The sequence below is a fragment of the Paraburkholderia largidicola genome (genome assembly GCF_013426895.1).
GTDB classification, from domain to species: Bacteria; Pseudomonadota; Gammaproteobacteria; order Burkholderiales; family Burkholderiaceae; genus Paraburkholderia; species Paraburkholderia largidicola.
In genome coordinates this window covers 1,994,039-2,109,381 of sequence record NZ_AP023175.1, presented here as the reverse complement: position 1 = coordinate 2,109,381, position 115,343 = coordinate 1,994,039, and the positions used below count along the sequence as shown (strand labels likewise).

Annotated in this window: 93 protein-coding genes and 1 pseudogene (1 of these 94 cut by a window edge); 40 read left to right on the top strand and 54 right to left on the bottom strand. The window is 63.7% G+C overall.

The features are described 5' to 3' along the window. Nucleotides 1–694: 694 nt before the first annotated feature. Nucleotides 695–2,221, bottom strand: coding sequence for an AMP nucleosidase (locus PPGU16_RS26075; protein ID WP_180723276.1), 1,527 nt, complete (start codon nt 2,219–2,221; stop codon nt 695–697). A 219-nt stretch (nt 2,222–2,440) separates the two neighbouring features. Between PPGU16_RS26075 and PPGU16_RS26070 the strand changes: the two genes are divergently transcribed. The 6 genes from PPGU16_RS26070 to PPGU16_RS26045 all read left to right on the top strand — a co-directional run bounded on the left by PPGU16_RS26070 (nt 2,441) and on the right by PPGU16_RS26045 (nt 7,695). Next, a complete protein-coding gene (locus PPGU16_RS26070; protein ID WP_180723275.1) occupies nt 2,441–2,848 on the top strand; it encodes a hypothetical protein in 408 nt (135 codons plus the stop codon). A 165-nt stretch (nt 2,849–3,013) separates the two neighbouring features. Continuing rightward, nucleotides 3,014–3,985 carry a homoserine kinase gene (locus PPGU16_RS26065; RefSeq protein WP_180723274.1) on the top strand — a complete coding sequence of 324 codons (972 nt, stop codon included), beginning with the start codon at nt 3,014–3,016 and terminating at the stop codon, nt 3,983–3,985. 20 nt (nt 3,986–4,005) lie between these two features. Beyond that, nucleotides 4,006–4,818, top strand: a complete 813-nt coding sequence (locus PPGU16_RS26060) for a BPSS1780 family membrane protein (RefSeq protein WP_180723273.1) — start codon at nt 4,006–4,008, stop codon at nt 4,816–4,818. Between the two features lie 147 nt (nt 4,819–4,965). Further along, nucleotides 4,966–5,421, top strand: coding sequence for a MarR family winged helix-turn-helix transcriptional regulator (locus PPGU16_RS26055; RefSeq protein WP_180723272.1), 456 nt, complete (start codon nt 4,966–4,968; stop codon nt 5,419–5,421). Nucleotides 5,422–5,577: 156 nt separating this feature from the next. After that, nucleotides 5,578–5,997: an organic hydroperoxide resistance protein gene (locus tag PPGU16_RS26050; RefSeq protein ID WP_091786203.1), complete on the top strand. Its 420-nt coding sequence runs from the start codon at nt 5,578–5,580 to the stop codon at nt 5,995–5,997. Between the two features lie 183 nt (nt 5,998–6,180). Then, entirely contained in the window at nt 6,181–7,695 is a 1,515-nt protein-coding gene (locus PPGU16_RS26045; protein WP_180723271.1) for a cryptochrome/photolyase family protein, read from the top strand. Between the two features lie 46 nt (nt 7,696–7,741). Here the strand turns inward: PPGU16_RS26045 and PPGU16_RS26040 are convergent, their stop codons facing one another. Continuing rightward, nucleotides 7,742–7,918 (bottom strand): DUF3563 family protein, encoded by a 177-nt coding sequence (locus PPGU16_RS26040; protein ID WP_180723270.1) that lies wholly within the window; start codon nt 7,916–7,918, stop codon nt 7,742–7,744. A 106-nt stretch (nt 7,919–8,024) separates the two neighbouring features. Continuing rightward, on the bottom strand, nt 8,025–9,218 hold the full coding sequence (locus PPGU16_RS26035) for an extracellular catalytic domain type 1 short-chain-length polyhydroxyalkanoate depolymerase (protein ID WP_180723269.1): 1,194 nt from the start codon (nt 9,216–9,218) through the stop codon (nt 8,025–8,027). 337 nt (nt 9,219–9,555) lie between these two features. On the opposite strand from PPGU16_RS26035, the gene PPGU16_RS26030 reads away from it, so the two are divergent. The 4 genes from PPGU16_RS26030 (at nt 9,556) to PPGU16_RS26015 (ending at nt 12,589) form a co-directional block, all read left to right on the top strand. Continuing rightward, a complete protein-coding gene (locus tag PPGU16_RS26030; RefSeq protein ID WP_180723268.1) occupies nt 9,556–10,278 on the top strand; it encodes a phosphatase PAP2 family protein in 723 nt (240 codons plus the stop codon). Between the two features lie 117 nt (nt 10,279–10,395). Continuing rightward, entirely contained in the window at nt 10,396–11,175 is a 780-nt protein-coding gene (gene modA, locus PPGU16_RS26025; protein ID WP_180723267.1) for a molybdate ABC transporter substrate-binding protein, read from the top strand. Nucleotides 11,176–11,211: 36 nt separating this feature from the next. After that, on the top strand, nt 11,212–11,886 hold the full coding sequence (gene modB, locus PPGU16_RS26020; protein ID WP_180723266.1) for a molybdate ABC transporter permease subunit: 675 nt from the start codon (nt 11,212–11,214) through the stop codon (nt 11,884–11,886). A gap of 1 nt (nt 11,887) precedes the next feature. After that, a complete protein-coding gene (locus PPGU16_RS26015; RefSeq protein WP_180723265.1) occupies nt 11,888–12,589 on the top strand; it encodes an ATP-binding cassette domain-containing protein in 702 nt (233 codons plus the stop codon). Nucleotides 12,590–12,599: 10 nt separating this feature from the next. Here PPGU16_RS26015 and PPGU16_RS26010 read toward each other — a convergent pair whose 3' ends face one another. Beyond that, nucleotides 12,600–13,430, bottom strand: coding sequence for a TOBE domain-containing protein (locus tag PPGU16_RS26010; protein ID WP_180723264.1), 831 nt, complete (start codon nt 13,428–13,430; stop codon nt 12,600–12,602). A gap of 95 nt (nt 13,431–13,525) precedes the next feature. After that, nucleotides 13,526–13,909: a tautomerase family protein gene (locus PPGU16_RS26005; RefSeq protein ID WP_180723263.1), complete on the bottom strand. Its 384-nt coding sequence runs from the start codon at nt 13,907–13,909 to the stop codon at nt 13,526–13,528. 98 nt (nt 13,910–14,007) lie between these two features. On the opposite strand from PPGU16_RS26005, the gene PPGU16_RS26000 reads away from it, so the two are divergent. Then, nucleotides 14,008–14,859, top strand: a complete 852-nt coding sequence (locus tag PPGU16_RS26000) for a LysR family transcriptional regulator (RefSeq protein ID WP_180723262.1) — start codon at nt 14,008–14,010, stop codon at nt 14,857–14,859. A gap of 13 nt (nt 14,860–14,872) precedes the next feature. Here the strand turns inward: PPGU16_RS26000 and PPGU16_RS25995 are convergent, their stop codons facing one another. Continuing rightward, on the bottom strand, nt 14,873–15,277 hold the full coding sequence (locus PPGU16_RS25995) for a hypothetical protein (protein WP_180723261.1): 405 nt from the start codon (nt 15,275–15,277) through the stop codon (nt 14,873–14,875). A gap of 104 nt (nt 15,278–15,381) precedes the next feature. Between PPGU16_RS25995 and PPGU16_RS25990 the strand changes: the two genes are divergently transcribed. Together PPGU16_RS25990 and PPGU16_RS25985 are read left to right on the top strand one after the other, a co-directional pair. Continuing rightward, on the top strand, nt 15,382–15,819 hold the full coding sequence (locus PPGU16_RS25990) for an MbcA/ParS/Xre antitoxin family protein (RefSeq protein WP_180723260.1): 438 nt from the start codon (nt 15,382–15,384) through the stop codon (nt 15,817–15,819). Then, nucleotides 15,816–16,517: an RES family NAD+ phosphorylase gene (locus PPGU16_RS25985; protein ID WP_180723259.1), complete on the top strand. Its 702-nt coding sequence runs from the start codon at nt 15,816–15,818 to the stop codon at nt 16,515–16,517. The genes PPGU16_RS25990 and PPGU16_RS25985 overlap by 4 nt, the downstream gene beginning before the upstream one ends. 31 nt (nt 16,518–16,548) lie before the next feature. Here PPGU16_RS25985 and PPGU16_RS25980 read toward each other — a convergent pair whose 3' ends face one another. The 4 genes from PPGU16_RS25980 to PPGU16_RS25965 form a co-directional block, all read right to left on the bottom strand. Continuing rightward, nucleotides 16,549–17,286: a metallophosphoesterase gene (locus tag PPGU16_RS25980; RefSeq protein ID WP_180723258.1), complete on the bottom strand. Its 738-nt coding sequence runs from the start codon at nt 17,284–17,286 to the stop codon at nt 16,549–16,551. A 161-nt stretch (nt 17,287–17,447) separates the two neighbouring features. Then, nucleotides 17,448–18,884 carry a cytochrome c gene (locus PPGU16_RS25975; RefSeq protein ID WP_180723257.1) on the bottom strand — a complete coding sequence of 479 codons (1,437 nt, stop codon included), beginning with the start codon at nt 18,882–18,884 and terminating at the stop codon, nt 17,448–17,450. 14 nt (nt 18,885–18,898) lie between these two features. Then, complete coding sequence (locus PPGU16_RS25970) at nt 18,899–20,500, bottom strand: GMC family oxidoreductase (RefSeq protein WP_180723256.1); 1,602 nt, start codon at nt 20,498–20,500, stop codon at nt 18,899–18,901. A gap of 105 nt (nt 20,501–20,605) precedes the next feature. Then, nucleotides 20,606–21,178 (bottom strand): sugar dehydrogenase complex small subunit, encoded by a 573-nt coding sequence (locus tag PPGU16_RS25965; protein WP_180723255.1) that lies wholly within the window; start codon nt 21,176–21,178, stop codon nt 20,606–20,608. A gap of 374 nt (nt 21,179–21,552) precedes the next feature. Between PPGU16_RS25965 and PPGU16_RS25960 the strand changes: the two genes are divergently transcribed. From PPGU16_RS25960 to treY, 8 genes are all read left to right on the top strand, one after another. After that, nucleotides 21,553–22,203, top strand: a complete 651-nt coding sequence (locus PPGU16_RS25960; protein ID WP_180723254.1) for a DUF1345 domain-containing protein — start codon at nt 21,553–21,555, stop codon at nt 22,201–22,203. Nucleotides 22,204–22,685: 482 nt separating this feature from the next. Next, nucleotides 22,686–26,126, top strand: coding sequence for a maltotransferase domain-containing protein (locus PPGU16_RS25955; protein ID WP_180723253.1), 3,441 nt, complete (start codon nt 22,686–22,688; stop codon nt 26,124–26,126). After that, nucleotides 26,123–29,581 carry a maltose alpha-D-glucosyltransferase gene (gene treS / locus PPGU16_RS25950; RefSeq protein ID WP_180723252.1) on the top strand — a complete coding sequence of 1,153 codons (3,459 nt, stop codon included), beginning with the start codon at nt 26,123–26,125 and terminating at the stop codon, nt 29,579–29,581. Before PPGU16_RS25955 ends, treS begins: the two co-directional genes overlap by 4 nt. Then, nucleotides 29,574–31,799 (top strand): 1,4-alpha-glucan branching protein GlgB, encoded by a 2,226-nt coding sequence (glgB, locus tag PPGU16_RS25945; RefSeq protein ID WP_180723251.1) that lies wholly within the window; start codon nt 29,574–29,576, stop codon nt 31,797–31,799. The genes treS and glgB overlap by 8 nt, the downstream gene beginning before the upstream one ends. A gap of 807 nt (nt 31,800–32,606) precedes the next feature. Then, complete coding sequence (gene glgX / locus PPGU16_RS25940) at nt 32,607–34,820, top strand: glycogen debranching protein GlgX (RefSeq protein ID WP_180723250.1); 2,214 nt, start codon at nt 32,607–32,609, stop codon at nt 34,818–34,820. Between the two features lie 90 nt (nt 34,821–34,910). Further along, the gene (treZ, locus tag PPGU16_RS25935; protein ID WP_180723249.1) at nt 34,911–36,812 is read left to right on the top strand and encodes a malto-oligosyltrehalose trehalohydrolase; all 1,902 of its coding nucleotides are present in this window, start codon (nt 34,911–34,913) and stop codon (nt 36,810–36,812) included. Between the two features lie 12 nt (nt 36,813–36,824). Next, on the top strand, nt 36,825–39,005 hold the full coding sequence (gene malQ / locus PPGU16_RS25930) for a 4-alpha-glucanotransferase (protein WP_180723248.1): 2,181 nt from the start codon (nt 36,825–36,827) through the stop codon (nt 39,003–39,005). Beyond that, on the top strand, nt 39,002–41,839 hold the full coding sequence (gene treY, locus PPGU16_RS25925; protein WP_180723247.1) for a malto-oligosyltrehalose synthase: 2,838 nt from the start codon (nt 39,002–39,004) through the stop codon (nt 41,837–41,839). Before malQ ends, treY begins: the two co-directional genes overlap by 4 nt. 15 nt (nt 41,840–41,854) lie before the next feature. On the opposite strand, the gene PPGU16_RS25920 is transcribed toward treY, so the two are convergent. Both PPGU16_RS25920 and PPGU16_RS25915 read right to left on the bottom strand, forming a co-directional pair. Beyond that, entirely contained in the window at nt 41,855–43,198 is a 1,344-nt protein-coding gene (locus PPGU16_RS25920) for a hemolysin family protein (protein ID WP_180723246.1), read from the bottom strand. Nucleotides 43,199–43,322: 124 nt separating this feature from the next. Continuing rightward, nucleotides 43,323–44,123, bottom strand: coding sequence for a sensor histidine kinase (locus tag PPGU16_RS25915; RefSeq protein ID WP_180723245.1), 801 nt, complete (start codon nt 44,121–44,123; stop codon nt 43,323–43,325). A 124-nt stretch (nt 44,124–44,247) separates the two neighbouring features. Between PPGU16_RS25915 and PPGU16_RS25910 the strand changes: the two genes are divergently transcribed. Together PPGU16_RS25910 and PPGU16_RS25905 are read left to right on the top strand one after the other, a co-directional pair. Next, complete coding sequence (locus tag PPGU16_RS25910) at nt 44,248–44,589, top strand: FKBP-type peptidyl-prolyl cis-trans isomerase (RefSeq protein WP_042315449.1); 342 nt, start codon at nt 44,248–44,250, stop codon at nt 44,587–44,589. A 31-nt stretch (nt 44,590–44,620) separates the two neighbouring features. Further along, nucleotides 44,621–45,391, top strand: coding sequence for an AraC family transcriptional regulator (locus tag PPGU16_RS25905; RefSeq protein WP_180723244.1), 771 nt, complete (start codon nt 44,621–44,623; stop codon nt 45,389–45,391). Nucleotides 45,392–45,465: 74 nt separating this feature from the next. On the opposite strand, the gene PPGU16_RS25900 is transcribed toward PPGU16_RS25905, so the two are convergent. The 17 genes from PPGU16_RS25900 to leuC all read right to left on the bottom strand — a co-directional run bounded on the left by PPGU16_RS25900 (nt 45,466) and on the right by leuC (nt 64,322). Further along, nucleotides 45,466–46,656, bottom strand: coding sequence for an O-succinylhomoserine sulfhydrylase (locus PPGU16_RS25900; RefSeq protein WP_180723243.1), 1,191 nt, complete (start codon nt 46,654–46,656; stop codon nt 45,466–45,468). Between the two features lie 305 nt (nt 46,657–46,961). Continuing rightward, nucleotides 46,962–48,512 carry an amidophosphoribosyltransferase gene (gene purF / locus PPGU16_RS25895; RefSeq protein ID WP_180723242.1) on the bottom strand — a complete coding sequence of 517 codons (1,551 nt, stop codon included), beginning with the start codon at nt 48,510–48,512 and terminating at the stop codon, nt 46,962–46,964. Between the two features lie 135 nt (nt 48,513–48,647). After that, complete coding sequence (locus tag PPGU16_RS25890; RefSeq protein WP_180723241.1) at nt 48,648–49,142, bottom strand: CvpA family protein; 495 nt, start codon at nt 49,140–49,142, stop codon at nt 48,648–48,650. A 7-nt stretch (nt 49,143–49,149) separates the two neighbouring features. Continuing rightward, a complete protein-coding gene (locus PPGU16_RS25885; RefSeq protein WP_180723240.1) occupies nt 49,150–50,070 on the bottom strand; it encodes an SPOR domain-containing protein in 921 nt (306 codons plus the stop codon). A 27-nt stretch (nt 50,071–50,097) separates the two neighbouring features. After that, entirely contained in the window at nt 50,098–51,408 is a 1,311-nt protein-coding gene (gene folC / locus PPGU16_RS25880) for a bifunctional tetrahydrofolate synthase/dihydrofolate synthase (RefSeq protein ID WP_180723239.1), read from the bottom strand. Between the two features lie 121 nt (nt 51,409–51,529). After that, nucleotides 51,530–52,402, bottom strand: a complete 873-nt coding sequence (gene accD / locus PPGU16_RS25875; RefSeq protein WP_035999347.1) for an acetyl-CoA carboxylase, carboxyltransferase subunit beta — start codon at nt 52,400–52,402, stop codon at nt 51,530–51,532. Between the two features lie 82 nt (nt 52,403–52,484). Further along, nucleotides 52,485–53,300, bottom strand: coding sequence for a tryptophan synthase subunit alpha (gene trpA, locus PPGU16_RS25870; protein ID WP_042315438.1), 816 nt, complete (start codon nt 53,298–53,300; stop codon nt 52,485–52,487). Nucleotides 53,301–53,336: 36 nt separating this feature from the next. Next, nucleotides 53,337–54,251: a DNA-methyltransferase gene (locus PPGU16_RS25865; protein ID WP_180723238.1), complete on the bottom strand. Its 915-nt coding sequence runs from the start codon at nt 54,249–54,251 to the stop codon at nt 53,337–53,339. An 11-nt stretch (nt 54,252–54,262) separates the two neighbouring features. Further along, the gene (gene trpB, locus PPGU16_RS25860) at nt 54,263–55,456 is read right to left on the bottom strand and encodes a tryptophan synthase subunit beta (protein ID WP_035999339.1); all 1,194 of its coding nucleotides are present in this window, start codon (nt 55,454–55,456) and stop codon (nt 54,263–54,265) included. Between the two features lie 60 nt (nt 55,457–55,516). Then, entirely contained in the window at nt 55,517–56,224 is a 708-nt protein-coding gene (locus tag PPGU16_RS25855) for a phosphoribosylanthranilate isomerase (protein ID WP_180723237.1), read from the bottom strand. Then, nucleotides 56,221–57,024, bottom strand: coding sequence for a tRNA pseudouridine(38-40) synthase TruA (truA, locus tag PPGU16_RS25850; protein WP_180725211.1), 804 nt, complete (start codon nt 57,022–57,024; stop codon nt 56,221–56,223). Before truA ends, PPGU16_RS25855 begins: the two co-directional genes overlap by 4 nt. After that, nucleotides 57,024–59,342, bottom strand: coding sequence for a FimV/HubP family polar landmark protein (locus PPGU16_RS25845; RefSeq protein ID WP_180723236.1), 2,319 nt, complete (start codon nt 59,340–59,342; stop codon nt 57,024–57,026). The genes truA and PPGU16_RS25845 overlap by 1 nt, the downstream gene beginning before the upstream one ends. A gap of 144 nt (nt 59,343–59,486) precedes the next feature. Continuing rightward, nucleotides 59,487–60,608, bottom strand: coding sequence for an aspartate-semialdehyde dehydrogenase (asd, locus tag PPGU16_RS25840; protein WP_091786131.1), 1,122 nt, complete (start codon nt 60,606–60,608; stop codon nt 59,487–59,489). Between the two features lie 300 nt (nt 60,609–60,908). Continuing rightward, complete coding sequence (leuB, locus tag PPGU16_RS25835) at nt 60,909–61,976, bottom strand: 3-isopropylmalate dehydrogenase (protein WP_180723235.1); 1,068 nt, start codon at nt 61,974–61,976, stop codon at nt 60,909–60,911. Between the two features lie 46 nt (nt 61,977–62,022). Then, the gene (leuD, locus tag PPGU16_RS25830) at nt 62,023–62,676 is read right to left on the bottom strand and encodes a 3-isopropylmalate dehydratase small subunit (protein WP_180723234.1); all 654 of its coding nucleotides are present in this window, start codon (nt 62,674–62,676) and stop codon (nt 62,023–62,025) included. A 76-nt stretch (nt 62,677–62,752) separates the two neighbouring features. Then, nucleotides 62,753–62,905 carry an entericidin A/B family lipoprotein gene (locus PPGU16_RS25825; protein ID WP_007579623.1) on the bottom strand — a complete coding sequence of 51 codons (153 nt, stop codon included), beginning with the start codon at nt 62,903–62,905 and terminating at the stop codon, nt 62,753–62,755. A gap of 7 nt (nt 62,906–62,912) precedes the next feature. Then, the gene (gene leuC, locus PPGU16_RS25820; protein WP_180723233.1) at nt 62,913–64,322 is read right to left on the bottom strand and encodes a 3-isopropylmalate dehydratase large subunit; all 1,410 of its coding nucleotides are present in this window, start codon (nt 64,320–64,322) and stop codon (nt 62,913–62,915) included. A 367-nt stretch (nt 64,323–64,689) separates the two neighbouring features. On the opposite strand from leuC, the gene PPGU16_RS25815 reads away from it, so the two are divergent. After that, nucleotides 64,690–65,277: a YjaZ family protein gene (locus tag PPGU16_RS25815; RefSeq protein WP_180723232.1), complete on the top strand. Its 588-nt coding sequence runs from the start codon at nt 64,690–64,692 to the stop codon at nt 65,275–65,277. A gap of 294 nt (nt 65,278–65,571) precedes the next feature. On the opposite strand, the gene gltA is transcribed toward PPGU16_RS25815, so the two are convergent. From gltA to PPGU16_RS25780, 7 genes are all read right to left on the bottom strand, one after another. After that, the gene (gene gltA, locus PPGU16_RS25810; protein ID WP_180723231.1) at nt 65,572–66,873 is read right to left on the bottom strand and encodes a citrate synthase; all 1,302 of its coding nucleotides are present in this window, start codon (nt 66,871–66,873) and stop codon (nt 65,572–65,574) included. Between the two features lie 92 nt (nt 66,874–66,965). Continuing rightward, entirely contained in the window at nt 66,966–67,238 is a 273-nt protein-coding gene (locus PPGU16_RS25805) for an FAD assembly factor SdhE (protein ID WP_180723230.1), read from the bottom strand. Between the two features lies 1 nt (nt 67,239). Next, nucleotides 67,240–67,944: a succinate dehydrogenase iron-sulfur subunit gene (locus tag PPGU16_RS25800; protein WP_180723229.1), complete on the bottom strand. Its 705-nt coding sequence runs from the start codon at nt 67,942–67,944 to the stop codon at nt 67,240–67,242. Between the two features lie 35 nt (nt 67,945–67,979). Beyond that, a complete protein-coding gene (gene sdhA / locus PPGU16_RS25795; protein WP_180723228.1) occupies nt 67,980–69,755 on the bottom strand; it encodes a succinate dehydrogenase flavoprotein subunit in 1,776 nt (591 codons plus the stop codon). A gap of 3 nt (nt 69,756–69,758) precedes the next feature. Then, the gene (sdhD, locus tag PPGU16_RS25790; protein ID WP_180723227.1) at nt 69,759–70,127 is read right to left on the bottom strand and encodes a succinate dehydrogenase, hydrophobic membrane anchor protein; all 369 of its coding nucleotides are present in this window, start codon (nt 70,125–70,127) and stop codon (nt 69,759–69,761) included. Between the two features lie 4 nt (nt 70,128–70,131). Beyond that, a complete protein-coding gene (gene sdhC, locus PPGU16_RS25785) occupies nt 70,132–70,548 on the bottom strand; it encodes a succinate dehydrogenase, cytochrome b556 subunit (protein WP_180723226.1) in 417 nt (138 codons plus the stop codon). 151 nt (nt 70,549–70,699) lie between these two features. Further along, nucleotides 70,700–71,500 carry a GntR family transcriptional regulator gene (locus PPGU16_RS25780; protein WP_180723225.1) on the bottom strand — a complete coding sequence of 267 codons (801 nt, stop codon included), beginning with the start codon at nt 71,498–71,500 and terminating at the stop codon, nt 70,700–70,702. Nucleotides 71,501–72,048: 548 nt separating this feature from the next. On the opposite strand from PPGU16_RS25780, the gene PPGU16_RS25775 reads away from it, so the two are divergent. The 8 genes from PPGU16_RS25775 to PPGU16_RS25740 all read left to right on the top strand — a co-directional run bounded on the left by PPGU16_RS25775 (nt 72,049) and on the right by PPGU16_RS25740 (nt 82,521). Next, nucleotides 72,049–73,032, top strand: coding sequence for a malate dehydrogenase (locus PPGU16_RS25775; protein ID WP_180723224.1), 984 nt, complete (start codon nt 72,049–72,051; stop codon nt 73,030–73,032). Nucleotides 73,033–73,240: 208 nt separating this feature from the next. Next, complete coding sequence (locus tag PPGU16_RS25770) at nt 73,241–74,248, top strand: HpcH/HpaI aldolase/citrate lyase family protein (RefSeq protein WP_180723223.1); 1,008 nt, start codon at nt 73,241–73,243, stop codon at nt 74,246–74,248. Continuing rightward, a complete protein-coding gene (gene prpB / locus PPGU16_RS25765; protein ID WP_180723222.1) occupies nt 74,245–75,156 on the top strand; it encodes a methylisocitrate lyase in 912 nt (303 codons plus the stop codon). Before PPGU16_RS25770 ends, prpB begins: the two co-directional genes overlap by 4 nt. Before the next feature lie 25 nt (nt 75,157–75,181). Continuing rightward, nucleotides 75,182–76,357 (top strand): bifunctional 2-methylcitrate synthase/citrate synthase, encoded by a 1,176-nt coding sequence (gene prpC / locus PPGU16_RS25760; RefSeq protein ID WP_180723221.1) that lies wholly within the window; start codon nt 75,182–75,184, stop codon nt 76,355–76,357. Nucleotides 76,358–76,459: 102 nt separating this feature from the next. Continuing rightward, a complete protein-coding gene (locus tag PPGU16_RS25755; protein ID WP_180723220.1) occupies nt 76,460–76,945 on the top strand; it encodes a hypothetical protein in 486 nt (161 codons plus the stop codon). Nucleotides 76,946–76,970: 25 nt separating this feature from the next. After that, nucleotides 76,971–78,422: a bifunctional 2-methylcitrate dehydratase/aconitate hydratase gene (locus PPGU16_RS25750; protein ID WP_180723219.1), complete on the top strand. Its 1,452-nt coding sequence runs from the start codon at nt 76,971–76,973 to the stop codon at nt 78,420–78,422. A 50-nt stretch (nt 78,423–78,472) separates the two neighbouring features. Continuing rightward, nucleotides 78,473–81,190 (top strand): aconitate hydratase AcnA, encoded by a 2,718-nt coding sequence (acnA, locus tag PPGU16_RS25745; RefSeq protein WP_180723218.1) that lies wholly within the window; start codon nt 78,473–78,475, stop codon nt 81,188–81,190. A gap of 527 nt (nt 81,191–81,717) precedes the next feature. Further along, on the top strand, nt 81,718–82,521 hold the full coding sequence (locus PPGU16_RS25740; protein WP_180723217.1) for a DUF3313 domain-containing protein: 804 nt from the start codon (nt 81,718–81,720) through the stop codon (nt 82,519–82,521). Nucleotides 82,522–82,883: 362 nt separating this feature from the next. Here the strand turns inward: PPGU16_RS25740 and PPGU16_RS25735 are convergent, their stop codons facing one another. The 8 genes and pseudogenes from PPGU16_RS25735 to PPGU16_RS25700 all read right to left on the bottom strand — a co-directional run. After that, a complete protein-coding gene (locus PPGU16_RS25735; protein WP_180723216.1) occupies nt 82,884–83,870 on the bottom strand; it encodes an ABC transporter permease in 987 nt (328 codons plus the stop codon). Then, nucleotides 83,867–84,847: an ABC transporter permease gene (locus tag PPGU16_RS25730; protein WP_180723215.1), complete on the bottom strand. Its 981-nt coding sequence runs from the start codon at nt 84,845–84,847 to the stop codon at nt 83,867–83,869. Before PPGU16_RS25730 ends, PPGU16_RS25735 begins: the two co-directional genes overlap by 4 nt. Beyond that, nucleotides 84,844–86,418 (bottom strand): sugar ABC transporter ATP-binding protein, encoded by a 1,575-nt coding sequence (locus PPGU16_RS25725; RefSeq protein WP_180723214.1) that lies wholly within the window; start codon nt 86,416–86,418, stop codon nt 84,844–84,846. Before PPGU16_RS25725 ends, PPGU16_RS25730 begins: the two co-directional genes overlap by 4 nt. Before the next feature lie 36 nt (nt 86,419–86,454). Beyond that, entirely contained in the window at nt 86,455–87,582 is a 1,128-nt protein-coding gene (locus tag PPGU16_RS25720) for a sugar ABC transporter substrate-binding protein (RefSeq protein WP_180723213.1), read from the bottom strand. Between the two features lie 507 nt (nt 87,583–88,089). Continuing rightward, nucleotides 88,090–88,614, bottom strand: a complete 525-nt coding sequence (locus PPGU16_RS25715; protein ID WP_243460613.1) for a lytic transglycosylase domain-containing protein — start codon at nt 88,612–88,614, stop codon at nt 88,090–88,092. A gap of 38 nt (nt 88,615–88,652) precedes the next feature. Next, on the bottom strand, nt 88,653–89,450 hold the full coding sequence (locus PPGU16_RS25710; protein ID WP_180723211.1) for a TadE/TadG family type IV pilus assembly protein: 798 nt from the start codon (nt 89,448–89,450) through the stop codon (nt 88,653–88,655). After that, nucleotides 89,432–89,782 (bottom strand): DUF192 domain-containing protein, encoded by a 351-nt coding sequence (locus tag PPGU16_RS25705; protein WP_180723210.1) that lies wholly within the window; start codon nt 89,780–89,782, stop codon nt 89,432–89,434. Before PPGU16_RS25705 ends, PPGU16_RS25710 begins: the two co-directional genes overlap by 19 nt. A 26-nt stretch (nt 89,783–89,808) precedes the next feature. Then, a pseudogene (locus PPGU16_RS25700) lies at nt 89,809–90,192 on the bottom strand (response regulator); the annotation flags it as partial. A 372-nt stretch (nt 90,193–90,564) separates the two neighbouring features. Between PPGU16_RS25700 and PPGU16_RS25695 the strand changes: the two are divergent. From PPGU16_RS25695 to PPGU16_RS25675, 5 genes are read left to right on the top strand one after another with little or no spacing between them, the layout of a single operon-like run. Continuing rightward, nucleotides 90,565–91,296 (top strand): TetR/AcrR family transcriptional regulator, encoded by a 732-nt coding sequence (locus PPGU16_RS25695; RefSeq protein WP_180723209.1) that lies wholly within the window; start codon nt 90,565–90,567, stop codon nt 91,294–91,296. Further along, nucleotides 91,293–92,267, top strand: a complete 975-nt coding sequence (locus tag PPGU16_RS25690; RefSeq protein WP_180723208.1) for an HlyD family secretion protein — start codon at nt 91,293–91,295, stop codon at nt 92,265–92,267. The genes PPGU16_RS25695 and PPGU16_RS25690 overlap by 4 nt, the downstream gene beginning before the upstream one ends. After that, complete coding sequence (locus tag PPGU16_RS25685) at nt 92,264–93,220, top strand: ABC transporter ATP-binding protein (protein ID WP_180723207.1); 957 nt, start codon at nt 92,264–92,266, stop codon at nt 93,218–93,220. The genes PPGU16_RS25690 and PPGU16_RS25685 overlap by 4 nt, the downstream gene beginning before the upstream one ends. Next, nucleotides 93,217–94,353, top strand: a complete 1,137-nt coding sequence (locus tag PPGU16_RS25680; RefSeq protein ID WP_180723206.1) for an ABC transporter permease — start codon at nt 93,217–93,219, stop codon at nt 94,351–94,353. The genes PPGU16_RS25685 and PPGU16_RS25680 overlap by 4 nt, the downstream gene beginning before the upstream one ends. A 10-nt stretch (nt 94,354–94,363) precedes the next feature. Next, nucleotides 94,364–95,818 carry an efflux transporter outer membrane subunit gene (locus PPGU16_RS25675; protein WP_180723205.1) on the top strand — a complete coding sequence of 485 codons (1,455 nt, stop codon included), beginning with the start codon at nt 94,364–94,366 and terminating at the stop codon, nt 95,816–95,818. Nucleotides 95,819–95,888: 70 nt separating this feature from the next. On the opposite strand, the gene PPGU16_RS25670 is transcribed toward PPGU16_RS25675, so the two are convergent. The 6 genes from PPGU16_RS25670 to PPGU16_RS25645 all read right to left on the bottom strand — a co-directional run bounded on the left by PPGU16_RS25670 (nt 95,889) and on the right by PPGU16_RS25645 (nt 101,211). Then, nucleotides 95,889–96,140, bottom strand: a complete 252-nt coding sequence (locus tag PPGU16_RS25670) for a GlsB/YeaQ/YmgE family stress response membrane protein (protein WP_180723204.1) — start codon at nt 96,138–96,140, stop codon at nt 95,889–95,891. Nucleotides 96,141–96,217: 77 nt separating this feature from the next. Next, entirely contained in the window at nt 96,218–96,517 is a 300-nt protein-coding gene (locus PPGU16_RS25665; RefSeq protein WP_243460612.1) for a GNAT family N-acetyltransferase, read from the bottom strand. Nucleotides 96,518–96,796: 279 nt separating this feature from the next. Then, the gene (locus PPGU16_RS25660) at nt 96,797–97,636 is read right to left on the bottom strand and encodes an ABC transporter permease (RefSeq protein ID WP_180723203.1); all 840 of its coding nucleotides are present in this window, start codon (nt 97,634–97,636) and stop codon (nt 96,797–96,799) included. Nucleotides 97,637–97,647: 11 nt separating this feature from the next. Beyond that, complete coding sequence (locus PPGU16_RS25655) at nt 97,648–98,919, bottom strand: ABC transporter permease (RefSeq protein WP_180723202.1); 1,272 nt, start codon at nt 98,917–98,919, stop codon at nt 97,648–97,650. A gap of 80 nt (nt 98,920–98,999) precedes the next feature. Continuing rightward, complete coding sequence (locus tag PPGU16_RS25650; protein WP_180723201.1) at nt 99,000–100,052, bottom strand: ABC transporter substrate-binding protein; 1,053 nt, start codon at nt 100,050–100,052, stop codon at nt 99,000–99,002. 58 nt (nt 100,053–100,110) lie between these two features. Then, entirely contained in the window at nt 100,111–101,211 is a 1,101-nt protein-coding gene (locus PPGU16_RS25645) for an ABC transporter ATP-binding protein (protein ID WP_180723200.1), read from the bottom strand. A 164-nt stretch (nt 101,212–101,375) separates the two neighbouring features. On the opposite strand from PPGU16_RS25645, the gene pdxR reads away from it, so the two are divergent. Further along, on the top strand, nt 101,376–102,944 hold the full coding sequence (gene pdxR, locus PPGU16_RS25640; protein WP_180723199.1) for a MocR-like pyridoxine biosynthesis transcription factor PdxR: 1,569 nt from the start codon (nt 101,376–101,378) through the stop codon (nt 102,942–102,944). Between the two features lie 34 nt (nt 102,945–102,978). On the opposite strand, the gene PPGU16_RS25635 is transcribed toward pdxR, so the two are convergent. The 4 genes from PPGU16_RS25635 to PPGU16_RS25620 all read right to left on the bottom strand — a co-directional run bounded on the left by PPGU16_RS25635 (nt 102,979) and on the right by PPGU16_RS25620 (nt 110,015). Then, nucleotides 102,979–103,602, bottom strand: coding sequence for a septal ring lytic transglycosylase RlpA family protein (locus tag PPGU16_RS25635; RefSeq protein WP_180723198.1), 624 nt, complete (start codon nt 103,600–103,602; stop codon nt 102,979–102,981). A gap of 54 nt (nt 103,603–103,656) precedes the next feature. Then, nucleotides 103,657–104,424 carry a peptidoglycan DD-metalloendopeptidase family protein gene (locus PPGU16_RS25630; RefSeq protein ID WP_180723197.1) on the bottom strand — a complete coding sequence of 256 codons (768 nt, stop codon included), beginning with the start codon at nt 104,422–104,424 and terminating at the stop codon, nt 103,657–103,659. Between the two features lie 193 nt (nt 104,425–104,617). Further along, complete coding sequence (locus PPGU16_RS25625; RefSeq protein ID WP_180723196.1) at nt 104,618–108,394, bottom strand: DUF748 domain-containing protein; 3,777 nt, start codon at nt 108,392–108,394, stop codon at nt 104,618–104,620. Nucleotides 108,395–108,599: 205 nt separating this feature from the next. After that, nucleotides 108,600–110,015, bottom strand: coding sequence for a DUF1254 domain-containing protein (locus tag PPGU16_RS25620; protein WP_180723195.1), 1,416 nt, complete (start codon nt 110,013–110,015; stop codon nt 108,600–108,602). Between the two features lie 1,407 nt (nt 110,016–111,422). Between PPGU16_RS25620 and PPGU16_RS25615 the strand changes: the two genes are divergently transcribed. Continuing rightward, a complete protein-coding gene (locus PPGU16_RS25615; protein WP_180723194.1) occupies nt 111,423–113,939 on the top strand; it encodes a heavy metal translocating P-type ATPase in 2,517 nt (838 codons plus the stop codon). A 141-nt stretch (nt 113,940–114,080) separates the two neighbouring features. Next, nucleotides 114,081–115,343, top strand: partial view of a methyl-accepting chemotaxis protein gene (locus tag PPGU16_RS25610; RefSeq protein ID WP_180723193.1) — the 5' portion only. 705 nt of this gene lie beyond the right edge of the window; 1,263 of the gene's 1,968 nt are visible here — the first part of the coding sequence; the start codon lies at nt 114,081–114,083; the stop codon falls past the right edge of the window.

Here is a 115,343-nt window from a genome sequence, read left to right as displayed (position 1 = left end):
TTTTGCTATCGTGCTTCAGGCGTCGCCCCTGTGCGGGGCGGCACCTACTTTTCTTTGCCGCCGCAAAGAAAAGTAGGCAAAAGAAAGCGGCTCACACCGCCAGCACGTATTCTTATCCACGGGCCCCCAACGTCCCCAGACTTCACACCGCAGCAATCCTGTTCATGTGCGTTGCCAACGCTCTCTCTTTGCGCCTCACCCGCTTCGAATACCCGTGCAAAGGCCAGCGGCAGCGAATGATATGCGCCGCCCAGGTGGCAAACTGTGTGCAGGTTGTCGCGTCGTTTAGCCTGGGGCTCTTACAGCGTGGAACGCGTGCGCTATCGGTTCGGAGTGAGGCGTGTGTGGCTCTACGGCCGACACACAGTTTGCCACCTGGGCGGCCGTGGACTGTCTGGCGCGGCGTGCTGTACTGCGGGTGCGTGAAGCGGGTGAGGCGCACTGCAAGAGCGCTGGCAACGAGCGTCGGTCACGTGGTTGCCGTGTGAAGCATAAGAACCTTTGGGGGCCCTCAGGCGAATACTAGAACTGGCGGTGTGAGCCGCTTTCTTTTGCCTACTTTTCTTTGCGGCGGCAAAGAAAAGTAGGTGCCGCCCCGCACAGGGGCAACGCATCCACACCAAAGACATAACGCGGATGCCAGCGCAAAGCACAAGCAAGCAAACCACCCCGCATGCGCCGCAAAGAAAAAAAACTACTGAAACGCGACTTCCGCAAAACTCCGCAATTTCCGGCTATGCAACTTATGCAAGCCATTGGTGCGCAAAATCTCCATCGCCTTCACCCCAATCTGCAAATGCTGATCAACCTGCGCGCGATAAAACTGGTCAGCCATACCCGGCAACTTCAGCTCGCCGTGCAACGGCTTATCCGACACGCACAGCAATGTTCCGTAAGGCACCCGAAACCGGAACCCATTCGCAGCGATAGTCGCGCTCTCCATATCGAGCGCGATCGCGCGGCTTTGCGACAGCCTCAACACCGGCTCGCGATGATCACGCAATTCCCAGTTCCGGTTATCGACACTCGCGACCGTACCCGTGCGCATCACGCGCTTGAGCTCCGCGCCGTCGAGTTGCGTGACCTGCGCCACCGCTCGTTCGAGCGCGACCTGCACTTCAGCCAACGCCGGAATCGGCACCCACAACGGCAGATCGTCGTCGAGCACATGATCTTCACGCACATAGCCGTGCGCGAGTACGTAGTCGCCAAGACGCTGTGTATTACGTAACCCCGCGCAGTGCCCCAGCATGATCCACGCGTGTGGACGCAGCACCGCAATGTGATCGGTGATCGTCTTTGCATTCGACGGGCCGACACCGATATTGATCATCGTGATCCCGCTGCCGTCCGCGCGCTTCAGGTGATACGCGGGCATCTGCGGCAGCCGCGGCGGCGCGTTGCCCTCGTCGTCCTGCTCGCCGAGATTCGCGTTGTACGTGATCACGTCGCCCGGTTCGACGAACGACGTGTACTCGCTGCGGTACGCGCGCAGATCGGCGTCGTCGGTCTTCGCCATCATCGTGCGGCCGAGCTTCACGAACTCGTCGATATAGAACTGATAGTTCGTGTACAGCACGTAGTTCTGGCAATGCGTCGGCGAAGTTGCCGTGTAGTGCTTGAGCCGGTGCAGCGAAAAGTCGACCCGCGCCGCCGTGAAGAGCGCGAGCGGATGCGGTTCGCCCGGCAGCGGCTCGTACGTGCCGTTGACGATGCGGTCGTCGAGCAGCGCGAGATCGGGCGAATCGAACACGTCGCGCATCGCGAGCAGGCGTTCGCGGTCCAGATCGCCTTCGAGGTGGATGCCTTCCGCGAACGCAAAGTGGATGGGAATCGGCTGGTCGGACACACCGACTTCGACCGACACGTGATGGTTCTTCACCAGCAGGCGCAATTGCTCGCGATAGTAATTGCCGAACAGATCGGGACGCGTCACCGTAGTTTCGAACACGCCTGGACCCGCGACGAAGCCGTACGAACGGCGCGAGTCGACATGCGTGTTGGTCTCCGTGCGCACGCGCACGAACGGATAGCAGGCGCGCACGCGTCGGTCGAACGGCTCGTTGCGACGATAGCGCGCGAACGCATCGCGCAGGAACGAGGTGTTCGCTTCATAGATGGCCGAGAGGCGCGTGACGGCGTCGGCTGCATCGCCGAAGGCCTCGGTCGGGTACGCGTTTGCGGGCGTATGCACCGCGCGTTGATTGGTCTCGTAGTTCATCTTCGTTCGCCTCGATTGATGAGATGACATTACCACGGAACCCGTTCTTTTCGATGTGCCCATGCCCGCGCGCCGCGGGTTTGCGTGTCGTCGCGCACGCAGGGTTGCCCTTTCTGCAGGCCGCGCGGGAAGCGCGCAAAATAAGGCTATCGCCCGTTGTTCATGCCCGTGAGCAGCAGTGGATTTGCTAGAATTGGGCCACCTAATCGGAGAAACACCATGAAGCCGCTCTTCCCCGTCGCTGTTGCGCTGATGCTTGCCGTCAGCGGCGTCGCGATGGCTGCCCAGCCTGCCCCGTCCGCGCAAGAGGCGCAGGCAGCCGCAGACGCCCAAGCCGCCGCCAACGAACGGGCCGGCCTGCCGGATCTGAGAGCGATCAACCGCCCCGCGGCCGAAGTCAGCTCGAAAGTCGAGATCAACCAGCCGCGCACGCCGAGCTTCTACGAACGCAGCGGTAACGGCACCGAAATCACCGAGTACCGCGACAAGGGCAAGCCCGTCGAAATCGACGTGCGCTCGAATTTCGGCACGCGCTACCAGATGAGCGCACCGACCGATACGTCGCCGCGCGTGTACGAATCCGGCAAGCCGCCCGCGCGCCTGCCGTCCGTGAACCTGCATTACTGATCGCCCCGAGCCGGCGCGCGTCCCCGACACGCGCCGGTTTTGCGTCAATACGGTCCGCCGCCCCCGTTGCCCGGCGACACCCGCAACGACGCTTTCAGCCCGCTGTCCCCGACCTCGCACTGGCGTCATGCCAGCCGACCAACCTGATTCGACGCCCCACCACGCATGGCCGTATTCACCGCTGTCACCGAAGCCCAACTCGCAGATTGGATGCGCCACTACGATCTCGGCGAAGTCGTCGAATTTCGCGGCATTACATCCGGTATCGAGAACAGCAATTTCTTTCTGACGACCACGCGCGGCGAGTACGTCCTCACGATCTTCGAAAAGCTTACGGCGCAGCAACTGCCGTTCTATCTCGATCTGATGCGCCATCTGGCGTCGCACCGCGTGCCCGTGCCGGACCCGATGCCGCGCGACGACGGCGCGCTGTTCGGCATGCTCAACGGCAAGCCCGCGACCATCGTCACGAAGCTCGACGGCGCGCCCGAACTCGCGCCCGGCGTCGCGCACTGCGTCGAAGTGGGGCAGATGCTGGCGCGCCTGCATCTGGCGGGCCGCGACTTCGGGCATCATCAGCCGAATCTGCGCAGCCTGCCGTGGTGGCAGGAAACCGTGCCGGGCGTCGTGCCGTTTTTGACGGACGCGCAGCGCACGCTGATCACGGAAGAACTCGCGCATCAACAGGCGTTCTTCGCGTCGGCGGACTATGCATCGCTGCCCGAAGGCCCGTGCCATTGCGATCTGTTCCGCGACAACGTCCTGTTCGCTCATGCGGCGCCCGGCACGCATCATGAAGTGGAACTCGGCGGTTTCTTCGACTTTTATTTCGCAGGCTGCGACAAGTGGCTCTTCGACGTTGCCGTGACCGTCAACGACTGGTGCGTCGACCTCGCCACGGGCAAGCTCGACGACGCGCGCGTCGACGCGCTGCTGCGCTCGTATCAGACCGTACGCCCGTTCACTCCCGCCGAAAACCGGCACTGGGGCGACATGTTGCGCGCGGGCGCATACCGTTTCTGGGTCTCGCGCCTGTATGATTTCCATATGCCGCGCGCCGCCGAACTGCTCAAGCCGCACGATCCGGGTCATTTCGAGCGCATCCTGCGCGAGCGCCTTGCGGGCGCCGCACTCTAGACCCTAGGCATCCATACCTCATGCAACTGATCGAAGTTCCGGCGAAAACCGGCTATGTGTGGTTCCGGCAAGGCATCTGGCTGTTTCGCAGGAACCCGCTCGCATTTCTGACGCTGTTCTTCGCATACCTGCTCGCGATGACGGCAATCTCGCTGATTCCCATCATCGGCGGCGTGCTGCCGCTGATGCTGATTCCCGGCGTCGCCGTCGGCTTCATGGCGGCGTGCCGCGACACGATCGCGGGCAAGCCGGTGTTGCCCACCATTCTTGTCGATGGGTTCCGCTCTTACGGCGGCCAGGTGTCGAAGCGCCTGCTGCTGCTCGGCGTGCTGTACATCATCGCGATGGCGGTCGTGCTAATGGGTTCGGCGCTCGCGGACGGTGGCATGCTGCTGCATCTGATGATCAGCGGCGAATCGATGCAGCCGGAAGCCGTCGCCAACAGCGATATCCCGCTCGCCGTGCTGACAGCGCTCGCGTTCTACGTGCCCGTTGCAATGCTGTTCTGGTTCGCGCCCGTGCTCGCCGCGTGGCATGACGTGCCGACCATCAAGGCGATGTTCTTCAGCATTGTCAGTTGCTGGCGCAATCGCGGCGCGTTCATCGTGTACGGCGCGCTGTGGTTCGCCGTCGCGACGACCGTGTCGTTCGGGCTGTCCGCGCTGCTGCAGGCGCTTGGTGCGGGCGATCTCGCGCTGGTGATCCTGATGCCCGCATCGATCATCGTCACGACGATGCTCTACTGCTCGTTTTACGCCACGTATCGCGGCTGCTTCGGCGTGCAAGCGCCCGGCCAGCCATTGCCGCCCGCCCCCTCTTCGCCCTCTCCCTGAAGGGCGACGTCTCTGCCAGGATTCGCGCTGCGCATGCGGCGCGGATAATCCGCGCTCGCATGTGATGTATCGATGCATCGCGCCGCCTTTTTGCGGCACAATAGTTTGCACGCAATCCATTCGCACGCTTCGCTTCAGGGGACGTCCATGACCCAGCGCACCGCCTTTCCCGTTACGCTCGACGAGCAACTCTGCTTCGCGCTCTATTCGACGTCCCTCGCGATGACCAAGGCCTACAAGCCGATTCTCGACCGGCTTGGCCTCACGTATCCGCAGTATCTGACGATGCTCATCCTCTGGGAAAGCGACGACGTCACCGTCAAGGACATCGCCGCGCGCCTGAACCTCGATTCGGCAACGGTCACGCCGCTGCTCAAGCGGCTCGAATCGCAAGGCTATGTCGAGCGCGTGCGCGGCACGGAAGATGAACGGCTCGTCTTTATCCGGCTGACGAAATCGGGCGTCGCGCTCAAGCGCACCGCGCGCGACGTGCCGGAAGAAATCTTTTGCGCAACCCAGCAGACGCCCGAATTCCTGATGCGGCTGCGCAGCGATCTGCAGCAGTTGCGCGGCACCCTGAACGACTACCTCGAACGCTACTGACGGCGCGTGTATGCACACCTATCGCATCGATAGGCAATTTAGTTTGCACACTAATAATTTGTACGATACATTTCTGTCCATGCCAGTTCGATAGCGATGATGCAAAGCACTGGCAAGCACTGACCCAATCACTGGAACCGATCAAGGAGCGTCAAGATGAACGTACTGTACAAGGCAACGGCAACGAGCAATGGCGGTCGCGATGGTCGCGCAGTTTCGTCGGACAACGCGCTCGACGTGAAGCTGGCGGCGCCGCGCGAACTCGGCGGCAACGGCGCGCAAGGCACGAACCCGGAACAACTGTTCGCGGCCGGCTACTCGGCGTGTTTCCTGAGCGCGATGAAGTTCGTCGCCGGACAGCGCAAGCAGGCCGTGCCCGCTGAAACCACCGTCACAGCCGATGTCGGCGTCGGTCCGAACGACAAGGGCGGCTTCGCGCTCGATATCGAACTGCGCGTCTCGCTGCCGGGCCTCGACGCAGCGGCAGCGCAAGATCTGGTGAACGCCGCCCATCAGGTTTGCCCGTACTCGAACGCGACGCGCGGCAATGTCGATGTGCGCGTGAACGTGGTCTGAGTCGGTCTGAACTGATCGTCCCTTCGAGAGCAGCGCCCGCCTTTCTTGCGAGGTGCGCTGCTTCATTTTTGCGTCGATTCCCGAGGCCGCGGGCATTGGGTTTGCGACTGGCGGACACTATCATCGCTGTGGCTTTTTCGGCCCGACGTCCGCATCCGCCGACGCGCAACCACTCAATCGACCATGACCCGCGCCTACCAACTCGACGCACACTTTCAGAACGGACTCGTATGGTTTCGCCGCGATTTGCGCACGGGCGACAACGCAGCGCTGTATTACGCCCTCAAGCATTGCGAACGTGTCTGGTGCGTGTTCGTGTTCGATACGACCATTCTTCAGCCGTTGATCGATTGGGCGCATGAGCGCGATGGGCATAAGGGCAAGGTGCAGGATCGGCGGGTCGAATTCATTCTGGCTTCGCTGGAAGAACTCGACCGATCGCTGAAAGAAGGCGGCGGCGGGTTGATCGTCCTGCATGGCGATCCGCATGAAGCGATTCCCAGGCTTGCCGCGCAACTCGAAGCCGAAGCCGTTTTCACCAATCGCGACTACGAGCCCGTTGCAATCGAGCGCGATGAGGCAGTCGCCGAACGGCTAAACGATGAAGGACGTCAGTTGCTGACGTTCAAGGACCAGGTGATTTTCGAGCGCGACGAACTACTCAACGGACAAGGCAAGCCCTTCGCCGTGTTCACGCCTTACAAGAACGCGTGGCTGAAGAAACTGACGCCGTTCGACCTGAAGCCGTATCCCGTCGAACGGTACGCAAAGAGTCTCGCGCGGCCGCCGCGCAAGCTCGATCACGCATGGCCGACGCTCGGCCAAATGGGCTTCGCGCCCGGGAAACTGGCGGAAACAGAACTGCCGACAGGCATGAGCGGCGCACAAACACTGCTCGAAGATTTTCGGGCCCGCATCGACAGCTACGCCGACCGGCGCGACTTTCCCGCCGCACGCGGGACGAGCCATCTGTCGGTGCATTTGCGCTTCGGCACGGTGTCGATCCGCACGCTTGCGCGGCTCGCGCACGAGATGTCGCTGCAACCGGACGGCCAGGGCGCCGCCACGTGGCTATCGGAACTGGTCTGGCGGGACTTCTATTTCATGATCCTCGCGCATCATCCGCAGATCGCGAAGCACGCGTCTTTCAAGCCGGAGTTCGACACACTGCGCTGGGAAACGGGCAAACGCGCCGACACGCTATTCGCCGCCTGGTGCGAAGGACGCACCGGCTATCCGCTCGTCGACGCCGCGATGCTTCAACTGAACCAGACTGGCTTCATGCACAACCGTCTGCGGATGGTGACAGCGAGTTTTCTGGCGAAGGATCTGGGTATCGACTGGCGGCGCGGCGAGCGCTACTTCGAGGAAAAGCTCAACGACTTCGACTTCTCCGCAAATAACGGCGGCTGGCAATGGGCGGCGTCGACGGGATGCGACGCGCAGCCGTGGTTCCGGATTTTCAACCCGGTGACGCAGTCGGAGAAGTTCGATCCGCAAGGGCTTTTTATCAAGCGCTTCTTGCCGGAACTCGAGAAGGTGCCCGCGAAGTGGGTTCACGCGCCGTGGCAGGCGAATCCCGACGATCTGAAGGATTGGGGCGTGGTGCTGGGGAAAGACTATCCGCAGCCTGTCGTCGATCATGCAAAAGCGCGCCAGGAAACACTGGCGCGCTATGGCGTGCTGCGCTCGCGTTGAGCGCGTTTCATGGCCGGCTCGCGCGCCGGACCGTACTTGCTGCAGCTTAGTGCTGGCTCATCCACGACGGCTGACGCAGTCGCGCTTCGCGGTCGATCTTGCGCATGCGGAACTCGAGGTCGTACAGATCCGTGGCTTCGGCCAGGTACGCGTCGTTTTGCTCTTTGACACGCAGGTCGTAGGACTTCGTCAGAAACAGGAAAAGGCGGCTGATCAGATACATGGTGGACCTCGAATTTGGCGTTAGGCGGCTGACACCTAGGGATAACCCCTATTATAGGGAAAACCCTAGGACAGCGCCAGCACCAAATTCAAAGTGTGGCAATTTGTCAACTCGCGCGCTGCCGCGCGCCGTCAGCGGTACCTCTGGCGGCCCGTGCCGACTCGGTGCGACGTTGATGCCGAAAAAAGTCCCACAACAGACTGGACGCATCCGGACCCTTCGACGAGTGAAACGGCACCGCATCGTCGCCGCCGCTCCACGCGTGGCCGAGGCCCTGCACGCGGCAGAGGCGCACGACGCGCCGCCCGCCGCGCGTGTAATCGCGTGTCGTGACGGTCGCCTTGCGGTCTTCCTTGACGTCGCCGACCTTGCGCACGCCTCGTGCATCGACGATGCCGTTCAGCCGCAGAAACTGCTCCGTTAGTTGCTCGGCGTTGACAGGCGCGACGACGCGGTCGGCTTCGCCCTGCAGGATGATCGCGGGCATGCCCGGGTAAGTCGTCACATCAGCGACGGCATCGACCAGCGCAACGGGGTCCTGCCGCGTGCCACGCCGCATCACGTCCATCGCGGCGATGCCGGAATGTGCATCGCCGAACGCGGGTCCGGAATGCAGCGCGACGGCAGCGAAATGCTCGGGAAAATGCAGCGCCAGCAGCGACGTCAACCCGGCGCCCGCCGATATCCCGGCGACATACACCCGCTCGCGGTCGAGCCCATGCGCTTCCACTAGCGCCTCGACGAGCGACACGACGGCGCGCGCTTCAGCGCGGCCCGCACGGTCGGTATCGTCATACCAATGCCAGCAGCGGTGCGCATGCGCATGCTTCGACTGCTCCGGGTACACGACGGCAAAGCCGTAGCGGTCGGCGAGCAGGTTCATGCGCGTGCCTTCGGCAAATTCGTCGATGGACTGCGTGCAGCCGTGCAGCATCACGACGAGCGGCGCGTGCTTGACCGTTTTGCCGGCGGGCAGATACAGCCCGTACTGCAAATGATTCACGAGGCTACCGGGGGCGGCGGGCGCGGAGTGGAACGATCGCGTCCACGAACCGCTCGCCCAGGCGGCGGCACGCGGCCGCACACGGGATTCACGCGCGCCGCGCTGCGGCGCATCGCGCGTCGTGGTCTGGCGGACTTTCGATGATGGTTTGGGCACCGTGGCGGCAGCAGGCCGGGTGACGGCCCGGGTCGACGACCGCTTTGGCTTGCGCTTCGTCGTCGCGCGGGCGTGTTCCGTCTGGATCGCAAACAGGCGTTTCAGGCCGCCTAGCCAGATTTTCGTCAAGCTTTTTGGCATAGGATTTTCTCGCTAATAGGGACTCATGCATTCTGCCTTCCGGCAAACTTGTGCAATGCACAATAACATCAATCTCCATGCGATGCTGACACCTACCGAGGCCGTTTTCGGAAAAAGCCCGTCGCACCGGGCTTCGGTTAAGTCCATTTCCGAATTGTCCTAACATCTGGCAGTTTTCGCGCTTTTCCTTCCATCTTCCGCATAACGGCTGCCTCTATACTTATAGAATACGCGCGGGCGGGGAACGTCCTTCCCGATCCGGCACCGTCGCCGGCTGTCCTGGAAACCTCTGGCCGTAGGCAAATTCGCGCCCCGTACCTGTCGTTAAGGATTGCCCATGCTTCACCTTTCTCAACAATTCTGGCTTCTTGTTACAAATTTCGGCGGCGCCGGACTGACGTTGCCGCTCGCTTTCGCCATCGCGCTGTGGCTCGCCGTCGGCTATTCATGGCGGCTCGCCGCCGTCTGGCTGGCTCTGCTCGGTGTCGCCATTGGTCTGGTCACGGCGACGAAGATCGCGTTTCTCGGCTGGGGGGTCGGCGTGCGCGTGTGGGACTTCACCGGCCTGAGCGGACACGCCATGTTCGCCACAGCCGTGTTCCCCGTTGCCGCCTTGCTCGTTCTGCTGCCGGCGCCGCCCGCCGTGCGTGTCGTAGGCGTGGCGCTCGCGCTGTTCGGGGGTGCGCTCGTCGGCTTTTCGCGCGTCGTCATCGAGGCGCATTCGCCGTCGGAAGCGATAACAGGCTGCATCGTCGGCGGGCTGACGGCGCTCGTGTTCGTGCGGATTGCGTGGAATGCGACGCCGCCTGGACGCCTGCCCGTCGCGCCCGTGGTGTTGAGTCTGACGATCATCACGCTGGGTCTGCACGCGGTGCATCTGCCGACCCAGCGCTGGGTCACGCATATCGCGCTGAAAATTTCCGGCCACGACCGGCCGTTCGTCCGCGCCCGCTGGAAGGCGCTGCGCGACACCTACACGCCCGGTTCGCCGGCCGCGCCCCTCGCGCCGTTGCAAAAAACACGCAACGTCGCTGTGCCCTTGCCCGATTCCGACGCATAAATCACACAAAACCGGCTAGCTTGCGCGCCACATGTTCAATATGCCGACCGCTGTAACCCTACATATATTACGATGGCGTTTTCAACCTGCTTCCGGTCGACCCGGCGCCACCTTCCCATGTCCCTCCCGTCGATGATCCGCTTCCTGAAACCTGCCCTGCTCGTCGCGAGCGCGTTTTCGTTTGCCTTCGCCGCGCAGGCCCGCGCCGACGAACTCGTCGTGTCGGCGGCCGCGAGCCTGACCAACGCGTTCAAGGCTGTCGGCGACGCGTACGAGAAGGAGCATCCCGGCACCAAGCTGCTGTTCAACTTCGGCGCGTCCGACGTGCTGATGCAGCAGATCGTGAAGGGCGCGCCCGCCGACGTGTTCGCGTCCGCCGACCAGAAAGCGATGGACAAGGCCGCCGAGCAAAAAGTGATCGTCCCGTCGACGCGCAAGGACTTCGCTGCTAACTCGCTCGTGCTGATCGTGCCGACGGACAGCAAGCTCGCGCCGTCGAACCTGAACGAACTGACGTCGGCGAGTGTGAAGCGCATTTCGTACGGCGATCCGGCCTCCGTGCCTGTCGGCCGCTACACGGAAGGCGCGCTGAAGGCGGCGGGCGTATGGGACGCGGTCAGCGCGAAGGGCGTGCTGGCGTCGAACGTGCGGCAGAGCCTCGATTACGTGTCGCGCGGCGAAGTCGACGCCGGTTTCGTGTTCGGCACGGATGCCGCCGTGATGCCCGACAAGGTCAAGGTCGCGCTGACCGTGCCGACCACCACACCGATCAGCTATCCGATCGCGCAGGTCGAAGGCAGCAAGCACGCCGCCGACGCGCAGTCGTTCATCACCTTCGTGCTGTCGCCGGCGGGTCAGGCCGTGCTCGCGAAGTACGGCTTCAAGCCGGCGCACTAAGCTGCGCCACCACAGACGAAGCTCGAAGCCTAAATCATGGAACAGGCCTGGATTCCGCTGATGCTGTCGCTGAAGGTCGCGGGCTGGGCGACGGCGCTGAACATCGTGTTCGGCGTCGCGGCCGGCTTCGGCCTGGCGCGCTGGCACTCCGGCGCGCGTGACCTGATCGACTCGCTGCTGACGCTGCCGCTCGTCATGCCGCCGACGGTGCTCGGCTATTACCTGCTGGTGCTGCTCGGCCGGCGCGGCGTGTTCGGCGCATGGCTCGACCGCTTCGACATCCAGCTGGTGTTCACGTGGCAAGGCGCGGTGATCGCGTCGATGGTGGTCGCGTTTCCGCTCGTGCTGAAGTCGGCGCGTGCTGCGTTCGAATCCGTCGATCCACAACTGGAGCGCGCCGCGCGCACGCTCGGCATCAGCGAAACGGCGATTTTCTTTCGGGTGACGCTGCCGCTCGCATCGCGCGGCATTCTCGCGGGCGCCCTGCTCGCGTTCGCACGCGCGCTCGGCGAGTTCGGCGCCACGCTGATGATCGCGGGCAATCTGCCGGGCCGCACGCAGACGCTGTCGGTTGCCGTCTACGCCGCCGTGCAGGCGGGCGACGACAGCACGGCCAACTTCCTCGTGCTCGTGACCTCGGTCACCTGCGTCGTGATTCTCGTGCTCGCGGGCCGGCTCGTGCCGCAACACTCGCTGATGACGTCCCGCTGACATGCCGCTCACCGTCGATATCCGCAAAACGCTGCGCACCGCCGAACGCCAGTTCACGCTCGACGTGTCGTTCACCGCGAGCGCGCAGCGCATGGTGCTGTTCGGGCCGTCGGGCGCGGGCAAGAGCCTGACCTTGCAGGCAATCGCCGGCTTGCTGCGTCCCGACGAAGGCCAGATCGTGCTGCACGGCGACCCGCTCTTCGACAGTACACGAGGCATCGACCAGAAGCCGCAGGCGCGGCGTCTCGCGTATCTCTTTCAGGATTACGCGCTATTCCCGCATCTGAACGTGCGGCAGAACATCGGTTTCGGGATGCACACAGGCTGGCTGAATCCGGGACGGCGTTTTTCGCATCCGCAGATCGACTACTGGCTCGACGCGCTGGATCTGAAAACGGTGGCCGGTCATCATCCGGCGCAGCTTTCGGGCGGGCAAAAGCAGCGCGTGGCGCTGGCGCGCGCGCTCGTCGCGCAGCCGCGCCTGCTGTTGCTCGACGAGCCGTTTTCCGCGCTCGATCACGCATTGCGCGCGCGCATGCGGCGCGAACTGTCCGATCTGCAGACGCGGCTCGACATCCCCATGCTGTTGATCACGCACGATCCCGACGATGTCGCCGCATTCGGCGATCAGGTCGTGCAGGTGTACGACGGCAGCGTGCGCGAAAACGCGCCGTTCGCTGGCTATCCCCGCACTGTGTCCTAGAAGACGGCACCTACGCCGTTACGCCCAGAATCACGCTCGACGCCTTGAACGCGGCCACGAGCGCCTGCCCTTCGGCGATTCCCACTTCTGCGACGCTCTCGTTGGTGACGACGGCCGTGACGACCGCGCCGCCTTCCAGCGTCAGCGACACCTCGGCGTTCACGGCGCCGCGCTGCACCGCCGACACCGTGCCGCGCAGGCGGTTCCGGGTCGACAGACGCTCCGCCATGCCGTCGTCGGCAACCAGCAGCACCGACGACGCCTTGACGAGCGCCACCGCCTCGCCGCCGACGGCCAGCCCCAGCGTCTCCGTGCTTTCGTGCGTGACGACGGCGACCACCGAGTGCCCGCCCGGCAACGCCAGCGAGACCTCGTCATTGACCGTGCCGCGCTGGATCGCGCTGACCTTGCCGTACCACTGGTTGCGCGCGCTCGTCTTCATGCCGATGCGGCCGATCAGTTGCCAGTCGTCGGAGAAGCCGGCGATCGCCGCGCCCGCGCGTTCGAGAAACAGCCGGTGCTCGCGTTCGACGGCGCGAAACGTGTCGATCAGCGTCAGCGCACGCGGCGTGAGCGTCGTGCCGCCGCCGCCCTTGCCGCCCGTCGAGCGGATCACGAGCGTTTCGCCCGCGAGGTTGTTCATCGCGTCGACGGCATCCCACGCGGCCTTGTAGCTCATGCCGATGGCTTTGGCCGCGCCCGTGATCGAGCCGGTTTCGCCGATCGCCGCCAGCAGCGCAATGCGCTGCGTGCCGCCGAGCGCCTGCTCGCCGGAGCGGAACCAGACGGAACCGCCAAATTGCAAATCGTCGTGGGAAGCGTCGTTGTTATCGGATGTCATGGCTCGCGTGCGCGTCGGCTGAAGAACGGGTGAAGGTGCAAACCATTATAGCGACGCACCTTCCGCCGACCGCACGCGAGCCGGGACGCGAACGCTCAGAGCGCGTACTGCGCGATCCCGTTGCCGAACGACCAGTTCTCCTTCAGCACTTCGACGAGATTGATGAATACGTCCTCGCGCCGCACGCCCGGATGCTCGGCGAGGTTGTCGACGATGCGCTTGTAGAGCGCCTTTTTCTGCTCCTGCGTCCGGCTGTTGGTCACGGTGAGCTGGATCAGCACGAAATCGTCGCTGCGCGCGATGCCGAGATAGTTGCGGTCATAGACGAAGTTGCTCTCGTCGTGCTCGGTGATGACCATGAAGATGTCGTCCTCGGGTACGTTGAACCCGGCGACCAACGCGCGCTGGATACTTTGCGTGAGCGCCTGGCGGTAGGCAGCGGGCTTGCCGGCGCGAACTGCGATGCGGGTGAGAGGCATGTCGAACTCCAATGAATGAACAGGAAGTGCATTCAGATTAGTTCCGGCCTACCATGATGAACAGATATGGCTGGATATTTCATCTATTTCCATTTGAAATGAAAGTACTCGATCTCGATGCTGTGCGCGCCTTCGTGCTGGTCGCGGATTTGCGCAGCTTCACCCGCGCCGCCGATGCCCTCGACACCACGCAATCCGCCGTCAGCCTCAAGCTGAAGCGGCTGGAAGCGCATCTGGGCAAGCCTTTGCTGGAGCGCACGCCGCGCGTGGTGCGGCTGTCGGAGCATGGTCAGACGTTTCTCGACGGCGCGCGCGATCTGCTGAGCGCGCATGACCGCGCGCTCGGCGCGTTATCCGCCGACAGACGGCGGCTCGTGCTGGGCTTGAGCGAGCATGTGGCAGGCACCGACCTCGCGGCACTGCTCGCGCGTGTCAACGCGCATGATCCGGGGCTGGTGCTGGAACTGCACATGGGGTTGTCGGCGACGCTGTTGCAGCAGTTCGACGAGCGGCGGCTCGATGCCGTGGTGGTGCGCTCCGAACCCGACGACGCGCCGCGCGAAGACGGCCAGTTGCTTTTCACCGAGCCGCTGTCGTGGCTCGCGACGCCCGAATGGCAGGCGCGCGCGGGCGAGCCGCTGCCGCTGGCGCTGCTCGCCGCGCCTTGCAACGTGCGCTCGGTTGCGCTGCGCACGCTGGACAGCATGGGTATCGCATGGCGCGAAGCGTTTGTCGGTGGCGGCGTGCAGGCCGTCGGCGCAGCGGCGGCGGCTGGGCTTGCCGTGTCGCCGCTGGCGAGGCGGGTCGCACCGCGCGGACTGGTCGATTCAGGCACGCGGCTCGGATTGCCGGCTTTGCCGGAATCGCGCGTGACCTTGCATTCGCGTGTGCGCGACGCGCGTTCAGTCGAGTCGTTGCGGCTCGTGGCGAACGGGTTGATCGCGCAGTGAGGCGCTGCGCAAGTTAGTGGAGGATCGGCGGAAGTTCGCGCGGGGGCTGGGCGCTGGTTTGCGGCGCGCTGTTCTGCGCGACCTGGTGAGGCTTGGCCGCTGCGACGACCGGTTTTGCCGCCGCAGGCTTTTGCGACGAAACGCGCGGCGCAGGTGCGTGGACCGTTTTCACGGCGACTCCCGTTGCCTTTTTCATTTTTCCAGACGGGACGGCAGCCTTTGCAACCACCTTCCCGTGCGGCGCGGACTTGCCCTGATGCACGGCCTTCGCTGCACCCGCACCAGCGGCAACGCGCTTCGAATGCCTCGCGTGCTGCGCGGCCTCAGGCGGATTCCACACTTCCTTGTACTCGGCGCGCGCCGCCATCGACACGCACAGCAAACCAACCGACACCCACACCTTCGAACGCAGCGACACCGCAGTCTCCGTGCATAAAACTGGAGGGCGGATTATACAGCCGCGCTTGCATTAATCCATATATAGACTAAGATGTTAAAAAAGTTCAACTCAGGACTCCGATCATGTCTTCCGCTGCCCATTACTCGAGCGCCGAACGACCGTTGCGACGACCGCCCGCCGAACCTTCCATGGCGGACATGTCCGCCGCCGGTCTGCGCGCGTTCTTCAACATCGCGCGCGACTGGGAATTGAGCGCCGAAGAGCAGATCATCCTGCTCGGTTCGCCCGGCCGCTCCACCTTCTTCAAATGGAAGAACGCGCCGCAAACGGCGCGCCTCGGCCGCGACACGCTGGAGCGGCTGTCCCTTCTGCTCGGCATCTACAAGGCGCTGCAAATCCTGCTGCCGCAGCCTGCCGCCGCCGACACGTGGGTCAAGCGCCCCAACAGCGCGCCGCCGTTCGGCGGCCGCCGCGCGCTGGACCGCATGCTGGCGGGCAACATCAGCGACCTCGTGGCCGTGCGCCAGTATCTCGACGCGATGCGAGGCGGCTGGGCGTGACTGAACTGCAATGGCAAGACCAATGGCGCGTGGCCTCGCTCGCCTGGACACCTGCGTTCCGCGTGATCCCCACGCGCTTTCCCGCCGTCAACCTGTTCGACCGCGTCGCGTCGCCCGAAGACTTCGACGCGCTCTACGCGCTCGAAGCCATGACCAACGACCGTGTCCGCACGGAAGTCGGCGATCTCGATCTCGTGCCGCGCGAAGAACGGCGCTTCGGTCCAGGCTACGGGCCGATCATGGCCGCGCTCACGCATCTGAATCCGCAAGGCAGCCGCTTCTCGGACGGCACCTACGGCGTGTTCTACTGCGCGCGCTCGCGCGAAACCGCGATCGCTGAAACGCGCTATCACTCGGGTCTGTTCCTCGCCGCCACGCAGGAGCCGCCGATGCGCCAGCAGATGCGCCTCTACACGGTGATGGCGCAAGGCGACGTGGTGGACCTGCGCGATGCCGGATCGGTCGATGCATCGGTGCTGTCGCCGAACGACTACGCGCCCGGCCAGGCGCTCGGCCGCGCGGCGCGCGAGGCGGGCGCGCCCGGGATCGTGTATCCGTCGGTGCGGGATGCGAGGGGCGAATGCCTCGCCGCGTTCAAGACGACGCTGCTGCGCGACTGCCATCACGCGGCCTATCTGGAATACAACTGGAACGGCAGCGCCGTCGATATCGTCTTCGAACTGAACCAGGTGGGTTAGAGGCAGCAGCGCAGGAAGCGTTGTAGCGCGCTCAAGGCAACGCCAGCGCCGAAGCGCCGACCGAGCGCGCCAGTTCGACCGTCACCGACCAGCGCTTCGTCGTGCGCGCCTCGACGAGCGTCAGCTTGCCGCCGGGACCGAATGCGCCTGTGTCGATGAACATCTGCGCGCCGATCTGCTGCACTTCGCGCACGGGCGTATGGCCGCAGTACGTGAGCGATAGCCCAAGCTGACGCATCGGGTCGCCCGAGCCCATCGCGAGGCTGCGGCCCCACAGCAGTTGCTGACGGACTTCGTCGGACAGGTTGTCGGCGTCGAGTTCGCTGTCCGAGCCGAGAAACTCCGCATGCAGCACGTTGAAGCGCTCACTGCCCGAGCCGATCACGCGAACGAGCGGCAGCGTGCGCAGACGCCGCGCATAGGCGCGCAGCGTTTCGACGGGCACCTGCACGCTCCACAGCCCGCCGATTCCATACCACCACTGCTTCTTCAGCTTGCCTTCAGCCACGGCGCAGAGCGCGTCCTCGTGATTGCCGAGCACGGCATAAAACCAGGGCTTGTCGAGCAGCGCCAGCGCCTCTTCCGACTGCGTGCCGCGGTCGACCAGATCGCCGACCGAGAACAGCCGGTCACGCGACGGATCGAAATCGACCTCGCGCAAAAGGAAGCGCAGCGCGTCGACGCAGCCATGCAGATCGCCGACGACGAAATCCCGTCCAGTCCGGTTGACGGGATGATGTTGGACGACGGTGACAAGAGTGGAATCCATGAACACCATGATAGTGCGAGCACGCAAGCCGTGTATGCGCGGCATCTCGCGTTCGGACGCCTTTCGTGAGCCGGATTCGTGCGCCACGCATAGGCGCTTGCAGGCTTCTCCGCATTTGCACCGCCAAGACGTCGGCTCCCGTCGCCACGATCACGGCCCGATCACTGCGGCACGGCGCGCAACTTGCCGACCTCCTCCGCGCTCGACGTCGAACGGGGATTGCCGAACTGCTTCGTCACGTAGTTCGTGACGGCGGCGATCTGCGCGTCGCTCAGTTCCCGATCGAACGCGGGCATCAGCACGTCAGCGTCTTTCGTCGTGCGATGCACGCCGTGCAGGATCACCATCGCCAGATTGTTCGCGTCGCTCGCACCCGCGACGCTGTTATGGATCAGCGACGGATACGCGCCCGGTGCGCTCGCGCCGACGCCCTCGCCCGTCCAGTGGTGGCAGCTCGCGCAGTTCGCGAGGAACAGTTGCGCGCCGTTCACGCCGTCGATCCGCATGCCGCGCAACGCGACGGCGTCGCTCGCGGCCGAGCCCCATTCGGCGCGCGCCCGCGACTCGCCCCGGTCGACGGGCTTGAGCGCGCGCAGATAGATGGCGATCGAGCGCAGGTCTTCGCGGTTCAGATACTGCGTGCTGTTGGAGACCACGTCGGCCATTGGTCCCGCTGCGCTCGCGCGGCCCTGCGCAATGCCTGTCGACAGATAGCTGGCGACCTCCTGATCCGACCAGCCGCCGATCCCGCTCGTCTTGTGCGGCGTGATGTTGTACGCGTGCCAGCCGGCCTGGATCGCGCCCGACAGACGTTCGCCCGTTTTCAGGCCCTGCGTGAAGTTGCGCGGCGTGTGGCATTCCTCGCAATGCGCCAGCCCTTCGACCAGATACGCGCCGCGATTCCATTCGGCGCTCTGCTTCGGATCGGGCACGAAGCGCCCTTCGTCGAAGTTGAGCAGGTTCCAGAAGATCATCAGCCAGCGCTGGTTGAACGGGAAGCGCAGATCGTTCGATGGCGGCGTGTAGCGCACGGGCACCACCGTGTTCAGGTACGCCCGGATGGCCTGCACGTCCTGATCGGTGACGCGGGTGTACTCCACATACGGGAACGCCGGATAAAGCCGCTGGCCGTCCTTGCCGATGCCTTCGTGCATCGCGCGCATGAAGTCGGCGTCCGTCCAACGGCCGATGCCCGTGTCCGGATCGGGGGTGATGTTCGGCGTATAGATCGTGCCGAACGGCGTGCTGATCGCGCGGCCGCCCGCGAACGGACGGCCAGTGTCCGACGTATGGCACGCGATGCAATCGCCCGCGCGCGTCAGATACTCGCCGCGCCCGACGAGATCGGGGCCTGGGCCGGATACGCCGCCCGCAGGCGCGCTGGCCTGCGCGACGGCTTCGCCGAGCGGCGATTCGTCGGCGTGGCGCGGCTGCGCGTCGTACGCTTCCAGCCACGCGAGATACAGCGCGAACAACGAGAACAACGCCGCGAACGCCGCCATCTTCCATACGCGACGGCGCGCTCTGAGCGCCGCGCGCCGGCTCGCGGAGAAAACCGTCGCATCGAGGTCGCCGCCGTATCCGTCTGATCGTTTCATCGGCAAACAGGTCCTCAGATTTCGCGCTTGAGCTTGTCGGCGAGCTTCAGCGACAGCGCCGCGATCGTCAGCGTGCAGTTCACCGACGCAGCGCCCGGCATCACGCCGCTGCTCGCGATGAACAGGTTCGGGTGATCGTGCGTGCGGCAGTCGGCATCCACCACGGAACTGGCGGCATCGCTGCCCATGATCGTCGTGCCCATGATGTGATTGTTCGGCGCGAAGGTATCGTCGAACGAAACCTCGGTGCCGCCGAACAGCCCGGCAATCTGTGCATAGAGTTCGTGCGTGTGCACGGCGCTTTTCTTCACGTAATCGTTGATCGAGTAATAGATCTCCGGCTGCGCAATGCCGAGCGAATCCTTGTGATCGGCGGACGGCACGATGCGGTTCTGCGGCTCGGGCAGATGCTCGTGAAAGCTGTTGATGGTCACGATCCGCGCCGCGCGGTCGCGAATCTGCCGGTCCAGCTCCGCGCCCGTCATGCCGCCTTTGAGCAGCGCCGATGTGATCGCCATGGTCGGCACGCCGTTCGATACATGCAGCTTCTTCGCTGCGTACTCCGAGCGGAACGCGCCGTCGCGGAAGTTCACCACCGACGTCATCTCCATCGGCCCGCGCCCCGGCCACAACGATTCGTTGGCGAGAAACGTGACGCCCGTGCCGGGATGGTCCATCAGATTACGTCCGACCTGATCGGAGCTATTGCCGATGCCATGCGGGAACGCGTCCGAGGTCGACATCAGCATCAGCTTCGGCGTCTCGATACCGTTCGCCGCGAGCACGAACAGCTTGCCCGTGACGCGCGTGCTGTTGCCGTTCGGGTCCTTGTAGTGAACGGCCGTGATGAGCCCTTTGTTGTCCGCCTCGACACGGTAGACGACGGCCTGCGCAATCAGCTTCGCGCCCGCGCGTTCGGCCTTGTCGGCGTGCACGATGCCGTTGTACATCGCGCCGATCGGGCAGATCGGCATGCAGTTGTTGTTGCCGCAGCACGTGGGGCGCGCGTCGTACGGACGGCTGTTGCGCGCGACGGGCTCGGGCACGACCTTGAAGCCGTTCGCGTTGAGCACGACGGAAAAGCGCTGGTCCATGTACGACAGCGGCAGCGCTGTCATCGGATAAGGCTTCGAGCGCGGCGAGCCGAGATCGACGGATGCATCGGGGCCGGACACGCCCAGTTGCACTTCGGCCGCGTAGTACCACGGTTCGAGCGTTTCATACGGATACGGCCAGTCGCGGCCCACGCCGTACAGCTTCTTCAGCTGAAAGTCCGACGGCAGCAGACGCCACGTCGCCGCGGCCCAGTGCCAGGTCGTGCCGCCGACCAGCCGCACATACTGCGAGTTGTACGGATAGTCGCCCTTCTGGATCAGATAGTTGTTGGCGGGCGAGTACTGCGGATGCGGCGCGTAAGGCGTCGACGGGTACGGCGTCGCGAAGTCCGATTTTGCAGGCGAATTGCGGAAGTTCTCGACGATCTGCCCGCGCTGCAGGCGCGGCCCGGCTTCGAGCAGGATCACCGACGCGCCCGCGAGCGCCATCTGATGCGCGACGAGACTGCCCGCCACGCCCGAGCCGACTACCACGACGTCGGCGGAATTTGCGTTTGCCATGCTTGCCTCTTCGGTGCCCTCTTATTTGTCTGCTGGCTTAGTCTGCTTGTCTGTTGTTTCGCAAACATCACGCACGAACACAGTGAGAAGCGGCGGTGCAGCGCCTTACGCATTCGCCGGCTTGTGTGTCCAGTAAAAGGGCACGTCGCGACAGTACGACGGGATGGTCAGGATGTCTTTGACGGGTTCGAACATCAGCGCGCGTTCGAACGCGATGACCTGCACGTTCGGCATGTCGCCGACGAGGCCGAGATACCACGCCCGGGTGATCGCGCTGACGGTCTTCGCAAGATGCGGCTGGTCGGCCTGCAAGGCCTGCGTGACGATGTCCGACGGCACGCCGCCATGCGTCTGCAGCCACGCGTTGAGTGCAGCGACGTTCTGCGGGAACTGGCCGTCGGCTCTGGACAGCGCGTCATACGCGCGTTTGCCGTGCAGTGGGTCGAAGCTGGTGTGTCCGGTGAGCTTGCTGGAGAGCGCGATGAAAGCGTCGATGCCGCCGCCTGCGGGCGGTGTGTCGGCGAAGGCGGGCGAAATGCCGATGATGCCGGGCGCTGCGCCCGCCGCACCATAGCGCGCCGCCGACGCGAACGCGAGGCCGGCAGCCGAAGCAAACGCGCCGAGCAGCCACGCACGGCGGCGCGGCGAGCGCGCACCGCGCCGATCAACATCTGTCATGGGGGCTCCAGATGATGTGTGTATTCGCCTGGCGCGCGCCGCGTCCGGCTGTTGACCGAACCCTGCGTGCACGCCGGGCGTCCGCCCCAAAACTGGTCTTGCGCCGCTGTCTCGCGGTCTCTGATGTCCGGGCGCGGCAGAGAATTCCTGCCGCCCTTGCATGCTCGCCGTTCGCTACGCGCGAGAACGAAGCAACGGGTGAAAGCCGCGTGCAAGGCCACTGAGCAAAACTGCTGGAAAACTATAACGTCCCGGCACCCATTTCGACAAATCATCCAGCATGCCCCAGTAGAATCGCCGCAACCTTCACCACGACTTTCGAACATGCATCGAGACATGCCGATCTCACACCCCGCTGCCAGGAGCGCGCGCCCATGACCGTCTATCCACAGGTATTGCGCAACCGCCCGCGCATGGTCGCAGGCTTGGTGCTCGGCGTCGCGGTCGCCGTGCTGCTCGCGGGCGCGCACATGCGCCCGATGATCCGCGTGCTGGTATCGTGGGATGTCGCCGTGTGGACCTATCTGGCGCTGATGTGGCTGGAGATGGCGCGCGCCGATCACGAGCGCGTGCGCGACATCGCGCGGCGCTCAGACGAGAACGCGGGCGTCGTGCTCGCCATCATCTGTCTCGCGACGGTCGCGAGCGTCGCCGCTATCGTGCTGGAGCTGGCGTCGTCGAAGGGCAGCACGGGCGTGTCGCACTATGTCGTGACGGGCGTCACGCTGATCGGCGCGTGGTTCCTGATACCGACCATCTTCACGCTGCACTACGCGCGCCTGTACTTCGCCACCGACATGCAGGAAACCGCGCTGAAGTTTCCCGACCACAAGCTCGATCCGAACTACTGGGACTTCCTGTATTTCTCGTTCACGATCGCCGTCGCATCGCAGACATCGGACGTCGTGCTGCGCTCGCGCGAGATACGCCGCGCGGCGCTCGCGCAGTCGGTGCTGTCGTTCTATTTCAATCTGGCCGTGCTTGGGCTGTGCATCAACATGGCGGCGGGTTTGCTCGGATCGTAACGTCCCGCGCCGACAAAACCAGGGCGCGCGCAAGACCCTTCGAGCGCCGCGCGCCCCCGGCTATGGCAACATGGCATGTAACAGCCGCCGGACGACTCGCCCGAATTACACGTCTTCCTTCGGTTTCGCGGCGTCATTCGTATGAACGACGCCGCGCCCGCATCTTTTTCATCGTGCCGTACCAGGCTGCACCAGCCGTCGTTGCACGCATCTCGCCGTTTCAGTCCTGACCCTGCTGTATCGCTTTCTGGCATACCGCTTGCTCCATCACCGCCTGTCGATTGAACCCGGAACAGACGACATGCAGCGCCGTCGCAGACTCTTTGAACTGACACGCCGCCTGTCGATCAATGCACTACATTGAGCAGTACGCGCCGTCGCAGGACGCATCGCGCGGCATCCGGCTCTGAAGCCTAATAGGCGGTCGTGATCGCACCCAGGTGCATCCACGCCGCAAGCAGGACGAAATCTGGAAACGACCGATGGAAGCTCCCCACGCCTATGCGCCGCGGATTTACTTCGTTCATTCTCCCCTCGTCGGACGGCTGGATGCGTGGCCCGCGCAGTTCGAGCATGCCGCCGCACTCGGTTTCGATCATGTGCTGATCGGCGGGCTGTTCCAGCCGGGACAGGCGGGTCATGCGCAGATCGTCAGCGACCATGCGCGGCTGCACCCCGCGCTCGCCAGCAGCCAGAGCGCGCATGAGGTGCTGCAGAGTCTCGCCGAGACCGCGAGCCAGCATGGCCTGACGCTGCTCGTCGATCTCGTGATCGACCGCGCCGCGGCCGACGGCCAGCTGTTTCGCGAGCATCGCGACTGGTTTCATCCGTTCGAGCCGGAAGAGGCACGGCTCGACCCGCGCCACGCGCGTCACGAAGACAACGTCGCGTATGCGAACTTCAACGACGAGCACGCGGCTGCACCGCTGCTCGACTGGTGGGCGCATACGCTCGACGCGCTCGCCGATGCGGACATCGGCGGATTCCGTTTCGATTCGCCGCACCGCGTGCCCACCTTCGCGTGGCGCCGACTGATCGATGCCGTGCGCGCGTCGCGCCATCCGTCCACACGCTTTCTCGCCGCAACGCCCGGCCTCGTGCGCTCGGACGTCGCCGCGCTCGAAGGCGTGGGCTTCGACGCCGTGTTTTCGTCGTCGCGCTGGTGGGACTTCCGCGCGCCGTGGATGCTCGACGAACATGCGCTGCTGATGCGCATCGCCTCGCCCGTCGCCTTTCCCGAGGCGCCATACGGCACACGGCTCGCGGCTGATCTCGAACACGTGCACGATTCGGCGATCGTCGAACGCGCGTATCGCCGTGCGTTGCTGACGGCCGTGTCGACAGGCACCGGCTGGATGATGCCGATGGGCTTCGAATACGGCATCGCCGAGCCGATCTCGCACACGCTCGGCGACGCTGCCCACTACGCAAGCCTGCGCGGCGCGGCGCGTTTCGATCTCTCCGAGCGCGTGCGGCACGCCAATGCAATCGCCCGCGACACCTGGTCGCTGCAGACCAATGGCGAGCTGCGTTCGCTGTCCGGCCCGGACACCCACGCCGCGATCCTGTTGCGCGGCGATCAGCGCGATTTGCGCGATGCCGGCGAAGCGGTGATGGTTGCGATCAACCCGGAACTGGGCACGCCCGTGCGCGTCGACCCTGCGCGCCTGCTCGACGGCGTGCCGGGCGGCTTCACGCGCTTCGTGCAGCTCGGCACCGATTCGCGCGGCGCGCCGCAGCCGCTCGCTCCGTTCACGCTCGCGCCGGGCGCGTGCCGCCTGTTCCGCGCGGTCGCCGAGAAGCCGATCGTGCTCGCGCCGCCCATCGACAAAAAGAGCACCAAAACGTCGGGACACAAGAGCGTGCTCGATGCGATCGCAGGCTCGCGCGTCGCGATCGAAAGCGTGTCGCCCGCCGTCGATCACGGCCGCTTCCCTGCCAAGCGCATCGTCGGTGAACGCGTGCACATCACGGCAGCCGTGTTCGCCGAAGGCCACGACAAGATCGCCGCCGCCGTGATCTGGCGCGGCGCCGACGAAACCGCCTGGCACGAAGCGCCGATGACGCCTGCCCAGCCCGCCGGCAACGACATCTGGGAAGCGCGCATTCCGCTGGAACGCATCGGACGTCACGAGTTCACGGTGATTGCATGGCGCGACGATTTCGCCTCGCTCGTCGATCACATGCAGAAGAAGCTGAAGGCGGATCAATCGGTCGAACTCGAAGTCGAGGAAGCGAAGCATCTGTTCGCGCTTGCGCTGGCCGAAACGGAGACGGTGGAAGGCTCGCAGCGACAGCAGCTCGAAGCGATCGTCAAGGAGTTCATGAAGGCGGACACGGGCGAGCGTCTCGCGATCGTGCTGGCGCCCACGACGGCGGAAGCATTCGCCGCCGCGCGCCACCGTCCGGGGCTATCGCGCGACCCTGTCATCTATCGCATCGACGCCGAACGTGCGGGCGCGCGCTTCGCCAGCTGGTACGAGATCTTCCCGCGCTCGATGAGCGACGACGAGCATCGGCACGGCAACTTCGACGACGTGATCGGCAAACTGCCGCGCATCCGCGACATGGGCTTCGACGTGCTGTACTTTCCGCCGATCCATCCTATCGGCATCGCCAACCGCAAGGGCCGCAACAACACGCTGACGCCGGGTCCGGACGACGTGGGCAGCCCGTATGCGATCGGCGGCGAAGCGGGCGGCCACGATGCCGTGCATCCGCAGCTCGGCACGCTCGACGACTTCAAGCGCATGCTGGCCGCCGCGCACGATCACGGCCTCGAAATCGCGCTCGACTTCGCGATTCAATGCTCGCCCGATCACCCGTGGCTGAAGCAGCACCCTACATGGTTCGCGTGGCGCCCCGACGGCACGCTGCGATACGCGGAAAATCCGCCGAAGAAGTATCAGGACATCGTGAATCCGGACTTCTACGCGCGCGACGCAAAACCCGATTTATGGATTTCGCTGCGCGACGTGATCCTGTTCTGGATCGATGCGGGCGTGCGCATTTTCCGCGTCGACAATCCGCATACGAAGCCCTTCCCGTTCTGGGAATGGATGATCAACGACGTACGCGCGCGGCATCCCGACGTGATCTTCCTCTCGGAAGCGTTTACACGTCCGCGCGTGATGGCGCGGCTCGCGAAGCTCGGCTTCTCGCAGTCGTACACGTACTTCACATGGCGTGAATCGAAGCGCGATTTCACGGAGTACCTGACGCAACTGACGCAAACCGATCTGCGCGAGTTCTTCCGGCCGAACTTCTTCGTCAACACGCCTGACATCAACCCGCGTCATCTGCAGTCGCAAGGGCGTCCGGGCTTCCTGATCCGCGCCGCGCTCGCGACGATGCTGTCGGGACTGTGGGGCGTGTATAGCGGCTTCGAGCTGTGCGAAGCCGCCGCGCTGCCGAACAGCGAAGAGTATCTGGATTCGGAGAAGTATCAGATCCGCGCATGGGACTGGAACCGGCCCGGCAACATCGTGCGCGAAATCACCGAGCTGAACCGCATTCGCCGCACGAACCCGGCGCTGCACTCGCATCTGAATCTCACGTTCCTGCCCGCCCATAACGAGAGCATCCTGTTCTTCGAAAAGGCGACGCCGGCGCGCGACAACGTGATCGTCGTCGCGATCAATCTCGATCCGTTCAACGAGCAAGGCGCAGATATCGAGTTGTCGTGGAGTACGTTCAACGGATGGGGCCTGCACGATCAGGGCACCATCGACGTGATCGACCAGATGACGGGCGAGCGGTTTCAATGGCATGGCAGATGGCAACACGTGCGGCTCAATCCCGGCACTCGGCCGTTCGCGATCTGGCGCATCGCGCCCGCGACCGGCCTGCCGCGCGACGCTGTTCCCGATGAAAGCGACACGCATCGGGCCGCCCCCGACACATTCAACGAAGGTGCAATATGAAACGTGACGATCCCGCCGAAAGCACGTCGCAGCATTTCACCGACACGACAGCCGAGGCCGCTCCCGCGAAGCCGCGCCCGTCGCGCCGCGCCAAGGTGTCGACGCTGGCCGACGATCCGCTCTGGTACAAGGACGCGATCATCTACCAGGTGCACATCAAGTCGTTCTTCGATGCGAACAACGATGGAGTGGGCGATTTCCCGGGCCTGATCGCGAAGCTCGATTACATCGCGGAACTCGGCGTCAGCGCGATCTGGCTGTTGCCGTTCTATCCGTCGCCGCGCCGCGACGACGGTTACGACATCGCCGACTATAAAAGCGTGCATCCCGACTACGGCACGATTGGCGACGTGAAGCGCTTCATTCAGGAAGCGCATGCGCGCGGCCTGCACGTGATTACCGAACTCGTCATCAACCATACGTCGGACCAGCACCCGTGGTTCCAGCGCGCGCGCCGCGCGAAGCCCGGCTCGAACCATCGCAACTACTACGTGTGGTCCGATACGGACAAGAAGTATGAAAAGACCCGCATCATCTTCATCGATACCGAGCCGTCGAACTGGACACACGACCCTGTTGCGGGCCAGTACTACTGGCATCGCTTCTACGCGCACCAGCCCGACCTGAACTTCGACAATCCTGCTGTGATGCGCGAAGTGCTGCAGGTGATGCGCTTCTGGCTCGATCTGGGGATCGACGGGTTGCGGCTGGATGCCGTGCCGTATCTCGTCGAGCGCGAAGGCACGAACAACGAGAACCTGCCCGAAACGCACGCCATCCTCAAGAAGATTCGCGCGACCATCGACGCCGAGTATCCGAACCGGATGCTGCTCGCCGAAGCGAACCAGTGGCCGGAAGACGTGCAGGAATACTTCGGCAACGAAGACGAATGCCATATGGCATTCCACTTCCCGCTGATGCCGCGCATCTACATGTCGATTGCGAGCGAAGACCGCTTCCCGATCACCGACATCATGAAGCAGACGCCGGATCTGCCCGAGACGAACCAGTGGGCGATCTTCCTGCGCAATCACGATGAACTCACGCTCGAAATGGTCACGGACTCCGAGCGCGACTACTTGTGGAACACCTATGCCAGTGACCGGCGCGCGCGCCTGAATCTCGGCATCCGCCGCAGGCTCGCACCGCTGATGGAGCGCGACCGCCGCCGCATCGAGCTGATCAATTCACTGCTGCTGTCGATGCCGGGCACGCCCGTCATCTACTACGGCGACGAACTCGGCATGGGCGACAACATTCACCTCGGCGATCGCGATGGCGTGCGCACGCCGATGCAATGGTCGTCCGACAGAAACGGCGGCTTCTCGCGCGCCGATCCTGAGCAACTGGTGCTGCCGCCCGTGATGGGCTCGCTGTATGGCTTCGACGCCGTCAACGTCGAAGCGCAGAGCCGCGATCCGCACTCGCTGCTCAACTGGACGCGGCGCATGCTCGCGACGCGCCGCTCGAAGCACACGTTCGGACGCGGCACGATCCGCTTCCTGAAGCCGAGCAACCGCAAGATCCTCGCGTATCTGCGCGAACTGCCGGGCGAGCCGCCCATTCTGTGCGTCGCGAATCTGTCGCGTGCGCCGCAGGCGGTCGAACTCGATCTGTCCGAATTCAACGGCGCCGTCCCCATCGAAATGACGGCGGATTCGGTGTTCCCGCGTATCGGGCAACTCACGTATCTGCTGACGTTCCCGCCGTACGGCTTCCTGTGGTTCCTGCTCTGCGAAGGCGGCGGCCGTCCGACATGGAGCCAGGCGCCGTCCGAGCCGCTGCCCGATTTCGTCACCATCGTGATCCGCGAAGGCCAGGCGGGCCCGACACCCGAGAACGTACGGCTGCTCGAATCGGAAGTGCTGCCGTCGTGGCTGGGTCGGCGCAGATGGTTCGCATCGAAGGATCAGAAGATGCATGCCGTGCGTCTCGCCGCGCTCACGACCATTCCGGAAGCGGGCTTCGCGTTCACGGAGATCGAAGCGGATGTCGGCAATCACACCGAGCGTTATGTGCTGCCGCTCGCGATCACGTGGGGCGCCGACACGACCACGCCGCTCTTCATGCAACTGGCGCTGGCGCGGGTGCGGCGCGGACGCAACGTCGGCCATCTGACGGATGCATTCGCGTTGCCGCAGTTCGCCTACGGCACGCTGCGCAAGCTGCGCGAGCGCGCCGGCGTGCCGACCGTGCAGAAGAGCACGATCCACTTCATTCCAACCGACCGTTTCGACGAACTCGATCTGGGCGACCAGCCGGAAATCCGCTGGCTCGCCGCCGAGCAGAGCAACAGCTCGCTCGTGATCGCCGACAAGGTGGTGCTGAAGCTCGTGCGGCGCCTGTTGAAGGGCATGCATCCTGAAGCGGAAATGAGCCGCTATCTGACGCAGCTCGGCTACGCGAACACCGCGCCGCTATATGGAGAAGTGGTGCGCGTCGATCCGGAGAACGTGCCGCATACGCTGTGCATCCTGCAAGGCTTCGTCGACAACCAGGGTGACGCGTGGAACTGGGCGCTCGACACGCTGCGCCGTTCGATCGACGAACTCGCGCTCGCGGTCGATGGCGCCAACAACGAGAATCAGGCGAATCAGGACCGCGTGAACGAGGAAGAAGCGACGGAAGGCTACGCGTCGTACATGGGCATCATCGGCAAGCGGCTCGGCGAGTTGCACGTCGCGCTCGCGTCGCCCTCGGACAACCCCGCATTCGATCCCGAACCCGCCGACAGCAAGCAGGTGCAGGCGTGGATCGACGGCACGCAGAGACTGCTTGCCACCGCGCTCGAACTACTAGAGAAGAACGTCGATCAGCTGGGCGAAGATGCCGCACTGCTCGGCCGCAGCGTGCTCGACCGCAAGGACAAGCTGGTCGAAGCGGTGTCGAAGCTCGTGAAGCCCGATGCGCATGCGCTGCGCACGCGCATTCACGGCGACTTCCACCTCGGCCAGGTGCTCGTGGCGCAAGGCGACGCTTTCCTGATCGACTTCGAAGGCGAGCCGGCACGCGAACTCGAAGAGCGCCGCGCGAAGTCGAGCCCGCTGCGCGACGTCGCGGGACTGCTGCGTTCGCTGTCGTATGCGAGCGCCGCCGCGCAATCGACGATGGAAGCCGCGCCGCAGATGACGGCCGACCGCAAGCGGGCGCTGTTCGAACGCTTCCGCGCCGCCGCTGCCGAAGCGTTCCTCACCGAGTACCGCGCGGCAACGCAAGCCGCGCCGCAACCGCTCGTCGCGCCGGAGCACGAACAGGCGTTGCTCGATCTGTTCCTGATCGAGAAGGCCGCCTATGAAATCCGCTACGAGGCAGCCAACCGGCCAGCATGGCTCGGCTTGCCGGTACGCGGCCTCGCCGCGCTGACGAGCCGCCTGCTGGGCGACACGGGCGCAGCGCCGCATTCGCCGGCGGCTGCCTCGGCGCCTCCCGCAGCATCAGAGGGCGATTATGAGTGAGCACTACAACGTTCAACTAGAGGCGGCCGGTCTGCATCGCGTCGATCTGGATGCGCTCGTCGATGCGCGCCATCATGACCCGTTCTCGCAACTCGGCATGCACGAGACGAGCACCGGTCCTGTCGTGCGCGTGATGCTGCCGAACGCGGCACGCGTGTCGGTCATCGCGCGCGACAATGGCAGGCTGCTCGGCGAACTGGAGCAGCTGCATCCGGGCGGCCTGTTCGCAGGTCCCGTCAGCGAAGCCGTGGCGTATCGCTTGCGGATCGACTGGCATGGGTCGGTTCAGGAAATCGAGGACACGTATTCGTTCGGCCCCGTGCTCGGCGACGACCCGTTGCAGCGCGTCGCGTGGGGCGATCCGTACGCGGTGCTCGAATGCCTGGGCTCGCGGCCGCATACGGTGGATGGCGTGCCGGGCGTGCGCTTTGCCGTGTGGGCGCCGAATGCGCGGCGCGTGTCGGTGGTGGGCGACTTCAATTCATGGGACGGCCGTCGTCATCCGATGCGGCTGCGCCATCAGGCGGGCGTGTGGGAACTGTTCGTGCCGCGTATCGGCGCGGGCACCCGCTACAAGTACGAGATGCTGACACGCGACGGCCATCCGTTGCCGCTCAAGGCCGATCCTTGCGCGATGCAGACCGAGAGGCCGCCCGCGACGGCGTCCATCGTTGCGCATGTGGACGACGTCGAGCGTTTTCCGTGGACCGACGGCGACTGGATGCAGACACGCGCGTCGAAGCAGACGGCGCAATCCGCGATCTCGATCTACGAGGTGCATGCGGAATCGTGGCTGCGGGTCGCGGAGGAAGGGCATCGCGCGTTGAACTGGTCTGAGCTGGCGGACCGCCTGATTCCTTATGCGAAGGAAATGGGCTTCACGCATATCGAGTTCATGCCGATTGCCGAGCATCCGTTCGGCGGATCGTGGGGATATCAGCCGTTGTCGCAGTTCGCACCGTCGGCGCGCTTCGGGACGCCGGAGCAGTTCGCGAGCTTCATGAACCGCGCGCACGAGGCGGGGCTCGGCGTGATCCTCGATTGGGTGCCCGCGCACTTCCCGAACGATGCGCACGGTCTGATCGAATTCGACGGCACGCCTTTGTACGAGCATGCCGACCCGCGCGAGGGCTACCACCAGGACTGGAACACGATGATCTACAACCTCGGCCGCAACGAGGTGAGCGCGTTCCTGATCGCCTCGGCGCTGGCGTGGCTGAAGCGTTATCACGTCGACGGCTTGCGGGTGGATGCTGTCGCGTCGATGTTGTACCGCGACTATTCGCGCCAGGCGGGCGAGTGGGTGCCGAATATTTATGGCGGCCGCGAGAATCTCGAATCGATTGCGTTTCTGAAGCGGCTGAATCACGAAGTGCAGCATATGCCGGACGTGCATGGCGCGATCACGATCGCGGAGGAATCGACGGCATGGCCGGGCGTGACGGCGCGCATCGAGGATGGCGGGCTTGGCTTCCAGTTCAAGTGGAACATGGGGTGGATGCACGACACGCTGCACTACATGCACGAAGACCCGATCAACCGGCAGTGGCATCACCACAACATGACGTTCGCGATGGTGTATGCGTACTCGGAGAAGTTCGTGCTGCCGCTTTCGCACGATGAGGTCGTGCATGGCAAGGGATCGTTGTTAGGCAAGATGCCGGGCGACCGCTGGCAGAAGTTTGCGAATCTGCGCGCGTACTTTGCGTTTATGTGGGCCCATCCGGGCAAGAAGCTGATGTTCATGGGCGGCGAGTTTGGGCAGATGGCCGAGTTCGATCACGATGGGTCGCCGCACTGGCATTTGCTCGATGACGAGTTGCATCACGGCGTGCAACGGCTCGTGCGGGATTTGAACCGGCTTTATCGCGAGGAGCCCGCGTTGCATCGGCTCGATACCGAGCCGGGTGGGTTTGAGTGGGTCATCGGCGACGACAGTGCGAATTCGGTTTTTGCCTGGCGGCGTACGGATGGTGCGGGGCGTGAGTTGATTACCGTTTGCAACTTTACGCCAGTGCCCCGGCATGGATATCGGATTGGGATGCCCCGGGCGGGGCGGTGGGTTGAGATTCTGAATTCGGATGCTGGGGTTTATGGTGGGTCTAATGTGGGGAATGGTGGTGTCATCTATACAGATGAGGTAGCGGCGCATGGGCGGCCGCAGTCGGCTGCTTTGGTGCTGCCGCCGTTGGGGACTGTTGTGCTTCGGGCGGATTAGGGGTTGGGTTGGTGGTTTGGTGATTTGGTGATTTGGCCGTTGCGCTGGCATCCGCGTTGTGGCTTTGGTGTGGATGCGTCGCCCCTGTGCGGGGCGGCACCTACTTTTCTTTGCCGCCGCAAAGAAAAGTAGGCAAAAGAAAGCGGCTAACACCGCCAATTCTTGACCTTTTCCCACGGGCCCCCAACGACCCCACCCTTCACGCGGCAGCGATCTTGTTCGCGTGCGTTGCCAACGCCTTGAATAGACGCATCACCCGCTTCAAACGGCCACACTATGAGTTGATCTTGGCGAACGTTTTATGCCCTATAGCGGCAAACTGTGTGTAGGTCGTGCCGTCGTACAAGGTGGCACTCTTACGTGGTGGCACCCCGTGCGCTTCCGGGTCCGAAGTATGTCGTGTGGAGCACTTGGGCCTACACACAGTTTGCCACCTGGGCGGCAGAGGAATGTCAGGCGCGGGGTGCTGTAGTGCGGGCGCGTGGAGCGGGTGGGGCGCACTGCAAGAGCGCTGGCAACGAACGTCGGTCACGTTGTTGCCGTGTGAAGTGTAAGAACCTGTGGGGGCCCTCAGGCAAATACTAGATCTGGCGGTGTGAGCCGCTTTCTTTTGCCTACTTTTCTTTGCGGCGGCAAAGAAAAGTAGGTGCCGCCCCGCACAGGGGCGACGCCTGAAGCACCAATAACATCTAGCGGATGCCAGCGAAAACACAAGCAATCCGAACCGCCTGCCCCGCGCAGCCCCAACGCAGAGGCCAAAACATCGAACGGCGACGCCAAAACCAAAGAACAACGGGAACACTTGCCATGCCGCACGTACTACCAGACAGACTACTACCGGGCGCCCCGTACCCATTAGGCTCAACCTGGGACGGCTTGGGCGTGAACTTCGCGGTGTTCTCGGCGAACGCGCAACGCATTGAACTCTGCCTCTTCGAACCGACAGGCAGAAAAGAACTGAAGCGTTACACGCTGCCGGAATGCACCGACGAGGTATGGCACGGCTACCTGCCCCACGCCCACCCGGGCACGGTCTACGCGTTCCGGGCCCACGGCCCATACCAACCGCAACACGGGCACCGTTTCAACCCTCACAAACTCCTGCTCGATCCCTACGCCAGAAAGCTCATCGGCCAGTTCCGATGGTCGGACGCCCTGTTCAGCTACCGCGTGCACTCGAACAGAATGGACCTTTCGATCGACCGACGAGACTCGGCGCCAGCCATGCCCAAATGCGTGGTCGTCGACGAAGCCTTCGACTGGTCCCATGACACCCGCCCCAACGTCCCGTGGAATGAAACGGTCATCTACGAAACCCACGTTCGCGGCGCATCGATGCTACGCAAAGACCTGCGCACGCCCGAACGCGGCTCGTTCGCCGCGCTCGCGTCGCCGGAATTCATCGAGCATCTGCTGAAGCTCGGCGTCACCGCCGTCGAACTGCTCCCCGTCCACGCATTCCTCAATGACCGCTTTCTCGTCGAGCGCGGGCTGCGCAACTACTGGGGCTACAACACGGCCGCGTTCTTCGCGCCTGAGCCGTCGTATCTCACCGCGCACCGGCTCGATGAAATGCGCATCGCCGTCCGTCAACTGCACGCGGCAGGAATCGAGGTAATACTCGACGTCGTCTACAACCACACGTGCGAAGGCAACGAGATGGGCCCCACCGTGTCGTGGCGCGGACTCGACAATGCCAGCTATTACCGCCTCATTCCAGGCGACGAACGCCATCACATCAACGACACCGGCTGCGGCAACACGCTCAACATGCCCCATCCGCGCGTGCTGCAAATGGTGATGGATTCGCTGCGCTACTGGTCGACCGCGTTCAATATCGACGGCTTCCGTTTCGATCTCGGTGTCACGCTCGGGCGCGAGCATTCGGGTTTCGATCCCGGCTCGGGCTTCTTCGACGCGCTGCGACAAGATCCCATCCTGTCGCAGCGCAAGCTGATTTCCGAGCCATGGGACATCGGCCCCGGTGGCTATCAGCTCGGCAATCATCCGCCTGGCGTCAGCGAATGGAACGACCGTTTCCGCGATTCCGTGCGCCGTTTCTGGCGCGGCGACGCAGGCATGCGGCCCGATCTCGCCGCGCGGCTGACGGGATCGGCGGATCTGTTCAACCGGCGCTTTCGCAAGCCGACGGCGTCGATCAACTTCGTCACGTCGCACGACGGCTTCACCCTGTCCGATCTCGTCGCTTACTCGCAGAAGCACAACGAGATCAACGGCGAAAACAACAACGACGGCCACAACGAAAATTACAGTTCGAACTGGGGAGTCGAAGGCCCGACCGACGAACCCGCGATCTCCGAGGCGCGCGAACGCGTTTCGCGTTCGCTAGCCGCTACGCTGTTCATCGCGCTCGGCACGCCGATGATGCTCGCCGGCGACGAAATGGGCCGCACCCAGCGCGGCAACAACAACGCGTATTGCCAGGATAACGAAATTTCGTGGATAGATTGGGAACGTGCCGCGCTCCCACACGGGCGCAAAATGACTATGTTCTTCGCGCGCATCATCGCGCTGCGAAAACAGCATCCGCTGCTGCGCGAAAACCGCTTCCTGTTCGGCGACCGTGAAGTGCTGCCAGGTCTCTACGACGTCGGCTGGTTCGACGAGCATGGCGAAGCGCTGACCATCGAAGCCTGGCAGGACCCGGAAGGCCGCGCCTTCACGCTGCGGCGGGCCGGCGCAGGCCTGAATGGAGAAACGGAAGTATTGTTGATGATGTTGAACGCATCGTCGGCGGCGCTGCGCTTCATGCCCCCGCCGCCGCACCTGGAATGGCATGTGCTGCTTGATACGGCGAACCCCGAAGCGCCGCCCGCGCCGCTCGCGGCGCCCGACCTGGAAGTGCCCGCTCACAGCATGGTGGTGCTAGCGGCGCAGCCCACGGGCGAAGCGGACTGGCAGGCAAGCTGGCGCGCGGGCGCGCAGTACGGACCGCGTCTGTTGACCGCATTGCCGCCGGACCCGGGCACATCGATGCCCGACACCGAGCGGTCCGGTTGACGGCACGGGGCCCGATTATCGACAGAAAGCCCATGCCCGGAAGGTCTGCAATGAGTGTGCGTATCAACATGCCGACGAATGGTGACAATCATGCATGAACGTCCGATCGACCCTCACGCGCATCATCACGCGCACTGCCTGCCGTTCGGCGCGCAGCTGCTCGGCGCGGCGAGCGCGAACCCGCGCACGCGCTTCAGGCTGTGGGCGCCGTCGTGCGCGAAGGTGCAGGTCGTCGTCGAAAACGGCGACGGGTCCGGCACGCACGACATGAGCGCGACGGGCAACGGCTGGTTCGAGACGGAAATCGGTTGCGGCGCGGGTACGCTGTATCGCTACAAGCTCGACGGCGCGCTGCTGATTCCCGACCCCGCGTCGCGCTTTCAGCCGCAGGACGTGCACGGCCCGAGCGAAGTCATCGATCCGCGCGCCTACACCTGGGAGCACACGGGCTGGTGCGGCCGGCCGTGGGAAGAGACGGTGCTGTACGAGTTGCATGTCGGCGCGCTGGGCGGCTACGGCGGCGTGATGAAGCGCCTGCCCGCCATCGCTGAGTTGGGCGTTACCGCAATCGAACTGATGCCGCTCAACGATTTCTCCGGCACGCGCAACTGGGGCTACGACGGCGTGCTGCCCTATGCGCCCGATTCCGCATACGGGCGTCCCGACGACCTGAAAGCGCTGATCGACGCCGCGCACGCGCACGGCCTCGCGGTATTCCTCGACGTGGTCTACAACCACTTCGGTCCGGACGGCAATTATCTGCATCAGTATGCGAAGCCGTTTTTCCGCGAAGGCACGCACACCCCGTGGGGGCCCGCAATCGACTTCGAGCGTGGCGAAGTCTGCGAGTACTTCTGCGACAACGCGCTCTACTGGCTCAATGAATATCGCTTTGACGGATTGCGCCTCGACGCCGTACACGCCATCGACAACGACGACTGGCTGCGCCGTTTCGCCGATCACGTGCGCGCGCATGTGCAGCACGGACGTCACGTGCATCTGGTGCTGGAAAACGAGCGCAATACGGCGAATCTGCTCGACAGGCATTTCACCGCGCAATGGAACGACGACGCGCACAACACGCTGCATGTGCTGCTGACAGGTGAACACGAAGGCTACTACGCGGCGTACGCCGACCAGCCGATCCAGCGGCTCGCGCGGATACTCGGCAGCGGCTTCGGCTATCAGGGCGATCCTTCGCCGATCCACGACGGCAAGCCGCGCGGCGAGCCCAGCGGCCATCTGCCGCCCACGTCGTTTGTCGCGTTTTTGCAGAACCACGATCAGATCGGCAATCGTGCGATGGGCGAGCGTCTGCGCACGCTGTGCTCCGATGACGCGCTGCGCGCCGCCACGGGCCTGTTGCTGCTGTCGCCGCAGATTCCGCTGCTGTTCATGGACGAGGAATATGGCTCGAAACAGCCGTTCCTGTTCTTCACCGATTACACCGGCGATCTGGCCAACGCCGTGCGCGAAGGACGCCGCAAGGAGTTCGCGCGTTTCTCCGCATTCGCCGACGAGAAGCGCCGCGCGCTGATTCCCGATCCGAACGATCCGCAGACGCTCGTCATGTCGTCGCCACCCGCCGAACGGCATGGCGACACGCCTGACGCGAAGGACGCGCTCGACTGGATGCATTTCTACAAGTCTGCCCTCGCCGTGCGCGCAAAGCTGATCGCGCCGCGCCTGCGGCATGCGAAGGCGCTCGGCGCAACGGTCCTCAAGACGGCGGGCGATCAGGACGCGAACGCGCTAACCGCGCGCTGGAAACTCGACGACGGCGAGACGCTGTCGATCGTGCTGAATCTCGGCAATGAAGCCGTATCGCTCGACGAACGCCCCGGCGGCAAGGTGATCTTCGAAACGCCGCCGCGCGTGCGCGATCGCATCGACGCAGGCGAGTTGCCACCCAACGCATTCGTCGCCTGGATGACAGGCGACGTCAGCGGATATGCCGTCGGTCACGACGCGCGCAAGCACGTGCAGACCTAAGGAGTGACACGCTTGGCCACGACCCGACGCCCCGGTATTTCCATCGACGCCCTCGCCGCACGCGCAGGCTTCGAAGTCGAATGGGAAGACGCGCATCACAACAAAAAGCGCGTGCCCGACAGCACGCTCGCCGCGCTGCTCGAACGCATGGGCCTGCCATGCGGCAACGCCACGCAGATTCGCCAGAGCGCGGGCGCGCTCGAAGCCGAATTGTCCGGCCGCAAGCTGCCGCCATTGATGACGGTCGAATGCGGACGCGGTATCGCATTGCCCGCCGCCGCGATCAAGTCGGGCAGTCACTACCGGATCGAACTGGAAAGCGGCTCGCTGATCGATGGACGCTTCACGGCGCCGAGGGGCGAAGCAGCGCTGCTGTCGCCCATCGACGAGCCCGGCTATCACACGCTCGTACTCAACGATCACCGGATGACGCTCGCCGTCGCGCCCTCGCAGTGCTACACGGTCACCGACGCGTGGCGCGCGATGCACGGCGACGACACGAACGCGCCGCCGCTGTGGGGTATCGCCGCGCAGATCTACGGCTTGCGCCGGGTCGGCGACGGCGGCGTCGGCGATTACACGGCGTTGGCCACGCTCGCGATCGAAAGCGCGAAACGCGGCGCGCATGCGCTCGCCGTCAGTCCGACACATGCGATGTTCAGCGCGTTGCCGGGCTCGTTCAGTCCGTATTCGCCGTCGTCGCGGCTGTGGTTGAACGTCACGCATATCGATCCCGCCGCCGTGTTCGGCGCACAGGCTGCGCAGGCCGCGCTCGATGCGGCAGGCGGCACCGACGTCTGGCCGCAACTCGAGACACTGCCGCTGATCGACTGGAAGACGGCGACGCCGCTCAAGCTCAAGATGCTGCGCGTGTTGTTCGAGCGTTTCTGCGCGAACGACCGCGCGCAGGATTCGCCGCGCGCGCTCGAGTTTCACGGCTTTTGCGAACGCGGCGGCCGCGCGCTCGAAGACCATGCGCGCTTCGAGGCGCTGCACGCGTTCCAGTTGCTGCACAGTAGCGAAGGGTACTGGCGCAAATGGCCGGATGCGTTGCAAGATCCGCGCAGCCCCGAAGTCGAGGCGTTCGCGAACGAGCATCGGCATGAAGTCGAGTTTCATCTGTTCCTGCAATGGCTCGCGTCGAAGGGGCTGTCGCACGCGCAACACGCGGCGCGCGATGCGGGCATGGCAATCGGCCTGATCGCGGATCTTGCCGTGGGCTGCGATAGCGCAGGCTCGCACGCATGGTCGTATCGCGACGACATGCTGCACGGCGTGTCCGTCGGCGCGCCGCCCGATCTGTTCAACCAGGCGGGCCAGGCGTGGGGACTCACCACGTTCTCGCCGCGCGCGATGCGCAATCAGGGTTTCTCGGCGTTCATCGACATGCTGCGTTCGGCGTTCGCCTGCGCGGGCGGCATCCGCATCGATCACATCCTCGGGCTGCGGCGACTGTGGCTCGTGCCCGAAGGCGAGAGCGCGAAGAACGGCGCGTACCTGCGCTATCCGCTCGAAGACATGCTGCGGCTGATCGCGCTCGAATCGTGGCGGCATCGCGCGATCGTGATCGGCGAAGACCTCGGCACCGTGCCGCCGGGTTTTCGCGAGCGGCTCAGCGAGCATGGGCTCGCAGGCATCCGCGTGCTGTGGTTCGAACGCACCAAAGACGGCAAGGGCTTCACGCCGCCCGCCGAATGGGATCACGGCGCCGTCGGAACGACGACCACGCACGATCTGCCGACCGTTTCCGGCTGGTGGCGCGGCGAGGACATCGTGTGGCGCAATCGTATCGGTCAGACCGCACCGCGTGCCGACGGGCGCGATCCCGTCGCGCTCGCGCAGGCCGAACGCGACGACGACCGCGCCGCGCTCTGGCAAGCGTTCCAGCAAGCCGGGGTTGCCGCGCCCGACGTCGATCCGCCGCCGCCCGACGAAGCGCCCGTCGATGAAGCGCTCGCCTTCGTCGCCGCCACGCCCTCGCCGCTCGTCACGATTCCGCTCGAAGACCTGCTGGGTCTCGTGGATCAGCCGAACTTGCCCGGTTCGATCGACGAGCATCCGAACTGGCGCCGCCGCGTGATCCAGCCCGTCGAAGCCCTGTTCGCCGACGACGCCTTTTGCGACCGCCTGCTCGCCATCCAGCAGGCGCGCACCGACTCAACCTCAGCCTCTTCGTTGTCCGATACGCCATGACTGTTCCGCGCGCCACGCTTCGACTCCAGTTTCATCGCGACTTCACGTTCGACGATGCGCTCGCGCACGTCGACTATTTCGCCGCGCTCGGCGTGAGCCATCTGTACGCTTCGCCGATCACGACGGCCACGCCCGGCTCGACACACGGCTACGACACCGTCGACTATGGCCAGGTCAGCGCCGAATGCGGCGGCGAAAACGGCCTGCGGCGTCTGACCGACAAGCTGCATGAACTCGGCATGGGACTGATCGTCGACGTCGTGCCGAATCACATGGGCATGAGCAAGCACAACGCGTGGTGGCAGGACATTCTCGAATGGGGCCGCCATAGCGCATTTGCGCGCTATTTCGATGTCGACTGGCACTCGCCCGACCCGGCGCTGCGCGGCAAGGTGCTGATGCCCGTGCTCGGTGCGGCTTACGGCGAGGAACTGATCGCGGGCCGCATCGCGCTGCGCTTCGACGCCGACAGTGGGCGCTTCAACATCGTCTATGGCGAGCACGAGTGCCCCGTCTGCCCGATCGATTACGCGTCGATTCTACAATCGGCGGATCGGGCCGATCTGAGCGCGCTCGCCGAGCGCTTCACGTCGATCACGACGCAGCCCACTGATCATCCGCGCGCCGCCGAAGGCCGCGACGCGCTGCGCGAATTCGTGCAGCAGAACGGCGCGTCGGCCATCGAGTTCGTGCTCGAAGCGTATTCGCCCAACGAGCCCGTCAGCCGCGACCGCCTGCACCGGCTGATCGAGCGGCAGCACTTCCGGCTCGCGTGGTGGCGCACGGCATCGGATGAGGTGAACTGGCGGCGCTTCTTCGATATCAGCACGCTTGCGGCCGTGCGCGTCGAGCGTCCCGAAGTGTTCGATGCCGTGCACGCGCTGATCTTCCGGCTCTATGCGGAAGGTGTGATCGACGGCGTGCGCATCGATCATATCGACGGGCTCGCGGAACCGCGCGAGTACGCGCAGCGGCTGCGTCAACGGCTGTCGGAACTGCGCGAGGGGACGACGCCGTATATCGTCGTCGAGAAGATACTCGGACGCGGCGAAGCGCTGCGTGACGACTGGCCCGTGGACGGCACGACGGGCTACGACTTTATGAACGATGCTGGCGCGCTGCTGCATGATCCGGCGGGCGCCGCTCCGCTTGCTGAGGCATGGGCCGAACTGAGCGGCCGCCCTGCGAACTTCGTCGACGAAGCGCTGCCCGCGCGCCGCAAGATTCTCGCGGAAAATCTGCCTGCGGAACTGGACCGCGTATCGCGCGCGCTGCATCGGCTGGCGCGCGACAGCATCACCACGCGTGATTTCACCTATACGGCGATCCGCCGCGTGACCAACGAGCTTGCCGCACACTTCCCCGTCTACCGCATCTATCCGCAAAACGGCCTGCGCAGTGCCGCCGACAACGCGTACTTCGACATCGCCCTCGATGCCGCGAAGCAGGCACTGTCGCGCGCCGATCATGGCGTGCTGGCGCGCGTCGATGCGTGGCTCGGCAGCGGCGCCGACGAGAACGGCAACGGACGCAACGCTGCGTATCAGGCGCCGCAGCAGAATGGCGGCGCGGGCGCGTTCAATCACACGGCCTCGGCGCGCCGTACTGTGCAGACGCTGTTCTCGCAACTGACGGCACCCGTTGCCGCGAAAGCCATCGAAGATACCGCGTGCTATCGCTATGGACGGTTGCTGTCGCGTTGCGAAGTGGGCGCGGACCCAGGCGAGTTCGCGCTGACGGTCGAGCAGTTTCATGCGGGCAATCAGGAACGCGCACGGCGCTTCCCTCACGCACTGCTCGCGACGGCGACCCACGATCACAAGCGCGGTGAGGACACGCGCGCGCGCCTCGCCGTGCTGAGTGAAATCGCCGATGAGTGGGCTGCGACGCTGCGCGCATGGTCGACGTTGAACACGCCGCACCGGCGCGCGCTCGAAGGCAACGCCGACGACTGGGCGCCCGGCGCCGGCGTTGAGGCGATGCTGTATCAGACGCTGGTCGGCTGCTGGCCGCCCGCTCTTTCACCCGACGACGAAGCGGGCGTCAAGGCGCTCGCCGAGCGCGTCGCGCAATGGCAGTTGAAGGCGCTGCGCGAAGCGAAGTTGCGCACGACGTGGCTTGCGCCTGATGAAGCGTTTGAAAACGGTTGTCGCGAGTTTCTGTTCGACATTCTCGCGCCGCAGCGTCGTGACGGATTCTTGCGCGAGCTGAGCGGGTTCGTTGCGCGCATTAGCCGGGCGGGCGTCGTGAATAGCCTGCAGCAAACCTTGCTGCGGCTCGCTTCGCCCGGTGTGCCCGATCTTTATCAGGGTACCGAACTATGGGATTTCAGTCTCGTCGATCCCGACAACCGGCGACCCGTCGATTTTGCACAGCGACAGGCGCTGCTCGCCGAGGCGCCGCCATCCGACTACCTCGCCGGATGGCGCGACGGCCGCGTGAAGCTCGCGATCAATCAGCGGATGCTCGCGCTGCGCATGCAGATACCTGAATTGCTGAGCAGCGGCAGCTATACGCCGCTCACGGTGCAGGGCAAGCATGCCGCACATGCGATTGCGTTCGCACGGCGGCAGGGCAACTGCTGGGCAGTGGTGATTGCGACGCGGCTGTCGATGGCGCTGCTCGATGCTGGCAGCGACTTGCCGCTCGTCGATCCGATTGCGTGGGACGATACGGCCGTGCAGATGCCCGAAGAGTTGTTCGGGCGGGCGTTGTTCGACTGGGTTAGCCCTGCTGCGCCAAAGGTCGAAGATACCGGGATGCTGTATCTGCGTGATGCGCTGACGACGATGCCTGTGGCCGTGCTGGTTGAGGATGGGGTGCCGCGGGTGTGATGCGAGTGCGACGCCCTAACCACCCTCATCATCAAACATCTTCGGATACACCCGCACGAGCACGATACGCGGCCCCTTCATCCGCTTCACGACTACGTCGAAGCGATCGAAATCCACCCGCTGCCCTTCTTCCGGCAGATCGCCGAGCGCGTTGATCACGAGGCCGCCGACGGATTCCGCGCTACCCTCGTCGATATCGATACCAAGCGCGCGCTCCAGCGACACCACAGGCAAGCTGCCCTTGCCCATCAGTGTGCCGTCGTCCATGCGCGTCCAGTCCGCGTCGCCTTGACGGAACTCGTCGTGAATCTGGCCGACCAGCGCGCCGAGCAGATTGTCGAGCGTCAGGAAGCCGATCGGCTTCGCGTTCTTCCGCCCGACCAGCGCGAGATGCGGCGCACCCTTGCGGAAGCGCCGGAACAGTTCCAGCGCGGGCATTTCGGGTTTCACGTACTGCACCGGACGCACGTAGTGCGACAGGTCGTCGAGCGTGCTGCCCGCGTGGCGCGCCAGTAGCAGATCCTTCAGATGGATGGTGCCCGCGACGCGCTCGCCCGTCGCATCCTCGAGCAACGGATAACGGCTGAAACGATGCCGCGCGATGATCTGCATGTTCTCGCGCCACGGCAGATCGCGGCGCAGGCTCACCAGTTCATGCGCGGGCCGCATCAGGTCGGAGACGGTCATGCGCGAGAAATCGAGCGAATGCGCAATCGTGTTCCATTCGTCCTGCGAATAGGCGTCTTTCGAGCCGTCGAGTTCGTTCGTGACACTCGCGCGACGGCCTCGCAGAATCAGTTTCAGTTCTTCTGTGGAGTAGTGTGTGTCGCCGCCGTGGTCAGCCGTCAGACCGGCGAGGCGCAGCACCGCGTTCGCGCTCGAGTTGAGCACCCAGATGGCCGGATACATCGCCCAGTAGAAGCCATACAGCGGCATCGCCGTCCACAGCGAGACGTGCTCGGACTGGCGGATGGCCAGCGACTTCGGCGCGAGTTCGCCGACCACGATATGCAGGAACGAAATACACGAGAAGGCAAAGAACAGCGAGATGCCGTGTATCAGGTTCTCGTTTTCGATGCCGAGCAGATGGAACACCGGGTTCAGCAGTTCCGCGAAAGCCGGCTCGCCAATCCAGCCAAGCCCCAGCGACGCGAGCGTGATACCAAGCTGACACGCGGACAGATACGCATCCAGCCGGCCATGCACCTTCGCGAGTAACTTGCCGCGCAAGCCGTGCTTCTGCGCGAGCGTCTGCACGCGAGTCTGCCGCAGCTTGACGAGACCGAATTCCGCGGCAACGAAGAAACCGTTGAGGGCAACGAGCAACAACGCGCCAATGAGGGCGACGAACTGGATCAAAGCGAAGAACTCCGGCAACAAAAGCCGTCAGTATAGAGCGCGAAAGGCACGTGAAAGCGCTGAGCGCGCGCGGACTGGCCATCCGGCCAGGTCACGCGCGATTCCATGCGCGTATGGATGAGCGTCATGCGCCGGCGAGCGGCACGCGCAGCTTGAGCGTGGTCGGCTGGCCGTCTGCCCATTCGCCCTGCTCGAAGGCGCCGTCGTGCGCTTCCGCGATGCGCTTGCACAGTCCCAGCACCCACGAAATGCGGCTGGCTTCGCGCGGCTGCGTCGCTTGCGCACGCGCGAAGTTTTCGAGCAGGTGAGGCAGCGCGGCGTCCGTCAGCGCAGCAGGCGTCGCTTGCCAGGCGACCGTGGCGCGGAACGTGGACGCATCGACATCGGCATCGAGCGTGACGGTCGCGCCGTTGGCGCTCGCTTCCACCGCGAACGTGACGAGCAGCCACAACGCAGCGGCGAGACGCTCGCGGTCGCCGTTCATCTGCTGCGCGGCCAGCGGTGAATTGAGTTCGAGCGCGACGCCGCGCTGTGCCGCGAGCGCCTCGCGCACATCGCCGATCGTTTCATCGAGCAACGGGCGCAGCGCGAACGGCGCGCGTTTCAAAGCGAGCGCTTTGGTCTCGGCGCGCGTCGTGTCGACGATCGATTCGAGCAGCTTCACCTGCTGCTCGACGCCGTTGCGAATGCCCTCGAGCGCGCGTTGCGCAGTGGCGTCGTTCGCGTCGATCTTGCGGTCGAGCACATAGGCCCAGCTGTGAATGGCATTCAGCGGGCTGCGCAGGTCGTGCGAGACCAGCGACAGCACATGATCGCGCATGAAAAGCGCCGTTTCGGCGCAACGTCGCGCGGTTCGTTCGGCGACGGCAGACGTCTCCTTGTTGTTGCCGGAAGAAGACGGAGTAGACGTGGTCACGATCGACATCCTCGTTGGCGGTTCACCGTTGGTTGCAGTCTGGACATTATAGGCATGGCCGTTCGGTCAATCTTCGCGACGGTAGGACAACACGCCTACAATAGCGGTTTCGAACGATTACAAGGAGCATTGCATGTCTACTGTCACCACTGCATCGGGCCTCAAGTACGAAGACCTGACGGAAGGCACGGGCGCGGAAGCGAAGGCCGGCCAGACCGTCAGCGTGCACTATACCGGCTGGCTGACCGACGGCCAGAAGTTCGATTCGAGCAAGGACCGCAACGACCCCTTCGCGTTCGTGCTCGGCGGCGGCATGGTCATCAAGGGCTGGGACGAAGGCGTGCAGGGCATGAAGGTCGGCGGCGTGCGCAAGCTGACCATTCCGCCGCAACTCGGCTACGGTGTGCGCGGCGCAGGCGGCGTGATTCCGCCGAACGCGACGCTCGTGTTCGAAGTCGAATTGCTCGGCGTCTGAACGTTTCCGCCGTTTTTCCGCCTGCTTTGTGATGAGCCACGCCGTTACCGATGCACCCAGCGTTTCCCTGCGCCGTTACGGCACCGTAGAAGCGTCGGACGTGCACGACTTCCATCAGATCGTGCTCGGTCTGGACGGGTCGATGGTGATGGCCGTGGACGGCGTCGCGCAGGAAATCGACCGGACCTCCGCGTGGCTCATTCCGGCAGGATCGCGGCATGACTATGCGGGCGTCGGCGAGAACCGGCAGTTGGTGCTCGATTTGCCTGCGTCGTCGGTCGCCGTGCCGCAGCGTCTGTTCGACCGGGCGCGCGCCGTCACCGTCGATTCGTCGCTCACGCAACTGGTTTCGCATATCGCGGGCCGCGCGACGGGACATATCGATGGCGATGCCGCGTGGCGGCGCTTCAACTGGGACGCGGCCGCTCGCTTATGCGCAGCGATCATCGAAGACACGGGCATGGCGGATGCTGCGCCGGGCGCTGGCCTCGACTTTGCGCGCATCGACGCCTGGCTGCGCGCGCGTCTGTCGGAGCCGCTGCGCATCGCGGATCTCGCAGAGCATTGCGGCTTCGGCATGCGTCGTTTTCATCAGTTGTTCATCGACGCATTCGGTGAAACGCCGCACCGCTATTTGCAGCGTCTGCGGCTGGATACGTCGGTCACGCTGCTCGCCGATCCGCGCCGCTCATTGACCGACGTTGCGCTCGAAGTCGGCTTCGGCGATCAGAGCGCCTATACGCACGCGTTCACACGGCGCTTCGGCATGGCGCCCGGCCAATGGCGCGCCTTGCTGCATTGAGCGTGGCTGTATGACAAAACGGGCGCTTCGCAGCGCCCGTTTCGTTTCACTTCTTCACTGACTTCTTCACATCATTAGCCTGCAAGGCCGCGCGCCAGATCGTCGCGGATATCGGCTGCATTCTCCAGACCAACGGCGAGCCGGATCAGACCTTCCGTGATGCCCGCTGCCGCGCGCGCTTCCGGCGTGATACGGCCATGCGTCGTGGTGGCGGGATGCGTGATGGTCGTGCGCGTGTCGCCGAGGTTGCCCGTGATCGAGCAGATCTTCGTGCTGTCGATCACACGCCACGCATTCGCGCGCATCGCTTCCGGCGTGTCGCCCTTCAGTTCGAACGAAACGATCGCGCCGCCCGCTTTCTGCTGGCGCTTGGCGATCTCGTACTGCGGATGCGATTCGAGGCCCGGATAAAACACGCGCTTCACGGCGGGATGCTGATCGAGCCAGCGCGCGATTTCGAGCGCATTCGCCGACTGGCGCTCGACGCGCAGCGACAGCGTCTCCATGCCCTTGAGCAGAATCCACGCGTTGAACGCGGACAGCGTCGGGCCCGCGCTGCGCACGAACGGGAACACCTTTTCCATGATGAATTGCTTCGAGCCGACCAGCGCGCCGCCGAGCACGCGCCCTTGCCCGTCGAGGAATTTGGTGGCCGAATGCATCACGACGTCCGCGCCGAGTTTCAGCGGCTGTTGCAGCGCCGGACTGCAAAAACAGTTGTCGACGACGAACAGCGCATTCGCGGACTTCGCGATCTTGCTGATCGCTTCGATGTCCGCGATTTCCGTCAGCGGGTTCGACGGCGTTTCGAGGAAGAACATCTTCGTCTCGGGACGCACCGCATTTTTCCATGCGTCGAGATCGGTCGGATCGACGAAGGTCGTCGTGATGCCGAACTTGCTGAAGATCTGCGAGAACATGCCGAGCGTCGAGCCGAACAGGCTCTGCGAGCTGACGAGATGATCGCCCGCCTGCAACGCCGACATCACCACCGACATGATCGCGCTCATTCCCGACGCCGTCGCCATGCACGCCTCACCGCCTTCGAGCGCCGCGAGACGATCCTGGAACATCGTCACGGTCGGATTCGTGAAGCGCGAGTACGTGTAATAGTCTTCGGAATTCTTGAAGCGCTCGGCAGCATCTGCGGCGCTCGCAAACACAAAGCTCGACGTCAGGAAGATCGCTTCCGAGTGTTCGCCGAATTCGCTGCGCAACGTGCCCGAGCGGACTGCGAGCGTGTCGAAGTTGAGGGAGTCGTCCATGTTCGTTCTGTTCCGTTTTCGAGGTCGCGCGCTCGCCATGAAGGTTCGCGCACGCGAGAGCAACAAAAAAGCCCGCTTTGCGTCGGCATAAGCGGGCTTCGTGTGCGGGGAAAGCTGTAAGCGCGATGGCTGTGCTGCTGCTCACCGTTCGCTTTAGCTGTTTTGGGTTTCCCCGCGTCCGCAAGCTGAGATCAAATCGACGCAAAACCCGATGGTAACACTGCGGCCGGGTTTTCGCGCCGGGTTTCAACGGCCGTTGCCGCGCGCGAGTCCCGGTTGCCCGATGCTCGCGCGCTGACGACGCGTTACTCGACCGACAGTTGCAGATGCAATTGCGAACGCGCAGCGCCGCCTTCGATCGCGTCGCTCGCCGCGTCGCGGTCCGATTGCGCGGACGGTGCAAGACGCGCGGATTCGATGCGGTCGAGGTATTCCGTCGTCACGTCGCCCGTGATGTAGTTGCCGTCGAAGCACGACGCTTCGAATTCCTTCAGCGCCGGGTTGATGTCGCGGATCGCGTTCTTCAGCGAGTCGACGTCCTGATAGACGAGGAAATCGGCGCCGATCAGGCGCGCCACTTCTTCATCCGAACGGCCGTGCGCGACGAGTTCGCTGCGCGTCGGCATGTCGATGCCGTAGACGTTCGGGAATTTCACGGGCGGCGCCGCCGACGCGAAAATCACCTTGCTCGCGCCGGCATCGCGTGCCATCTGCACGATTTCGTGCGACGTCGTGCCGCGCACGATGGAATCGTCGACGATCAGCACCGTCTTGCCCTTGAACTCGATGCCCATCGCGTTCAGCTTCTGACGCACCGACTTCTTGCGCACCGCCTGGCCCGGCATGATGAAGGTGCGGCCCACATAACGGTTCTTGAAGAAGCCTTCGCGATATTCGACGCCGAGCTTCGCCGCGACCTGCATCGCCGCCGGACGCGACGAATCGGGAATCGGCATGACGACGTCGATCTTCACGTCGTCGGGCAGCACGCGCATGATCTTCTCGGCCAGATAGTCGCCCATGCGCAGACGCGCGTTGTAGACGGGCACGCCGTCGAGCACCGAATCCGGACGCGCAAGATACACGAGTTCGAAAATGCACGGGTTCAGGCTTGCGTTCGGCGCGCATTGCTGCGCGTGGAAGTTGCCTTCGAAATCGATGAAGATCGCCTCGCCCGGCGCGACGTCGCGCACGAACTCGAAGCCGATGCCTTCCAGCGCCACCGATTCCGACGCCAGCATCCATTCCGTGCCCGACGCCGTTTCCAGCTTGCCGATACACAGCGGACGGATGCCGAACGGGTCGCGGAAGCCGAGCAGACCATAGCCGGAAATCAGCGACACGATCGCGTACGAGCCGCGCACACGACGGTGTACGCCCGTTACGGCCTTGAACAGCGCGGCGGGATCGAGCTGCAGGCCCGAGCTCGACAACTGCAATTCGTGCGCGAACACGTTCAACATGACTTCCGTGTCGGAATTCGTGTTGATGTGGCGACGATCGATGCGGAACATCTCGTCTTTCAGTTGCTGCCAGTTGGTCAGATTGCCGTTGTGCGCGAGGATCAGGCCGAACGGCGCGTTCACGTAGAACGGCTGGGCTTCTTCTTCGCTCGACGCAGAACCCGCTGTCGGGTAACGCACCTGGCCAATGCCGCTATTGCCCGGCAGGCTGCGCATGTTGCGCGTGCGGAACACGTCGCGAACCATGCCATTGGCCTTGTGCATGTGGAAATTGTTGCCGTTCGCCGTAGCGATACCGGCAGCGTCCTGACCGCGGTGCTGCAGCAGCAGCAGGCTGTCATAGATGAGCTGGTTGACGGGAGACTGGGAAACTACGCCTACGATGCCGCACATGGCATGTCCTTCAAAGGGTACGAAATTCGATCAGTGCGGCCTGCCTGGGAGACAGCCGCGCGCGCCGTGGTTCTGCCTGCTTCACCATCGGCCCGCCTTGTCATCCGCCTTCGCCCCTTGCATGCAACGCGATCGTTACACGTGGACGTAGGCGGCGAGCGTTTCGGGAAGCAGAGGCTTCAACTCTCGCACGCCCTGCTCGGCGTAGGGCCGCAGCAGCGCGTTGCGCCAGAATTCCTGTTTGGGCAGTTCGGTCAAGCCACCGAGGGCGACCAGAACCAGCACTAATATGACCCCGCGTACGAGGCCGAACACCAGTCCGAGCGAGCGGTCAATACCGCCCAGACCGGACACCTGCACCAGCCGGCTCAGCAGCGCATTCGCCACGCTGGCCAGCAGCATCACGCCGATGACGATCGCCGCGAACGCGATCAGCCACTGCGTCAGCGCGCCGCCTGGCCAGTTCGCCGGCACGTAGGGCACCAGCAGCCCCACGAAGCGCGCCGCCACCAGAAACGCGACGATCCAGCCGATCAGCCCGAATACCTCGGACAAAAAGCCGCGCCACGTTCCGCGCATGGCTGACAGGGCGATCACCGCCATTACAGCGTAGTCGAACGCGGTGAACATCGCCGGATTACTGCGCAGCGCCGTTGTTCGCGCCCGACGTCAGACCAGCCTCGCGCACCTTCGCGATCGCCGCCGACGCCGCCGCACGGTCCGCGAACGGACCGGCGCGCAACAGGGTTCGACTGGAGCCGTCAGCCTGCTTGCGACGCTCCGTATATACGGGCACACCCGCCGCTTTCAACTTGGTCACCCATGCGTGTGCGCTGGCGTCGTCCTGAAACGCGCCCAGCTGAACCGCGAAGCGGCTCCCCGGAGGCGCCGCGGGCGTACCTGTTTCCGTGCCTGAAGCGGCTGCTTGCGCCGTTTCCGTGGCTGCGGGTTTCTGTTCCGGTTTTGCCACGGGCTTGGCGTCAGCCTGCGGTTTCGCTGCTGGCTTGGCAGCCGGCGCGTTGTTCGCGACGACAGCGGGCGTCTGCGGCTTGGCAGGCGTCATCGCGATCGGCGCGTTCTTGCTGTTGTCGTGCTGCGACGCCACGGCGCCCGTAGCGGCCGTGCCCGACGCCGCGGGCGCCAGACCCGAGGCCGCGAGCGCGGCATCCGGCGCGGCGGGATTGTCCGGCGCGACGGCAGCTTGCGTGTCGTTGTCGACCGACGCGCGCGGCTTGGGCGCGGGGCGGCTGGGAATATCGATGGAAATGTCGTCGGTGACGGGCTTCGGGTGCGAATCCAGCACCATCGGCAGAATGACGACAGCGGCGATCACCAGCGCGATGGCGCCGACCAGGCGGCGTCGCGCACGTTGCTTCTCGGGAAGCGTGGGATCGAGCAGCATCGCGTCGGCGTCGCCGGAACGGTCCGTGCGGCGGCTGCGCCGTTCGACGCGTTCCGCGCGTTCAGTGCGCTCGGCACGACTACCGCGACTGGAACTGGAATTTGCGCCGCGCCGAGTCGGTGCGTCGTCTTTCTTGCCGAACGAGAAAATACCCATGAATGGCTTGGTTCGAGGCCCGCGCGTTCAGTGTTGCTGCGATTTACGGTAGGCCATGACGCCTGCGACCGTGAAGAAGCTGCCGAAAACCACGATTCTATCATTGTCGGACGCTCGTTTTAGCGCATCCTGGAAAGCTTCTGCAGGTGTGGCAAAACGCGTCACGCTGCAATCCGGGGCGTCGCTGACGCCTACGTCGCGCAGCGCCGTTTCCAGCTCTTGCGCGCTGGCGGCACGCGGCGTCGGCAGGTCGGTCACGTTCCAGTGATCGATCTCGCCTTTCAGGTGTTCGAGCACGCCGGCGATGTCCTTGTCCCGCATAGAGCCAAAAACCGCGTACGTGTACGGAAAAAAGCCCATATTGCCGAGATTCTGGCCCAGCACAGCGGCTGCATGCGGATTGTGGCCGACGTCGAGCACGATCGACGGCTTGCCCGGCAGTACCTGGAAGCGTCCTGGCAGTTCGACGTTGGCGAGACCCAGACGAATGTCCTGCGCCGACACGGGCAAACGGTCGCGCACCGCTTCGAGCCCGGCGAGCGCCGCCGTCGTATTGAGCAGCTGATTCGCGCCGCGCAGCGCCGGATACGCCAGCGCCGATCGACGCATGGTCGGGCCGATGTAGCTCCACTGCTGGCGCTCGTTGCCCGGTTGCGCTTCGTAGCGGAAATCGCGTCCGAACAGCCACAACTCAGCACCGATTTTCTCGGCATGATCGATCAGCGTTTGCGGCGGAACGGGATCGGCGCAGATGGCCGGCTTGCCCGCGCGGAAAATGCCCGCCTTCTCGAACGCGATTTTCTCGCGCGTATCGCCGAGGAAGTCGGTGTGATCGATGTCGATGCTCGTGATGATCGCGCAGTCGGTATCGAGGATGTTGACGGCATCGAGCCGTCCGCCCAACCCGACTTCGAAAATCACCGCGTCCAGGCCGCGCTCGGCGAACAGATGCATGATCGCGAGCGTCGTGAACTCGAAATACGTCAGAGAAACAGGCTCAGAGAGCGCCTGGCGCGCCTTTTCGACGGCCTCGAAGTGCGGCAGCAGTTCGGCGTCAGTCGCCATCTGGCCGTTGATACGCGCGCGCTCGTTGAATGCGAGCAGATGCGGCGACGTATGACACCCGACGGTGTAACCCGCGCGCAGCAGGATCGCTTCGAGAATGGCGCAGGTAGAACCCTTGCCGTTCGTGCCGCCGACCGTGATCACCGGGCACGCGAACTTGAGGTCCAACGCGTCACGCACCTTGCTGATGCGCGCGAGGCCCATGTCGATTCCGACGGGGTGAGCGGATTCCAGGTGCGTGAGCCACGCGTCGAGTGTGGGGAAAGTGGTCATCTGAAAAACTGGCAGTGCGGACCGGAATTATCCTAGAAATGACAACGCGCCGCTTGAGAACCTCTCGCGGCGCGTTGGTTGTTCCTACTGGCCGTGCGAAACATCACGGCCGGAGAGGGCATCAGGCGACTGCGTCAGCCGGCTGGCGCGTGAGCAGCGCCATCAGTTGCGCGATTTCTTCGCGCAGCTTGCGACGGTCGACGATCATGTCGATCGCGCCCTTTTGCAGCAGGAATTCGGCGCGCTGGAAGCCTTCCGGCAGCTTTTCACGCACGGTCTGCTCGATCACGCGCGGGCCGGCAAAGCCGATCAGCGCCTTCGGTTCGGCGATGACGACGTCGCCGAGGAACGCGAAGCTCGCCGACACGCCGCCCATCGTCGGATCGGTCAGCACGGAGATGAATGGCAGCTTGGCTTCGGCGAGCTTGGTCAGCATGGCCGTAGTTTTCGCCATCTGCATCAGCGACAGCAGGCTTTCCTGCATCCGCGCGCCGCCCGAAGCGGTGAAGCAGATGAACGGCACGTGCTGTTCGATCGCGTTCTGCGCGCCGCGCGCGAAGCGCTCGCCAACCACGGAACCCATCGAGCCGCCCATGAACGCGAATTCGAAGCACGCGACCACCACGGGCAGCGTGTGGATCGCGCCGCCCATCACGACCATTGCGTCGGTTTCGTCGGTTTCGTCCATCGCCTCTTTCAGGCGGTCGGGATACTTGCGGCTGTCCTTGAACTTGAGCGCGTCGACCGGCAGGATTTCCTGGCCGATCTCATAGCGGCCTTCCGGATCGAGCAAGCCGTCGAGCCGTTCGCGCGCGCCGATCCGCATATGGTGGTCGCACTTCGGGCAGACGTGCAGATTCGCCTCGACGTCGTTGCGGTACAGCACCGCTTCGCACGACGGGCATTTGATCCACAGCCCTTCCGGAATGCCCTTGCGGCTCTTCGGGTCGGTTTGCTTGATTTTCGGCGGCAACAGTTTGTCGAGCCAGCTCATGATGATTCCTTCCAGGATTCGCGATACGAAAGACGGCGCAGCAGGAACCGCGCCGCCATGCTAACCGCGACAAAAATGATGTTTATCGGGCAGTCGCACCGATGCTGTCGAGCGCCTGGCGAATTTCAGCAATGAAACTCGTCAGCTTGCTCGCAGCGGACTCGGGTGCTGCTTCTTCGAGCAATTGCACGATACGGCTGCCGATCACGACGGCATCGGAGACTTCGGCCACGGCGCGCGCGGATTGCGCGTCCCGAATGCCGAAACCGACGCCCACTGGCAGCGGTACGCGCGACTTGATGGCCGGGATTTTACCCGCGATGCTCAAAACGTCCAGATTTGCTGAGCCCGTGACGCCCTTGAGCGACACATAGTAGACGTAGCCGGACGCGATTTTACCAACCTCTGCGATGCGCTCGTCCGTCGACGTGGGCGCGAGCAGGAAAATCGGATCGATCCCGGCCGCCTTCATCTTTTCGGCGAAGATAGCCGATTCTTCGGGCGGATAGTCGACAACCAGCACGCCATCGACGCCCGCTTCCTTCGCGGCAGCGGCGAACGCGTCGGCGCCCATACGCTCGATGGGATTCGCGTAGCCCATCAGCACGACGGGCGTCTTGTCGTCGGTTTCGCGGAAGCGCTTGACGTCGGCGAGCACGTGTTTGAGCGACACGCCCTTTGCCAGCGCGCGTTCCGACGACTGCTGGATCACCGGACCGTCGGCCATCGGGTCCGAAAACGGCACGCCGAGTTCGATGACATCGGCGCCGCCCTTCGCGAGCGCGTGCATGAACTCGACCGTGCGCGCCGGATCGGGATCGCCAGCGGTGATGAACGGAATCAGACCTTTCTTGCCCTGCGCGGCCAGTGCCGCGAACGTGGATTGAATACGGGACATGGAATTTTCTCGAAGTCGATGGCTGCGCGGTTCGGCTCAGGCCGTCGTCGTGGTGCTGGCGACGGCTGCTTTCCGGCGCGAAACGGGTTCCGGCGGATTTGCCGCCAAACTGACCCGTTCTCGCGCTATCGCGCAGTAACTTTCATTGATCTCATAGCCGACGAATTCGCGCTTCTGACGGGCGCAAGCGACGGCCGTCGTGCCGCTTCCCATAAAGGGGTCGAGCACGCGGCCACCGGGCGGACAACTGGCCAACACCATCCGCTCGACGATCTCGAGCGGCTTTTGGGTCGGATGGTCGACGCGTTCGGCGTGTTGCCGGTGCAGACGCGAAACCGACCAGACGTCCTTCGGGTTGTAGCCCATCTCCAGCCACTTGCTTCCTTCGAACAACTTACGCGAACGCGCCTTCTTCGTGGCGGCATCGTACGGGATACGGACGGGATCGAGGTCGAAATAATAGTCTTTCGACACCGCGAAATAACCGATGTTGTCGTGCACGGACGTAAAGCGGCGCGTCGTGCCGCCCATGCTCGGCACGCGCCGGTCCCAGATGATTTCGTTGACCATCGTCAGGCGGCTCTTCAGAAACACGAAGATTTCCGGCGCGTACTGCCATGTGCAGAAGATGTACAGCGAACCCGACGGCTTCAGCTTCGGAATGGCGAGTTCGAGCCAGGCACGCGTCCAGGCGAGAAAATCCTCGCCTGAGCGCATGTCGGAATCGTTGCCATAGTCTTTGCCGAGACCATAAGGCGGATCGGCGACGATCAGATCGATCGAGCCGTCCGGCAGGTTCGCTGCATCGGTCAGAAAATCGCGGTTCAGGAGCTCGATACCCGCAGGCACCGACAATAGCGGCACAGCGCCCGCGCGCAACGCGTCGGCGACACCTGCTTCGGCGTCGCCGTCCAGCGCGGGCGGCTGCGGCTCCTCGAACTCGTCGCGCATCGCCTGGGCGCTCAGAACTGGATGCCCGATCGCTCGGCGACCGTGTGCATGTCCTTGTCGCCCCGGCCCGACAGGTTCACCAGAAGGATTTTGTCCTTCGGCAAAGTCGGCGCGAGCTTCGCCGCGTACGCGAGCGCGTGGCTCGACTCCAGCGCGGGAATGATGCCTTCGATGCGGCAGCAGTCGTGGAACGCCTTGAGCGCCTCTTCGTCGGTAATGCCGACGTATTCCGCGCGGCCGCTGTCCTTGAGCCACGCGTGCTCGGGACCGACGCCCGGATAGTCGAGGCCCGCCGACACCGAATGGGTCTCGATGATCTGGCCGTTCTCGTCCTGCAGCAGATACGTGCGATTGCCGTGCAGCACGCCCGGGCTGCCGCCAATCAGCGACGCCGCGTGACGACCCGTGTCGATGCCGTCACCAGCCGCTTCCACGCCGATCAGTTTCACCGATTTGTCGTCAATGTACGGGTAAAAGATACCCATTGCATTCGATCCACCGCCAACGCACGCGATCACAGCGTCCGGCTGACGCCCTGTCAGTTCGGGCATCTGCACCTTGCATTCGTCGCCGATCACGCGCTGGAAATCGCGCACCATCATCGGATACGGATGCGGACCCGCGACCGTCCCGATGATGTAGAACGTGTTTTCGACGTTTGTGACCCAGTCGCGCATCGCTTCGTTCAGCGCGTCTTTCAGCGTGCGCGAGCCGGACTCGACGGGCACGACGGTCGCGCCCAGCAGCTTCATCCGGTAGACGTTCGCGGCCTGGCGGCGCACGTCTTCCGCGCCCATGTACACGATGCACTCCATGCCGAAGCGCGCCGCGATGGTTGCCGTGGCGACGCCGTGCTGGCCCGCGCCCGTTTCCGCGATCACGCGCGGCTTGCCCATGCGCTTGGCCAGCAACGCCTGGCCGATCACGTTGTTCACCTTGTGCGCGCCCGTGTGGTTCAGGTCTTCGCGCTTCAGATAAACCTGCGCGCCGCCGAGCAGTTCGCTCCAGCGTTGCGCGTGATAGACAGGGGAAGGACGACCGACGAAATACTTCAGTTCGCGCTCGTATTCGGCGATGAAGTCGGGGTCGACAGAGTATTTTTCGTAGGCAACACGCAGTTCGTCGAGCGCGTGCATCAGCGTCTCGGCAACGAACACGCCGCCATATTGGCCGAAATGGCCACGTTCATCGGGTAAGTTGTACATATTCCATCACTCTTCTCAGAATGCCGCGGCACCCGCTCGCTGCGAGGCGCGGCCTGGGAATCACCGGGCGTCCGCTTCGCGCACTGCGCGCACGAACGCCGCCATCCGGGCGTGATCCTTCACGCCCTTTGCGCCCGGCACCTCGATGCCGCTCGAGACATCGACTGCGTACGGGCGCACGCGATGAATCGCATCACGAACGTTTTGCGTGTTCAACCCACCACTCAAAACGGCCCGACGCGCGAGTTCTTGTGGAATAAGTGACCAATCGAAGACCTTCCCGCCGCCGCCATAGCCTTCGACATGGGTGTCGAACAGCAGACCGCTGGCGGCTGAATAGTTAAGCGCCGATTTTACCAAATCGGCCGGTTGAGTATCGGCTGCAATTCGCAACGCGCGCAACCAAGGCAAACCCGCAACCCCCGCCAGCTTTTCGCACTGCTCAGGCGTTTCGTCGCCGTGGAACTGCAGCATCGTCAGCGGCACGTTGCAGGTGACTTCGCTGAACCACTCCGGCGTCGGATTCACGAACAGCCCGACAACCGATACGAACGGCGGCACGACCCGCGTCATCTCGACCGCCTGCGCAATGCTCAACGCGCGCGGGCTGGGCGGATAGAAGACGAGGCCGATCGCATCGGCGCCCAAGGCGACCGCATGGGCGACATCGGCGGCGTTGCCGAGGCCGCACAGCTTGATGCGCGTACGGTGCGGCACGGTGTCGGCGGAGGGCGAAACGCTTGCGGCTTGAGTGTCGGCGGAAGTCATGAGTCGGTCCAAACAGTGCTCCACGGAACGCTGCCCGCCTGCGGCGCAGGCACGGCGAACGCCTCAGGATAGCCCACTTGCGCTAGATACAGCCCGTCGGGCATGAAGGTGGGCGCCGCGCGTTTCCGGTCGCGGCCTTGCAGCACCTCCGCGAGCCACGCTGCCGGATAGCGTCCGCGGCCCACGGCCACGAGACAGCCCATCAGATTGCGCACCATATGATGCAGGAACGCATTCGCACGAAAGCGGAAGTGGATGAAATCGCCCTGCGGGCGGATATCGATCTGATACAGATGTTTGACGGGCGTCTTTGCCTGGCATTCCGACGACCGGAACGCCGAGAAATCGTTTTCGCCGATCAGGCAGGCGGCCGCTTCGCGCATTGCGTCGACGTCCAGCGGCGTGTGGATCCAGCCGGCCCGGCCCGTGAGCATCGGCGAGCGCACGGGATGCACGTACAGCGCGTAGTAATACGTGCGCTCGAAGGCGGAAAAGCGCGCGTGGAAGTCGTCCGGCATCGGCTTGGCCCATTGCACGGCGACCGTCGACGGCAAAAAGGCATTCGTGCCGCGCACCCACGAAAAGTCCGTGCGGTCGAGTTCCGTGTCGAAATGCACGACCTGCCCGAGACCGTGGACTCCCGTGTCCGTGCGGCCCGCCACGACCGTCTGCAACGGCGTCTGCGCGAATTCGCGCAGCGCCCGTTCAAGTGCGTCCTGCACGGTCTTGCCGTGCGGCTGCGACTGCCAGCCGCAAAATGCCGCGCCGTCGTACTGGATGCCAAGCGCGATCCGCGTCATCACGAAAGCGGCGCGAGCGTGGACAGCAACGCGCGGGCGTCGGCGCGCGTGTCGGCGTCGTTCGATTCGATGACTTCGTTGATCAGCGTGCGCGCGCCCACGACGTCGCCGAGGTCGATGTACTCCACGGCCAGGTCGAGCTTGTTGCGGGCGATACGCGCGACTTCGTCCGGCGTGAACGCGGGCACCACCTGCGACGGCGACGGCGGCAGTTCCAGGTCGAAGTCGAGCTTCAACGCGCCGAAGCGCGCCGCGCCCAAACCCGCGACGGCGGCCGCACCAGCCGTGCCGGCGATGATCTCGTCAGCGGCGGCGGGCGCCTGCGGTGCGTGCGCCGGCACCGCCTGTTGCGCCGTGATGTCGGGCGAGACGACGGGCTGCGTCACCGCAGGCGCCTCGGTTACCGACGGCTCGACGCGCGGCGGCAAAGCGAAGTCGTCGATGCTGTCGAGCGCGCGCATCGCGTCGCGCGGGAAGGCGTCCGGCACGGCCGGTTCCAGCGGCGGCGGCGCGCCGAGCGGAAGCGAAGCCGGCGCGCGCTGTTCAGCGTCGAGCCCGGCATCAGCGGGATGCAGTTCATTCAGTTCGGGCAGCGGCTCGATCAGTTGCTCGTGCTGCGCGGCCGGTTCCACGTGACTCAACTGGATGGGCGGCGCAACGGACGCGGTGGGCTGTTCGAACGTGGGTTCGTGTTGCCCAGCTTCTGGCGTCGCGCCGAGGTCGAGTGTGAAAGGCTTGGGTTTCGCGCCGGACTCGTCGTGCGGTGCCTCGATCGGCTCGGCGAAATGCGGCTCGACGGGTTCGTGGATCGGCTGCTCGTCGAGCGGCAACTCGGCGGATGGCGTTTCGGTGGCGAGTTCGCCCGTGGTCGGTTCATGTTCGCGCGCGGCCTGTTCCAGCTCGGCGGCTTCCGCGGCACGCGCCTCTTCACGGGCTGGATCGAGCGATTCGCGCGGCAATGCGTCGGCGCCGAGCGTGGCGGCGGCATCGAGCGAGGCTTCGGCGGATGCGCTGTCGAACGTTTCGGGTTCGGGCTTCGGTGCGGCCTCGTGGTCGAATGCGGGCGCAATCGCGGCAGCCGCGGCAACCGCGGCCGTACCCGCCTCACGCGACCCGGTTTCAGACGACTCCTGCCGCGACGAAAGGGGCTCATCGCTTCGCGCGACGGGTCCCGGCTCGACAGCAGCGGGCGCAACGGGCGTTTCATCCTCGCGCGCAACGTCGTCGTTCGCGGCTTCCAGCGCGCGCGCAGCCTTGCGACGCCGGCGCATCGTCAAACCCGCCAGCAGCGCCACGAGCGCCGCGCCGACGATCGCCGCCGCGCCCAGATATTCCTGCGGAATGCCCGCGGGCTGATTCGCGCTCTGCGTTGCCGTCGGTCCAGTATGAGCGGGTGCGCCAGCGCCGGGCGTCGCGCTCGACGACTGCGTCGCGCCCGGTGCAGTCGAAGCATTTTCGTTTGCGCCCGGCTGCTTGCCGATACCGTGCTTCTGCAATTCCATCAGCACACGGTTCTTCAGCGCGAGCAGTTGCTGCAAGCTAGACGGACGTGCCTGCGATGCAGGCTGTGCATTGCCGGTCGCGGACGTGCCGGGCGGCGTAGCAGCGGACTCGCTGCCCTGGATCGAACCCGTGTACGAATGCGTGCCGCTCGCCCCCGAAGCCGTGGATGCAGCCGCGCCGCTCGTGGGCAACGCGCCGGTTGCGGGCGCGGACGTCGCCTCGGCGGCCGCAGCACTGGCGCTTTGCGTCGGCGTCGCGGCCGCTTCGGCCGGCGACGATGCGCCGGCGGCCGAAACACTCGCGCCAGCAGCCGTTGCAGCGGGCGCGGATGCCGAAGTCGTCGCAGCAGCGTTGCTGTTGGTCGCAGCCTGCGGCGCCGCGCCAGACGCAGCAGAGGCGGACGCCGCAGCCGATGCCGCGCCGACCGGCGCACCCGTCGCATCGACGGCAGGCAGATTCAGGACAGCGCCGAGCCGCAACCGGCTTGGATCGTGCCCCATGAACGCATTCGGATTCGCGTCGAAGATCGCTTTCGCGGCGCGCGCCAGCACGGCGCGGTCGCGCGACTGCGTCATCGCGACAGCGGCGTCGTTCAGCGATTGCCCCGGCTGAACGGTGAATTGCGTGCCGCCGGAAGCCGCACCAGCGGGCGCGCTCGCCGCCGCAGCGGCGCTCGCGGCGTTAGTAGCCGCCGTCTGTGCGGACGCCGCGCCCGATATCGAAAGTGCACAGGCAAATACGATTGCGACTGCTGCCGCAATTCGTTGCGAGCCGCTACGTGTGGCGGCTTGAAGAAGAGGGAATCGGGCCGTCATCGGGACCTTTCGTGCGCGGTCGTGCGGCGCATGCTTAGAAGTGTTGGCGACAAGATTCTGAAATGCACAATAAAAAAGCGCCGCGAAATTCGCGACGCTTTTTGGAGTTTTCTACGCGTCGTTCAGCTAACGCGCTAGTTTACTTTACTTGTCGAGCAGAATGCGAAGCATACGACGCAGCGGCTCAGCAGCGCCCCACAGCAGCTGGTCGCCGACCGTGAATGCCGACAGGTATTCGCCGCCCATCGCGAGCTTGCGCAGACGGCCGACCGGCACCGTCAGCGTGCCCGTCACCACGGCGGGCGACAGATCGCGCATCGACGCTTCACGCTCGTTCGGCACGACCTTCACCCAGTCGTTCGCCGACGCCAGAATGCCGTTGATTTCGTCGAGCGGCACGTCCTTGTTCAGCTTGATGGTCAGCGCCTGCGAGTGGCAGCGCATTGCGCCGATACGCACGCACAGACCGTCGACGGGAATCGAGCCCGGTTCGCCCATTGCGGGCTTGCCGAGAATCTTGTTGGTTTCCGCGCCGCCCTTCCACTCTTCCTTCGACATGCCGTTGCCGAGATCCTTGTCGATCCACGGGATCAGCGAGCCGGCGAGCGGCACGCCGAAGTGATCGGTCGGCATGCTGTCGCTGTTCATGGCGGCCAGCACGCGGCGGTCGATGTCGAGAATGGCCGACGACGGGTTGGCCAGTTCGTCCTTCACTGCGCCGTGCAGCGTGCCCATCTGGCTCAGCAGTTCACGCATGTTCTGCGCACCCGCGCCCGAAGCAGCCTGATACGTCATGGCCGTCATCCAGTCGACGAGGTTTTCGCGGAACAGGCCGCCCAGCGCCATCAGCATCAGGCTGACCGTGCAGTTGCCGCCGATGAAATTCTTCTGGCCCTTGACCAGCGCGTTCTTGATCACGTCGAGGTTGACGGGATCGAGAATGATGACGGCGTCGTCCTTCATGCGCAGCGACGAAGCCGCGTCGATCCAGTAGCCGTTCCAGCCCGCTGCGCGCAGCTTGGGGAACACTTCGTTCGTGTAGTCGCCGCCCTGGCAGGAGATGATGGCGTCGCACTTCTTCAGGTCGTCGATGCTTGTCGCATCTTTGAGCTTGGTCTCGTTTTTGGCAAACGACGGCGCGTTGCCGCCTGCGTTGCTGGTGCTGAAAAACACCGGTTCGATCAGATCGAAATCGCCTTCCTGCTGCATACGTTGCATCAGGACGCTGCCGACCATGCCGCGCCAACCTACGAGACCTACGTTCATGACTTCATACCCTTCGAGTGGACACTTCCCCGCATCTTTGCCCGCAGTGACCGCGCGGGGAAGATGGGCGGGCACGACGGACGATCAGCGCTTCGTGATCGTTTTCGGGGTAATCGTTTTGATGGTAATGGCGAGCGCAACCACGCGGGCCGTTTTGCCGCGCAGTGTCGAAATCGAGGAGATTTGAGGAATCGTCGCCATCACATGAGTCTACACGAAAACCCGTTTTTTGCGGCGCGGGCGCCGCGATTTGCGTGAATCCGCGCAAAATTGGCAGATTCACGCGTATTTCCAGAACAATTACAGCGCGGCCACCACGGCGTCGCCCATCGCTTCCGTGCCGACCTGCTTGCAGCCCGGCGTGAGGATGTCGCCCGTGCGATAGCCCTGCTCCAGCACCTTTTTCACGGCGCTTTCAATACGGTCGGCCTGCTCGGCCCGGTTCAGCGAATAACGCAGCATCATCGCGGCCGACAGAATCGTTGCGAGCGGATTCGCAACGCCCTTGCCCGCGATATCCGGCGCCGAACCGTGCGACGGCTCGTACAGACCCTTGTTGTTCTTGTCGAGCGAAGCCGACGGCAGCATGCCGATCGAACCCGTCAACATTGCCGCTTCGTCCGACAGAATGTCACCGAACATATTGCCCGTGACGATCACATCGAACGATTTTGGCGCCTTCACGAGCTGCATCGCCGCGTTGTCGACGTACATGTGCGACAGCTCGACGTCCGCGTATTCCTTCGAGACATCGATCATCACGTCCTTCCACAATTGCGACGTTTCGAGCACGTTCGCCTTGTCGACCGACGTCAGCTTCTTGTCGCGCTTCTGGGCCGCCTGGAACGCGACGTGCGCGATACGGCGCACTTCGGGTTCCGAATAACGCATCGTGTCGAAGCCTTCTTTCGCGCCTTCGAACGGACCGTCCGGCGCCGCCCGCACGCCGCGCGGCGAGCCGAAATAGATGTCACCGTTCAGTTCGCGCACGATCAGGATGTCGAGACCCGACACGATTTCCGGCTTCAGCGACGACGCACCCGTCAGCTGCGGATAGCAGATCGCCGGACGGAAGTTCGCGAACAGCTGCAGATGCTTGCGCAGGCCCAGGATGGCCTGTTCCGGACGCAGCGCGCGCTCGAGCGAATCGTATTTCCAGTCGCCAACGGCGCCGAACAGGATCGCGTCCGCTTCCTTCGCGAGCTTCAGCGTGGCTTCCGGCAGCGGATGACCCGACGCCTCGTAGCCCGCGCCGCCGACGGGCGCTTCTTCGAGCTCGAACTTCTCGCCGAGCACGTTCAGAACCTTGACGGCTTCCTTAACGATTTCCTTGCCAATGCCGTCGCCCGGCAACACTGCGATCTTCATGCGGATTCCTTTCTGGTTTCTATCTGGCTTCGATCTAAGGCGCGCTTCAGCGCACGAGGCGGTTATTCAGCCACGGCTGCTTCGCAATCCGCTCTGCCTCGTACTGGCGAATCTTGTCCGCGTGACGCAGCGTGAGGCCGATGTCGTCGAAGCCGTTCAGCAGGCAGTACTTGCGGAACGCAGCGACTTCGAACGGATATTCGGCGCTGCCGTCCGCCGTGCGCACGACCTGCTTGTCCAGATCGACGGTCAGCTGGAAGCCGTTGAACGCGAATGTTTCGTTGAACAGATGGTCGACCTGCGCATCCGTCAGCACGATCGGCAGCAGACCGTTCTTGAAGCAGTTGTTATAGAAGATGTCCGCAAAGCTCGGCGCGATGATCGCGCGGAAGCCGTACTGTTGCAGCGCCCACGGCGCGTGCTCGCGCGAGCTGCCGCAGCCGAAGTTCTGGCGCGCGAGCAGCACGGACGCGCCCTGATAGCGCGGCTGGTTCAGCACGAAATCCGGATTCAGCGGACGCTTCGAGTTGTCCTGGCCTGGCTCGCCGTGATCGAGATAACGCCATTCGTCGAAAGCGTTGGGACCGAAGCCCGTGCGCTTGATCGACTTCAGGAACTGCTTCGGAATGATCGCGTCAGTGTCGACGTTTTCGCGATCGAGCGGCGCCACGACGCCGGTATGTACGATGAATTTTTCCATGACGCTTTAGCCTGTTCGAAGCCGGACGGCGGTGCACATTCGCATCACCCACGCCCTCCGGCGAATCAAAAACCGCTTACTTTGCCGCCTTGTCGCTGATCGACCCGCCCAGATGCTGCAGGTCTTCGCCAAAGCCATGCACCGTGTTGCACCCAGCGAGTCCGAGCAGCAGCCCGGCTAGCGTCGCGAGTGCGAATCGGCGCAGAAGTGCGATGCGATCGATGTTCATGTGGCGTTCATCCCAGCTTGCGAATGTCGACGAAATGCCCTTCGATGGCGGCAGCCGCTGCCATGGCGGGGCTGACGAGGTGCGTGCGTCCGCCCGCGCCCTGACGGCCTTCGAAATTGCGGTTCGACGTGGATGCGCAGCGCTCGCCCGGCTCCAGCCGGTCAGCGTTCATGGCGAGGCACATCGAGCAACCCGGCTCACGCCATTCGAAACCCGCATCCGTGAAGACCTTGTCGAGACCTTCGCGTTCGGCTTGCGCCTTCACGAGGCCCGAGCCCGGCACGACCATCGCGAGACGGATGTTCGGTGCCACGCGGCGGCCGAGCTTCTTCACGACCCACGCTGCCGCGCGCAGATCTTCGATACGAGCGTTCGTGCACGAGCCGATGAAAATCTTGTCCGGCTTGATCGATTCGATGGGGAGATTCGGTTCGAGCGCCATGTACTGCAGCGCGCGCTCCATCGCGTCGCGCTTGACCGGGTCCTTTTCCTTCTCCGGATCCGGCACGCGTGCGTCGACGGACGTGACCATTTCCGGCGACGTGCCCCACGTGACCTGCGGCACGATTTCGGCAGCGTTCAGTTCGACCACGCGATCGAAATGCGCGCCCGCATCGGTCTTGAACTGCTTCCAGTATTCGACGGCCTGGTCCCATTCCACGCCCTGCGGCGAGAAGGGACGGCCCTTCAGGTAGTCGACGGTCGTGTCGTCGACGGCGACCATGCCGGCGCGCGCGCCCGCTTCGATCGCCATATTGCAGACGGTCATGCGGCCTTCCATCGACAGCGCGCGAATGGTCGAGCCGCCGAATTCGATTGCGTAGCCCGTGCCGCCCGCCGTGCCGATCTTGCCGATGATCGCGAGCACGATGTCCTTCGCGGTGCAGCCGCGCGGCAACTGGCCTTCGACCTTGACCAGCATGTTCTTGCTCTTCTTCTGCAGAAGCGTCTGCGTGGCGAGCACGTGCTCGACTTCCGACGTGCCGATGCCGTGCGCCAGCGCGCCGAACGCACCGTGCGTCGACGTATGCGAGTCGCCGCAAACGATCGTCATGCCCGGCAGCGTCGCGCCCTGTTCCGGCCCGATGATGTGAACGATGCCCTGACGCATGTCGTTCATCTTGAACTGCGTGATGCCGAATGCGTCGCAGTTCGCGTCGAGCGTATCGACCTGCAGCTTCGACACGGGGTCGGCGATGCCGTGGCTGCGATCCGTGGTCGGCACGTTGTGATCCGACACCGCCAGATTCGCGCTGATGCGCCACACCGGGCGCTCCGAGAGCTTCAGCCCTTCGAATGCCTGCGGGCTGGTCACTTCATGCAGCAGTTGACGGTCGATATAGAGAATCGTCGTGCCATCTTCTTCCGTGTGGACCACGTGTGTGTTCCACAATTTGTCGTAGAGAGTCTGTGCCATGGTATGCGGGGGATAGTAATGACATCGGGCAGTTCGTGTCCGGTCAATTATGCCACGCAGTTGACTTTCCAGGACTACCAGATATCGAGAAAACCGATAAAAAACATGGAGTTGGGTGGTAGTGCCGATACCTGTATCGGTACTACCCGAGGTGCGTGTCTGCGCCCGTTGCGAAATGATCGGATGGATAACCGGGCGTGCCTCCGCTGCGCCGGAAGCTCGGCAACTGGCGTTGGAACGGGGGAACGTGCGTAAAGTACGTCCTGCGACGAGGTAGCGAGAAAACACGCGGCAGTCGGCCGAACGGCGTATAGCGGCCACTCCAGCGTTCGCCATAGCATGATTAGTCACCCTAACCATGCAAACGATGTCGCAAGTCGAATATTCGATCGTCGATTCACCGCCTCAACCTGGACATCGATTCTCAGGGGTGAGCTATCGTGGAACCAAGTGGAGTCTCAATCATCTCGATGCCTTCACATTCAAGATCGATCTGGGATTAGGCGGAGACATGACCGTACTCGTACTTTTCTCTTGCCACTGCTTTTCCCGTAGCTTCCGATGGGACGCGCGTGCAACTCATCTGATACCTGCGGATGAAATCTACGATGATGGCAAGGAGCGTCGCGTACTCGACCCGCAGCGCTACGAACTTTCACGCGGGTATCTACGAGACATCGTCGTTCAATTGCCGTTCCGGCGCATTACGATTGCCAACGAGAAACAACCCAACTTCGTTACGCTCGAACAGCTGAACGAAGACGGCACGACGTCGCTTTACGCCGTTTTCTTCGAAGCGGAACGAGACCGGAGCCGCAAACGACGCATCGTGTTGCGCATCCAGTCGGCCTACGTGCTGGACAACGGGCTGACGAGGCGTCAGGAAAAGGCCGGTAAAGTCGGCTTCGCGACACTACTGCGTGCGACGTACCTTGGCAAAAGGATTCGTGGATAGGTCCGCAGAAAAACAAACGGCCACCTGAGGTGGCCGTTGCATGCGGGATTCTCTATCTGTCGTTCGACAAAACTCCCACTCCTGGTGGGACCCGGCTTGCCGGGCGGCGCTACGTTTTTCGCACCCGCTGGTACGTAGTTTTGAGGCTTCATTATTGCCTTTTGACCACCGCCGGTCAAGTGCGCCCTGACCTGACCGAACGGCATATAAAAACAAAACACCCCAACGGCGAACCGTTGGGGTGTTTCACGCGATGCGTCTGGTGCCAGCGTAGAGCGCTAACGCGCCCGTCGCTTAGCGCTGAGCGATCGGCTTTGCTTCGCGCGGCGTCTCGCCGATGAACAGCTGACGCGGACGGCCAATCTTCTGCTCAGGATCGCCGATCATTTCATTCCACTGTGCGATCCAGCCGACCGTACGTGCCATCGCGAAGATACACGTGAACATCGACGTCGGGATGCCCAGCGCGCGCTGCACGATACCCGAGTAGAAGTCGACGTTCGGGTACAGCTTGCGCGACACGAAGTATTCGTCTTCCAGCGCGATCTTTTCCAGTGCCATGGCGAGCTTGAACAGCGGGTCGTCGTGCAGGCCCAGTTCGTTCAGCACTTCGTAGCACGTTTCGCGCATCAGCTTCGCACGCGGATCGTAGTTCTTGTAGACGCGGTGACCGAAGCCCATCAGCTTCACGCCCGAGTTCTTGTCCTTCACCTGCTTGATGAACTCAGGGATGTTGTCGACCGAGCCGATTTCTTCCAGCATGTTCAGCGCGGCTTCGTTCGCGCCGCCGTGCGCCGGGCCCCACAGACATGCGATACCGGCCGCGATACACGCGAACGGATTCGCGCCCGACGAACCCGCCAGACGAACCGTCGACGTCGATGCGTTCTGCTCGTGGTCGGCGTGCAGGATCAGGATACGGTCGAGTGCGCGGACCAGCACTTCGTTGACCTGGTACTCTTCGCACGGGTTCGAGAACATCATGCGCATGAAGTTCGCGCTGTACGACAGATTGTTCTGCGGATACACGAACGGCTGGCCGATCGAGTACTTGTACGCCATTGCGACCAGCGTCGGCAGCTTGGCGATCATGCGGATCGCCGAGACTTCGCGGTGACGCGGGTTATTGATGTCGAGCGAGTCGTGGTAGAACGCCGACAGCGCGCCGACTGCAGCGACGAGAATCGCCATCGGGTGCGCGTCACGGCGGAAGCCACGGAAGAAGAACTGCATCTGCTCGTGAACCATCGTGTGGTTCGTGACCGTCTTCACGAACTCGTCCTTCTGCGCCTGATTCGGCAATTCGCCCTTCAGCAGCGCGTAGCACGTTTCGAGGAAGTCCGCGTTTTCCGCGAGATTGTCGATCGGGAAGCCGCGATACAGCAGCTCGCCCTTGTCACCGTCGATGTAGGTGATAGCCGAGTTGCACGACGCCGTCGACATGAAGCCCGGATCGTACGTGAACTTGCCGGTCTGACCGTACAGCTTACGGATGTCGATCACATCCGGGCCCATCGTGCCCTTGTAAATCGGCATTTCAACGCTCGGCGAGTTGTCGCTGAACGATAGCGTGGCTTTAACATCTGACGGGGTCATAGCACATCCTCAATCGAAGTATGGAAACAGGGTTTCGATAATTGCACGCCTGGATCAAACTCACCTGCGTAACGGCGAGGCTTACGCCTTGATTACACGTTACGCAGCATCTCCAGCACCCGCACGACATCGGCGTCGGCAAGGTCGCCTTCCGGTTCCTTGCGGGCGAGCAGCAAGTCCATCAGGTCGTTATCGCTCAGTTCGAGCAGGCGCGTGAGCGCGCCTACGTCCGCATCACTGAGATCATGCTCATATCGGCTGAAAAAACGCTCGAAAATCAGATCGTTTTCCAGCAGGCCACGCCGGGCGCGCCACTTCAGACGCGCACGACGCAGCGGGTCGGACTGATGCGATGCGTCGTCCACCTCAGACAGCCCGGCGGACCATCAATTCCTTGATCTTGCCGATCGCCTTGGTCGGGTTGAGCCCCTTCGGGCACACGTCGACGCAGTTCATGATCGTATGGCAACGGAACAGACGGTACGGATCTTCCAGGTTGTCCAGCCGCTCGCCCGTCGCTTCATCACGGCTGTCCGCGATGAAGCGATAGGCTTGCAGCAGCCCCGCCGGGCCGACGAACTTGTCCGGATTCCACCAGAAGCTCGGGCACGACGTCGAGCAGCTCGCGCACAGAATGCACTCGTACAGCCCGTCCAGCTCGTCACGCTCTTCCGGCGACTGCAGACGCTCCTTCTCCGGCGGCGGCGTGTCGTTGATCAGATACGGCTTGATCGAGTGATACTGGTTGAAGAACTGCGTCATGTCGACAATCATGTCGCGAATCACCGGCAGGCCGGGGAGCGGTCGCAGCACGATCTTCTGCGGCAGATCGTTCAGGTTCGTCAGGCAGGCAAGACCGTTCTTGCCGTTGATGTTCATCGCGTCCGAGCCGCACACGCCTTCGCGGCACGAGCGACGGAACGACAGCGTTTCGTCCAGTGCCTTCAGTTTCACCAGCGCGTCGAGCAGCATGCGCTCGTGCGAGTCGATCTCGATCTCGTACGTCTGCATGCGCGGCGCGGCGTCCTTGTCCGGGTCGTAGCGGTAGATTTCGAATGTACGCTTGGCCATGGTGTGGGGTCCTTTGTGCTTTAGAAGGTACGCGCTTAGAAGGTTCGTGCCTTCGGCGGCACCGATTCGACCGTCAGCGGGTTCATGTGCACCGGCTTGTAGTCGAGGCGGTCGCCTTCGCTGTACCACAGCGTGTGGCGCAGCCAGTTCTCGTCGTCGCGATGTTCGAAGTCGTTCTGCGCGTGCGCGCCACGGCTTTCCTTGCGCGCTTCGGCCGACACCATCGTCGCGCGCGCGACTTCGATCAGGTTCTCCACTTCGAGCGCTTCCACGCGCGCCGTGTTGAACACCTTCGACTTGTCCTTCAGGTGGATGTTGTCCACACGCGCGGCCACTTCGCGAATGCGCTCGACGCCTTCGGCCAGCAGCGCCGACGTACGGAACACGCCTGCGTGCTTTTGCATCGTCGAGCGGATATCGTTCGCCACGTTCTGCGCGTATTCGCCCGAGCTGGATTTGTCCAGCTTCGCCAGACGCGAGAGCGCGAAGTCAGCGGCATCCGCGGGCAGCGGCTTGTGCTCCTTGACTTCCTTCACGTGCTTGACGATATGGTTGCCGGCCGCGCGGCCGAACACCACCAGGTCGAGCAGCGAGTTCGTGCCCAGGCGGTTCGCGCCGTGCACCGACACGCACGAGCATTCGCCCACGGCGTAGAAACCGTTGATCGGGTCTTCGTGGCCCTTGGCCGTACCGACCACCTGACCGTGAATATTGGTCGGAATGCCGCCCATCTGGTAATGGATGGTCGGCACAACCGGGATCGGTTCCTTGATGCAGTCGACGTTCGCGAACTTCAGCGCGATTTCGCGGATCGACGGCAGACGCTTCATGATCGTCTCGGCGCCGATGTGCGACAGGTCCAGCAGCACGTGGTCCTTGTTCGGACCGACGCCACGGCCTTCCTTGATTTCCTGGTCCATCGAGCGCGAGACGAAGTCGCGCGGCGCCAGATCCTTCAGCGTCGGCGCGTAGCGCTCCATGAAGCGCTCGCCGTCCGAGTTACGCAGGATGCCGCCTTCGCCGCGCACGCCTTCCGTAATCAGCACGCCCGCGCCGGCGACGCCCGTCGGGTGGAATTGCCAGAATTCCATGTCTTCGAGCGGGATGCCCGCGCGTGCGGCCATACCGAGGCCGTCACCCGTGTTGATGAACGCATTGGTCGAGGCCGCGAAGATCCGGCCCGCGCCGCCCGTGGCGAACAGCGTGGTCTTGCCTTCAAGGATGTAGACGTCGCCCGTTTCCATTTCCAGCGCGGTCACGCCGAGCACGTCGCCTTCGGCGTCGCGGATCAGGTCCAGCGCCATCCATTCGACGAAGAACGTGGTCTTGGCCGCGACGTTCTGCTGGTACAGCGTGTGCAAGAGTGCGTGACCGGTCCGGTCAGCGGCTGCGCACGCGCGTTGCACGGGCTTCTCACCGTAGTTGGCCGTGTGGCCGCCGAACGGACGCTGATAGATCGTGCCATCCGCGTTACGGTCGAACGGCATGCCGAAGTGTTCGAGTTCGTAGACGGCGTTCGGTGCTTCGCGGCACATGAACTCGATCGCGTCCTGGTCGCCGAGCCAGTCGGAGCCCTTGATCGTGTCGTAGAAGTGGTAGTGCCAGTTGTCTTCGCTCATGTTGCCGAGCGACGCGCCGATGCCGCCTTGCGCCGCGACCGTGTGCGAACGCGTCGGGAACACTTTCGACAGCACGCAGACGGAGAGACCCGCACGTGCGAGTTGCAGCGATGCGCGCATTCCGGAGCCGCCTGCGCCGACGATCACCACATCAAACTTGCGACGCGGCAGGGAATTCTTGATTGCAGCCATTCTTTACACTCTCCAGAGAATCTGCGCAGCGTAGCCCGCACACGCGAGCAGCCAGACGATCGTCAACGCCTGCAGCAGAAGCCGCGTGCCAACGGGCTTGATGTAGTCCATCCAGATATCGCGGATGCCGACCCACGCGTGATAGAACAGCGCCAGCAGCGTGACGAAGGTGGCGAGCTTCATCCACTGCGTGGCGAAGATCCCGGCCCAGCCGTCGTAAGAGAATGCGTGCGCGCCGAAGAACCAGGCGAGCAGGATGACGGTGTACACGGCCATGATGACGGCCGTGATGCGCTGCGCGAGCCAGTCGCGCAGGCCATAGTGCGCGCCCACGACGAGGCGCTTCGAACCAATCCGGTTATTGGAGGACATGTTTTTAGAATGCTCCGAACAGTTTGAGCGCGAAGGCGATCGTCAGGATCGACGACACTACCAGCACGACGACTGACGTGCTCTTGCCGCGCTCTTTCGACACCGCGTCGTGGTTCATGTCCATCGTCAGATGGCGCACGCCCGCGCAGAAGTGGAACAGGAACGCCCAGGCCAGCACCAGCACGATCAGCTTGACGATGATGTTGGACAGGAAGCCCTTGAACACCTCGTAGCTCAGCTCGGAGGTCAGGCTCTGGTCAAAGAGGTACAGCAGGAACGGAAGGAAGATGAACAGCAGGCCGCCGCTCACGCGGTGAAGAATCGACACCCGCCCCGCGAGAGGAAGACGGTATGCCGTCAATATCTGCCCGATACCGATGTTCCGGTATTCCGGCCTCGGTTTTTTTACGGCTTCTACCATGCTAGACCCCTACTTGTAGTCACACTAATCCGCAATTTTAGCGCCTTTTCATTTCGCGCTGCAGCGTAACACTGCTCTGGCGAGCGTGCTGCGAAGCGCGCATGAAGGCCCGCGCAAGCCTTGCCGCAAGCCCACGGCAACGCTTCTTCGTTCAACTCAAATCGTTCTGATAGTAATACCCGGTTGTGACATACCATCCGCGCCGCACTTCGACGGGACGGTCACCATAGGTATAGGACACGCGCTCCACGGACAGCAACGGAAATCCCGTCGGCACGTGCAGAAGATCGGCAACGGATGGGTCCGCGGCGACGGCGCGAATCTTCTCGGACGCGCGAATCATGCGCGTGCCGAACTCCGTTTCGAACATGGCGTAGAGCGGCCCCTTGTACTCCGACAGGCGCTCGAGCGTCAGCCCGCGGAACACGCCGCCCGGCAGCCAGATCTCGTCGAGCACCGTGTCTTCACCGTCGAACGTCAAAAGACGTTTGATCAGCACGACGGGATCGGCCGGCTTCAGATCCAGTTGCCGCGCGATATCCGCCGACGCGCGCAAGCGCCGGCATTCGAGCAGCCGGCTGATATGCGGATGCTCGGCGCCGTCGTCGGCGAGAAGGCGGAGAAAGCGAAACTGCGCACGCTCTTCGTTGTGCGTAGCAACAAAGGTGCCTTTCCCCTGGCGGCGCACCAGCAGATTGTCGGCGGCAAGCTCGTCGATCGCCTTGCGCACCGTGCCCTGGCTGACCTTGTAACGCGCGGCCAGTTCGACTTCACTGGGAATGATCTCGCCCGGCTTCCATTCACCTGACTCGAGGCTCTGCGTAATGAGCGCCTTGATCTGCCGATAGAGAGGACTGAATGTCGGCGACGGCGCCGGCGTCGAGACAGGCGCAGCCTCGCCCGCGCCGGACGCGCCGGGAGGGTTCGCTGTGCTGGCCGGGTTCGAATTCATGCGCGCATTTCAACACAAAGCGCCTCGTGCCGTCCAGATTTTTTGCCGTAATAGATATGTCTTATATAAGACATAAGATACGGTTGACTTTGTGTCGCCCGACTCCTACACTCCTTGTCGAGCAAGGGTTTGCGGGTTGTGTCGCGCATTTTTGACAGCACTTTATGTCAACAGCATGATGCACCGAAAGGCCACCCTGCATCACGCTGTTCCCTCACGCAGTTCAGGTTTCGCTTCGCCCCGCATTGACCGGCAAGTGCGCCGCAATGCCCCGCCGAAACGCGCTGTTTGCAGGAGCCCGCGCCATGCAGCGGCCTTTGATGTGGCGTCTATGATGACACTACTCGCTGCAAGCACCGCCCATCCCCGCGCTCGGCAGCACAGATTACCCGGCACGGCGGCTTCGCCGGCTGCGTGCCTTCGGGCCTCTTCGGACCGCCCGCAGGGCTCGCGCAGCAAATTCGCCGTGCTAAAACCACGCTTCGCTTAACGCGCATATAGAATGGCGTTTTCCCTAGCGTTCAACGCATCGTCCTGGAGATTTCTCAATGGCTAAGCCCGCAAAGCGCGTTGCCGTCACCGGCGCCGCAGGTCAAATCGGTTACTCCCTGCTGTTCCGCATCGCCAATGGCGACATGCTCGGCAAGGATCAACCGGTCATCCTGCAACTGCTGGACCTGCCGCAAGCGCAAGCCGCCGTCAAAGGCGTCGTGATGGAACTCGAAGACTGCGCGTTCCCGCTGCTCGCGGGTGTCGTGGTCACTGACGATCCCAAGGTTGCGTTCAAGGATGCCGACGTCGCCCTGCTGGTCGGCGCGCGTCCGCGTTCGAAAGGCATGGAGCGCAAGGACCTGCTGTCGGCCAACGCCGAAATCTTCACGGTGCAAGGCAAGGCACTGAATGAAGTGGCGAGCCGCGACGTGAAGGTACTGGTGGTCGGCAACCCGGCCAACACGAACGCCTACATCGCGATGAAGTCGGCACCGGATCTGCCGAAGAAGAACTTCACGGCCATGCTGCGCCTGGACCACAACCGCGCGCTGTCGCAACTGGCAGCCAAGTCGGGCAAGCCGGTTTCGTCGATCGAAAAGCTGGTCGTGTGGGGCAACCACTCGCCCACGATGTACCCGGATTTCCGCGTCGCGACGGCAGAAGGCCAGGACCTGACCAAGCTGATCAACGACGAAGAATGGAACCGCAACACGTTCATCCCGACGGTCGGCAAGCGCGGCGCGGCGATCATCGAAGCGCGCGGCCTGTCGTCGGCGGCTTCGGCAGCGAACGCAGCCATCGACCACGTGCGTGACTGGGTGCTTGGCACGAACGGCAAGTGGGTCACGATGGGCATTCCGTCGGACGGCTCGTACGGCATTCCCGAAGACATCGTCTACGGAGTGGCCGTGACGTGCGAAAACGGCGAATACAAGCGTGTCGAAGGCCTGCAGATCGACGCATTCGCGCGCGAAAAGATGGACAACACGCTGAACGAACTGCTCGAAGAGCGCGAAGGCGTCCAGCACCTGCTCGGCTAATCGCCTGATGCAGACAACCGGGACTCCGTTGCAGCGCGACGGGTTCCGGTTTTTTACGTGTGAATCCTGCATGACGTTTGCGCAGCAGGCGCATGCAGGGGTTCGCAACTGATCCGAGCGCGTTTTGATCCGACCGTCATATATCACGGTCACAAGGCACCAGAACGCACCCGAATCAGAATTTCCAAACAGTACCCACACGCCGACGATGCGCGCATTGACTCCCGCCGAAGTCCTGTTTGACGGCGAAGCGCCGCCCACTGTGCTGCCTGCCTGCGACCACTACGCAGGCAGCGAGAAGCTGATGCTCAAATCGCTCGCTCTGCAGCAGGAGCTGGGGCCTGTCTTCGATATCACGCTCGATTGCGAAGACGGCGCGCAAGTGGGCCGCGAAGCGGAACACGCGGAACTGGTCGCGTCGCTGCTGGGCAGCGAGCATGACCGTTTCGGCCGCGTCGGCGTGCGGATTCACGACTTCAACCACGCGCACTGGCGCGACGACGTGCGCCTCATCCTGCGCGCGGCGAAGCGCGCCCCTGCCTTCATCACACTGCCGAAAATCCGCAACGTGCCCGACGCCGCCGAAATGTGCGCGTTCATCGAGGCCACGCGGCGCGAACTCGGCGTCGCGAAACCCGTTCCCGTCCAGTTGCTGATCGAAACGCATGGCGCATTGACGCGCGTGTTCGATCTGGCCGCGCTGCCCGCCGTCGAGTCGCTGAGCTTCGGCCTGATGGACTTCGTCTCCGCGCACGACGGCGCCATTCCCGACACCGCCATGCGCTCACCGGGCCAGTTCGATCACCCGCTCGCGCGGCGCGCCAAGCTCGAGATTTCGGCGGCCTGCCACGCGCATGGCAAGGTGCCGTCGCACAACGTATCGACGGAAGTGCGCGACATGGGCGTCGTCGCGAACGACGCGCTGCGCGCCCGCAACGAGTTCGGTTACACGCGCATGTGGAGCATCCACCCGGCGCAAATTCCCGCGATCGTCTCGGCCTTCGCGCCGCGCGACGAAGAAATCGTTACGGCGACGGAAATCCTGCTCGCCGCGCAGTCTGCACAATGGGGCCCGACGCGCTACAACGACACGCTGCACGATCGCGCCAGCTATCGCTATTACTGGTCGGTGCTGCGCCGCGCCCGCACGACGGGCCGCAGCGTGCCCGCCGAAGCCGCGCCGCTGTTCGGGCCGAACGAGGAGTCCGCATCATGAGCACAGCCAATCCATCCGCGGGCGCCGCGTTCCGCGCAGCCGTCGCCGCCGAAAAACCGTTGCAGGTGGTCGGCGCGATCAACGCGAATCATGCGCTGCTCGCGCAACGCGCGGGCTTCAAGGCGATTTACGTGTCGGGCGGCGGCGTCGCGGCAGGCTCGCTGGGCTTGCCCGATCTCGGCATCTCGACGCTGGATGACGTTTTGACCGACGTGCGCCGCATCACCGACGTCTGCGATCTGCCGCTGCTGGTCGACGTCGACACGGGCTTCGGGCCGTCCGCGTTCAATATTGCGCGCACCGTGAAGGCGCTGACCAAGGCCGGCGCGGGCGCGATGCACATCGAAGACCAGGTTGGCGCGAAACGTTGCGGGCATCGGCCGGGCAAGGCGATCGTGACGCAGGACGAGATGGTCGACCGCATCAAGGCGGCTGTGGATGCGCGCACCGATCCCGACTTCGTCATCATGGCGCGCACCGATGCACTCGCCGTCGAAGGCCTGCAAGCGGCAATGGACCGCGCGATGGCCTGCGTCGAGGCCGGCGCCGACATGATCTTCCCGGAAGCGATGACGGAACTCGGCATGTACCGGCAGTTCGCGGCGGCCGTAAAGGTCCCGGTTCTCGCGAACATCACCGAATTCGGCGCAACGCCGCTCTTCACCGTCGAGGAACTACGCGGCGCGGATGTCTCGCTGGTGCTGTATCCGCTGTCGGCGTTCCGCGCAATGAACAAGGCCGCCGAAAACGTTTACACGGCCATTCGCCGCGACGGCACGCAAAAGCATGTCGTCGACACGATGCAGACGCGCGAAGAACTGTACGATCGCATCGGCTATCACGCGTACGAGCAGAAGCTCGATGCGCTGTTCAGCCAGAGCACGAGGAACAACGAGCAGGACAAGTAAGCGGCACATCAAGGAGACTCCTGGAATGAGCGATACGACGCAAGCGGCTGCAACGGGAACAACAAGCGGCTTCAAGCCGAAGAAATCCGTGGCCCTGTCGGGCGTGACGGCGGGCAATACCGCGCTGTGCACGGTCGGCAAGACGGGTAACGACCTGCACTACCGTGGGTACGACATTCTCGATATCGCGAGTGCCAGCGAATTCGAGGAAATCGCGTATCTGCTCGTGCACGGCAAGCTGCCCAATGTCGCCGAACTCGCCGCTTACAAGAAGAAGCTGAAAGCGCTGCGCGGCCTGCCCGCGAACGTGAAGGCCGCGCTCGAATGGATTCCCGCCGCCGCGCATCCGATGGACGTGATGCGCACGGGCGTCTCCGTGCTGGGCACGGTGCTGCCGGAAAAAGACGATCACAACCTGCCGGGCGCACGCGATATCGCCGACAAGCTGATGGCCTCGCTCGGCTCGATGCTGCTGTACTGGTATCACTACTCGCATAACGGCAAGCGGATCGAAGTCGAAACCGACGACGATTCGATCGGCGGCCACTTCCTGCATCTGCTGCATGGTGTGGAGCCGCCGAAGTCGTGGGTCGATGCGATGCATGTGTCGCTGAACCTGTACGCTGAACATGAATTCAACGCATCGACGTTCACCGGCCGCGTGATCGCGGGCACGGGCTCCGACATGTATTCGGCCATCACCGGCGCGATCGGCGCGCTACGCGGCCCGAAACACGGCGGCGCGAACGAAGTCGCGTTCGAGATCCAGTCGCGTTATCAGACGCCGGATGAGGCAGAAGCCGATATCCGCCGCCGCGTCGAGAACAAGGAAGTCGTGATCGGCTTCGGCCACCCGGTGTACACGATCTCCGATCCGCGCAACAAGGTCATCAAGGACGTGGCGAAGAAGCTGTCGAAAGAAGCGTCGAACACGAAGCTGTTCGAGATCGCCGAGCGCCTGGAAAGCGTGATGTGGGACGTCAAGAAGATGTTCCCGAATCTCGACTGGTTCAGCGCCGTGTCGTATCACATGATGGGCGTGCCGACGGCCATGTTCACGCCGCTGTTCGTGATCTCGCGCACGTCCGGCTGGGCGGCGCACATCATCGAGCAGCGCATCGACAACAAGATCATTCGACCCAGCGCAAATTACACCGGTCCGGAGAATTTGAAGTTCGTGGCGCTAAATAGGAGAAAATAGCGTCCGCTGTGCGCTCTCGGGGCGCGTGCAGTACCCCGGCGGTTGTGAAATTGCAATCGTGCACTGTTTAAACTCTGAAATTAGATAGAAAGGTTCTCTCCCATGAAAAAACTGCTGATCGCTACCGTTATTGGCGCTCTGTCTTCGACGCTGCTGGTGACGGCGCCCAGCGCGTTCGCACAATCGACCACCACGGCCAAGCCGAAGGCGCCGCAACCCAAGCGCCTGATCAAGCGCAAGCCGAATCCGGCCAAGGAAGCCAAGGTCGATCCGATTCCGGAAGGTGCGGAAAAGTGGTCGTGTAAAGAAGGTCTGTCGTTCGATCTGAAGGGCGACATGAAGCGTGACCAGATTGTGACAGTCCACTGGGGCAACAAGAACTACAACCTGCCGCGTGAAAACACGACGACGGGCGCAGACCGCTTCCACGACGCAGCAAGCGGCATGGATCTCGTCGTGATTCCGAGCAAGGCCATGCTGTTCTCGGACAAGGACAGCTCGCGTCTGGCCGACGAATGCGTGACGGCCGCCATGACGCAAGGCGCACCGGCGCCGACGCAGTCGAACGCCATCAACAAGGCTCAGTAACACGGGCCTAACAGGACAAACCTCGATGTCCGCACCTGTCTCCAACGTCCGGCCCGATCCGGACACAGTACTGGTCGATATCGTCGACTATGTGCTGAATCACAAGCTCGAGAGCGATCTCGCGCTGGAGACGGCGCGTAACTGCCTGATCGACACGCTCGGCTGCGGACTCGAGGCCCTGTCCTACCCTGCCTGCACCAAATTGATGGGACCGATCGTGCCCGGCACGATCGTCCCGAACGGCGCCAAGGTGCCGGGCACGCCGTTCCAGTTGGACCCGGTGCAAGCCGCGTTCAACATCGGCGCCATGATCCGTTGGCTCGACTTCAACGACACGTGGCTCGCGGCCGAATGGGGCCATCCGTCCGACAACCTCGGCGGCATTCTCGCGACGGCCGACTGGCTCTCGCGCACCGCCATCGCGAACGGCAAAAAGCCGCTCGTGATGAAAGACGTTTTGATCGGCATGATCAAGGCGCACGAAATTCAAGGCTGCATCGCGCTCGAAAACTCGTTCAACAAGGTCGGCCTCGACCATGTGCTGCTCGTGAAGCTCGCTTCGACGGCAGTGGTCGGCCAGTTGCTCGGACTGTCGCGCGATGAGCTGATCAACGCAGTCTCGCAGGCGCTTGTCGATGGACATGCGCTGCGCACTTACCGCCATGCGCCGAACACGGGCTCACGCAAGTCCTGGGCAGCAGGCGACGCCACCTCGCGCGCCGTACGTCTCGCGCTGATCGCGAAGACGGGAGAAATGGGCTATCCGTCTGTGCTGACCGCGAAAACGTGGGGCTTCTACGACGTACTGTTCAAGGGGCAGCCGTTCACATTCCAGCGCCCGTACGGGTCGTACGTGATGGAGAACGTGCTCTTCAAGATCTCGTTCCCCGCCGAATTCCACGCGCAAACGGCCGCTGAAGCAGCGATGACGCTGCACGAGCAGCTGCGCGCAAGCGGCAAGCGTATCGAAGACATCGCGAAGATCACGATCCGCACGCACGAAGCCGCCATCCGCATCATCGATAAACAAGGCCCACTGAACAATCCAGCCGACCGCGATCACTGCATCCAGTACATGATCGCCGTACCGCTGATTTTCGGTCGCCTGACGGCCGCCGACTACGAAGACGAAGTCGCGCGCGACCCGCGTATCGATGCGCTGCGTGACACGATGCAATGCGTGGAAGACCCGCAGTTCACGAAGGATTATCACGACCCTGACAAGCGCGCGATTGCGAACGCGCTGACAATCGGGTTCGCCGACGGATCGACGTTCGACGAAGTCGTTGTCGAATACCCGATCGGTCACAAGCGCCGCCGCGCCGAGGGCATCCCGCTGCTGGTCGAGAAGTTCAGGACGAATCTCGCGCGGCGCTTTCCGGCGAAGCAACAACAAGCGATCCTCGATGTGTCGCTGGACCAGGCGAAGTTGGAAGCAACGCCGGTCAATGAATACGTCGATCTGTACGTCATGTGAGTTCAGAAACGTAGCAACGTCATTTCCTCGAAAACCCCAGGAAAATTACCATGGCCCACAATCTCCACAAAACACTCAAGGAATTCGACAGCGGTTCCGGCAAAGGCAAGTTCTATTCGCTGCCGCAGCTTGGTAAGGCGCTGAACGTCAAGATCGACCGCTTGCCCGTGTCGATCCGCCTCGTGCTGGAATCGGTGCTGCGTAACTACGACGGCAAGAAGATCTCGGAAGAACACATCGAGCAGCTCGCGAACTGGAAGCCGGCGGCTTCGCGCGTCGACGAAATTCCGTTCGTCGTGGCTCGCGTCGTGCTGCAGGACTTCACGGGCGTGCCGCTGCTCGCCGACATCGCAGCCATGCGCGGCGTCGCGCAGCGCGCGGGCAAGAACCCGAAGTCGATCGAGCCGCTGGTCCCGGTCGATCTCGTCGTCGACCACTCGGTGCAGATCGACCACTTCCGCGAAAAGAATGCGCTGGATCTGAACATGAAGCTGGAATTCCAGCGCAACAACGAGCGCTACCAGTTCATGAAGTGGGGCATGCAGGCGTTCGACACGTTCAAGGTCGTGCCGCCGGGCGTCGGCATCGTTCACCAGGTGAACCTCGAATACCTCGCACGCGGCGTGCACAAGAAGTCTGAAGGCGGCGACAACGTCTATTACCCGGACACGCTGGTCGGCACGGACAGCCACACGACGATGATCAACGGCATCGGCGTGGTCGGCTGGGGCGTGGGCGGCATCGAAGCGGAAGCGGGCATGCTCGGCCAGCCGGTGTACTTCCTGACGCCGGACGTGGTCGGCGTGCACCTGAAGGGCAAGCTGCGCGAAGGCGTGACGGCGACCGACCTGGTCCTGACCATCACCGAACTGCTGCGCAAGGAAAAGGTTGTCGGCAAGTTCGTCGAGTTCTTCGGCGAAGGCACGCGCTCGCTGTCGCTGCCGGACCGCGCGACGATCGGCAACATGGCGCCGGAATACGGCGCGACGATGGGCTTCTTCCCGGTCGACGAAAAGACGATCGACTACTTCAAGGGCACGGGCCGCACGGACGCCGAAATCTCGGCTTTCGAAAACTACTTCAAGGCACAAGACCTCTTCGGCATTCCGGACGCAGGCGACATCGACTACACGAAGGTCGTCACGCTGGATCTGGGCACGGTGGCACCGTCGCTGGCCGGTCCGAAGCGTCCGCAAGACCGCATCGAGATCACCCACGTCAAGTCGACCTTCACCGACCTGTTCTCGAAGCCCGTCAATGAAAACGGCTTCGCGAAGAAGGCAGTCGACCTCGACGCGCAATACACGACGACCAACGGCGTGAACGTGAAGAACGGCGACATCCTGATCGCCGCGATCACGTCGTGCACGAACACGTCGAACCCGAGCGTGCTGCTCGCAGCGGGCCTGCTGGCGAAGAAAGCCGTCGAAGCCGGTCTGGAAGTGGCGCCGCACATCAAGACGTCGCTGGCACCGGGATCGCGTATCGTCACCGAGTACCTGACGAAGACGAACCTGCTGCAATACCTCGACAAGCTCGGCTTCACGCTGGCTGCGTACGGTTGCACGACCTGTATCGGCAACGCGGGCGACCTGACGCCGGAACTGAACGAAGCGATCACGAAGAACGACATCGTCGCGGCAGCCGTGCTGTCGGGCAACCGTAACTTCGAAGCGCGCATTCATCCGAACATCCGCGCGAACTTCCTGGCGTCGCCGCCGCTGGTCGTCGCTTACGCGATCGCGGGCAACATCACGCGCGACCTGATGACGGAACCCGTCGGCAAGGGCACGGGCGGCAAGGACATCTACCTCGGCGACATCTGGCCGACGAGCGAAGAAGTCAACGCGCTCCTCAAGTTCGCGCTGGACGCCGACGCGTTCCGCACGAACTATGCGCAGCTCACGAAGAAGGGCGACCTGTGGAGCAAGATCGAAGGCGAAGAAGGCCAGGTCTACGACTGGCCGAAGTCGACCTACATCGCGGAGCCGCCGTTCTTCGGCAAGGACTTCTCGATGGAGCCGGCTGCGAGCATCGCTGCCGTGAAGGGCGCGCGCGCACTGGGCATCTTCGGTGACTCGGTCACGACCGACCACATCTCGCCGGCAGGCTCGATCAAGGAAGACTCGCCCGCAGGCAAGTGGCTGAAGGCGAACGGCGTGCAGAAGGCCGACTTCAACAGCTACGGCTCGCGCCGCGGCAACCACGACGTGATGATGCGCGGCACGTTCGCGAACGTCCGTATCAAGAACCTGATGATCCCGGCGAAGGACGACGGTACGCGTGTCGAAGGCGGCCTGACGATCCATCAGCCGAGCGGCGAACAGCAGTCGATCTACGACGCAGCAATGAAGTACATCGACGCCGGCACCCCGACCATCGTGTTCGCGGGCGAAGAGTACGGCACGGGCTCGTCGCGTGACTGGGCAGCGAAGGGCACGCAGTTGCTGGGCGTGAAGGCTGTCGTCGCACGCAGCTTCGAGCGTATCCACCGTTCGAACCTGGTCGGCATGGGCGTTCTGCCGCTGCAGTTCAAGGGTACGGACAGCGTCCAGTCGCTGAACATCACGGGCGAAGAAACGTACGACGTCGAAGGCCTCGGCGACGACTTCAAACCGCAACAGGAAGTCACGCTGGTGATTCATCGCAAGGACGGTTCGGAGCAGCGTATTCAGGTGCTGCTGCGTATCGATACGCCGATCGAAGTCGACTACTACAAGCACGGTGGTATTCTGCCGTTCGTGCTGCGCTCGCTGCTTGCGGCGTAAGTTTGTAGCTTTGCAGGTGCTGCGTTCTCGTTGAGGACGCAGTGACTTTTAGAGGCCCGGTTTATCCGGGCTTTTTTTTTGGCAGATGGGGGATGGGGGAGGCGCGTTTCGGACCCCACAACTGCCGCTCGAACCGACGCCGCGGTAACGGCAGATCTGAAAGTACAACGGTGCATACAAGACGCTTGCCGCGCGGTACGCGTTGGAACTGGCAGTGACCTGTTCGCGCGAAATTTCTCGATTTGTAGAATATGTTTGTAGCAACCCTTACGTTCATACCGGCGCGCGCCGTCAATAAAAACGAAAAATGAGTGTTGCCTGCGCCAGTGTGGTGGTTGCGGCGTGGCCCCTTAAGCCCAGCTTCAGAATAAAGTACCAGAATAAGACCAAAGTCCAATATGACCTTCCAATTGAAGCGCCATCAATATTGACGTCAGCCGAGTGAGGTTGCCGCCGCGTGCCAAGGCGCATGCTGATTCGCAAACCAGATACCGAAACTCAGACAGGCGCGTAGGCACCTTACGCTGATGATTGACGTGTCCGAGCGCGAGCGTTGGGCGCAAAGCGTGTCTCTTCCATTGCTTCCGCGGTTAGCTAACCGCTATATGTCGCCCGCGCAGGCGGGCGCAACGGAGGGTGAGACGATGTTGAAGAACATATGTCCTCTGCTGGCGACGATGGCATTGGTCGCCTGCGCTGTCACAAACGAGCAACCGCTTTCCGATGTCGAAAAGGCATCGAAAACAGGGTTTCTGACCAATTATTCCCTGCTGCACCCGGGCAAGGAAGGCGAGGCGCGGCTTCGCTACATCAATCCGAATGCAAAGTGGAGTTCCTACACGGGAATCTTCCTCGAGCCTGTGGTGTTCATCAACGATGCCAACAAACCTATCGACGCGAGGGAGCAGCAGATATTGACGAGCTATTTCTACACGAAGTTGAAGACTAGCCTGTCGCGCGTGCTGCCGATTGTCGAACTGCAGGGCAAACACGTTATTGTCATCCGCGTCGCCCTGACTAACGTTACGAGCGGGACGCCAGGATTGCGCACAATCTCAGTGATCATCCCGCAGGCCCGGTTGCTCGATATGGTGCAGAGCCTCGGGACGGACACCTATGCCTTCGCCGGTTCGGCACAGGGCGAGGGCGAGGCCACGGACGGTGAAACCGGACAGGTTCTCGGCGAAGCGGTGGACGGCCGTGCCGGCGGAATGAGCATCGAGAATGCGGGTGCCGGAAAATGGGGCGACGCAGAGCATGTGATGGATTATTGGGCGGACCTAACGGCCAAACGCATAACCCAATTCAGGTCAGGCGCGCCGGCCCAGTAAGGCGCCATATTGTATTGATCGAGTGCCGCTCTCCAGGCACAAGTCGTCGAGTGCGGGACTGAGACAGGATGTCCAGAAGCCTCAATCCCCACTGTGCGCCACACGAGCACGCCGGCACGCCATCTACCTCACGGGAAAGAGACGGTCAGCGACTTTTTCAACAGCATCCCTTGGGAGCCGCCGTCGGAATAGCCCTGGTGCGAGCGGCGGCACATTGGGACGGGAGTTCACCCTTGCGAATTGAATGGCGGCTTGCTGGGTGGACGCGGCGTTGGAACGTCCGCGCGACGGCCCGGGCGAATGACGCATCATGGCCGGTTGCACGCGTTGATTGAACACGACTGCCGGCCCAGCACCTCACCCTACGCCTCTCGCTTGCTGCGCCCATACAGCAGCAGCATCGCCGCGATCACCACGCCGTAGATGATCTGACGCCCCGCCTCCGGCATCTGCGCGACCGAGAGGATCGATTGCAACAGTGTGATGAGGATCGCGCCGGCCACCGTGCCCAGGTATGAACCCCGTCCACCCAGAATCGACGTGCCGCCGAGCACGACGGCCGCGATCGCCGGCAACAGGTAAGCATCGCCCATCGACTGTGCGGCCTTCGACGCATAGCCCGCGAGCAGCACGCCGCCGAACGCGGCGAACCCGCTGCACACGGCGAAGGCGATCACGGTGACGAGCCGCGTATCGATGCCAGAAAGATACGCCGCGCGCTCGGTATTGCCGATCGCGTAAAGCGTGCGGCCAAAGGTCGTGCGCGACAGCAGGAACATCGTGGCGCCGCCGATCACCACCCACAGCGCGACGGCATTCGGCACGCCCGGTACGAGCCAGCCCGCCGCGAGCCATCGCATCACTTCGGGCGCGGAGTCCTGCGGCGACGACCCGCCCGTATAAACAATCATGATGCCCTGCGCGACCGCATTGGTCGCGAGCGTCGCGATCATCGACGGAATGCGCAGCAGTGCGACGAGGATGCCGTTGACGATGCCGATCAGCACGCCGCAACCAATCCCGACCGGAATCGCGAGGATGCGCCCGACATCGCCGTGCCCTGCTACCGCGCACGCCATCATCGCGCCGACGGTGATCGTCCACGGCAGCGACAGATCGATGTGGCCAAGCAGGATCACCATCATCAGGCCGGTCGCGATGATGCCGAGGAATGCGCCGACCTTCAGTTGCAGCAGGATGTATTCCGGCGACGTGAAGTTGCGCGAGAACATCCCGCCGACGAGCAGCAGCGCGACGATGCACGCGAATGCGATCACGATCGGTTTGTCGATTCTGCGGGTGAGTCTCGACACGAACGTCGTGCGGCCGGTCGCGGGAGCGTGACTCATTGAAACCACTCCAGACGGTTGCGCACCCTGAACAATCCGCACGCGCCGATCGCGACCGCAAGCAGAAGAATCATGCCCTGAAATAGCGGCTGCCACAGCGGATCGACGTTGAACACGAACAGCAGATCGCCGATGCAACGGAACGCGAATGCGCCAAAGATCGCGCCGATCGCGCTGCCCTTGCCGCCGAGCAGCGACACGCCGCCGATCACTACCGCGGCGATCGAAAACAGCGTGTACGAGTTCGCGCTGCCGAGGTTCGCTTCGCCGGTGTCCGTGAAGAACGTCAGAAACAGGCCGCCAGCTGCCGCGAGCAGGCCGGCCAGCGTATAGCTCGCGAACTTCGCGCGGCGGATCGGCATGCCGGACAGGAAAGCCGCAGGTTCGGACGACCCGGTCGCGTATGCCGCTCGCCCGATCGCCGAGCGTTTGAAAGGAATCCAGACGATCACGATCGCAGCGAGCAAAATGAGCAAGCTCGCTGGCAGAACGCCGGCGACCTTGCCTGTCAGCGTGTCGGCGAGATCTTCGTTGATCGATCCGCCGGGCACCGGGCGCAGCAGCAGCGCCAATCCGTAGTAGACGGCGCCCGTCGCAATCGTCGTGACGATCGGCTGCAGCCGGCCGAAAATGATGATCACGCCGTTCAGCGCGCCGCAGAGCGCACCCGCGCCGAGCACGCCGGCGATGCCGAGCGCGCTGTGCAGCGAGTCGCCTGTGACGATCCACGACCCGACGCAATTCGTCAGCACCAGCGTCATGCCGATCGACAGGTCGATGCCGGCGGTCAGCACGACGAGCGCCTGCCCCATCGAGACGAGCGCGAGCAGTACCGCTTTGTTCGCTGCCGTCTGAAATACGTTGGCCGATAACGCCGACGGATAGTTGACGAGATAGATCGCGAACATCAGCAGGAACAGGCCGAACGCGAACACCGCTCCGCGATTCTCCGCATACCAGTAACGCAGCCCGCTCATCGCGCCGCTCCCGTGGTAGGCACAATCTGTCCGACGGGCAGGTCGAGAGCACTGGCAATCAGGTTCTGCTCGGTAATCGCCGAGCCGACGAGTTCCTTCTTGATCCTGCCTTCGTACAGTACGAGCACGCGGTCGCAGCAGCCGATCAGCTCGTCATAGTCGGTCGAATAGAAGACGATCGCGGCCCCTTCGTCGGCAAGACGCCTGAGCAGCTGGTAGAGCTCCTGCTTGGTGCCGACGTCGATACCGCGCGTCGGGTCGCTGAGCAGCAGGATCTTCGGCTGCCGCATCAGCCACTTCGCGATGACGACCTTCTGCTGGTTGCCGCCCGACAACGAGCCCACGGGCGCGTCGACGCTGAACGACTTGATCGCAAGCAGCTCCATCATCCGCTCGACGAGCGACTGCTGGCGGTCGCGATCGATGATGCCGGCGGTGGACATGCAATCGAGTGCGGCAAACGACAGGTTCTCGCGTACCGACATCGGCAGCATCAAGCCTTCCGTCTTGCGGTCCTCGGGTATCAGCGCCATACCGATTTCGTTCGCGCGCGCGGCCGTCGGGCTCCCGATCGACACGGCTTTGCCGTTGATCTCGATCTTGCCCGCGCAGCCGCGCAACACGCCGAACAGCGCGAGCAGCAGTTCGCGCTGGCCTTGTCCGTCGAGGCCGCCCAGTCCGAGGATTTCACCGGGCTGCAACGACAAGCTGATGCCCCGCAGCGTGTCGCTCCATGCGAGATCACGACAGGCGAGAACCGGCACGGTGCTGCGGGCGTCCGCGGGCTGGTCCGCCGGTTTGGCCGCGGGTTTGGCAGGAAACGCATGCTGGTATTTCCGGCCGATCATCATTTCGACGACCTCATTGTCGGAGCGCGTGCCCGCCTCGAAGCTCATGACATGGCGACCGTTCCGGTAGACCGTGCATTCGTCCGCGAGCGCCTTCACCTCGTGCATCCGATGCGAGATGAACAGCAGCGCGAGCCCCTCTTCGCGCAGGCGCTTGAGCACCTCGATCACGCGCGCGACGTCGGCGGCCGTCAGCGCCGAGGTGGCTTCGTCGAGGATCAGAATGCGCGGCGCGTGTGCCAGCCCCTTCGCGAGCTCGACCATCTGCTGGCGCGACAGCGGCAGGTCCCGGACTTTAGCAAGCGGATTGATGTCGGCGGCGCCCGCTCGCGCGAGCGCCTCCTCGGCCTGGCGGCGTTGGGCCCGCCGGTCGATCATCCCGAAACGTCGCGGCGGGTTCGCAGCGTAGATGTTGTCCGCCACGCTCAAGTCGGGGATCAGGGACAGCTCCTGATACACGCAGACGATACCCGCCGCGTTCGCCTCGGCAGGCGACGCGAACGAGACCTGCCGGCCATCGAAATGCATCGTGCCCTCGTCCGGCTGCACGACGCCGGACATCACCTTCAGCAACGTGGACTTGCCCGCGCCGTTCTCGCCGAGGATCGCGTGAATGCGGCCTCTGCGCACCGTGAGTTCGGCGTGATCCAGCGCGACGGCGCCGCCGTAGCTTTTCGACACGCCCGACATCTGAAAGAACGGCTGCTCTGCGTCCTGCGGCATGCTTCGTCTCCGGTCACAGCGCGGGCCATCATCCAGTTACTGGTTGCCCTGGTTCTGCTTCATGATTTCCTGAGCAGAGAAATTGATGCCGCATGTCGGAAACGAGTTGCCGACGAAAAAGTTGTCGGAGTCGTTCGGAAAATAGTTGACGCCCGACTTCAACATCGAATCGTCGGTAACGTCGAGCGGCAGCTTGATCGCCACGGGAATCGTCTGGCCATCCAGCGCAGCGAGTGCCGTCTTGATCGCCACGGCCACCTGCGCGGGCCCGGTGCCCGCCGACGTGCACTTCAGGCCCTGGCTCCCATACTGCGCGCAGAACTTGCGAAAGCCGTTCTCCGTCTCACCACCGAAAGGCACGAACGGGTGTTTCGCATCGATCATCGCGCGCACGACGCCCGTGTCGCCGCCTTGCGCCGATATGCCATCGAAATGACCCTGCACGGCAATCGCGTCGGCGGCTGCCTTTTGCGCGACCCCGTCGTCCCACTTGCCGTAGACCTGGACGACGTTCCACTTCTTGCCGGTGTCGTCCAGCGTTTTCGTGAAACCATTGTGCCGGTCCGTGTCGACCGACGTGCCCGCCACCCCGCGAACTTCGAGCACCTTGCCGCCGTTCGGCAAATGGCCCGCGAGCCATTTGGCCCACAGCGCGCCGAGCCCATACTGGTCGACATTGACGTTGATCGCGTCTGTGCTGTCGAGCGTGTTGTCGAACGCGACCAGCACCACACCCGCGCTCTTCGCCCGGCGGATTGCAGGGCCGAATGAGGAGGGGTTCTGCGCGTTCACGATGACGGCGTCATAACCGGCATCGATGAAGTTGTTGACGGCCGAGATCTGCGCCGGAACGTCCTCGCCCGTCGAGACGACCTTGAATTCCTTGAGCTTGGCGGCAACGGCCGGTTGTGCGGTGTAGGCCTTGGCCGTCCTGATCATCTGGATACGCCAGGTGTTCGCGATATAGCCGTTCACGAGTGCGACCCGGTAAGGCGCGTTCTTCTTCGGATACTTGATGAACTTCGTATCGCTCTTCCAGGGGACCATGCAGGTGGGATCGCTGGACGGCCCTGAAACGATCGAAGCCTGCGCGAAAGCCCCGCTTGCGCAGAGCGCCAGTGCGGCGCTCGCCGCCGCTCGAAGCACGTGGATTCCAGAAAGCATGTTGCCTCCTTTTTGTTCGACTGGACGTACCGGTTGCCTGCGCACAGGTGTGGTCGTGGACGGCCGGCACGGTGTGCGTGAAGCACGGAACCTTGCGGAGATGTTATGGCGGGACTGGATCGGACTTGCAGAAGGAGCTTTTCAACGGCACCTCCCCGAAGCGAAAAGAAGGGCATGCGTATACGCGTTTCCGTCTGACAGTACTAACATCCCAATCCACGCGCGATAGTGGTTTACCAGTGAGTCCAACACACCGGGCGATCGGGCTGAAACCCTTGGTGGATAAGGACTGGGCTGCCGGGCCCGACATCCGGACGGTCGACCGCGATCGCGTCGGCGGCTTTAAATAGCCAAACGAATGCTCGACTGTCGCCGCTCGGCCCAATCTGATCGACCGTGTTGGCCGTTCCGCGACACCTCGTTAGCCCCTGCATCCCGCCGCCTTCGCTGTGCTGCACAATGACACATCAACTGCGGCATACAGATACTTCTTTTTGCCGCCATGCGTCATCGCCGATAAACCCCCACCCGTTCCATCACCCGCCGCACGTACTTCTGCGTCTCCGCATACGGCGGAACCATACCGCCGAACTTACGCACCGCCCCTTCCCCCGCGTTATACGCAGCGAGCGCCAGTGACACATCGCCGAACGTCGCAAGCAGCGTATCGAGCAGGCGCGTGCCCGCGGCCACATTCTGATAAGGATCGAACAGATCGTCCGCACCTTGCCGCGCGCCTGTTCGCGGCATCAACTGCATCAAACCTCTTGCACCCTTGGGCGACACCGCAAACGGATCACCGCCCGATTCGACATCGATGACAGCCATCAGCAGCGCTTTGTCGACACTACTGCGCTTCGCAACGTCATCGACGAGCGCCGTCCAAGCGAGAACTTTCGAACGCGCGCGCTGGGCCTCCCATGGCGCATCGAACTCGACGATCAACGGCCCATCGGCATCGGCGCCAGCATCAACGCCGCTCGACCCACCGATCACCATCTCCACACGCCCGGCCGCGCACACATTGCTCACGACACACGCCATGACCCCGAGCAACAGCATTCGGCGCATCAACGCCCCACCGTCGCATGCACTTCATTCGCCGCCTCCGCACGAAACGGCGACTGCATCCGCACGATCGCCTCGGATTCCAGCGCAACCGGCCAACGCTGGCTCTGCCCTCCGTCGACAAGCGTCGTCCTGCACACACTCTCGGGCCGTTTCGGCGAGCCATACGCATCGACGCTCGCCTGCGCGGGCTCGCGCGAAAACACACCGTTCGCCGCAATATCGCCGATCGTATTCGTCGCGTAGTACAGCACCTTGTTCGCGACGGGCACGTTCAGATCAAAGCAATAGTGCACACGCAGTTTCAGCAGATTCGCATCCTGCACATTCACATCCGATTCCGCGCCGTGCGTGGTGTCGCGATACATCAGCATGTCATTGGGGATTTCATCGTGCGCGACGCCCTCAGCGGGATAGAAGCGCGGACGCGCGAAATCGCGCATCATCGCCACCGTCGGACTGACGATCTCGATCGATGCCCTCTCGCCCACGGCACGTTGCGCAGCACGCAGCGCCGCTTGCACACCCCCCGCGTCAGCGCTGCGCGTATACAAAGGCGCGAGGCCACGCGCGAGCCCCGCTTGCATCGTCTCCATCGAACCGTGATTGACAGCCCCTTCACGCGCGGCTTCGAGCAAGGCGACATCGAGCGTCGATTTTGCCTGGTACAGCAGCACGAACTGCACGGTGACGAAGCCGAAGAACAGCAACAGCGGCGCGACGACGAGAAACTCCGTCATCCCTTGCCCCGTCATCCGGCGCTTACGCATGCCTCGGTGCTTCACGTCGAAGCCCTCCATTCAAGCCTGTCACCGGCGTCTATCTGCAAGGTCTCCACCGCATGCGCACGCATCTCCAACGCCGTTCGTGCACGCCAGCAGACGAGCACACGCCCACGACCGACATTTCGATGAACCGACAGCACGCGCCCACGCCTGTCGATAAAGACCACGTCGATCGGAAAACGCATGCCGAACGTATGCACGGCATTGCACGGTTCGAGCCATAGCGCGCGATTCGCATCGAGTCCATCGCGCCCGAGCAATCCGCGCATCCGCTCAATCAGCCCGCCCGCGACTTCGACCTCGATATCAGCCAGTTCGCCGCGACAAACCAGACGCGCGTGCTTCACAGCAAGCCCTCCTGCATGAACTTCATCGCAATCGGAAACACGCTGTAGCCCGACATCACGGCCTCGACACTGCGCATGATCTCCTTCACGTCCTGCGACTTGCTGACGAAGCCTTGCGCGCCCGCGCGCATGGCACGGGACACGAAAGTGGACGCATCGTGGCTCGACAAAATCAGTACGCGCATGGACGGATGCCCGGCTTTCAGGCGTGAGAGCACATCGAGGCCATTGATGCGCGGAATATCCAGATCGAGAATGGTGAGATCGGGGGCGAATTGACGCGCCATTTCCATTGCGGACTGGCCGTTGTCTGCTTCGAATACTTCCTGCGTGCCGAGCAATTGCAATAGATGAGTCTTGATAACCAGCCGAAACGCCGGATGATCGTCCACTATTAATATAGAAGCCAACTGCCGTTCTCCAGATTTTCTTTAATCTCACGTGCTGTCGCGCTACCACACGGCGTGTTTATCGGCTACATGCCTTTATGCGGCGATTATTCTAAGTCATTATCGACCCATTTATTCTGCGGAATATTCTGCATTCCGTATTTTTCTTTACGTCTTCTTTCCACTTTATTTGTTATTCAATTTCCGATAATGCTCACGGCATAAGAAAGTAAATCCGGCGAGCGAGATTTTGCTTATGCATGGCAGCGCACGCGTGCGGCGTCGCTTGCCGGCTAGAGGACGATGCCCGGCGGCATGCCCAACGAGGCAACTTGCCGCATCCGAGGTAAACCCACTTGAATTTAACTAACTCGTCAATTAAGCTTCCGGCCCATGAACATGAAACGTCCATCGGCCAAACCGCGCGGGCGCCGCCCCGTCGTCGAGAACTTCGACGTGCGCGAGCATCTGCTCGATACCGCTACGCGCCTGTTCTCGGAACGCGGCATCGCGGCCACCACCGTCGCGCAGATTGCCGTGGCCGCCGAAGTCACGTCCGCGCTCGTGCACTATTACTTCACGAACCGCGAGACGCTGCTCGACGCTATCGTCGAGGAACGGCTCGCGCCGTCCGTCGGCTTTGTGTGGAGCGCCGCCGGGGAGGATTCCAGCGACGATCCGTTCGTGATGGTCGCCGAGTTCGTCAAGCGTCTGTTCGACGTGACGGGCCGCATGCCATGGCTGCCGCCGCTCTGGCTGCGCGAGGTCGTCAACGAGGGCGGCATGTTGCGCGACCGCATGATCACGCGCATTCCGTTCGACAACATCAAGCGGTTCGGCGCGCGCATCAAGGAAGCGCAGCACGCGGGCGCGGTGAATCCCGACCTCGATCCGCTGTTGATGTTCAACTCGCTCTTCGCGCTCGTGATGCTGCCGCAAGCGGCCGCAAAAATGTGGCAGAGCATTCGCGGCTTTCCGGCTATCGAACGCGAGACGCTGCAGCGGCACGTCACGGCGCTGCTGCTTGGCGGCATGCATCCGCCTGCGGCACGTGGCGCGAGCAAGCCGGCCGCCAAAAACGCGGGCAACACGGCGCGCCGCCCATCCACAAGGTCCAGTTCATGAAGCATTCACGTCCATCCGCTCGCGTCGTACGGACTGTTGCGGCGCTCGTTGCATGCGGCGCGCTCGGCGCGTGTTCGCATCGCGCCGACAATACATGGCAAGGCTATGTCGAAGGCGAGTTCGTCTATCTCGGCTCGTCGCAATCGGGCAAGCTGACGCAACTCGATGTCGCGCGCGGCGATCAGCTCACGGCGAACGCACCCGTTTTCGCGCTCGAATCCGTCGACGAAACGGCGGCGTTGCAGCAGGCGCAGCAACAGCTCGCCGCCGCCCGCGCGCAACTCGCGGACATCCAGACGGGCAAGCGCCCGCCGGAAATCGACGTGACGAAGGCGCAGCTCGCGCAGGCCGTGGCGAACGCGCGCAAGGCCACGCTGCAATTGACGCGCGACGAAGCGCAGTATCGTGCGGGCGGCATTCCGAAGGGACAGCTCGACGATACACGCGCCGCCGCCGATGCCGCCAACGCGCAGGTGCGCGAGCTGACGCGCGAAGTCCAGGTCGCGCGGTTGCCAGGCCGCTCGCAACAGTTGCTCGCGCAGACCGCGCAGGTCGAAGCGGCGCAGGCTGCCGTGGCGCAGGCGCAATGGAAGCTCGACCAGAAGCGCGTCAACGCGCCCGCCAGAGGCCGCGTCTACGACACGCTGTACCGTGTAGGCGAATGGGTGCAGGCGGGTAATCCCGTCGTGCAGATGCTGCCGCCGCAAAACGTGAAGGTGCGCTTTTTCGTGCCCGAAACCGCGGTCGGCGCGCTCGCGCCTGGCCGCGCGCTGAGGGTCCATTGCGACGGCTGCGCGTCCGATATCGACGCGAAGATCACTTACGTGTCGAGTTCGGCGGAATACACACCGCCCGTTATCTACAGCAACGAGAGCCGCGCGAAGCTCGTGTTCATGGTCGAAGCGCATCCTTCCGTCGACGATGCGCCGCGCCTGCATCCCGGTCAGCCCGTTTCGGTGACGTTGCGATGAGCACGCCGAACGGTTCGTCGCAAGGTTCGCTCGCGATCGACGTGCACAACCTCAACAAGCACTTCGGCGACAAGCACGTCGTCAACGATGTGACGTTACAGGTCGCGCGTGGCGAGATCTTCGGCTTTCTCGGTCCGAACGGCAGTGGCAAGACGACGTCGATCCGCCTGATGTGCGGCCTGCTCACGCCGGATTCCGGCAGCGGCACCTGCCTCGGCTACGACATCGTGCGCGACAGCGCGCAGATCAAGCGCAACGTCGGTTATATGACGCAGCGCTTCTCGTACTGGGAAGACATGACGATCCGCGAGAATCTCGACTTCGTCGCGCGCATCTATCAGATGCGCGACCGCAAGGAGAAGGTGGATCGCGCGCTCGAAACGCTCGGCTTGCAGACGCGCGCGGACCAGTTGACGGGCGCGCTGTCGGGCGGCTGGAAACAGCGGCTCGCGCTCGCCGCCTGCATGCTGCACGAACCGAAGCTGCTGTTGCTCGACGAGCCGACAGCAGGCGTCGACCCGACTGCGCGCCGCGACTTCTGGGAAGAGCTGCACCGGCTCGCTGCGCAAGGCATTTCGGTGCTGGTCAGCACGCACTACATGGATGAAGCGGAGCGCTGCCACAAGCTCGCCTATATCGCGTACGGCAAACTGCTCGCGCAAGGCACCGCGCAGCAGGTGATCGAATCACAGGCGCTCGCCACGTGGGCGATCCACGGCGAGCGTCTGACGCAGCTGTCCGAACAGTTGCGCAAGACGCCTGGCGTCGATCAGACCGTCGTGTTCGGCTCCGCGCTGCATGCGAGCAGCCACGACCACGACGCGCTCGAAAAGGCGATCAGACAGGTCACCTCCGGCCTGCCCGTGCGGATCGAGCCGATCGAAACCGGCCTCGAAGACGTCTTCATCTACATGATGAGCCGCTCGGCCGACAACTACGGAAAAGCATCGTGAACCGCGTATTCTCCGTGACGCGCTGGTGGGGCATCGTCCTCAAGGAGTTCGTCCAGTTGCGGCGCGACCGCATCACGTTCGGCATGATCGTCGGCTTGCCGATTCTTCAGCTCGCATTGTTCGGTTTCGCGATCAACACCGACCCGAAGCATCTGCGCACGGCCGTCGTCATCAGCGAGCCGAGTCAGTTCTCGCGCAGCTTCGTAGCGGCGATGAAGAACTCGGACTATTTCCATGTCGTCGACACGCTGCCCGACGACGCCGCAGCACGCGAAGCGCTGGCGCGTGGCGACGTGACCTTCGTCGTGTCGATTCCCGTCGATTTTTCGCGGCGCCTGTTGCGCGGCGAACGGCCCGCGCTGCTCGTCGAAGCCGACGCCACCGATCCGACCGCGACACAAGCGCCGCTCGCCGCGCTGCCCGGTCTCGTGCAATCGGTCGCGGACAAGGACATCACCGGGCCGCTCGCGCATCTGAACGGCGCGCCCGCCGCGTTCGACGTGCAGATCCACAAGCTCTACAACCCCGAGGGCATCACGCAATACAACGTCGTGCCGGGCCTGATGGGCACGATCCTCACGCTGACGATGGTCATGATGACGGGCCTCGCGATGACCCGCGAACGCGAGCGCGGCACGATGGAAAACCTGCTCGCGACACCCGTGCTGCCCATCGAGGTAATCGCGGGCAAACTGGTGCCGTATATCGCGATCGGGCTCGTGCAGTCGTCGATCATTCTGGCGGCGGCGCGTTATGTCTTCAACGTGCCGTTCGTCGGCAGTCTGGTCGCGCTGTATGTCGCGGCGCTGCTGTTCATCGCGGCGAACCTGACGGTCGGCATTACGCTGTCGTCGATTGCGCAGAACCAGTTGCAGGCGATGCAACTCACCATCTTCTACTTTCTGCCGAGCCTGCTGCTGTCGGGCTTCATGTTCCCATTCGCGGGCATGCCCGTGTGGGCGCAATGGATCGGCAATCTGCTGCCGCTCACGTACTTCAACCGGCTGGTGCGCGGCATTCTGCTCAAGGGCAACGGCTGGGTCGAACTGTGGCCGTCGGTGTGGCCCGTCGCGATCTTCACTGTCGTCGTGTTGGCCATTGCCGTGCGCTTCTATCGGCGCACCCTGGATTAGGAGGTCGACGATGAAACACTACGTGCTGGTGTCGGCGCTCGCGCTGTGCGGCTGCGCGGTCGGCCCCGACTTCCATGCGCCCGCCGCGCCCGATGCGCCGTCGTACACGCGTGAAGCGCTGCCCGCCGCGACGCAAGCCGCAGGCGCGACGCAAACGCTCGTCACCGCGAACAATGCGCTGCCTATGTGGTGGACGCAGTTTCGCTCCGACGCGCTGAATCGTCTCGTCGACATGGCACTGCAACACAGCCCGACGCTCGATGAAGCGCGGGCGAAACTCGTCGAAGCGCGCGAGAACTACGTCGCGCAAGCAGGCGCGACCGAGTTCCCGACCATCGATGCGAAGCTTTCCGGCACGCGTCAAAAAGTGAATCCTGCTGCGTTCGGTGTTCCGAATGTGCCGAACCCCGGGCCGTTCACGCTGTTCAATGTGTCGGTGAGCGTGTCGTACATGCTCGATATTTTCGGCGGCAACCGCCGCGCGCTTGAAGCGCTGCTTGCGCAAGTCGATTACCAGTCGTATGAACTCGATGCCGCGCGCCTGTCGCTGGCGGGCAACGTCGTATCGACTGCGATCCGGCGCGCGTCGCTGCAACAACAGCTCGCGTTGACGCAGCAACTGGCGGATGCGCAGGCCCGCCAACTGACGATCGTCGAAGGACGCTACGCGGCGGGCGGCGTCGCGCAACTCGATGTGCGCACGCAGCGCACGCTGGTCGCGCAAACGCGCGCGCAGATTCCTCCGCTGACGACGCAACTCGCGCAGGCCGATCATCAACTCGCGATCCTGCTCGGCGTCGCGCCGTCGCAAGCGGATTTCAACGACATCACGCTCGATGCGCTGCATCTGCCCGACACCGTGCCCGTGACATTGCCGTCGACACTCGCACGCGAGCGGCCCGACATCCGCGCATCGGAAGCGCTGTTGCATCAGGCGAGCGCGAATGTCGGCGTGGCGACGGCGAATCTGTATCCGCAGTTCGTCGTGTCGGCGGGGATCGGCTCGGAGCGCACGCGCATTGAAGATGTCGTCAACAGCTTGAACGTGTGGAACCTCGGCCTGAACCTGACGCAGCCGATCTTTCACGGCGGCGAACTGCGCGCGAAGAAGCGCGCCGCGCAGGCTGCCTACGATGCGGCGTTTGCGTCGTATCGGCAGACGGTGTTGCAGGCGCTCCAGCAAGTCGCCGATACGCTGCACGCACTGAATGGCGATGCGCGCGAATTGCAGGCGCGCGATGACGCGGCGTCGGAAGCGCAAGCAAGCGTGACGATCGCACAGGCGCAGTATGCGGCGGGCGGCGTCAGTCAGTTCAGCTTGATCGATACGCAGCGCCAGGCGTTGCAGACTGCGCTCGACAGGACGCGGGCGCAGGCAGATCGTCTCGCGGATACGGCCGCGCTGTTTCAGGCGCTGGGTGGGATGACCCCGGGAGCGGCGAGCGATCAGACGGCAAAGCGATAGCCGCAGAAACGACAAACCCGGCCGAGGCCGGGTTTGTATTTTGCGCGTGGCGCCTGGTTTCGAGTCCGTGTTATCGGCGCCGGAACAGACGAATGGCGAACAGGAGAATGACCGCGCCGACGAACGCCGTGATCGTCGAGCCGATCCATCCGCTGCCAAGCGAGATATGCAGCACGCCCGACAGCCAGCCGCCGATAAACGCGCCCACCACGCCGATGACGATATCGAGAATGACGCCGAAGCCGCTGCCCGACACCAGCACGCTAGCAAGCCAGCCGGCGACACAGCCGATGATCAGCCATGCAATGATTCCGTGTTCCATAATTTTCTCAGGTTCCCACTGGGAGTAATAAGAGCCGTAGTTTTAACGCAGCGCTCGACCTGAGTTGTCAACGTTTGTCACAGTGGGAGCAACGATGCGTCGGCATGCTCACCATCCAGATATAACACCATGGTTTCTTCGTCGAAGTAGAGGCACGGGAACGGATGCGAGAGCCGCTCGACGCCATAGCCAGCCAATCCGCTCGACGTATAAAGCCGCCGCGCACGATGGTTTTCGGTACTGGCGCGAAGATGAATCTGCATCAATCGCATAGTGCGCGCATGCGTGAACGCGGCCCCGAGCAATTCGCGCGCGACTCCCACGTTACGATACAGAGGATGAACGACCACGCCCCACAGCACCCCTTTGTGCCGCAACTGCGCGTAAGGCTCCTGTTTTGAGGCCGGCGATTCCGATCAGCATGTGCTGATCGAACACGCCGAACACAATCTGTTCCGACGTTCACCGTATTTGCGCAACGATCGCGTCGAGCGGCCGTGCGCTCTCTTCTTCGAGAGCGGGCTATACAGGAACCTTCAGGATAACTAGCGAAGCTACGACAATTTATGAAAAACGCGCGTAAACAATGCAATCGTGCGCGCCATCACCGCACAGATAAACGTGTGACCGCAACGACATAGCGGAAACCAGTCGACTCACGCCGCAATAGCCCGCGCCGCATTCCTTCCGCGCAGCCATTCGAGCGCGAGCAGCAGGCAGGTCGAGAACACGATAAGAATCGTCGCGAGCGCGGCGATGGTCGGGCTGATGTTCTCGCGAATGCCGGTGAACATCTGCCGCGGCAACGTCGTCTGATCGGCGCCTGCCAGAAAGAGCGTGACGACCACTTCATCGAACGACGTCGCGAACGCGAACAGTGCACCCGAGATTACACCCGGCGCAATCACCGGCAGCGTGATGCTGAAAAACGTCTTCACGGGGTTCGCGCCGAGCGACAGACTTGCCCGCACGAGGTTGTAGTTGAACCCCTGCAATGTAGCCGCCACCGTCGTCACGACGAACGGCACGCCCAGCGACGCATGCGCCATGATCAGGCCGATATACGTGTTGGCCAGTCCCAGCGGCGCAAAGAACAGATACATGCCGACACCGACCACGACGACGGGCACGATCATCGGCGAAATCAGAATCGCCATCAACAGCGCCTTGCCCTTGAAGTTCGCCTTCGTCAGGCCGATCGCAGCGAGCGTGCCAAGCACGGTGGCCAGCACGGTCGCCGACGGCGCAACGATAAAGCTGTTCTTCGCGGCCATCCGCCATTCGTCGGAGGCGATCAGGTTCTGATACCAGCGCAGCGACCAGCCCGGAATCGGATAGACGAGAAACGTGCTCGACGAAAACGACAGCGGCACGATCGCGAGCACGGGCAGGATCAGATACAGCAGCGTCAGCACGGCAAGTCCGCGCAACGTGAAGTACCACACGCGCTCGATCATCGACGTATGCGGCGCGAACATCGGTTTGGCAAATTTCATCGCGTCGCTCCTCAACCGAGGCTCACGTTCGAACGCGTGAAGCGTCCGTAGATCACATACAGCACCAGCGTCGCCGCGAGCAGCAACCCGCCGAGCGCGCACGCCATGCCCCAGTTGATCGTCACGTTGGTGAAGTACGCGACGTAGTAGCTGACCATCTGATCGTTCGGTCCGCCGAGCAGTGCCGGCGTGATGTAGTAGCCGATCGCGAGAATGAACACGAGCAGCGCGCCCGCGCCGATGCCCGGATACGTCTGCGGCACATACACGCGCCAGAACGCTGCGAACGGATGCGAGCCAAGCGAAATAGCCGCGCGCTGATACGTGGGCGGAATCGACTTCATCACGCTGTAGAGCGGCAGGATCATGAACGGCAGCAGAATGTGCGTCATCGAGATATACACGCCGACGCGATTGAACAGCAACGCCAGCGGATCGTGTATCAGGCCCGAGCCGATCAGCGCCTTGTTGACGAGCCCTTCGCTTTGCAGAATCACGATCCACGCAGCGACGCGCACGAGAATCGACGTCCAGAACGGAATCAGCACGAGGATCATCACGAGATTCGCGCGCCGTTCATTGAGCGTCGAAATCCAGTACGCGAGCGGATAACCGAGCAGCAGCGCGAACACCGTCACCGCGAAACCGATCACGAACGTGCGGCTGAATACGGCGAGATAGATCTGCTGCTCAGGGTCGGTCGGAATGATGTGACCGAACGCGTCCTGCTTGTGATCGAGCGAGGCGAGCAGATAGAACGGCGAAATCGTGCTGCCGTTCTTCGCGATTGCCTGCCAGTACTTCGCGTCGCCCCAACGTTCGTCGACTTCGAGAATCTTCGCCTTCACCTGAGCCGGCGGCAGTGCATGGCCCGCGCCGTCGTTCAGCGGCATCGCGCGCGCCGTCTTCGCGACGAGCGAGCGATAGCCAGGAATCTCCGTGTTCAGCCGGCGCGCGAGCGCGCCCATTGCTTCGCCATCGGCGACGGCGGTGAGATCGGTGGCCAGCGCGGCGTAGGCGGCGTCTGTCGGCACCGACTTGCGGTCCCAGTCGCGCAGCGCCGTTATCGTATGCGGCAGCGCCGTCGCGATCTCAGGGTTCTGCACCGCGCGCGTCAACAGCGCGCCGATCGGCACGACGAAAATCATCAGCAGAAACAGCGCGAGCGGTGCGATCAGCAGCAGCGCCATCGCGCGCTTCTTCGCTTCGGCGGCCTTCAGCTCGCGCTTGAGTTTGTTGGTCGACTCGGGGGCCGGGTCGGCGGCGATCGTGATCGTCGTCACGGGTTTCTCCTGCGTCAATGCAGCTCTGCTACAGCGATGCGGCATCCCTGTTCGGATGCCGCATCGCATTCACCTCACACTTACTTCGACGCCCACGATGAGAAGCGTTGCTCCAGTTCGTCGCCGTGATCGGTCCAGAACGTCAGGTTCTGCAGCACGGCGTTCTTGCCGTTGGCGGGCGAGTTCGGCAGATTGGCGAGCGTCTTCGCGTCGAGCGACTTGATCGCCGCTTCATTCACCGGGCCATACGCGATGTGCTTCGCGTATTCCTGCTGCGGCTTCGACGAGATCGTGTACGCGATGTACTTCTCGGCCAGCGCCTTGTTCGGCGTGCCCTTCGGCATCGCCCAGTAGTCGAGGTCGTAGATGCTGCCGTTCCAGACCACCTTCAGGTTCTTGCCTTCTTTCTGCGCGGCATCGATACGTCCGTTATACGCCGTCGACATCACCACGTCGCCTGCGACGAGGAACTGCGGCGGCTGCGCGCCCGCTTCCCACCACTGGATATTCGGCTTCAGCTCGTCGAGCTTCTTGAACGCGCGGTCCTGGCCTTCCTTCGTGCCGAGCACCTTGTAGACGTCCTTCGGCGCGACGCCGTCCGCCATCAGCGCGAATTCCAGGTTGTAGCGCGCGCCCTTGCGCATGCCGCGCTTGCCCGGGAATTTCTTCGTGTCCCAGAAGTCGGCCCAGCTCGCGGGCGCCGTCTTCAGCTTGTCGGCGTTGTACGCCATCGCCGTCGACCACACGAAGATACCGACACCGCACGTTTGCGGCGCTTCGGGAATCAGATCCGACTTCTTGCCGAGCTTCGACCAGTCGAGCTTTTCATACAGGCCTTCGTCGCAGCCGCGGCCGAGGTCACCCGATTCGACTTCGACGACGTCCCAGTTCACATGCTTGGCTTCGACCATCGCCTTCACTTTGGCCTGCTCGCCGTTGTATTCGACAGCCGTCACTTTCGAGCCGCTTTGTGATTCGAACGGCTGGTTGAATGCGGCCTTCTGCGCGTCGCCATTCGCGCCGCCGAAGTTCACGACCGTCAGTTCCGCCGCGTTCGCCTGAGCAAGGGCGCCGAGCGCGAGGACGACAGCGCCGACAGCCACGGCACAGCGCGATTGCACGATCTTCTTCATGATGGTTCCTCTTTGGTGTGATGAACTGCTTACGACGTGGACGTTGTTGTGTGTCTACTCACGCGAACACGCGCAGATGCTCCGGCGCGAATTCGAGCGCGACGGGTGCGCCCGGCGCGAAACCGTCGAGTGCTTCCGTGCCGAGCGGCACCTTCACGAAGCACTCGTCCTGTTGCGGCAAACCGCAGCGCATGCGCACGTGATCGCCGAAATAGATCAGCCCGCGCGCTTCGCCCGCCACCGCATTCGCGCCCGGCTTTGCTCCGCTCACTGCGCCCGGTGCAAGCTTCATGCGCTCCGGCCGGATGCACGCGACGCCTTGCGCGCCCGCCTTCGCGCCACCGATATTCCGCCCGACCAGGCGCGTGCCGTCGATCAGGTGAAACTCGCAGTAGTCGCCATCGACATTCGCGATCGTGCCGCGCAGCCGGTTGCTGTCGCCGATGAAGTTCGCGACGAACTCGTTGCATGGCGCCTCATAGAGGCTATTGACGGTATCGAGTTGCTGCACGATGCCTTTGTCGAACACGGCGACGCGGTCGGACATGGTCAGCGCTTCGCCCTGATCGTGCGTCACGTAGACGAAGGTGACGCCGAGCTTCTCGTGCAACGATTTGAGTTCGTATTGCATGTGCTCGCGCAACTGCTTGTCGAGCGCGCCGAGCGGCTCGTCCATCAGCACGAGTTTGGGTTCGAATACCAGCGCACGCGCCAGCGCGATGCGCTGCTGCTGGCCACCCGACAGTTGCGCCGGATAACGCTTCGCAAAGCCTTCCATGCGCACCATCTTGAGCGCGTTGTTGACCTTGTGCGCGCGTTCGTCGGCGGGCAGTTTGCGCACCGTCAGCGGATACGCGACGTTCTGCTCCACCGTGAGATGCGGAAACAGCGCGTAGTTCTGAAACACCATGCCGATATTGCGCTTGTGCGGCGGCACGTTGTTGAGCAGTTGTCCGTCGAGCCAGATCTCGCCGCCCGTCGGAAACTCGAAGCCAGCGAGCATCATCAGGCAGGTCGTCTTGCCGGAGCCGGACGGCCCGAGCAGCGTCAGAAATTCGCCTTGATAGATGTCCAGATCAAGTTGCTTGACGACGAGCGTTTCGCCGTCATAGGTCTTGCGCACACCCCGAAAGCTGACGATTACGTCTTCGGTTTTCATTGGGTCAGTCTCCCCATGCCAGAAGATTTCGTGCCGATGCATCTACGGGTTTCTACGCACATTTGGTTCCACCCGTTTTAACGATTTGCATCGATTGCGTGATCCACTATAGCCCGTTACGGTTCTACAATAGGGAACCATTTCATAATTCCGGATAGAACCACTTGGATACGGTGATCCTGTCTGACTGGCTCGCCGCGCGGCTCGACCGGACGGCTGGCGAACCCGTCTATCGGCAAGTGCTCGGGCTGATGCAGCAGGCCATTCTGACGGGACAGTTGCTGCCCGGCGCCAAGCTGCCCAGCTCGCGCACGCTCGCGTCGGATCTCGGCATCGCGCGCAATACCGTGTTGCATGTCTACGATCAACTCACGGCGGAAGGCTATGTGTTATCGACCACGGGCAGCGGCACCTATGTCGCCGACACGCGGCCGGACACGGCCGCCGTCAACGCGCGCAAGGCGCCACCCGCCGCGAGTGGCTCTATCAGCGCAATCAGCGGCATGGTGCCAGGCGCGAACCTCGCGCAGCCCGCTGCACCCGCACCCGGCAGCCTGTCCACGCGCGGCGCGCGACTGATCCGCCAGGCGGGCGTGTCGGCGCGGCAGTGGGGCGCGTTCATGCCAGGCGTGCCGGATGTCGCGGAGTTTCCGGCGCGCACATGGAGCCGCCTGCAAGCCAAGCTCTGGAAAGAAGCGAATCCCGATCTGCTGACGTATGCGCCGGGCGGTGGCTATCGTCCGCTACGGCGTGCGTTGTCGGACTATCTGCGCGTCGCGCGCTCGGTGAAGTGCACGCCCGACCAGATCATCATCACGACGGGCATTCATCAGTCGATCGATCTCGCCGTGCGGTTGCTCACGGACGTCGGCGACCGCGCGTGGGTCGAGGAGCCGTGCTATTGGGGCGCGCGCAGCGTGCTGCAGTCATCGGGGCTGACGCTGGCGCCCGTGCCCGTCGATGAAGAAGGCCTGAACCCACGCGAATCCGATTTGCAGACGCCGCCGCGCATCGCGCTCGTCACGCCGTCGCATCAGTATCCGCTCGGCATGGTAATGAGCCTTGCGCGCCGCCGCACGCTGCTCGAATACGCGCGCCAGCATGGCGTGTGGATCATCGAGGACGACTACGACAGCGAGTTCCGATACGGCAGCCGCCCGCTCGCGTCGCTGCAAGGGCTCGACGACGCGGGCCAGGTCATCTACGTGGGCAGCTTGGGGAAGATGCTGTTTCCGGGTTTGCGGATCGGCTACATGATCGCGCCGGAACATCTCGTCGATACGTTTCGCACGGGCGTGGCCGAGTTGTATCGCGAAGGACAACTGATGCAGCAGGCCGTGCTGACCGAGTTCATCATGGACGGCTATCTGACTTCGCACGTGCGGCGCATGCGCGCGTTGTACGGCGAGCGCCGCCAGATTCTGATCGACGCGATCACCGCGCGCTTCGGCGACGCGCTGCCCGTGATGGGCGACGAAGCGGGCCTGCATCTGGTGCTCGGCCTGCCCGACGACGCGAACGACCGCGAGGTCACAGCCGCTTCGTACGATGCGGGCGTGATCGTGCGGCCGCTCGCGGCGTACTACAACAGCGAAACGCCGGCGCGGCGCGGCTTGCTGCTCGGCTACGCGTGCGTGCCGAACGATCGGATCGGGCCGGCGTTCGATACGCTTGCGAACGTGATCGAAAGGACTGCGTTGAAAACCAAGGCCGCGCCGACGCGGGCGGCTTAGCACGGCACCTTCGCATGGCGCGCCGAACGCGCCGCTAACCGTTCGTCATCAGATGCATCGGGCGATGCGCGATGCGCTCCATTTCGGGCTTCTCCACCCGCTCGATCGCCACCTTCGCCACGCCCGCGCGATGCATGCCGAGCGCCGATGCGGCGAGATACGACAGATCGATCACGCGGCCACGCGCATACGGCCCGCGATCATTGATGCGCACCACCACCGATTTCGAACTCGCCAGCGACGTCACGCGCACATACGACCCAAGCGGCAGCGTCCGATGCGCGGCCGTCATCGCGTACATATCGTAGTGCTCGCCATTCGCCGTGCGGCGACCGTGAAAGCCGCGGCCGTACCACGACGCAAGCCCCAGTTGCCTGAAGCGCGACGTGTGCCCTTTCGTGCTCGCGGCATGAGCCAGATGCACGGCATGCGCCGCGCGATTGACGCGGCTCTTTGAATCGTCGTGTACGTTGCGCTGCGAATCGTGACTCGGCTCCGTTCGCGCGCCGTGCTGCGCGTTCTTCGCCTTGGGACGCGGCTTCGGATCGACGGGCTTATGCTTCCCGGCAGCCGCCGATGCCGACGCGGGCAACGCGCTCGCCAGCAGGAAGAACGAAACGGACGCGCCCAGGCGTCGTAGCAGCGGATTCTTTTTCAAGCGATGTCTCGTCTTCGAAATGGCATCGTGCGGCGCGCGGCGCGAGGCGACGGGTTAGCCCGTACGTTTCGGCAAGTAACTTTGGGGATCGACGGCCTTGGTGCCGTCGCGCAGTTCGAAGATCAGGTATGGATGGGGATCGTCGGCAGCGCCCATTTCGGCGATCGGCTGCCCCTGCCTGACCACGTCGCCTTCCTTGACGAGCAGCTTCGCGTTGTTGCCGTATGCGCTCACGAAACGCTTGTCGTGCTTGACGATGACGAGCAGGCCGTACGCCTTGATCTCGGAGCCTGCGTAGATCACGCGGCCAGTGCTCGCCGCCCGGATCGTCTCGCCGGCTGTGCCGTTGATATGAATCGCCTTCGACCGCCCTTCCGCGGCATTCGACGTCACGGACCCCGAGGCGGGCCAGATGAAGCGCGTCTGCTGCGAAGGCACAGCAGGTGGTGCGACATTGCCGGTTGCAGTCTTCGATTCCGGGGCACCCGTTTGCGCAGGCTCCGACGCCGACGCGGGACCAGGCGCCACGCGCAGCACCTGACCGACGCTCACCGGGTAGTCGTTAGGAAGGCGGTTCCAGCGGGCGAGTTGCGCGGGATCACGCCCGAACGCATTCGCGACGCTCGCCAGCGTATCGCCCGGATTCACGCGATAGAAACCCGCCGCGACAGGCGCAGGTGCATCGAGCACGGGCGGGCGCATCGTTGGCGAGTCGGAAAAGAGGTCGCCCCAGGGCGAGCTTGCACAACCGGCGAGCGCCAATGCGACGCTCGCGATCAGAAGCCCAGGCGTCAGCTGGCGGCACGGTTTGAAGAGGTTCATCGGAATACGATCGGAAGGATGGCATCGGATGCGCCGGCGGGCTGCATGTCGCAGCCCGCCGGCACAAGCGTTGGCATCCTTAACGAACGTCCTCGCGATACGTTGACCCCACGGGCGATCGCTCAGTCATCCTTGACGATTGTTAACACGCGCGCCCGCAAAAGCGGCAAACACGTGAAGAATCGTCAGCGCGTTACTTCAAGCCAAAATCCACCCGCGTCGTCGCGCCCTTGTCGTCGATACCCGACGCGTCGAGCTTCGGCGCCACGATGAAAACGCGGCTGTTGTCGATCTTGCCTTCGAAGTACTGCTGCACCGCCTGCGCGCGGCGCTGCGCGAGATCGCGCAGGCTCGCATCGGTGATGGGCGCATGCTCGGCGAGTGCGGTCTTCATGTCGTCGTCGGGCAGCGTCTTCGTCAGGCCGACGATATTGCGCGGCTTCTTGAAGTCCGAATCCTTGTAGGCCTTGGTCAGATACTTGTCGTATTCGCTGGCGTCCACCTTGATCGTCATCGGGTCGACGCTTTCGCCATTGCCGACGACGTCCTTGAGCTTCTGCTGACGCACGAGGCGATCGACGTAAGCGGTGCGCAGCGCCGGCTGATCGACGGCAGGATCGACGCGGCCGATGATGTCGAGGCGGATCGAAGGCTTGTCGGACAGCGCCTTCACGATCATGTCGAGCTTCTTCTGCGACGCGTCGGACAGCACGGCAGAGCCCGGATCGAATTCGACGTAGCCGAGTTCCTCGCCGCTGCCGCCGCCGAACGCATGCGCGAGCAGCGAGAACGGCGCCGTGACGGCCTTCTGCAGCAGATTCAGCACCGCGTGCCAGATCAAGCCGCCGATGCTGAACTCCGGATTCGACAGCGAGCCCGACACGGGAATATCGACGTCGATCTCACCGCGCGAGTTCTTCAGCAGCGAAATGGCGAGCTTCACGGGCAGTTTGGTCGCCGTATCGTTGTCGACGTGATCGCCGAACGTGAGCTGATCGATGAAGATGTGGTTGTTTGCCGTGAGCTGGTCGTTGGCGAGCTGGTAGTGCAGATCGACGTTCAGCTTGCCCTTCGTGATCGGATAGCCCGCGTACTTCGCCGAGTACGGCGTCAGGTTGGTCAGCTCGATGCCGTGCGCGGTTGCCGTCAGATCGAGCGCCGGCTTGGCGATCAGCGGATTCACCGAGCCGCGGATCGTGATCGGGCCGTTGGCGGCGAGCTTCGCGGACACGTCGACGGGCGCCGACTGCTTCGATTCCGTGCCGAACGCGCCGACCGTGCCCTGAATCGCGATCAGGTTAGCCGTGTAGTTCGGCTTGATGAAGTTGTCGGTGTAAGTGACGCGGCCGTTCTGCAGCACGAGCTGGCCGAAATGCAGGCGCACCGGGCTTTGCGGCGGCGTGGCCGCCGTCACCGACGTGTTCGCGCCGGACGCGGCGGAGGCCGGCACGGCCGCTTGTGCTTCCGAAGCGGCAGGCATGCCGAGCGGAATCGGCTCCTTGCCCTTGCCGCTCTGATCGCGCGTGAGCGACTGCGGCGCGCCCGTTTCGTGCGCGACCACGTCTTTCAGATTCAACTTGCCTTGCGCGTCGAGCAGCACGCGGCCGTAGAAGTTGGCAAACGTGACCTTGGCAGCATCGACGTCCGTGCCGCGCTCGTCGTAATTGACCTTGATGCCCGTCAGCGCCAGCGAGCGCCATCCGGCAAACGGGTCCGAGGTCGCCTTGTCGATCATGCGCACGTCGACGAGCGCTGCGTCGCCGCGGTACGTCGCGCGCATGTCCTTCGACTTGTCACCCTGCGCGAGCGTCACGTCGCCGCTTGCATTCAGCAGCGCGCTCGCGATCGTCGCATTCAGCTTGCTGCCGAAGTACGGCTCGAACGCGGCGGCATCCAGCCGGTTCGCGTCGATCTTCATGGCGAGCTTGAGCGGCGTCGCCGTCACGTCGCCCTTCACGCCGAGCGTGCCCTTGCCGTTGACAGTGGCCTGCAGCTCGACAGGCAATGCGCGGCTCAGGTCGTCGCTGATCTTCTGCACTTTCAGTTGCAGCGGCTTCACGGCGAGTTTGACGGGGCGCGGGGTCGTGTTGTCGGTGAAGGTCGCCGCGCCATCCTTCAGGTTCAGCTCGCTGATGCTGTAGTGCCACGCCGGCCCTTCCTGTGTCGCCTTCTTCGCCGCGTGGAGCACGGTGCGCTCGTGCACCTGCTCCTGCGGCGGGCCAGCGAGCGCGGCCAGGTCGATCGTGCCGTCTTTCAGGCGCTGCGCGTCAACGGACAGGCCCGTCACGTTGACCGTGTCGAGTTCCGCCTTGCGCGCGGCCAGATCGACGCGCCTGATACCCGCCTTGCCGTCCGCGATCGAAATCACCGGCTGCTTCACGTTCCCTGTTGCCAGCTTCAACGATTGCAGATCGATCTGGCTTTCGCCGATCTGCAGATCGACGGGTTCCTTCGACCAGTTGGCCGTCAGGTTCGATTGCACGCTCAAGGTGCCGTCGAGCACCTTTGCCGCCGTCACCGTGTCGAGATACGGCTGCATCACGGGCAACTGCGCCGCCTTCAGGTCGATCTTCGCGTCAGCCGTCTTCGCGGCGAGCGACAGGTTGCCCGAAACGGCAAGCGCGCTCTGCGGCTGGTTCTTGACGTTGGTCCTGAGCGTGTAGCGCGCGGGCGTCTTGCCGAGCGTCGAGAAGTCCGCCAGCGCCACCGCGAGATTGTTCAGCCCCGCCGAGACGGGCCGCGACGCCGCCGCGTCCTGGACTTCGACGGTGCCGTTCGACAGTTCGAACTGCTTGATCTGCAGATCGAGCGGCGGCGCGGCCTTTGCTGCTTCGGCCTCGGCGCCGCTTGCGCCGGATGCGGCCGCGGGCGCGCTTGCCGCTTTGGCAGGCGTGGGCGCGGGCGCCGGCGCGAAGGTACGCTGCACGCTCAGCACGCCGCTCTTGTCGCGGGCGAGATGCACGGTCGGCGCGTCGAGATGGATGTCGTCGAAACGATAGACGTTCTTCAGCGGCTCCAGCGTCTGCGCGGCCACATGCAGCGAGCGCGCGGCGAAAAATGGCGCTTTGTGCTCGTCGAGTACGTCGATGTCGGCGAGATCCGTCGTGCCCGTGATGCGCAGCGTCGGCGCGTCGCCCGTGATGACGAAGCTCACTTTCAGGTCGCTCGACAGCTTGCCCGCCTGCACCGTGATGGGCAGTTTCGTGGGCGAATACGACAGCAGCTTCGGCACGTCGAGCCCGTCGAAGCGCAGCGACACTTCCGATTCGCGCGACGCCGCGAACGGCTTCGTGCGCCCGTCGATGGCAAGCGGACTGCCGTCGATGCGCGCGCGCAGCAACGGTTCGACGAAGATATCGGTCTTCGACGGCAAGGTGGCGATGAACGGAATGCCGAGGCGCCATTCATCGACGATATGGGTCACGCCGAGCAGCCGGTCGTCGAACGTGATCTTGCCGTTTTCTATCCGGATATTGGAGATCGAGAACTGCGCCGGCTTGCTGTCGGGCTTGGACGGCTGCTTCGAGAACTTCTCGATCAGGTCGCTGAAATTGAAACGCTGCGCGTCGTAGCGAACGATCGTAAAGCGCGGCGAATCGAGATGCACTTCATCGACGATGGGCGCGAGCCGGAAAATCGAACTCCACGACGTCCGCACGATCAGCCGTTCGATATCGACGAAATCGCCCTTCCCGCCCCGGTCGCCGATATGCACGCGGTCGGCTTCGAAATTGAGCGTATAGGGATTGAGGGCGATGCGCCCGATGCTGGCCGGCCGGTCCAGTTGCTTGCTCAACTGCTGTTCGGCGATATGCCGGATCAGCGGTGGCGCGGCGAAAAAGCCGAGCAGTCCGAACAGGACCAGCACGGCGAACAGGATGAGAACGATGCGTCTTGCGCGCCGTCCTTGCGCGACTTCGCGGACAGTCTGAAAGGATGAAGCGAGTGATGCTTTGGTCGGGCTTGCCATGCTTGGTCGCGGGTAGGGCGGCGCAGAACTCGCCGCGATGACGAATATCCAGCTTGGCCGAAGTATACGTCGTGTACTTCGGGCAAACCATCAAATGTCATGGGAATGACGACCGTTGCGGGCAAATAAACGTTAGAAAGTGTAAGTGACCCGATTTCAGTTGCGAGGACGTGTCCGGCCGACATGCGGCGGACACGTGCTTCGCTTATTGACGCACGACGGCGGGCGGCTGCCAGCTGCCGTCGCTGGCTTCGGACTTCGGCGCGTAGAGACGCAGTACAAGCTGGAAATCGCCGCGCGGCGCGGGCAGCCAGTTCGACGCCTTGCGCGGTTTGGCCGACGACACGGTCACGTCGATCGAGCCGTCGCGGTTGCGACGCACGCCCGTCTTGTCGCCGACGGACGCGCGTGACGGCGTGCTGTCGCCGAGCGCGCCGTCCTTCGAGTACGCGGTGATCGACCAGAAGCCGCGCACGGGCGGCACCTGGTTCGGCTCGAAGTGCATCACGTAGCGGTTGGCGCCGTTCAACGCGTGGCCGTCGCTGTCGAGCGTGACGTTGCCGCGCACTTCGTCGTCCTTGGTTCCGATGCCCGGCTGCGCGTACGACGCATACGCGCGCAGTGCGTAGTCGGGACCGTAGTTGCCGACGCCGTCGCCGAACCAGCTCCAGCCATTGGCCGTCAACATGTTGGTGGGCGGCGTCGCGACGCGCACACGGCCGTCCGCGAGACCGCCTGCGATCGCGTCGCTGGCCGACTTGGGCAATTCGACGGCTTCGTCCGGCTTCACGCCAAGGTCGGCGAGAAACTTGAGCGCGTGCGGATCGGCGGGCGACGGCGGGTTGTCGGGCAGCAGCCGCGCGACGCGGTCGAAGAAGCCTTTCGCGTCGAGTGCGGCGACCTGCTCGGCGGGCGTGCCCGAGACGCTGGCGTCGGCGGGCATGGTGCGCGGCGCAACGGACGCCGCCGATGCATCGCCTGTATAGACGGACAGCGGCACCACGCGAATGCCGCGCTGCAGCTTGCGCACGGCCGTCAGGTCACGTCCGCCGTTCGACTGGATGCGCACGTCTAGCCAGATATTGCGCGTGGGTGCGTCGATACGCTTGACGCCCTTGGGCAGATCGCCCTTCCAGTCGGGCTTCGCGAACGCCACCGTCTGCGCCTTGATGCCCGACACGCGCGAGGCGCCCTGCTGTTCCGCCGACCACAGCACGTTGGTCCACATGTCGAGCGCGCGCGCATCCATATAGCGGCCCGCCGAGGTGGGCAGCGCCACGATCACGGGTTCGTCGCCGACGTCGAGCCACGCGGTCGAATCGAGCGTGTCGATGCCGGGCGTCGGCGGATTGTGCGCGCCGACGGGCGGCAGCGCCGATGCGTGACGCAGGGTATTGACGGGCGCCTGGCCGGGGCCCGTGCCCACGGCGGCGTCGCGCGCCGCGCCCATCAGCACGAGCGGATAGGCGAATACGTAGGAGTCGGCGACTTCGTCCTTGATCCAGCCAGTGGGTTTGGGCGCCACGATGGGAGTCGACGCGCACCCGGTGAGAAATGCGATGCCCGCGAGCGCCGCGCAGGCGAGTTGAAACGGAAACTTTTCTCGGCGATTTTTTATCATTCGATGAACCGCGGTCCTGGGTGTCACATGCCTGAGCCAGGACGAGCCCAGTCCGCCGAGCCCCCGCCCGCGCTGGACTTGCCGAAATGTCCTGACATACCTTTTCTGACAACGCGTTTTAACTTATCCGCGTCGCGGGGGCAAGTTAATGTGAGTGTTCGGTGGTGTTTTGATGTTGCGTCTAAGGGGTGGGTGTTGTTTGTTGGTTTTTTTGTGTTTTTGTTGGATTGTTTTGTGATTGGGGATGGGGGGTGTGGGCGTTGCCGGTGAGGTGTTTTTGTTTTGCGCTGGCATCCGCGATGCGTTGGCCTGCTTCGCGCGTTGCCCCTGTGCGGGGCGGCACCTGCTTGTGGGTTGGCTGCGACGCTGGGGTTGCTTGCCTGTGGTTTCGCTGGCATCCGCGTGATGTTATTGGTCTGCATGCGTTGCCCCTGTGCGGGGCGGCACCTACTTATGGGTTGGCTGCGACGCTGGGGTTGCTTGCCTGTGTTTTCGCTGGCATCCGCGTGATGTTATTGGCTCGCTAGCGTTGCCCCTGTGCGGGGCGGCACCTACTTGTGGGTTGGCTGGGACGCTGGGATTGCTTGCCTGTGTTTGCGCTGGCATCCGCGTGATGTTATCGGTTCGCTAGCGTTGCCCCTGTGCGGGGCGGCACCTACTTTTCTTTGCCGCCGCAAAGAAAAGTAGGCAAAAGAAAGCGGCTCACACCGCCAGCCCATGTTCCTATCCACGGGCCCCCAACGTCCCCATGCTTCACACGGCAGTGCCTTGGCTGGTGCCCGTTGCCAACACTATGAATGTGCTCATCACCCGCGTCAGACTCCCGCACCAAGGCCAGCGGCAGCGAATGGTCAATGCCGCCCAGGTGGCAAACTGTGTGCAGGTTGTCGCGTCGCATGGTCTGCTGCTCTTACAGGGTGGAACGCGTGCGCTATCGGTCCGAAGTGAGGCGGGTGGAGCACTTGGGCCTACACACAGTTTGCCACCTGGGCGGCCGCGGACTGTCTGGCGCGACATGCTGTAACGCGGGAGCGCAAAGCGGGTGAGGCGCATCGCAAGAGCGCTGGCAACGAACGTGGGTCACGTGGTTGCCGTCTGAAGCGTAAGACCCTATGGGGGCCCTCAGGCAAATACTAGAACTGGCGGTGTTAGCCGCTTTCTTTTGCCTACTTTTCTTTGCGGCGGCAAAGAAAAGTAGGTGCCGCCCCGCACAGGGGCAACGCTTGCAGACCAATAACATCACGCGGATGCCAGCAAAAGCAAAAGCAAAAGCACAAGCAAACCAAACCACCCGTACCCCCTCCCCCTGATCGGGCAAATCCGAAAAAGCCGCTTGACCTTCCCATCATAGGAAGGTCGATACTGGTTCCAACGATGCGCAATAGCGCAAACTGGAGCTTCCCAGCCATGACCGAACTCGCACCACCACTCCGCGCCGCCGATACGCCCCGCCAGGCGGCATCGTCGGAACTCGACATTCAGGGCATGACGTGCGCCTCCTGCGCGCTGCGCGTCGAAAAGGCGCTCGCCAAAGTGCCAGGCGTCGCGCGGGCAACCGTGAATCTGGCGACCGAAAAGGCCACCGTCGATGCCGACGCGTCCGTCGCCGTCGATACCCTCGTCAACGCCGTCCGCAAAGCGGGCTACGACGCACAGCCGCTGAACGACGCGCCGCCACCCGACAGCGACGCACAATCGACGGCCGAACTCGCGATCGGCGGCATGACCTGCGCGGCTTGCTCCGGGCGCGTCGAAAAGGCGCTCGCGCGGATTCCCGGCGTCACCTCCGCGTCCGTCAATCTCGCCACCGAAAAAGCCACCGTCACAACCAACGGCGCAGTCGGCGTCGATCAGCTGATCGCAGCCGTCACGAAAGCCGGCTATCAGGCGACGCCGCTCTCGGCCGACGACACGACGCCCGCCGCCACCGAAGACAAGGACGCCGCCGCGCGCGCCGCCGTGCGTCGCGAACTCGGCGCGGTCGTGATTTCCGCGCTGCTGACGCTGCCGCTCATCGTGCCGATGTTCGCGGAGCCGCTCGGCCTTCACGCGATGCTGCCCGCCACGCTGCAACTCGCGCTCGCCACCGTCGTCCAGTTCGTGTTCGGCGCGCGTTTCTACCGCGCCGCGTGGAAAGCCGTGCGCGCGGGGTCGGGCAACATGGATCTGCTGGTCGCGCTCGGCACCTCGGCGGCTTATGGCGTGAGCGTGTACCAGATGGCGCTGCATCCCGGCAACACCATGCATCTGTATTTCGAGGCGTCGGCTGTCGTGATTACGCTGGTGCGCTTCGGCAAGTGGCTCGAAGCGCGCGCCAAACGCCAGACCACCGACGCGATCCGCGCGCTCAACGCGCTGCGTCCGGATCGCGCGCGCATCGTCGTCGGCACGGAAGAGCACGAGGTGCCGCTCGCGCGGGTGCGCACGGGCATGATCGTCGCGGTGCGGCCGGGCGAGCGCGTGCCCGTCGACGGCACGGTGCTGCAGGGCCGCACGCATATCGACGAATCGCTGATCACGGGAGAAAGTCTGCCCGTGCCGAAGCAGCAGGACGACCGTGTGACGGCCGGGTCGATCAACGGCGAAGGCGCAATCACGGTGACGACGACGGCCATCGGCGCCGAGACCACGCTCGCGCGCATCATCCGGCTGGTCGAAACGGCCCAGGCCGAGAAAGCACCGATCCAGCGGCTGGTCGACCGCGTCAGCGAAATCTTCGTCCCCGCCATTCTGGCGATCGCGCTCGTCACGCTGGTCGGCTGGCTGATCGCCGGACACGGCGCCGAAACGGCGATTCTCAACGCGGTGGCGGTGCTGGTGATCGCCTGCCCGTGCGCGCTCGGGCTCGCGACGCCGACCGCGATCATGGCGGGCACGGGCGTCGCCGCGCGTCACGGCGTGCTGATCAAGGACGCGCAGGCGCTCGAAATCGCGCATCAGGTTCGCGTCGTCGCGTTCGACAAGACGGGCACGCTGACAGTCGGCCAGCCGTCCGTGACGGCGTTCGAGACGGCAGACGATGTGGACCGTTCAAATGCGCTGGCGCTCGCGGCAGCCGTGCAGCGGCATAGCGAGCACCCGCTCGCGAAAGCCGTCGTGAAAGCGTTCGAAGCAGACGGCGGCGGCGCCCAACTGCCCGCCAGCGGCGACGCGCGCGCGGTCGCGGGACGCGGCGTGGAAGCGGATATCGACGGCGAAACGTTCGCCATCGGCAGCAGCCGCTGGCTGGCTGAACTCGGCGTCGCGCCGCCCTCCGCCCTCGTCCGCCACGCGCAGGCACTCGAAGCGCAAGGCAACACGGTTTCATGGCTGATCGGGCGCGGCAAGGCGAGCGCATCAGCCGACGCACCAGCACAAGCGCTCGCGCTGATCGCTTTCGGCGACACGCTCAAGCCGGGCGCGCGCGCCGCGATCGAGCGGCTGTCGCGCATGGGCGTCAAGAGCGCGCTGGTGACGGGCGACAACGAAGGCAGCGCGAAGAGCGTCGCCGCCGCGCTCGGCATCGACGAGGTGTACGCACAGGTCCTGCCGTCCGACAAGGCGCGCGTGGTGCATGACCTGAAGATCCGCACGTCGAGCGTGGTCGCGATGGCGGGCGACGGCATCAACGACGCGCCCGCGCTCGCCGCCGCCGACATCGGCATCGCCATGGCGACAGGCACCGACGTCGCGATGCACGCGGCCGGTATCACGCTGATGCGCGGCGACCCGGCGCTGGTCGCCGACGCCATCGATATCTCGCGCCGCACGTGGCGCAAGATCCAGCAGAACCTGTTCTGGGCGTTCGTGTACAACCTGATCGGCATTCCGCTCGCCGCGTTCGGATTGCTGAATCCGATGATCGCGGGCGCGGCGATGGCGTTCTCGAGCGTGAGCGTGGTGACGAACGCGCTGTTACTACGAACCTGGCGTTCGTCGCAATGATCTGAATCAACACTCTAGCTTTCAAAATTAAAGGAAAACGTTTGGCGTGCCGTTAACAGGATTCAGGCTGCCGTTTCGCTGTCGCGTGCCGTCGCGCGCGACGCATCGGAGCAGCTTCAATCCCGTTACCTGCAGACCCTCATGGACATCCTTTCACTGCGCCGCGCCAGCGTCGGCGCCAGGCTCGCCATGCTCTCGTGCGCGCTGGTGGCCGCCATCTTTGCCGCGTTCACCTTCGCCGTGACCCGCACGGCCGGCACGCAGATCAGCGATCAGGTGCTGTCGCGCATCACCGAGAAAGACCGCTCGATTGCCGCGATGATCTCGCTGTTCGACAAGGCGCTCACAGCCGAAGTGGGCCGCTCGATGACGCTGTTCGCGAGCTTCCTGCCGCCCGGCTACGCGCTCGACGAGACGCAGAAGATCGACATCGCCGGCACGCCGACGCCCGTCTTCAAGGCCGGCGACAAGGTGCTGAACAACGACTTCTCGATTCCCGACCAGTTTCTCGCGCAAAGCGGCGCCATCGCGACGATCTTCGCGCGCACCGGCGACGACTTCGTGCGCGTGACGACCTCGCTGAAAAAGCAGGACGGCTCGCGCGCGATCGGCACGCTGCTCGACCGCAAAGGCCCCGCCTACGGCCCTGTCGCCGGCAACAAGACCTTCACGGGACTCGCGACGCTGTTCGGCAAACGCTATATCACGCAGTACCGGCCGATCACCGATGCCAGCGGCAAGGTAATCGGCGCGCTGTTCGTCGGCGTCGACGTGGATGCGCAGATCAAGTCGGTCGAAGACGGCATCCGTCAACTGAAGATCGGCGACACGGGCTATTACTTCGTGCTGAACGCGTCGAACGGCGCGGAGCGCGGCAAGCTGCTCGTGCATCCCGCCGCTGCGGGCCAGATGGGCGACGAGAGCGCCGCGCCGTACAAGCGCATGCTCGACGAAAAGGAAGGCCAGATCGAATACACGAGCGCCGATGCGACGCTCGGCGAGTCCAGCGCGCAGGACAAGTTCGTGTCGTTCGTCAGCGTGCCGGAATGGAGCTGGCTGGTCGGCGGCGTCGCGAAGCGCGACGAAGTGATGGCTGACGTGATCGCCACGCGCAATCGCTTCATCCTGATCGGCTTCGTGCTCGTCGCCCTGTTCGCCGTGGTGTTCCTGATCGCCGTGCGCCGGCTCGTGACGCGCCCGCTCGATGAAGCGGCGAAGGCGTCGGAGCGTTTCGCATCGGGCGATTTGAGCGTGCGCGTGTCGGCGAGCCACGAACGGCGTGCCGATGAAATCGGCCGCCTGATGCAGGCCATCGACGGCATCGGCGAGGGACTTGCGCGCATCGTCACGCAGGTGCGCAGCGCGTCGGCCGACATGACGGAAGGCACCGCAAAGATTGCTGCG

Excerpts from the sequence above, each read along its gene's own strand:
- PPGU16_RS26075 (WP_180723276.1), bottom strand. The coding sequence starts at position 2,221 with ATGAACTACGAGACCAATCAACGCGCGGTGCATACGCCCGCAAACGCG.
- PPGU16_RS26070 (WP_180723275.1), top strand. The coding sequence starts at position 2,441 with ATGAAGCCGCTCTTCCCCGTCGCTGTTGCGCTGATGCTTGCCGTCAGC.
- PPGU16_RS26065 (WP_180723274.1), top strand. The coding sequence starts at position 3,014 with ATGGCCGTATTCACCGCTGTCACCGAAGCCCAACTCGCAGATTGGATG.
- PPGU16_RS26060 (WP_180723273.1), top strand. The coding sequence starts at position 4,006 with ATGCAACTGATCGAAGTTCCGGCGAAAACCGGCTATGTGTGGTTCCGG.
- PPGU16_RS26055 (WP_180723272.1), top strand. The coding sequence starts at position 4,966 with ATGACCCAGCGCACCGCCTTTCCCGTTACGCTCGACGAGCAACTCTGC.
- PPGU16_RS26050 (WP_091786203.1), top strand. The coding sequence starts at position 5,578 with ATGAACGTACTGTACAAGGCAACGGCAACGAGCAATGGCGGTCGCGAT.
- PPGU16_RS26045 (WP_180723271.1), top strand. The coding sequence starts at position 6,181 with ATGACCCGCGCCTACCAACTCGACGCACACTTTCAGAACGGACTCGTA.
- PPGU16_RS26040 (WP_180723270.1), bottom strand. The coding sequence starts at position 7,918 with ATGTATCTGATCAGCCGCCTTTTCCTGTTTCTGACGAAGTCCTACGAC.
- PPGU16_RS26035 (WP_180723269.1), bottom strand. The coding sequence starts at position 9,218 with ATGCCAAAAAGCTTGACGAAAATCTGGCTAGGCGGCCTGAAACGCCTG.
- PPGU16_RS26030 (WP_180723268.1), top strand. The coding sequence starts at position 9,556 with ATGCTTCACCTTTCTCAACAATTCTGGCTTCTTGTTACAAATTTCGGC.
- modA (WP_180723267.1), top strand. The coding sequence starts at position 10,396 with ATGTCCCTCCCGTCGATGATCCGCTTCCTGAAACCTGCCCTGCTCGTC.
- modB (WP_180723266.1), top strand. The coding sequence starts at position 11,212 with ATGGAACAGGCCTGGATTCCGCTGATGCTGTCGCTGAAGGTCGCGGGC.
- PPGU16_RS26015 (WP_180723265.1), top strand. The coding sequence starts at position 11,888 with ATGCCGCTCACCGTCGATATCCGCAAAACGCTGCGCACCGCCGAACGC.
- PPGU16_RS26010 (WP_180723264.1), bottom strand. The coding sequence starts at position 13,430 with ATGACATCCGATAACAACGACGCTTCCCACGACGATTTGCAATTTGGC.
- PPGU16_RS26005 (WP_180723263.1), bottom strand. The coding sequence starts at position 13,909 with ATGCCTCTCACCCGCATCGCAGTTCGCGCCGGCAAGCCCGCTGCCTAC.
- PPGU16_RS26000 (WP_180723262.1), top strand. The coding sequence starts at position 14,008 with ATGAAAGTACTCGATCTCGATGCTGTGCGCGCCTTCGTGCTGGTCGCG.
- PPGU16_RS25990 (WP_180723260.1), top strand. The coding sequence starts at position 15,382 with ATGTCTTCCGCTGCCCATTACTCGAGCGCCGAACGACCGTTGCGACGA.
- PPGU16_RS25980 (WP_180723258.1), bottom strand. The coding sequence starts at position 17,286 with ATGGATTCCACTCTTGTCACCGTCGTCCAACATCATCCCGTCAACCGG.
- PPGU16_RS25975 (WP_180723257.1), bottom strand. The coding sequence starts at position 18,884 with ATGAAACGATCAGACGGATACGGCGGCGACCTCGATGCGACGGTTTTC.
- PPGU16_RS25970 (WP_180723256.1), bottom strand. The coding sequence starts at position 20,500 with ATGGCAAACGCAAATTCCGCCGACGTCGTGGTAGTCGGCTCGGGCGTG.
- PPGU16_RS25965 (WP_180723255.1), bottom strand. The coding sequence starts at position 21,178 with ATGACAGATGTTGATCGGCGCGGTGCGCGCTCGCCGCGCCGCCGTGCG.
- PPGU16_RS25960 (WP_180723254.1), top strand. The coding sequence starts at position 21,553 with ATGACCGTCTATCCACAGGTATTGCGCAACCGCCCGCGCATGGTCGCA.
- PPGU16_RS25955 (WP_180723253.1), top strand. The coding sequence starts at position 22,686 with ATGGAAGCTCCCCACGCCTATGCGCCGCGGATTTACTTCGTTCATTCT.
- treS (WP_180723252.1), top strand. The coding sequence starts at position 26,123 with ATGAAACGTGACGATCCCGCCGAAAGCACGTCGCAGCATTTCACCGAC.
- glgB (WP_180723251.1), top strand. The coding sequence starts at position 29,574 with ATGAGTGAGCACTACAACGTTCAACTAGAGGCGGCCGGTCTGCATCGC.
- glgX (WP_180723250.1), top strand. The coding sequence starts at position 32,607 with ATGCCGCACGTACTACCAGACAGACTACTACCGGGCGCCCCGTACCCA.
- treZ (WP_180723249.1), top strand. The coding sequence starts at position 34,911 with ATGCATGAACGTCCGATCGACCCTCACGCGCATCATCACGCGCACTGC.
- treY (WP_180723247.1), top strand. The coding sequence starts at position 39,002 with ATGACTGTTCCGCGCGCCACGCTTCGACTCCAGTTTCATCGCGACTTC.
- PPGU16_RS25915 (WP_180723245.1), bottom strand. The coding sequence starts at position 44,123 with ATGTCGATCGTGACCACGTCTACTCCGTCTTCTTCCGGCAACAACAAG.
- PPGU16_RS25910 (WP_042315449.1), top strand. The coding sequence starts at position 44,248 with ATGTCTACTGTCACCACTGCATCGGGCCTCAAGTACGAAGACCTGACG.
- PPGU16_RS25905 (WP_180723244.1), top strand. The coding sequence starts at position 44,621 with ATGAGCCACGCCGTTACCGATGCACCCAGCGTTTCCCTGCGCCGTTAC.
- PPGU16_RS25900 (WP_180723243.1), bottom strand. The coding sequence starts at position 46,656 with ATGGACGACTCCCTCAACTTCGACACGCTCGCAGTCCGCTCGGGCACG.
- purF (WP_180723242.1), bottom strand. The coding sequence starts at position 48,512 with ATGTGCGGCATCGTAGGCGTAGTTTCCCAGTCTCCCGTCAACCAGCTC.
- PPGU16_RS25890 (WP_180723241.1), bottom strand. The coding sequence starts at position 49,142 with ATGTTCACCGCGTTCGACTACGCTGTAATGGCGGTGATCGCCCTGTCA.
- PPGU16_RS25885 (WP_180723240.1), bottom strand. The coding sequence starts at position 50,070 with ATGGGTATTTTCTCGTTCGGCAAGAAAGACGACGCACCGACTCGGCGC.
- folC (WP_180723239.1), bottom strand. The coding sequence starts at position 51,408 with ATGACCACTTTCCCCACACTCGACGCGTGGCTCACGCACCTGGAATCC.
- accD (WP_035999347.1), bottom strand. The coding sequence starts at position 52,402 with ATGAGCTGGCTCGACAAACTGTTGCCGCCGAAAATCAAGCAAACCGAC.
- trpA (WP_042315438.1), bottom strand. The coding sequence starts at position 53,300 with ATGTCCCGTATTCAATCCACGTTCGCGGCACTGGCCGCGCAGGGCAAG.
- PPGU16_RS25865 (WP_180723238.1), bottom strand. The coding sequence starts at position 54,251 with ATGCGCGACGAGTTCGAGGAGCCGCAGCCGCCCGCGCTGGACGGCGAC.
- trpB (WP_035999339.1), bottom strand. The coding sequence starts at position 55,456 with ATGTACAACTTACCCGATGAACGTGGCCATTTCGGCCAATATGGCGGC.
- PPGU16_RS25855 (WP_180723237.1), bottom strand. The coding sequence starts at position 56,224 with ATGACTTCCGCCGACACTCAAGCCGCAAGCGTTTCGCCCTCCGCCGAC.
- truA (WP_180725211.1), bottom strand. The coding sequence starts at position 57,024 with ATGACGCGGATCGCGCTTGGCATCCAGTACGACGGCGCGGCATTTTGC.
- PPGU16_RS25845 (WP_180723236.1), bottom strand. The coding sequence starts at position 59,342 with ATGACGGCCCGATTCCCTCTTCTTCAAGCCGCCACACGTAGCGGCTCG.
- asd (WP_091786131.1), bottom strand. The coding sequence starts at position 60,608 with ATGAACGTAGGTCTCGTAGGTTGGCGCGGCATGGTCGGCAGCGTCCTG.
- leuB (WP_180723235.1), bottom strand. The coding sequence starts at position 61,976 with ATGAAGATCGCAGTGTTGCCGGGCGACGGCATTGGCAAGGAAATCGTT.
- leuD (WP_180723234.1), bottom strand. The coding sequence starts at position 62,676 with ATGGAAAAATTCATCGTACATACCGGCGTCGTGGCGCCGCTCGATCGC.
- PPGU16_RS25825 (WP_007579623.1), bottom strand. The coding sequence starts at position 62,905 with ATGAACATCGATCGCATCGCACTTCTGCGCCGATTCGCACTCGCGACG.
- leuC (WP_180723233.1), bottom strand. The coding sequence starts at position 64,322 with ATGGCACAGACTCTCTACGACAAATTGTGGAACACACACGTGGTCCAC.
- PPGU16_RS25815 (WP_180723232.1), top strand. The coding sequence starts at position 64,690 with ATGTCGCAAGTCGAATATTCGATCGTCGATTCACCGCCTCAACCTGGA.
- gltA (WP_180723231.1), bottom strand. The coding sequence starts at position 66,873 with ATGACCCCGTCAGATGTTAAAGCCACGCTATCGTTCAGCGACAACTCG.
- PPGU16_RS25800 (WP_180723229.1), bottom strand. The coding sequence starts at position 67,944 with ATGGCCAAGCGTACATTCGAAATCTACCGCTACGACCCGGACAAGGAC.
- sdhA (WP_180723228.1), bottom strand. The coding sequence starts at position 69,755 with ATGGCTGCAATCAAGAATTCCCTGCCGCGTCGCAAGTTTGATGTGGTG.
- sdhD (WP_180723227.1), bottom strand. The coding sequence starts at position 70,127 with ATGTCCTCCAATAACCGGATTGGTTCGAAGCGCCTCGTCGTGGGCGCG.
- sdhC (WP_180723226.1), bottom strand. The coding sequence starts at position 70,548 with ATGGTAGAAGCCGTAAAAAAACCGAGGCCGGAATACCGGAACATCGGT.
- PPGU16_RS25780 (WP_180723225.1), bottom strand. The coding sequence starts at position 71,500 with ATGAATTCGAACCCGGCCAGCACAGCGAACCCTCCCGGCGCGTCCGGC.
- PPGU16_RS25775 (WP_180723224.1), top strand. The coding sequence starts at position 72,049 with ATGGCTAAGCCCGCAAAGCGCGTTGCCGTCACCGGCGCCGCAGGTCAA.
- PPGU16_RS25770 (WP_180723223.1), top strand. The coding sequence starts at position 73,241 with ATGCGCGCATTGACTCCCGCCGAAGTCCTGTTTGACGGCGAAGCGCCG.
- prpB (WP_180723222.1), top strand. The coding sequence starts at position 74,245 with ATGAGCACAGCCAATCCATCCGCGGGCGCCGCGTTCCGCGCAGCCGTC.
- prpC (WP_180723221.1), top strand. The coding sequence starts at position 75,182 with ATGAGCGATACGACGCAAGCGGCTGCAACGGGAACAACAAGCGGCTTC.
- PPGU16_RS25755 (WP_180723220.1), top strand. The coding sequence starts at position 76,460 with ATGAAAAAACTGCTGATCGCTACCGTTATTGGCGCTCTGTCTTCGACG.
- PPGU16_RS25750 (WP_180723219.1), top strand. The coding sequence starts at position 76,971 with ATGTCCGCACCTGTCTCCAACGTCCGGCCCGATCCGGACACAGTACTG.
- acnA (WP_180723218.1), top strand. The coding sequence starts at position 78,473 with ATGGCCCACAATCTCCACAAAACACTCAAGGAATTCGACAGCGGTTCC.
- PPGU16_RS25740 (WP_180723217.1), top strand. The coding sequence starts at position 81,718 with ATGATTGACGTGTCCGAGCGCGAGCGTTGGGCGCAAAGCGTGTCTCTT.
- PPGU16_RS25735 (WP_180723216.1), bottom strand. The coding sequence starts at position 83,870 with ATGAGTCACGCTCCCGCGACCGGCCGCACGACGTTCGTGTCGAGACTC.
- PPGU16_RS25730 (WP_180723215.1), bottom strand. The coding sequence starts at position 84,847 with ATGAGCGGGCTGCGTTACTGGTATGCGGAGAATCGCGGAGCGGTGTTC.
- PPGU16_RS25725 (WP_180723214.1), bottom strand. The coding sequence starts at position 86,418 with ATGCCGCAGGACGCAGAGCAGCCGTTCTTTCAGATGTCGGGCGTGTCG.
- PPGU16_RS25720 (WP_180723213.1), bottom strand. The coding sequence starts at position 87,582 with ATGCTTTCTGGAATCCACGTGCTTCGAGCGGCGGCGAGCGCCGCACTG.
- PPGU16_RS25710 (WP_180723211.1), bottom strand. The coding sequence starts at position 89,450 with ATGGAGGGCTTCGACGTGAAGCACCGAGGCATGCGTAAGCGCCGGATG.
- PPGU16_RS25695 (WP_180723209.1), top strand. The coding sequence starts at position 90,565 with ATGAACATGAAACGTCCATCGGCCAAACCGCGCGGGCGCCGCCCCGTC.
- PPGU16_RS25690 (WP_180723208.1), top strand. The coding sequence starts at position 91,293 with ATGAAGCATTCACGTCCATCCGCTCGCGTCGTACGGACTGTTGCGGCG.
- PPGU16_RS25685 (WP_180723207.1), top strand. The coding sequence starts at position 92,264 with ATGAGCACGCCGAACGGTTCGTCGCAAGGTTCGCTCGCGATCGACGTG.
- PPGU16_RS25675 (WP_180723205.1), top strand. The coding sequence starts at position 94,364 with ATGAAACACTACGTGCTGGTGTCGGCGCTCGCGCTGTGCGGCTGCGCG.
- PPGU16_RS25670 (WP_180723204.1), bottom strand. The coding sequence starts at position 96,140 with ATGGAACACGGAATCATTGCATGGCTGATCATCGGCTGTGTCGCCGGC.
- PPGU16_RS25660 (WP_180723203.1), bottom strand. The coding sequence starts at position 97,636 with ATGAAATTTGCCAAACCGATGTTCGCGCCGCATACGTCGATGATCGAG.
- PPGU16_RS25650 (WP_180723201.1), bottom strand. The coding sequence starts at position 100,052 with ATGAAGAAGATCGTGCAATCGCGCTGTGCCGTGGCTGTCGGCGCTGTC.
- PPGU16_RS25645 (WP_180723200.1), bottom strand. The coding sequence starts at position 101,211 with ATGAAAACCGAAGACGTAATCGTCAGCTTTCGGGGTGTGCGCAAGACC.
- PPGU16_RS25630 (WP_180723197.1), bottom strand. The coding sequence starts at position 104,424 with ATGAACCTCTTCAAACCGTGCCGCCAGCTGACGCCTGGGCTTCTGATC.
- PPGU16_RS25625 (WP_180723196.1), bottom strand. The coding sequence starts at position 108,394 with ATGGCAAGCCCGACCAAAGCATCACTCGCTTCATCCTTTCAGACTGTC.
- PPGU16_RS25620 (WP_180723195.1), bottom strand. The coding sequence starts at position 110,015 with ATGATAAAAAATCGCCGAGAAAAGTTTCCGTTTCAACTCGCCTGCGCG.
- PPGU16_RS25615 (WP_180723194.1), top strand. The coding sequence starts at position 111,423 with ATGACCGAACTCGCACCACCACTCCGCGCCGCCGATACGCCCCGCCAG.